We start from the raw sequence: 90,724 nt of genomic DNA on the forward strand, positions 1-90,724 counted from the left end.
AACGAGCAAAGCGAGTTAAAACCCTTAACTCCAATTAATTCGCAATATTTATTAATCATGATTTAACAATTTTTAGTACGACAGCCCCTTTCATTTTGTAACTAAAAATAATGTATAATATTAATCCCGTCATACAAGTGATGATTTCAGTAATAGTCATAGACCATATAACCCCCTGCAGACCAAAGAAACTGTGTAATATAATAACTATAGGTATATAAAGAATACCTTGTGTAACAGACATAATCGTAGAGGGAATTCCTTGACCTGAAGCTTGAAAGATTCCGGTAAATAATGTAGTAAAGCCATTAAATAATGCAGAAATTAGCATAGCAAGCATGATATATTGTCCTATATTAAGTACAGAAGGATCTTTTGAAAATAGATTAATAATTGACTCTCTAAAAATATAAACTAAAGTGACAAAAGTACCTGATAGCAATAAAATCCATAAGGACGATTGTTTGATGCTTTCTTTTAATCTGGTTAAGTTTTTATTGGAAAAATTATATGCGATTAAAGGTATAATACCTAGTGATAGACCCATTGAAAGAAACTCTGGTACTTGTACAATTCTTAAAGCTATACCAAAGCCTGCCACTACACTATCTCCATATGCAATCGAAAAATTATTCAAAAGAAGCGTTGTGATAATAAGAAAAACCGTAAGCAATAATTCAGAAATGCCTATTTTATATATTTCTATTTTATCTTTAAGAGAAAGCTTAAAATGTTTAATAAATCCTTTTAAATGTTCGCTTTTTGTTTCTAAGTAATAAATGTAATATATAGATGAACCTATATTAGCTAAAACCATTGCCAGAGCTACGCCTATAACATTAAATTTTAATATTAATATAAATAGTGGATCAAAAACTAGGCTTAAAGCTGTGCTTATAAACATTCCGTACATAGACTCCTTTGAAGCTCCTTCTGCTCTAACAATTTGTTCTAAAGCAAAGTTAAGGATGATCGAAAATCCGCCAAGGAACACAGTTAAAGAATAGTTTTTTGTGTAATTAATAATAGTAGTAGTATCTGCGCCCATAAGCTTAACAATAGGAGTAATTGTAAACAAAGCAAGGATAGCAAGTAGAACCGCTGATACAATACTACTATAAAAAGTATATCCTGCTACTTTTCTTGCTTTTTCTATTTCTTTTTTTGCAATAAGGCGAGTTATGAAGGTTCCACCTCCTGCTCCAAACATGTTTCCAAAAGCCATTAGAACAGTGAAAATTGGCAGTCCTAAAGTAACAGCAGTTAACATCTCCGTATTGTGGAGCAGTCCAATAAAAAATGCATTGATAACATTGTATATTGTGTTTACAGACATACCAATCATCATAGGGATGGATAAACGAGCAATTGCTTTTGTGATTGGGGCACTTTTTAAATAGTATTCATTTGTTGTAGTTTCTTCCATTTCATATTCCTCCAATATAAAAAATATTATTGTTAAGTAACTAATTGTTAGAATTCTAACTATATAAATAAAAGGCGTGGAACTTTAAAATTATAAGATCCATGTTTATCCTGACAAATTAGAATTTAACTCAGAGTACAGAGTAGAGTGAATGTGGATTTACCTTTACTCTACTCTGTTACAAATTATTATTTACTTTTATCAATAAAGATAATAGATATTCTTTTTCCTTATTGGATAAGTTCTCAGTTATGCTTTCTTCCACTTCATCAAATATCTTATTGAAATCATTGATTAAAGCTACACCTTTCGGCAATACATAGATGTTTTTCTGTCTTTCATTGTCTTTAGGAATTCTGCGTTCAATGTAGCCCTTTTTTTCTAACCCTTGAAGCATACTAGTAATACTTGCACCTTTGCGCTGAAAAGCATCTGCTAAATCCTTCTGAATTATTCCTTCATCCTGATGCTCATATATATAACCTATCATACGTCCTTGCTGGGAATTTAATCCTAATTCGTTTATCTTTTTATCAGCTCTAAATTTTGTTTTCAAACCAATGGATCTTATTAAATCCGAATAAGGAGTTTGAAATAAAGAATTAGACTTATCCATTATAATACCCCCAATAATCTAACAATTAGATATCTAATTATATTGAATTATAATAGTTAGATATCTAATTGTCAACAGATATTTTTAATTTATTTAAAGACTATAGCTTTAAATAAATTAAAAATATCTTTTCTCTGCCACAAGTGTAAAGGTCTTTGGAATTCCCTTATCAAAGTTTTCGCAGGATAAGTTAGGTTCTTCATCTAAGCTTTTTATAATAAGACCACTTTCAGCAGCGGCAGTTATTATTTCTCCAAGATTCCACTTCCTAAGTAGAACTTTTTGGGGTGAAGAATCTGAAACTAAGTATTTTGAATAAGCAGCATCTTTTTCCTCCAAGGTTGTATCAAAGTAATCACCAGTTACCTTATGCTTTCTTACTTTTGCTGTTGAACCCCTTGAAGTTATGAGTTTTGTTGAAACAGGATGAAAATCCCTCAAAACAAATATTCCGTTTGGAGCTAAAAGATTAGAGACTAAGCTCATAAAAGGTTTCAAATCTAAAAAGTAATGAATTATACCCATTTCTGCAAAAACTATATCATAGGTATTATTTAGATTATATTTATGTAATTCAAGTACATCGCTTAATATATATTCAATTTTTACATTAGCTTCTTTTGCTAAGTCTAGAGCATATATTTTATTCCCTTCAGAGAAATCAACTACAGTAACATCGGCACCAAGTAGAGCAAGAGCTACAGCCCTATTTCCGTTAGAGCCCATGAGATTCATTATTTTTTTGCCCTTTACATCTCCAAATTTATTATAAAGTACAGATAAAATTTTAGCGGGATTCTTTTTTATTTTAGAAGCTGCTTCTTCTGGAGTTCCAAATCTTTCAACCCAGGCATTGTAAGTTTCTTTGTTCCAGGCTTCTTCGTTTATATCTATACATATCTTTTTTTTATTATTTTCTGTGTGTTCTTCTTGCAATGATATGACCTCCGTAATGGTTTAAATATAGATATCATTATTATATAATTATGAGAAAGTAAAAGCTACTAATTAGCAAATAATTTTTATTAATTTTCATTTTGACACAGTTATAAGATTATTTTTCAGTACATTCCAGGTATTCTATAGAAATAAAAAAGGAAAGGGCGTATTGTAGAGTCATTTCCTTTTTTATTTCCACAGTAAACGTTAAAAAATAAGATGATAGATTAGTGCCTAAGCCTTGGGTATGATTACACCTCTAAATATTTTATGTTTGGGTTTTTTTCCATCATAACTAGTAGCTTGGATAGATTATAGGATTCTGGCACTTTTAATATTAATTCAAGTTCAATTGATTTAGGTTCAGTGTCACTATGAAATTTTCCTCTCTTTGCTTTAAAGTTTAGTACTTCAATATCTTCTTTTTTCAAGGCTTTTTCTATATAGTCCAATACATCAGGTTCATTTGATATTTTTAGAGTTAATTCTTCTGTTCGTGGTGTGGAAAGCCATGAAAAGTCTCTATGTAAAATAGTTTGCGCTATTACAATTATAATTGCTGATATTAGACCTATAAGGTAAAGACCACCTCCAATAGCAAGACCTACACCGGCAGTACCCCAAACTCCGGCGGCAGTTGTAAGTCCTTTTACAGATTGCCTTCTCATAAATATCATTCCAGCACCGAGAAAGCCAATTCCGCTTACTACTTGAGCTGCAATACGTGAAGGATCTAAAGATATATTGCTTATGCCTATTTGATCTTGAAATCCATATTTAGATACAATCATCATAAGTGCTGAACTTAAGCATACTATGAAGTGTGTCCTAATTCCAGCTTCCTTCATTCTGTTTTTTCTTTCATACCCTATGATTCCTCCGCAAAATCCAGCAATTAGAATTCTAATTATATATTCAAATTGAGAAGAATAAATAAACGACATAATAAAACACCTCTGTAATTATCTATAATATAGAAATTATATTAATTAATTACAATTCATATTACTAAGTTTATCATATTTTATATAAACAGCGCAATATACAAAGACGTTATCCATTGAAAACATGTAAATGGCTGTATATAACATTGAATATAGTGAATTAGTATGATATATTTAAAATATAGTGATAAATAATTATTATACAAATAAATGATTATCGTAAAATTAATAATAGTTAATTATATAATTATATGTAATAATAAATTTGCAATTATATGACTTGTTTATTTAAAAATTGTCATACGATATTCATTCTAAAGTTACTGTCTTTAAATATAGCTAAACATACTAAAGGAAGATTTGTTTTAAATAAGTGCAGAAATCAACATTTATTTAAAGCAGATCCTTAAATTAAGGAGGAAAGTTCATGTTTGAAAAGGAAATATCAGCGTTATTAAGCAAAGAACTTGTAGTGGCACTTGGATGTACGGAACCTATAGCTATTGCGCTTGCAGCAGCGGCAGCTGCTAAGTATGCTAAGGCAAAAGAATGTAAAATTACTAGTATTGAACTTTTAGCTAGCGGCAATATAATAAAAAATGCAATGTCTGTGAATATTCCAGGTACAGGTAGCTGCGGGATAAAGCTTGCAACTGCACTTGGCGTTGTTGTTGGTGATGATGAAAAGGGGCTTGAGGTACTAAGTGGTCTTTCAAAAGATCAAATAGAAGCTGCAAAGAGTATGATAAGCGATGGGATAATATCTGCGGATTTATCAGATAGTTCTAAAAAGTTGTACATTGAAGTAATCGTACATACTATGGAAGGTTATGCCAGAGTAATAATTGAAGATTCTCATACTAACATAGCTTTTGTAGAAGTGAATGGAGATATAATAAAAAATAATTGTTCAAATGAGTGTTCATCAGAGGAAGAGGAAATAGGAAGCAAGCTTAGTATTGGCTTTATATATGAATTTGTAAATAATTTTGATATAGATAAATTTGACTTGATAAAACAAAGTATAACTCTCAATAGAAGAATAGGTTTAGAAGGCCTTAAAAATTCTTATGGACTTGAGGTTGGAAAGACAATTAAAGCTCAAATAGACAGTGGAATCATATCAAATGATATTGTGAATTATGCGATGGCTTTAACTTCTGCAGCCTCAGACGCTAGAATGGCTGGCTGTACTTTAAGTGTTATGAGCAATTCTGGAAGTGGAAATCAAGGAATTACTGCCACATTACCCGTAGTAGCAGTTTGGGAAAAATTGAATTTACCCTACGAAAAACTAATAAGAGCAGTGGCTTTAAGTCATCTCATGACAATTTATATAAAGATAAAGTTTGGCAGATTATCCGCTCTTTGTGGAGCCACAGTTGCAGCAACTGGTTCAAGCTGTGGAATAGTTTATCTCTATGGTGGAGATGAAGAGAAGATAAAGTATACTATTCAAAATATGCTTGGAAATGTAACAGGAACATTGTGTGATGGAGCTAAGGCAGGATGTGCTCTAAAGGTCTCAACTTGTACCAATGCAGCTATGCAGTCCGCAATACTTGCATTAAAGGGTACAACTATAAAGGCAACGGATGGAATTATAGAGAATGATGTAGAAAAAACTATTGATAATGTCTGTATGCTTGCCAATGAAGGTACAAGAGCGGCGGATAAGATTATTTTAGATATCATGCTTAACAAGGAATAATATAATTAATGGGATGCAGCATTAGCATATAGATGAACAACTTAAAACATAGAAAGTATAAGTACCAAATGTATACTTAGGAGTGTTTTGTGAAAACATACCCAAAGTAGGTAGAAATAAAATGTTAAATATGTTGTCATTATAAGCTTGTAAATATTTCGCATGTTATAATATAGGCATAACAGGATTTATAAGTTATTCAGTATTAAGAGGTGATTTTTATGATGAATTTTGCGTTTTTGATACCTATAGGTCTACTAGTTGGGTGCTTTGGTACTTTGATAGGAGCAGGTGGCGGGTTTATTCTTGTGCCAGTTTTATTGCTTTTATATCCACACGAAAATCCCGATGTAATAACAGGTATATCATTGGCTGTAGTGTTTTTCAATTCTCTTTCTGGATCAATAACTTACTCTAGACTTAAGAGAATAGATTATAAATCAGGTATAATATTTGCTATTGCTACAATGCCAGGTTCTATAATAGGATCTCTTACTACATCTTATGTGCCGAGAAGGATATTTGATGAGATATTCGGAATAATGATGATTATAATGGGAGCATTTTTAGTATTAAGAAAGAAAAATAGTAAGAACGGTAATGTTCAAATTAAAAAGAATTATGTTCGTAGAACTTTAATTGATTCTGATGGAATTAAATATGTATATTCCTACAATCCTGTAATAGGGATAGTTTTAAGTGTAATTGTAGGATTTTTATCAAGTTTTTTAGGAATAGGTGGAGGAATAATACATGTTCCGGCGCTTGTTAATCTTCTTAACTTTCCTGTACATATAGCTACTGCTACTTCTCACTTTATTTTAGTTATGATGTCTTTCACAGGCAGTATTGTACATTTATTTGATGGAGTACTTACAAAGGGATTTTTAAAGATTGCAGCTTTAGCAATAGGAGTTATTTTTGGAGCTCCAATTGGCGCAATGTTATCAAAGAAACTTAAGGGACAGATCATAATAAAAAGTCTTGCGATAGCTCTTGCATTAGCAGGTGTTAGGATATTTTTGATGGCGCTTTGATCAATATACAAGGTGTTTTGCATAAAATCAGACTATTGAATTGTAATTTTTCCTTGGAATTTGCTATAGAAGAGTAGATTAATTCCAACCATGCTTAAATTTATACAGTTTATATATAATAAATGGCATTAGGCCTAGAATAAATGAAAAATGTCTATCTAAATACCCATTTGCATGACCACTTATGTCGAAGTGTATAGGGACTTTATTTGGTAAAAAGGGTGTAATTAGGAGCATTATAACTACAGGTATTATAAATATCAATAAATCAGTTTTACTTATTTTCATAATTAATCACCTTCCTTTGTTATACATATTATATAACAGGGGAAGGTGATAATCAATATATAATTTCTTTATTTTATATTTAGTACGATAGCTTTACGTCTAGACATAGCTTCTATACTGTATCTTATACCTTGGCTTCCTATACCAGAAGATTTTACACCTTGGAATGGGAAATGGTCAGGTCCTCTTTCAGGCTTATTGTTAATTTGAACAGTTCCTACTTCAAGCTTTCCTGCAATATAGAAAGCATCATCCATATTCCTTGTAAATATAGAGGCTTGAAGACCGTATTCAGATTCGTTCGCTATTTTAATTGCTTCATCAATGTTATTTACACGTATTATAGGAAGTACAGGCCCGAAAGGTTCTTCCCAAGCAAGTCTCATGTCTGTAGTAACATTATCAAAAAGCGTAGGGTACATTAAATTTTTCTCTTTTTTGTTTCCTAAAATCAATTTTGCACCTTTTTCTATAGCATCATCAATTAATTCTTGGACAAAGTCTGCTGCCTTATCATTTATAAGTGGGGTTACTTTTGCACCATCTTCTGGGTTGCCAACTTTTAGTTTTTTAACATTATCTGCAATTAGTTCAGTAAGTTTATCTGCAATAGAGTTTACTGCAAGAACTCTTTTTACAGCAGTGCACCTTTGACCGGAATAGCTGTATGCTCCAGAAACAATATTTTTGGCTGCTTCTTCAAGGTTGGCATCAGGGAGAACAATTGCTGCATCCTTTCCACCAAGCTCCATAAGCATAGGAACCATTTCTGATATTTTTGCGATATGTCTTCCAACAGCAGTGCTTCCAGTAAAATTAATAAAATTGACTAGTTTGTGTGTTACAAGATAATCTCCTATTTCAGAGCCTCTTCCTGTTATAGTGTTTAAAACTCCACTTGGAAGACCGGCAGCGTTGAAAACTTCTGCAAGATGAAGAGCACTTATTGCTCCATTAGTAGGAGGTTTAAGTATAACACTGTTCCCAGCTATAAGTGCAGGAGCTATTTTTGAAGCGGAAAGATTAACTGGGTAATTAAATGGAGATATTGCAAGTACAACACCTAATGGAACTCTTGTAACTAAAGATACTTTGTTTTTCTTAAAGCCAGGAAAACTATCAGAACCTATAGTTTCACCTTCAAGGTGCATACCTTCATCAGCGGTAAATCTTATAAAATCTGCTGTTCTTACTACTTCTGATAATGATGATTCTTTGTCTTTTGAAATTTCCTCAGACATAATTTTTGCGATTTCATCTGCATTTTCTTCAAGCAAATCTGCAGCTTTGTGAAGTATTTTAGCACGTTCATTTACTGGGGTTTCAGCCCAAGACTTCTGAGCTTCCTTTGAATTTTCAAATATCTCATCTACTTCTTCCTTTGAAAGTGCCTGAATTTTTCCTACGAATTTTCCATCTACTGGAGAGGATATTTCTATCGTGCTTTTATTTTTTGCTTCAATCCATTTACCATTAAATAGATTTTTATATATGCCATTTTTTGATATGTTTTCAAACATTAGTACACCACCTAACTTAATAATTATTACTAAACAATAAATATTATCTATATTTATATATTATCACTTAGAAAAAATATTTCAATAGCATTTTTACATATATTAATATTTCTTTGCTATTTACAGTATAATTAAATTGATAATGATTTATTCATATAGATTTAGTTTTAAGAGATTTAGGGAGAGGATATATTTGAATATCAGTGGAATTATAATTGGAATTGCTTCATTTTTAATAATTGGCGTTTTTCATCCCATTGTGATAAAGTGCGAATATTATTTTACAAAAAAGATATGGCCGATTTTTTTGATTTTAGGAATAATATTTGCAGTGGTATCTTTATATGTGAAAAGTACGGTTTTATCTGCAATAGTTGGGGTTGTTGGATTTTCATGTTTTTGGAGTATTGGAGAGATTTTTAAACAGGAAGAAAGAGTTGAGAAGGGTTGGTTTCCTAAGAACACAAATAGAAAGTAAGCAAATGTTACAACATGCTAGTGATAGTAAGCTATTTTATACTTTCAAAAATGTTACCCTATAGAAGATTGTGAAAAAAGGCAATCTATAGGGTATATTTTAAATCTTTGCTATAAATGCAAGCTAATACTTTCTTTGTTAGGCATGAGATGACTTAAATCTATAGTTTTATTTATAAAATTTAATTTCTCATCTTGATGTGAAATAATGATTAAAAAGGTGTAGATTATACAAATAAAAATGAATTTCATGATATAATTTTATATAGTATGGCATTTTCATTAATAAAAAAGGTTTATGTTAAAGGAAGGTGAAGAAAATGAAAAACATAAAAATAGATTGTCATGTACATACAATTGTTTCTCCAGATTCTAATACCCAATTAAAAGCCATATGTAATAGTGCTTGTGAAAAGGATATAAGTTCTATTATTGTTACAAATCATTTTGAATATTATTCTGGTGAAAAAGATGGAAGACGGGGAGCAGACATATCCTTTATAGAAAATAGTTTAAAAGAAATAGAAGAGTGTAAAACAGAATTTGAAGGAAAATTAGAAATACTATTTGGCATGGAATTAGGACAAGCCAATCAGTGGATTGAAGGAATAAATAAGATTACAAAATCATATCCATTTGATTATTTAATAGGTTCTCTTCATAAAGTAAATGGGATAGATTTGAAAAATTGGACTTATTCTAAGGAAAATTTAGAGAAGCAAAGCATAAAATATTTAGATGCATTATATGATATGGTCAAAAATAGTGAATATGATTGTGTTGGACATTTGGATCTTATAAAAAGATATGCAGCAAGGCATAATGAAAAAATAGATCTTATAAAGTTATATGAAGGAAAAATAGCAGAAATTCTTAAAGTAGTTATTGAAAGAGGGAAAGGCATAGAGATAAACACTTCAGGTCTTAGACAAGAAGTAAAAGAGACTATGCCGTCTACTCAGATTATACAACTTTATAAAAATCTGGGTGGTAAAATTATTACTATAGGATCTGATTCTCACAATGAAAAAGATGTAGGAGAAGGTTTTGAAGAAAGTATTAATATACTAAAAAAAGTTGGATTTAAGCAGATTGCAATTTATAGAGCAAGAAAGCCATATTTTTACGATATATAAAGAGTACTTTTTAAAAATATGAAAATATAACCAAAGTCAACATTAGGCATGCAACCAAAAGATATACAACAAATATTTACTAATGTTTTAGATAGTACATAAAAGCGTGAACAAAAATATAAATCTTAGTGGTATATTTTGTTTAAAAAATTAGCATATGAAGAAATTTTTTAATAGCATATTTTGTTTAGGTATAATAGATACAAAAGTTTTAAATTATTTTAAAGCAAAGTATGCCACTATATGGTATGATAATTGCTAAGTTTATAGGGGTGAATATTTTGTTATAAAGTGTGGCATAAATAGAAATCTTTATTTTAGGTGTGAATTTTTTAACTGAAACTTAGAATTATTATTAATGTATAGCAGTAAAATAAATCATAGTTTAGTGAGTAAGAAATTAAGCTAAGTTGAAGATTTATTAACATTATTATAATGAGCTATAAGTTTTAAAACTATCTATTAAATAGGGTGATATTAATGGAAAAAATTAAAGAAATAATTAGCAGTGAGGATAAAAAAAATCCGTATACGGATGAAGAGATTTCAAAAATGCTTAATATAACTAGAGGTGAAGTGATAAATTATAGGAAACTGTTAAATATTCCTGATTCAAGAGAACGAAGAAAAAAGCTATTAGTGGAAGAGATTTATAAAATATTAGAAGAAAATTATAAAATTTCAGAAAGAGGTTTAACAGAAGAGTTAATTAAAAGGGGATTTAAAGTATCTAGAAATATTGTATCTAGATACTTGAAGGAAGTTAAATTAGATAATTTTAATAGTAATGAAGTTAAAAGAGAAAGGAATTTTGAAGAAAGAGAAAAAAATAGAGCTGTTGAAAATGAGGTGTTTGATGATCTTATTGGAGCTAAAGGAAGTTTGAGAGCAAAAATAGATCAAGCTAAAGCTTCTATGTTGTATCCTCCAAATGGATTACATACTTTGATTTATGGTGAAACTGGAGTAGGAAAAAGCCAATTGGCAGAATGTATGTATAGGTTTGCAATACAATCAGGAATAAAAGGAAAAGGCGCTCCTTTTATTGCATTTAATTGCGCGGATTATTCAGAAAATTCAAACCTATTATTGGCACAATTATTTGGTTATGTAAAAGGTGCATATACTGGTGCAGATATTTCGAAAGAAGGTTTGGTTGAAAAGGCTAATAACGGTATATTATTTTTAGATGAAATTCATAGATTGCCACCAGAAGGTCAAGAAATATTATTCTCCTTAATTGATAAACAAAAATTTAGGAGACTTGGGGAAACTCAAAATACAAGATCTGTAAATGTAATGTTAATAGGAGCTACTACAGAAACTCCAGAAGGAAGTTTATTATTAACTTTTAGAAGAAGAATTCCAATGTTAATTGAATTGCCTTCATTGCATGAAAGACCATTGGCAGAGAGATATGAGATAATTGTACAATTTTTCACAAAAGAGGCAACAAGAATAAATAGAAATATTATAGTTAATACAGATGTACTAAAAAGTTTAATGCTATATAATTGTGTTGGTAATATAGGACAACTTAGAAGTGATATTCAAGTTGCTTGTGCTCGTAGTTTTTTAAATGCTATGTACAAAAATAATAAAGATGTACAAATAAATGTTTTTGATCTTCCTAATCATGTGAAGAATGAATTACTTAAAATAAAAAAAAGGGGACCGGAAATAGAAGAATTTGTTTCAAATAATCTAATTGTAAACCCAAATGATTGTAATAAGACAGACAATAAAGAAGATAGATACATGCTTCCCAATAAAATATATCAGTATATTGAGAGAAAATTTACGCAGATGGAGAATAATGGATACAAAACAGAAGAGATAAATAACATTATTGGAGATCAAGTAGAGAAGGAACTAGAGAAGTTTGCTAAAAAAAATCAAATAAACAAGTTTATGTCTAGAGGAGATTTAGAAGGAGTAGTAGATCAATTTATTATTGATACCGTTGAAAAATCTTTAGATATTGCAAATAAGTATTTAAGCGATATTCAAGACAATTTATTTTACTCTTTGGCTATTCACTTAAACGAAGCTTATTATAGGATAAAAAGTGGAAAAATAATAGTAAACCCTCAATTAGGAAAAATAATAATAAAACATAAAGAAGAATATAAAGTTGCAGAGCTGATGGCCCGTCAAATAGGCAATGATTTAGGTATTGTAATACCTAAAGATGAAATAGGATTTATCGCAATGTATATAAGTGCTTTTCGTAAAGAAAATAACAAGGGCAGCGGTAGAGTAAGAGTAATTATTCTCACGCATGGGCATGTTGCTTGTGGAATAGCTGATGTAGTTGACAAGCTTTTAGGAGTAGATAATGTTGTGGGTATAGAAATGGAACTAGATGAAAGTCCAGAATCAGCTATGAAGAGAACTTTAGAAGTAGTTAAGAAAATAGATGAAGGAAAAGGATGCATTTTATTGATTGATATGGGGTCATTAATTACTTTTGGAGAAATAATAACCAAAAAAACTGGGATTTCAACTAAAGTTTTGGGCAGAGTGGATACGGTCCTCGCTCTTGAAGTAGCAAGGAGAGCTTGTATTGAGGAAAATAATTTAGATGAAATAATAGATGCAGTATCAAATAATAGAGATTATGTTGGTAAAATGGAAGGTGCAAACTATGTTAAAAAACTTTCAAAAACAATAATAACTCTTTGTATAACTGGTGAAGGTACGGCTATAAATATAAAAAAATATATTGAAGATTTAATACCTGAAATAAAAGAAGAAGTAAATATAATGCCGCTAGGTGTATTAAATCAAGATGATATAAAAGATAAAATCTATAAATTAAGCCAGCAAAATAATATAGTAGCGATAGTAGGAACTATCAACGTAAATGTAAATAATATACCATTTATTTCTTTTGAAGATGTTTTAAATGGATATGGAATAAATCGTATTAAAGATATATTGAGTATTGTAGGAAAAGATACAAGCAGTCTTAATAAAGTAATTAGTGAGGATCTAATATTAGTTGATGTAGATGCATCATATAAAAATGAAGTTATAGATATATTGATAAATGTGTTAAAAGATAAAAATCTTGTAGATGAACAATTTATGCTAAGTGTGTATAAAAGAGAAGCTATGGGAACAACTTTGTTACACAATGAGATTGCTATACCTCACGGATTTCCACAGCATGTAATTAAATCATCTATATGCATGGCTAAATTAAGTAGGCCAATAGAGTGGGAAGCTGGAAAGAAAACTAGTTTTGTAATGCTAATAGCTTTAAAAGAAAATGAGGAGAATAACCTAGTTCAATTGATAAAAATATTTAATAATAAAGAATATAGGACATTAATAAATAAGGCTACAGAAGGGAAAGAAATACTAGATATTATATTAAGAAAAAAATAGCGAAAACAATAATGTGGTAAAAAAGGAAGAAAGAATATGGAATTTATTGATTTTATAAAGAATGGAGTCTTCGAAATTAACTTAGAGGTAAGCACAAAAGAAGACGTTTTTAGGATATTATGTGAAAGACTTTATAAGAATAAAAAAGTAAGAAGCGGCTTTTATCAAGCACTTATTAGGAGAGAAAAAAAGTTTCCAACAGGATTGCTATTAAGAAAACATAATATAGCTATTCCACATGCAGATCCCGATAATATAATACAATCATCAATTGCAATTGCCACATTAAAAAATCCAGTAGTATTTCAATGTATGGATAATGAAAATAAGTCTATAGAAGTTAGGATAATATTTTTATTAGCACTAGAGAAAGCACATAGTAATGTAGAAGTATTGAAAAAAATAATGCTTATGATACAAGACGAATTATTTTTACAAGATTTATTACAAGCAAAAAATAGGGATAATATAATACGAATCATATCTCAAAAATATGAGATATGAAATGAGGTGGGGAATAATGTTAAAAAGGAAAGTTATTTTAGTAGCGTGTGGAGCTGGAATTGCTACGTCCACAATTGTATGTGAGAGGATTGAAGAACTAATTAAAAAGAATAAGCTTAATGCTAGAGTTTTACAGTGTAAAATATCAGAAGTCTATTCATTAGAAAAAGAAGCAGATTTGCTTTTATCAACTACATTGTTACCAACAAATTATAGCATACCTGCTATTAGGGCTATGGCGTATATAAGTGGTGAAGGTATGGAGGAATTAGATGAAAAAATTATTAAGGTTATTAATGAAAAATAAAAAATAATAAGGAAATCAATAATTAGACTTATATTTAAACGTCATAACATTAGATTATGAATTTGGGAGAACTAAAAATGGTATTAATAAATATTTTTAAGTACGTATTAAATTTAGGTCCAACGGTTATGTTACCTATAGCTATTACTGTAATCGGTTTGATTTTTCAACAAGATTTTACAAAGGCATTAAAATCGGGTATTACCATTGGGATAGGTTTTTAGGAATTAACTTAGTAATAAATTTATTAACAAGCAGTCTAGGACTTGCGGCTGGAGCTATAATAAGCAGATTTGGTTTACAATTAACGGTAATAGATGGTGGGTGGCCTTCAGTAGCAGCCGCAACTTGGGGTTCTCCAGTATCAGTAATAATTATACCATTAACATTAGCGGTTAATCTTGCCATGATATTTACTAATACCACAAAAACGATGGATATAGATCTTTGGAATTATTGGCACTTTGGTTCAGCAGCAGCAACAATATATGTAGTAACTAATGGAAATTGGATAGCTTCAATGGTTGCAGCAGTAGTTTATGAGGTGGTAGTTCTTAAGGTATCAGATTGGACAGCCCCTATGGTACAGGAGTTTTATGGACTAGATGGTATATGCCTGCCTACAGGGTCAACTGCATCTTTTGCGCCAATAGGAATATTATTAGGCAAGGGTATTGGTAAGATTCCAGTAATTAAAGATTTACATGCAAATCCAGAAAATATACAAAGAAGATTTGGAATATTTGGTGAACCAATGATGATGGGTGTAATTTTAGGATCAATATTAGGAATATTTGCCGGCTATAATATACCTAAAGTACTTCAAATGGGTATGTCTATGGGAGGTGTAATGCTTCTTCTTCCGCGCATGGTTAAAATACTAATGGAAGGCTTGATACCGGTTTCAGTATCGGTCAGAGAATTTTTAAAAAAGAAAGCGACAAATAAAGAATTGAATATAGGATTGGACGTGTCATTATCAGTGGGTCATCCAGCTGTAATGTCAACGGCATTAATTTTGGTGCCGATTACTATTGTTCTTGCAATAATTTTGCCAGGTAATAGAGTATTACCATTTGGGGATCTTGCAACAATACCGTTTTTTGTGGCATTTATTGTTGGAGCAGTAAAAGGAAATATTGTACATTCAGTAATAATAGGTACTATATTAATAGCGGTATCTTTATATATGGCTACGGATTTTGCTCCAGTATATACTGCAATGTTAAAAGAAGCTCATTTTAGCTTCCCATCAGGAATAACTCAGATGTCTAATATCGATACTGGTGGTAATTTATTTAATTGGATTATATTAAAAATTGGTCAGATAATTTCAACTATAATTTAAAGGCTAAAGTCTATCTCACAAATAAAATGAGATAGCTTTTTTTATATATTAAAACAAATTAGACCAAAACCTGGCATAGAAAATGCTATGTATATAACTAAAAGACATATAAGATCAATTAATTGATTTCATTAAAAGGGGGATTGTTAAATGAAAAATTCGAATAATTAAAAAGTTATAAATATGGCATTGAAGGTTTCAAAGGTATCAAAAATAAATGAGAGAGGTGAATTGTAATGAAAAAAAGTAAAATTATTTTAGTAGCATGTGGGGCTGGAATTGCAACATCAACAGTTGTATGTGACAAGGTTGAAAGGTTAATAAAGGATAATAATCTTGATGCTAAAGTTATTCAATGTAAAATAGCGGAGGTTGCATCAAGAGAAGAAGAAGCGGATTTAATTATTTCAACTACAATATTACCAAAAAAATATAAAATACCTGCAATAAGAGCAATGGGATATATAACAGGTATTAATACAGCAAAATTGGACCAAGAAATTATTAAGATTATTAAAAGTGCATAAAATAATTGTTAATTGTGTAAACGATGTAAGTTAAAAAGAGGGGGATAAAAAATGACGTTATTAAGTGTAGTTCAATTTATATTAAACTTAGGACCAACGGTTATGTTACCAATCGTTATTACAATAATCGGTATAATTTTTGGGCAGGGATTTAAAAAAGCTTTTAAATCAGGTGTTACAATAGGCGTGGGATTTGTAGGCATCAACCTTGTATTGGGATTACTTACAAATAATTTAGGACCAGCAGCTCAGGCTATGGTAAGCAGATTTGGTTTGCATTTAACTATAATAGATGGAGGATGGCCATCAGCTGCTGCAGGAACTTGGGGTTCTCCAGTGGCATCAATTATTATACCGTTAGCATTAGCTGTTAACCTTGTAATGATATTTACAAATACTACAAAAACAATGGACATAGATATTTGGAACTACTGGCATTTTGGTGCAGCAGCAGCTACTATTTATATTTTAAGTAATGGAAATTGGATAGCATCAATAATTGCAGGCATACTTTATGAAGTTGTAGTTCTTAAAGTGGCAGATTGGACTACTCCAATGGTACAAGAATTTTATGGATTAGAGGGCATATGTCTACCGACAGGTTCTACCGCATCTTTTGCACCAATAGGAATATTACTAGGTAAAGCTATTGGTAAAATTCCGGGAATTAAAGATTTACATGCAGATCCGGAAACTATACAAAAAAGACTAGGTGTCTTCGGAGAACCTATGATGATGGGTTTAATATTAGGAATCATATTAGGAGTTTTAGCAGGATACGATGTTGGTAAAGTACTTCAAATAGGTATGGCTATGGGAGGTGTAATGTTACTGCTTCCGCGTATGGTGAAAATATTGATGGAAGGTTTGATACCGGTTTCAGAATCAGTTAGAGAATTCTTACAAAAGAAAGCTTCAAATAAAGAATTAAACATAGGGCTAGATGCGGCATTAGCAGTTGGTCATCCTGCTGTAATGTCAACAGCATTAATATTAGTACCAATTACTATCGCTCTTGCAGTAATCCTACCAGGCAATAGAATGTTACCATTTGGTGATCTTGCAACAATTCCATTCTGTGTAGCGTTCATAGTTGGCTCCACAAAAGGAAATATCATCCATTCGGTAATAGTAGGTACAATATTGATAGCAGGATCATTATATATGGCAACAGACTTTGCTCCAATATTTACAACAATGTTAAAACAAGCTCATTTCTCTTTTGCATCAGGAGTAACGCAAATGTCAAACATCGATACTGGTGGTAATTTATTTAATTGGATAGTTTATAAAATAGGTCAATTATTAGTTCAGCTATAATTTTGAAGATTAAAAAATCTGCCTCACATTTGTTTGCGAGACAGGTTTTTTGCATTATGCATACTACTGGAAAATATTCATTTACAATTCTTAATTTTTCTTTAGATGTCCATTTTTTTTATTCCTTTTTACGAGTAGTTATGATTTTATGGGGTATTTTGTTTTTTAATTTTAGATTTGAGTTCGAAAGTTGATTAAATTTAAGCGGAATAAATTGTTTGTAAGTGGCTGTATGTGTACATAATATTTAACCAAATTTAAAACAAATTAAACCAAAAAGTTGGCATGAATAATGCTTAGTATATTAGCGAAGGAATAAGGGGGTGAATAAATGGATCTTAAAGATTTTATTAAAAAAGGCGTAGTTTTAGCAAATCTTTCAGCAAATAGTAAGGAAGATGTATTTAAAGCTCTATATGGTGAACTTTACAAGCGTGGAAAGGTAAAGGCTAGTTTTTATAAAGGATTAGTAAATAGAGAAGCTGAATTTCCAACAGGATTAGAGCTAAACAAATATAATGTAGCTATTCCGCATACTGATGCTGAACATGTAATAGATTCATGTATTTCAGTTGTAACACTGAAAAATCCAGTTACATTTCAATGTATGGAAGACCAGAATAAGTCATTAGCTGTAAGAATAGTATTTATGCTAGCTATAGGAGAAGCACATAGTCATATTAAAATGCTTCAAAGCTTAATAATGCTAATACAGAATGATGAGTTTTTGAAAAAAGTTCTAGTAGCAAAGGATACGGATGAGATTTTTAAACAAGTAATTGAAAAATTATAAAAAATAAGGAGTGATAACATATGAAAGCTTTAGTTAAAAAAGAAAAAGGTTTTGGAAACATGGAACTTGTTGAGATTGATGAGCCAGTTATAAATGATGATCAAGTAAAAATTAAAATTGAATATTCAGGTATTTGTGGATCAGATATTCATTCCTACAAAGGAGAATACAACAATATTAAGCCACCTATTGTACTAGGACATGAATTTTCTGGAATTGTAACAGAGATAGGTGCGAATGTAACGGGAATTAAAGTAGGAGACAGAGTAACTAGTGAAACTACTTTTGAAATATGTGGCACATGTGATTATTGTAAATCAGGAGATTACAACTTATGCCCCAACAGAAAAGGTTTAGGAACTCAAGCAAATGGGAGCTTCGCTGAATATGTTGTTGCTAGAAAAGAAAGTGTACATGTTTTACCTGAAAACGTTGATTTACTTTCAGCGGCATTAACAGAACCGTTAGCATGCTGTACTCATCCAGCTTTAGAAAAAACAAGTATAGAAATAGGAGAGCACGTTTTAATATTTGGACCAGGACCAATAGGACTTTTATTAGCTCAAGTTGTAAAAGCCAAGGGTGCATACACTATTTTAGCAGGAATGAATAAAGATAAAGAGAGGCTAAAACTTGCTAAAGAACTTGGAATTGATAGAACAATAAATATTCAAGAAGAAGATATTGGGGAAATTATTAAAGGATTAACTAAAGGGTATGGTGTAGATAAAGTTTTTGATTGCTCAGGATCAATACATGCCACTAATTCAGGACTTAGCTTATTAAGGAAAAAAGGAACGCTAGTTCAAGTTGGAATATTTGCTAAGTCGCTCAACGAGTTAGACGAAGAAAAAGTAATTCAAAAAGAACTGATCTATATTGGAAGTAGGAGCCAAAAGCCAAGTTCTTGGGATTTAGCCTTATATCTTATGGATACTGGAAAAGTAAATACTAAGAAACTTGTAAGTAAAATTTACAGCTTGGATGATTGGCAAAAAGCTTTTGATAAAGTTATGAGTGGCGAGGAAATAAAGGTTGTATTAAAGCCTTGAAAAAGATTAGTAGTGAGGAGGAAAGAGTAGTATGAATACGGCAGAATTGAAGAAGATAGCAAATAAAGTGAGAATAGACATCATAGAAGAAGTAGCAGCAGCAAAATCTGGACATCCAGGAGGTTCATTATCAGTAACAGATATATTAACGACATTATATTTTGAAAAAATGAACATAAAAACAGAGAATCCAAAATGGGAAGACAGAGATAGATTAGTGCTATCAAAAGGTCATGTTGCACCAGCATTATATGCTGTTCTTGCTGAAAGAGGTTACTTTTCAACAGAAAAATTAATAACACTTAGAAAATTTGGATCAATACTACAAGGACACCCCGATATGAAATCAATTCCAGGAGTTGATATGTCTACAGGTTCATTAGGACAGGGACTATCAGCAGCAAATGGAATGGCATTATCTGCAAAACTAGATAAAAAGGATTATAAAGTATATGTAATATTAGGTGATGGAGAAGTTCAGGAAGGTCAAATATGGGAAGCAGCGATGAGTGCGGCACATTATAAACTAGATAATGTAATAGCAATATTAGATAATAACGGCTTGCAGATAGATGGTCCTAATAGTGAGGTTATGAGTATAGCTCCTATAGATGAAAAATTTAAAGCCTTTGGTTGGAATACAATAAAAATAGATGGACATGATTTAGAGGCTATAGGAAAAGCAATAGATAATGCAAAAGTAGTTAACGGAAAGCCAACTGTAATAATTGCTAAAACTGTAAAGGGTAAAGGTGTATCGTTTATGGAAAATCAAGTAGGATGGCATGGAAAAGCTCCAAATGAGGAACAAAAGAAAGTAGCAATAGAAGAATTAGAAAGGAGAGAAGCATGATGGGAATAGCAACTAGAGAAGCGTATGGGCAAGCCTTGGTTGAGTTGTCTAAAGATGAGAGGGTAGTAGTGCTTGATGCGGATTTAGGAAATGCTACAAAAACATGTATGTTTAAGAAGGCATGTCCAGAAAGATTCTTTGACATGGGAATATCTGAACAAGATATGATAGGTACAGCGGCAGGGTTTGCTACTTGTGGAAAAATTCCTTTTGCAAGTACTTTTGCAATGTTTGCGGCAGGAAGAGCTTTTGAGCAAATTAGAAACTCAGTGGCATATCCAAAGTTAAATGTAAAAATAGCAGCAACTCATGCAGGTGTAACAGTAGGAGAAGATGGCGGAAGCCATCAAGCTGTTGAAGATATAGCATTAATGAGGAGTATTCCAAATATGGTGGTAATAAATCCATCAGATGAAATTGAAGCTAAGGCAGCAGTATTTGCGGCAGCAGAATATTATGGACCGATATATTTAAGATTTGGAAGAGCAGCAACACCTGTAATCCATGATGCAAATTATAAATTTCAAATAGGAAAAGGTGAAGTACTAAGTGAAGGAAAGGATGTAGCTATTATAGCAACAGGAATAATGGTAGCAAAAGCTTTAAAAGCAGCTGAAATTTTAAAAACTGAAGGTATAAATGCAACAGTAGTTAATATTCATACAATAAAACCAATAGATAAAGAACTCATTATTAAGGTAGCAAAAGATACAGGAAAAGTAGTAACTGTTGAAGAGCATAGTATAATTGGCGGATTAGGTTCAGCAGTTTGTGAGGTACTATCACAAGAAATACCTACAAAAGTTAAATTAGTAGGGATAAATGATAGGTTTGGACAATCCGGTACCCCGGATGCTTTATTGGAGTATTATGGTTTAACAGTTGAAAAAATATTAGAAGCAGTAAAATTTTTTATGTGAGAGGAGAATGATAATATGAAGTTTTTTATTGATACAGCAAATATAGATGAAATTAGAGAGGCAAATGAATTAGGAGTAATAGCCGGAGTTACTACGAATCCATCATTAATAGCAAGAGAAGGTAGAGATTTTAAAGAAGTAATAAAGGAGATAACAGAAATCGTTGATGGACCTATAAGTGCAGAAGTAATAGGTACAAAACATGAGGATATGATCAAGCAAGCAAGAGAATTAGTTAAAATTCACAAAAATATTGTAATAAAGATTCCTATGACAATAGAGGGGTTAAAAGCAGTAAATATACTATCAAAAGAAGGAATAAAAACTAATGTTACCTTAATATTTTCTTCAACTCAAGCATTATTAGCTGCTCGTTCTGGTGCAAGTTATGTAAGCCCATTTGTAGGTAGATTAGATGATATAGGCTCAACAGGAATGTCATTAATAGAAGAAGTAGCACAAATATTTAAAAATTATGGAATAAAAACTGAAATAATTGTTGCAAGTGTAAGAAATCCAATTCATGTTATAGATGCTGCAAAAGCTGGTGCCGATATTGCTACTATACCATATAAAGTAATAGTGCAAATGACTAAACATCCATTAACAGATAAAGGTATAGAGGCATTTTTAAATGATTGGAAAAATGCAAATATGAAAATATAAGTTGCTTAAAGTGAGGTATATAAATGGTAATAATTAATCCTTCGTTGCTATCAGCCGATTTTTGTAATTTAAAAAGGGATATAGAAATATTAGAGAAAAACTCCATAACATCAATTCATATTGATGTTATGGATGGTAATTTTGTATCTAATATAGCATTTGGAATAGATCAAATAAAAGCAATAAGTAGTATTACTAATATGGAAGTAGATGTTCATATGATGGTTAATAATCCAGAAAAGTATATTGGAAAATTAGTTGAAGCAGGTGCTGACTGCATTACATTACATGAAGAAGCATGCACTCATTTATACAAAACAATATATTTTATTAAAAGTTTTGGAATTAAGGTAGGGGTTGCATTGAACCCAGCAACTAATATTTATAGTTTAAAATATGTTTTTGCTCTGTTAAATAGGGTACTTGTTATGACAGTAGAACCTGGTTTTGGAGGACAAAAATTTATAGATTCTATGAAAGATAAAATAGCTGAGCTTAGACACATTAAGGAAGCTAACCAATATAATTTTGAAATACAAGTTGATGGTGGAATAAATTATGAGAATATTAAGGATGTAGTTAACTTTGGAGCAAATAATGTAGTAATAGGTTCTTCAATTTTTAAAAATGGGAATATAGAAAATAACGTAAAAAAGTTTTATAATATTCTTCAACTTAATGAAAAGTAAAGGAGCTGGGTGTATGATAGCTTTAGGTTGTGATCATGGTGGATACGAATTAAAAGAAGCAATAAAGCAAATGTTAAGTGAAAAGCGTATAGAATATAAAGATTATGGCACATATAATAAGAAAAAGGTAGATTATCCAGAGTTCGCATTAATGGTAGCTGAAAGTGTAAAAAATGGCGAAAGCCAAAGTGGAATTCTTTGCTGTGGGACAGGAATCGGAGTTTCTATTGCTGCTAATAAAGTACCTGGTATTAGAGCAGCAGCAGTAAGTGATGTATTTACTGCAAGAGCCACAAAACAGCATAATAATTCAAATATACTTTGCTTAGGTGGAAGGGTAATAGGAGTTGGATTAGCATTACTAATAGTAGAAGAATGGCTTAATGCAGAGTTTCAAGGTGGAAGACATCAAGATAGAATAAATATGATATCAAAAATAGAGGAGAAATATACTGGGAATAATTAAATTATACTTACAAATATAGTAATAAGGAAAATTATCGTGTATTTTTAATGAAAATAGTTGAGATGTGTATTAAAAATTGGGAAGTAACAGTATTTTTTCAAGATACTGTTACTTCCCAATTTTTTTAATTGACAACTACTATCAACTTGTTTAGTGTATGTCTATTTGTTTTCTGCTTTCTTTCCCTTTTTCTTTCTTTGGAAGAGTTATTTTTAAAACTCCATCTGCAAATGAAGCATTGACATTATTTTCATCAACATTATCTACATAAAAGCTTCTTCTGAATTCTCCATAGTTTCTTTCACGTCTTACATAATTGTCTCTCTTATCCTCTAATACATCTTCTCGCTTTGCAGATATAGTTAAATAGTTATTTTCATATTCAAGAGCAATATTTTCTTTTTTCATTCCTGGTAAATCTGCTTCAACTAAATATTGGTTGTCATCTTCTTTAACATCTACTTTAAAACTATTGTTGTTGAATACTGCTGGTGCAAAGAAATCATCTGAGAAAAAGTTATTAAAGAAATCTTCGAAATAATCACCTCTTTTTGCTACACTATTGTTATTTCTTCTAAAAGGAACCATTCCAAACATGTTAACAACCTCCTAATAATTTTATATTTTTTATTTATATAATCATAGTAAAGCATATATGTTTCACTATGTTGTTGCCTCATTTCTGTTTACATGTATATAATAGCCTAAAGGTCAAAGAAAGTCAAAATCAGAAAAACAATTCTAAAGTTAGATTTCAAAAGAAAAACGGAGATTATAAGGAATAAATTATTTTTGACAATAATAATTGGATAATTAGGGCAAATTTCAACAATATATATTTGATATTATAATTTCAATATTTCAAGTCATTTAGCTATATTACTATAAATTCCGAATATTAAGCACTATAAATTTGATTATGTTCGTTGTATAATGATAATAAATATATTTTATGAGGTGTAATATGAATACATATAAATTGAAAATAGGAAAATTAGAAAGAGAACTTCCAATAATAAAAATAAAGGATGACCTTGCTATAGCTAGTTTTGTAATATTGGGAGATACTGAGCTTATAACTAGTGCAGCTCCTTTAATTGCACAAGGGCTTAGGGATATAGAAGTTATAGTTACAGCAGAAGCTAAAGGAATACCAATAGCTTACGAGGTATCAAAACAACTTGGCATGAAAAATTATGTAGTAGCAAGAAAAAGCATAAAACCGTATATGAAGGACCCAATTGTAGAAGAGGTCTTTTCAATTACTACTCAAAAGAAACAAGTATTGTGCTTAGATAAGAAGGATGGAGATAGCATAAAAGGTAAAAGAGTAGCTATAATAGATGATGTTATAAGCACAGGAGAATCACTTAAAACAATAGAAAGTTTAGTTAAAAAGGCTGAAGGAATAGTTGCTGCAAAAGCTGCTATACTTGCAGAAGGAGATGCAGCTAAAAGAAAAGACATAATATACATAGAAAAGCTTCCACTCTTTAAGGTTGATAAGGATGGAAATATCAATATTTTGGAATAGTAAATTAGAGCTCTAGATGGCATAGATTAAAGTCTAGAGCTTTAATAAAATTAATTTGTAGTACTTTTTTGGTTGTGGCTTGAATTGCCGGAATAAGGAAAGAGCGGTGAGCTAAGTTTAAATTCAAAATTTTCTCTGTCTATAAGTCCTACAGGTTCATTACTATCATATAGTTTAATTAAAAAGTCTGCCATTTGCTTACTAGTATGATAAGTGCCAAAAGTTTTATCATAATCATACTCGCTAACATTATTAGCAACTTTTCCAAACTCTGTTTTTGTGGCAGCAGGTGCTAGAATTTTTGCTTGCAGCTTAGCGTGATTTTCTTTTAGTTCTCGTGCTAGTCCTTCGGTAAAAGTACTTACGAAAAATTTAGTTGCACAATAAGTAACGGTATTTGGCACAATAGTATAGCCACCTGCGGAGGAAATGTTAATTAATTGGGTGTTTTGAACATCTTTGTAGTCATGAGTATAAAGTGAAGATAAAATTGTTAGAGCTTCTACATTTAAATGAAGCATGTTTTCAATTTTAGTTAAATCTTGATTTGCAACACTAGCATAGTTACCAAAGCCTGCATTGTTAATCCAAGCTTCAATTTCATAATTTTTTAATTCCTCATATAGCTTGTAAACATTTTTTGTGATAGATAAATCCATTGATTTTATTATTATATCAAGTTTCGGATTTTCTTTTGAAATTTCTGCTTTTAACTTTTCCAAACTATTTTTACGACGGGCGACAATGATTAGATTTTTTCCCCGTTTAGCAAAAGCCTTTGCTGTTTCATATCCAATACCAGAACTGGCACCTGTAACAGTTACATATTTTTTATTATCATTTCTCATTTGAAATGCCTCCTTAAATTTAATATACTTATACTGTACAATTTAGAGTAAGCTCTAAGTCAAGTGTTTATTAAGGAGAATTTATATGGATTATTCAATTGGAGAATTTTCAAAGCTTATAGGTATAAGTGCTTTTACACTGCGATACTATGAAAAGGAAGAATTGATTGCTACGAAGCGTAAGAAAAATGGCAGACGAGTTTATAGTGAAGACGACATAAACTGGATAGAATTCATAAAAAGATTAAAGGATACAGGAATGCCTATTAAGGAAATCAATAAGTATGCAAAGCTGCGTGCTATGGGTAAGTCTACAATGAATGAAAGAATGGACATGCTGATAAAGCATAGATTTGTACTTAAAGAAGAAATAGAAAAACTGCAGGAACATTTGATAAAATTAGATGGAAAGATTGATTTTTATAAGGATGAAATTGATAAAGAAGAAAATAATTAAAATGAATCCGTGTAGTATATGCTACACGAGATATAGTAAGGAGTGTTAACTATGAAAAAAGAAATGTATTTAAAAATTGAAAAGTATATGCTTTCTTGTATGAAGGACGGTGCCCATGATTGCCAGCATATTTATCGTGTGCTGTACTTTGCTTTAGATATAGCAAGTGATTATAGTGTTGATAAAGATGTGTTAATTGCGGCTTGTCTTCTGCATGATATTGGGCGAGAGGCGCAATTCAAAAATTCAGAATATGACCATGCTGTTGTTGGTGCGGATATGGCATATAAGTATTTATGTGAAATAAAATGGATTGAAAGTAAGGCAAGTCATGTAAAAGCATGTATATCTACCCACAGATATAGAAATAATAATTTGCCTAAAAGTATAGAAGCAAAAATTTTATTTGATGCAGATAAGTTGGATGTTGTAGGTACTGTTGGAATAGCAAGAACTCTGGCATATAAAGGAATTGTTTCAGAACCGCTGTACTCTATCGATGAAACTGGCAATGTTCTCGATGGAAGTGGGGATGAGTCACCATCATTTTTTAAGGAATACAACTGGAAGTTAAAGAATGTGTATGATAAGTTTTTTACTAACCGTGCGAAGAAAATTGCAGAAAAGAGTAGGAAAGCAAGCATTGATTTTTATGAAAGCATGTATAGAGAAGTTAGCTCAGTTCATAAAGTTGGAATAAATTTGTTGAAAAATTCATTGGAATTATAAGTAACATTCTTATATTTCTAGGCTCAGAACGTATTTAATGTAATCATGGCTCATAATTGTATTTTTATTTCTTCATAACTTCTACACACAAATATATTAATATAATTTGGAAACAATAGATAGTGAAAAAGATAATCAAGGTCTATTGACTTTTAAAATAATAAGTGGTATTTTAAAAATACAGACCACCGTACGGGGGAGGGGTATATATGAATGAAGAAAAAGAAGCTGCAGTAAGGGCATTAAAAACGTCAAAAGGACAAATTGAGGGCATAATAAAAATGATAGAAGAAGGAAGATACTGCGTTGATATTTCAAATCAGATAGTTGCAGCCCAATCACTATTAAAAAAAGCAAATATGCTAATACTAAAACAGCATCTTAATCACTGTGTTAAAGAAGCATTTTTGCATAATAATGGTGAAGAGAAGGTTGATGAAATAATAGCATTACTTTCTAAAATTAGTGACAAATAAGTAAAGGTGGTGAGTTATAGTGAACAAAACGTTAGATATACAAGGTATGACCTGTGCAGCTTGTGCAAGAGCTGTTGAAAGGGCATCAAATAAATTAGATGGAGTAAAAGAGGCAAATGTAAACTTGGCAACAGAAAAACTTAACATAGATTTTGATGAAAGCAAATTAAGTGTTCCAGATATCCAAAAGGCTATAGAAAAAGCAGGATATAAGGCACTTGTGGAGACAACAAAAAAGATTCTGAACATACAAGGTATGACTTGTGCAGCTTGTGCTAGAACTGTAGAAAAGGTTACAGGAAAACTTGATGGGGTAACTGAAGCCAATGTTAACCTAGCAACTGAAAAATTAAGTGTAAGCTTTGATACGTCAAGAACAAGTATTTTGGATATAGAAGAGGCAATAGAGAAAGCTGGATATAAGGCATCCGAAGAGATAATTTCAGTTGATGAGGATAGAGAAAGAAAAGAAAAAAATATAAGTGCATTATGGAGAAGATTTGTTATATCAGCTGTATTTGCTGTACCACTTTTAATCATAGCTATGGGACCTATGATACTTCAAGGATTGGGCATGATGCTTCCAGAAGCAATTGATCCAATGATGCATCAAAGGGCATATGCAGTTATAGAGCTTACATTGGTTTTACCAATAATGTTTGAGGGGAAAAAGTTTTTTCAAGTTGGATTTAAAACTCTAATTAAAAGAAGTCCTAATATGGATTCACTCGTTGCAATTGGAGCATCAGCAGCGTTTTTATACAGTGTATTTGGAATATATGAAATTTTTGCTATAAACAATTCAGCACAGCTATATTTTGAATCTGCAGGTGTCATACTTACTCTCATAACTTTGGGGAAATATATGGAGGCCGTTTCAAAAGGAAAAACTTCAGAAGCCATAAAAAAGCTAATGGGGCTTGCCCCTAAGACGGCTAAGGTTATACGTCAGGATAAGGAAATAGAAATTCCCATAGATGAAGTTAAAGTAGGGGATATCATAGTAGTTAGACCAGGAGAAAAGATGCCCATTGACGGAAGAGTTGTAGAAGGCATTACTTCAGTAGATGAGTCCATGCTTACAGGAGAAAGCATTCCTGTAGAAAAGAACGTTGGAGACAGCATTATAGGTGCCAGCATAAATAAAAATGGATCAATAAAATATGAGGCTACTAAGATTGGCAAGGATACGGCATTATCACAAATAATAAAGCTTGTTGAGGAAGCGCAAGGGTCAAAAGCTCCAATTGCAAAGCTTGCGGATATAATATCCGGCTATTTTGTTCCGGTTGTAATTACTTTAGCGATTATTTCTTCTGCAGCGTGGTATTTATCAGGAAAAGATATTACCTTTACACTCACTATATTTATATCGGTACTTGTAATTGCGTGTCCATGTGCCCTTGGTTTAGCAACTCCAACAGCAATAATGGTTGGAACAGGAAAGGGTGCTGAATATGGAGTGCTTATAAAGAATGGAACTGCCCTTGAAAATACGCATAAAGTTCAAACAGTAGTTTTTGATAAAACTGGAACCATAACTGAAGGAAAACCTAGAGTTACCGATATTGTTACTGTTTCAGGTATAGATGGTGATTATCTACTTCAAATGGCTGCATCGGCTGAAAAAAATTCGGAACATCCACTTGGTGAGGCAATAGTTAGAGAAGCAGAGGAAAAAAATATTGAATTTCTTCAAGTTAAAGATTTTAAGGCTGTACCAGGTATGGGTATTGAAGTTAATATAGATGGTAAAAAGGTTTTACTTGGAAATAAAAAGTTAATGGATAAAAGAAATATAGGATTAAAAGACTTAAGCGAAGTTTCAGATAAACTTGCAGCGGAAGGCAAAACTCCAATGTATGAGGCTATTGATGGCGAAATCTCTGGTATAGTAGTTGTTGCTGATACCGTTAAGGAAAATAGTAAAAAGGCGATAGAAAGACTTCACAACATGGGAATAGAAGTTGCAATGATAACAGGTGATAATAGAAGAACCGCTGAAGCTATAGCAAAACAGGTCGGTATTGATAGAGTGCTTGCAGAGGTTTTACCAGAGGATAAAGCAAGCGAAGTTAGGAAGATTCAAGATGAAGGTAGAAAAGTTGCTATGGTTGGAGACGGCATAAACGATGCACCAGCATTAGCACAAGCGGATATAGGAATGGCAATAGGATCAGGAACAGATGTTGCAATTGAATCTGCTGATATAGTTCTAATGAGAAGTGATTTAATAGATGTTGCTACAGCTATTGATCTTAGCAAAAAGACAATAAAAAATATAAAAGAAAATTTGTTTTGGGCATTTGGGTATAATACTCTTGGAATACCAGTTGCCATGGGAATATTATACTTGTTCCATGGACCACTTCTAAATCCAATAATAGCAGCACTTGCTATGAGTTTTAGTTCAGTATCTGTTCTTACAAATGCACTTAGACTTAAGGGGTTTAAACCCATGTAATATATAAAGGAGGAATTTAAAATGGCAAAGAAAATATCAATTGAAGGAATGAGTTGTCAGCACTGCGTAATGCATACTAAGGAGGCTCTAGAAAGCATAGGAGCATCAGATGTAAAGGTGGATTTAAAAAAGAAATGTGCAGTAATAGGTAATGATGTAGCAGATGAAAAAATAAAAGCTGCAGTTGAAGATGCTGGTTATGAGGTCGTAAAAATTGAAGAAGCATCAGAAGAAAGTGGTTCAAAGCTTAAGGGACTTTTTAAAAAGTTTAAAGCATAATATTAACTAAAGCATAGGGAGGATTATTTTAATATAATTCTCTCTATGCTTTTTTGCTAGAAATGAATGTTACATATATTTACATGAAGGTAGGTTGTTGCTATAATTAGAATGAATTTGTTACTGAGTAAGTTTTATCATATAAGATGTTTATAGTGACTGCTTAGTTCTAAATAAATTCATAATTACACAATAATATTTATGAAGGGAATGTAATTTAATGAATAAAAAATTGATAGTTATTTCTTTACTATCTTTAAGTTTTTTCATGGTAGGATGTACAAATAATAAGGAAGTTAAGAATACTTCTGCTAATGTTAGTACTCAAAGCAATAAAGCGCCTCAAGCCCAACAATTAAATAATACTGATACAACTAAAAATAGCACTGACAGCCAAGGAAAAGCTGGCGGTAATAGTAGCAGTGAAAACAAGGGTACTACACAAAATTCAAATCAGGCAGCTGAAGTTTATCAATTAAATTCAAATGTGTATAAAAACCAAAATATAACAATAAATTATCCTCAAATTACTGGCCTTGGTGACAGTAATAAACAATCAGTAATAAATGAATTAATTAAAAATGATGTAGTATCATATGTAAATAAAAATATTGCAGGAGATTCAAATTTGACTCTTAATTATATTGTAAAATTACAAGCTTCAGATTTGCTTAGTATCCAGTATTCTGGCGTGGCAAGTCGCTCAAATTCTGCTCATCCAAGTAATATATTTTATACTACTAACATTGACGTAAAAAATGGAAAAAAGCTGAGATTATCTGATTTTGTTCAAGTAAATCAAGACCTTGTAAAGGCCTTTAAAAAAGGTCAATATGTAAATTTTCAATCTAGATATAGTAAAGAACAACAAGCAGAGATTGTTAAATATGTTAATGACAATATTAGTGCTAATAATTTGATTAAATACTTTAATGAGGCTGATAGTCTAGATATTGAGAATGTAAATACATCTAGTACATTTAGCTATTTAACAAAGGATTCTATTGTTATCAGTGTAAATGTTCCACATGCACTAGGCGATCATGCGGAATTTAGCATAAATTATAAAAATATACAAAGAAATATAAACGCTAAAGATAGCGTACTGAAAAGTTTAATAAATTAGTCAGTAGTTCAACTAGAAATTCTATATATAAAAATAAAATAGGATGTGATTTTATGGAACGATTAAAAAAACCAGTATTTACACTAGCACATGTTGGCATAAATACAGAAAATACACAAAAGGCTCAAGAGGTATCTTCACTATTATCTAGTATATTTAATTTTGATAAAGAGGAAACTGAAGTGTCAATATTTGCTGGCAGTGGTGTTGAGGTAATGAAATATAAAGGTTTTGGAACTTATGGACATATTGGATTTTCTACAGAAGATGTAGAAGCAGCGGTAAAGTATTTAGAAGCAAAAGGAGTGAAATTCAACTATGAATCAGTAAAGTATGATGAAGATAAGAAAATAAAGCTTATCTATTTGGAACAAGAGATTGGCGGCTTCGCAATTCATATATTAAGGAAAAATTAAGTGCTGTACCTAACAAAAGATTCCATCACTCTACTCTTTGCCATTTGCTCTGAAAGGGGGAGGCTTATATGAACTTAGAGGATATAAAAAAATACTGCAAATTAAAAAAATAAAATGTACCCTATAGGGTAGACATTATAAAAAAGTCTACTCTATGGGGTATTTTTGTGTATAATAAGATAAATAACATTAGGAGAATGCAAATGAGTAATAAAATATTTACAAAAAAAGAATTAGAAATATTATATAAAAATAGATATGTTAAGAATGTAAGTGAGAAAGGCATCACCTATACTGATGAATTTAAGAACATTTTTATTACTGAGAACGAAAAAGGAAAACTTCCAAGGGAAATTTTCGAAGAGTGTGGTTTTGATATAGATATACTTGGAATTACACGAATAAAAGCATCAGCAGGCAGATGGAGAACTTCTTATAGAAATAATGGTGTATCTGGATTAACTGATACCAGAAAATTGAACTCTGGAAGAACAAGTGAGAAAGAACTTTCGATAGAAGAAAAATATAAACGTCTTAAAGCTCAAAATAACTTGCTTAAAGCGGAGAATGAATTATTAAAAAAAATTCAACATCTAGAAAGGAGGCTGAGCAAGAAGAAGTAAATTTAGCCGCAAACAATAAATTTGTTATTATAAAATCAGTAATTGAAAAATATAAACTTAAAAATATGGTTAACTATTTATGCAAAATAGCTGAAGTATCTAGATCGGGATATTATAACTATTTTTCATCCAAATCACACAATTCTAGAGCACAACGCGATAATAAAGACGAGTTGCTTAGAGATAATATTTTGAAAGCCTATAATTTTAAAAATCGTAAAAAAGGAGCTAGACAAATTAAAATGACATTAGAAGGTCATTTTGATATCGTATACAATTTAAAATGTATTAGAAGGGTAATGAAAAAATATGGTATTGTCTGTCCAATTAGAAAAGCCAATCCATACAGAAGAATGATGAAAGCAACAAAAGAACATACTGTTTTGCCAAATATTCTAAAGAGAAATTTTAAGCAAGAGATGCCAGGTAAGGTATTGTTAACAGACATAACTTATTTATTTTATGGCAAGGGCAAAAAAGCATATTTATCAACAATTAAAGATGGATCTACAAACGAAATATTAGCCTATAATATATCTGATAGTCTAACACTAGATATAGCAATAGATACGCTATACAAGCTAAAAAACAATAGGAAAGTAAAATTAGATAAAGATGCATTTATTCATTCAGATCAAGGAGTACACTATACCAGTCCAAGATTCCAAAAATTAGTTAAAAAGTACAAGCTTGCTCAATCAATGTCAAGACGCGGTAATTGTTGGGACAATGCTCCACAAGAATCTTTCTTTGGACATTTTAAAGATGAGGCATATATAAAACAATGCGAAACATTTGAAGAGTTAAAGAAGGAAATTAAGCAGTATTTAATCTATTATAATAACTATAGATATCAGTGGAATTTAAAAAAGATGACTCCTGTTCAATACAGAAATCATCTTATTAATGTAGTATAGACTTTTTTTTAATTGTCCTTGACAAAGGGTACATTTTAAAAGGTGTAACAGAAACTTTTCCCTTTGATGGTGAAACTCTTGTTATGAAGGTTGGTTCTAAGATGTTTTTGCTTACAGATATAACTAATCCTGTTTTAAAAATAAGCTTAAAATGCGATCCATTTATGTCTATAGATTTAAGGAGAGACTATAAGGCTGTTGAAGCCGGATATCATTTGAATAAAAAACACTGGAATACTGTAACTGTTGGGGAAGATTTTGAAGATGATAAGGTTAAATTTTTAATAGATATGTCTTATGATCTTGTGTTTAAAGGACTTACTAGGAAGGAAAAGAATATATTGTGAAGTAACAATGCTTCGTCGCGTTAAAAAAATCTTATAAATCTATGTGGCTATTTTAAATAGTGCCTGCTTTGGGCTATAGGAAGGATAATGGGCAAAGCCCAAGCCTCGTATATGTCTATACTCGTTATCGCTCAGACAGATTGAAATATCTAAGCATTTTACAATTTTTGAACCAAGATTTATTAGAATTTTTTTAAATCGTTCCTTCATTCCCACAGTAGTGCAAGGAAAAAATTCCTCCGTTCCTACGGAATTTCGGCGTGAATATTTATAGCACATTATTTAAACAATTTATCATTATTTTTATTGTAAAATCTCGTTAATAGTGTATTTTTCATAGGGAACCTGAGAAAAATATTCCTTGTATTTTCGGGTTAGCAAAGTAACAGTATTGAAGAGATGATTTAAATGAAAGCTAATAAATCTTAGGAGATGATTGTTAAAAGGCTTAGAAGTTTCAATCTGTTTGAGTGATAACGAGTTATTGGAACTTATTAGAATTTTAACAATCATCTCCTTAGATTTATAGTTTTCATTTAACATCTCAAAATACTGTTACTTTGCAGCATACTGCTTTTCGTAGTTTCTTTTCATATTATATTCAAATTTTTTAACATAGGCTTTTGAAAATTCTTCTGGTGATACTTTGAAGCTATTAAGAGTATCCATGTAATACATCATAGCATCAGAGAGTTCTTCAACAAAGTGGTCTCTTACGGCAGGATTATTCATAATTTCATCCTCACCTTTTTTCTTTATTATAGCTATAACTTCTCCTATTTCTTCAATCATATATAAAATAAAGTTTTTGCCTTTTTCAGGTTCCATTGGAGCCCATTCATTCTTATGCTTTTCCCATAAGTCCATTGATAATTTTAGCATTTCGGATATATTTAAATTACTGTCTTCAATCAATTAGATACACCTCTTTATAATCTATAGATAAACAAGCCGAAAGATTGAAATTGCTAATATCAAATTATCCATACAAACTGGAATTTAACTCAGAGTACAAAGTACAGTGAAGGATGATTTTTCTCCGCTGTCGCTACAAAAAATCTTAAACTTAATGCACGCAAAGCGCTTAAAATATAGTGCTCAGCGTAGCTGACACTATTAAGTTCTAAGATTTACCTGAGAGAAACGAAAGGTAAATCCACCTTCACTGTACTCTGTACTTTGTACTCTGTGCTCTGAATCAACTTCCAGTTGGTCAGGATAAATTTGGTGTTAGTCATTTTAAAGTTTCAAGTTGCCCATCTATCTTCTAGATTTAATATATTAAAATTATAGCACTATACATTGAGAGTAAAAAGGAATAGATATTTTTTTGCCACATTGCAATGAAAAATTATAATCTTGTGTAAACGTATAGATATATTATAATAAGATTGTAAGCGAAATTAAATGCAATTTAATATTAAATTTAGGAAGATGGTATACCTATGCTGAATAAACGTTGTTCAAAGCTGTTGAATGAAATTGTTAATACTGAAGATTATGTTAGTATTTTAGAACTATCAAAGAGTTTTGGAGTAAGTAACAGAACTATAAGATATGACCTTGATAAAATAGATGATTTTTTGAAAAGTAGTAATTTGCCACAATTAATCAGAAAGCCTAATGAGGGTATATCTTATAAATGTAGTCCAATACAAAAAAATAATTTATTAAATTTAATTGGCGAAGTTGATTTAAATCAATATGCATTATCTCAAGATGAAAGAATTAATATGATTCTTATTGAACTGTTAGAAAGTAGAAATTATATAACAATGGATAATCTTGCAGAACATTTGCTAGTAAGTAGAAGCACTATTTTAAAGGACATGGATAAAGTAAGAGAATGGCTTTTAGATAAAAATCTAGAGCTCAAGCCTTGTAAAAGGCATGGAGTAATGATTGCCGGAGAAGAAAAATATTTAAGAAAAGCGGCAATTAGTCTACTTACAAATAATGTGGATGTCTACAAAGCACTTAATTTGATAAAGTATCCTAAGATTTCAAGATCAGAATTTGCCTTAGATAAGTATAAAAAACAGTTTTTTAATGATATTGATATTCCTTATATAGAAAGTTGTGTAAACATTGCAGAGAAACAATTGCAAAACAAATTCACAGACGAAGCATGTTCTGGATTAGTTATACACATAGCCATTGCAATAAAAAGAATAAAGGAACAAAAGGATATTGTAATGGAAAAGGAAGAATTGAAGTCACTTGAAGTCACAGAAGAATTTGTTGTTGCATCAAGTATTGCAAAAGCACTTGAGAATAAATTTAACATTATTATACCTGTAGATGAAATAGGATATATAACTATACATTTGTTAGGAAGCAATGTTTCTATATCAAAAAATAATGATGTAGATTGGGGCACAATTGAATATATTGCCAATGATTTAATTAAGAAGGTTAGTTCAATTTTAAACATTAGTTTATTTGACGATAAGCAGTTGTTAAATGGACTTATACAGCATATAAGACCAGCGATATATAGATTAAAGCATGATATTATATTAAAAAATCCATTACTAAAAGAAATAAAAGAATCCTATCAAGAATTATTTTATGCCATTAAAAGTTCTGCTTATGAAATTGAGAGATATGGCAGAAATAAATTAAGCGAAGAAGAAATAGGATATATAACTTTACATTTTGGTGCAGCAATAGAGAGAAATAAGAAAGCAGATAATACAAATATAAATGTTATTGTAGTGTGTGCTACAGGTATGGGGACAGCAAAGCTTGTATCATCAAAAATTCAGTCACTTTTTAACTTAAATATAATTGATACTATATCATACCATGATTTAAGTGATGTACTTAAAAATCAAAAAGTGGACTTGATTATTACTACAGTGCCTATAAGATTAAATACTAATGATGTTCCATGTATTGAGGTAAATCCATTTTTAACAGAAAAAAATGTAAATGATATTAGTTCAGTTTTAAGAAAATATAACAGGGGATATACCAATAATGTACGCAAAATTTCATTAAAGGAAATAATGGACATAATAGGTCGTAACTGCACTATTTTAAATAGTGAAAGCTTGACACAAGAATTAGCAAGTTATCTTTCAATAAGTAACGACATTAAGAAAGGAGCATATGAACCAATGTTAAGAGAAGTATTAACAGATGATTTTATAAAATTAAATGTAGAAGCAGAAAATTGGGAACAAGCCGTAAGATTTGGAGGAGAGATACTAAAAAGTAACAATGTAATAGAGCAGAGTTATATTGAAGGCATGATTAATAGTGTTAAAACATTAGGACCATATATTGTAATTGCTCCTGGTATTGCAATGCCTCATGCAAGACCAGATGAAAGTGTAAAAAAAATAGGAATGAGCCTTATAACTTTAAAAAAGCCTATTAATTTTGGAAATGAAGATAATGATCCAGTTAGCTTAGTGGTATGTTTATGCGCAGTAGATCACTCAAGCCATTTAAAAGCTTTATCTGAGCTAGTTACATTTTTAGGTGATAAGGAATTTATAGAAATTGTTTCAAATGCAAATAATCCTAGTGAAATAACAAATTATATTAAAAATAAAGGAGAGATGTAAAAATGAATATTGTAACTGTATGTGGAATGGGAATGGGATCAAGTTTAATACTTAAAATGAATATGGATGATATATTAAAGAAAAATGGAGTAAGCGCTAATGTTGAAGCATGTGATTTAGGATCTTTAACAGGTAAAACTGCAGATTTAGTTGTAACAACTTATGAATTGAAATCTCAAATTGATGGTAAAGGATACAATACTGTTTATGTAAAAAATGTAATAGACAAAAAAACAATAGAAGAAGTAGTTATGGAGGCAATAAGAAATTTAAATAAGTAATGAGTAGTTATAATCTAATCTTTTTTAAAGAAATTAAGTGCTGTATATTAAATATAGCCTTTTAGCAAATATAAATAATATAGCAGCACTTGATATATAAAATTAAAAATCGGTGTAAATGATTGTGCTGATAATAAGCGGGGGGGAAAAAATAATGATTAATTTTATTGTAAGCTTTCTTGATCAACCTGCAATCGTCGTAGGAATTATGGCGTTGATAGGTTTAATTGCTCTAAAGAAACCAGTATCTCAGATTGTTACTGGAACATTTAAAACTATTATTGGTTTTATAATATTCCAGCTAGGTTCAGGTGCAATAGCTGACAATCTTAATATTTTGGGACCTGCATTTCAAAGTGCGTTCCATATACAAGGAGTTGTTCCAACCAATGAGGCGGTAATAGCGTTAGTTCAAAAGAACTTTGGTACAGAAATGGCCCTAATTATGGCATTCGGATTTATTGTAAATATTTTAATTGCTAGACTTACTTCATTGAAATACATATTTTTAACAGGGCATCATATGTTATTTATGGCAGGCTTATTAGCAGCAATATTATCTGTTTTAGGATTTAAAGGTCCTGAACTTATAATTGTGGCATCATTACTTTTAGGTGCAACTATGGTTATAACACCAGCAAATATTTTATTTGAAAAGTATGGTTTTACAGTACAAAATATAGTAGAAAGTGCAAAGAAATTGTGCAATAAATAGTGTTATAAATAACAAGCAGGTCGCTAAAATCTTGTTGACTTGCTTGTTATTCATTTTTGTAACTATTCCGGTTTTAAAGCGTACATTATAATCTCGTTTGTAGTCATGCCGTTATAGCTTTCTTTAATATTATTTGAATACTTTCTTTTTAGTTTCTTGTATAAATTTTTCATATATCTAGGTGTATATGGAAAGTATGCCTTCATTTTTTTAAAGTATTTTTTACTGTAGAGGCTCTTATTCTTAGTAATAGCAAAGAGTATTAGTTTAAGACAGTTTTTTTGTATTAGCTCTTTAAGCAAATCTATATTAGGACAATTAAAAGCTTTAGTATTGTTTAAAAGATCAAAGGTGAAATTAATTAAACAGTTTGCTATATGATCTAAAGGCCATTTTGTAGATAATTGAGATACAATAGTCATATGACCATTTTTAAAATCCTCTTTTGCATCCTGAAGATCATCACATATTTGAAGCAGTACTCCGTATCCAAAGAAAAATTCAGCTTCTTCTTCAGTTAGGCTTCCGTTTACAATATAGGCATCGGCAAGCACAGAGCTGCCTCCCTTTTCCATACTAATTCCTAAAATATCGCATTCGTAAGGCAGAGTTAGTTTTCCCTGCTGTATTAAACTTTTCATTTGAGCGTTTTGAATGCAAAGTAAGCTTTCAAAAACCTCTATGTTTTTAGAACGATCAAACTCACCTTCTATTTTTTCTACAAGATTAAAAAGGTGTCTTTCGTAGGGTGAAATTGGCTGAACACTTTCTCCAGCCAATTTCTTTTCAAAGGTATCATTCATTTTTATTTTTTCTGATTTTGAGATATTATTGTCATCTAAAAAATTATCGGTGTAAGGATATAGCATGCTGTAACTAAATATAGAAGGGGTAAGCTTAGGCAATTTGCCAAACAGCATTTGTATTATATTCATAATCCATAGATTTCTCAATGCTTGGCCTATATTTTCAATAGGCATATCTGGATTGAAAGCTTGGGCTTCGTTAACAAAGTTTTCAGTATTTTTAAGCAAGGCTTCGCTAAATAGAATATTTTTATCCTCACTATTTATTAAATCTGAATTAGCTACGAAGTTATCAATTAAAAGGTTTATATTCTTTTTCCATATTCTTTGGTTCTGATTTCCTAAGGGAAAGCTTTTTATTGCTTTTACAAACTTGTCTATAAAATCATTTGTAAGCCTTTCCTGCTTCTTTTTATGCCAATAGGTGGTGGTGTTTTTTAGCTTTGGAAAGTCTTTGCTGGTACTCCACCAAGTATCAGTAAAAGAACTAATAAAGTTATGTACTTGATTAGAAACCTTTAGTTCATTTGCTTGTTCCATAATAAATTCTCTCCAATGTAAATTATTAAATTAATAATAACATTAGTTAGAGTAGAGAGTAAAGGGTAGAACCAATAAATTGATTTTTTGTTGACATAGCATAAATTTAATGGCAATATTTTAGTTGATAAGCTATTTATTATAGTATGAAGGGAGACAAAGTATGAAAAGATTATTAGATTGTACAGCTAGTGATATGAAAAGTATGACAGCTAAGGAATTAAAGCAAGCTATTCTAGCAAGTGAGGGAAGAACTGTGTTGTCTGAAAATATTGTTTCAGTTGAACCTTTGGTTTCTAGTGTTACAAATTCAGAATTGGCGGCTGCTTTTGGGGCGGATTTATTGCTCTTAAATGCGTTTGATTGCTATAAGTGTGAAATTAAAGGATTGCCACAAACAGATAATCCAATTGAACTTTTGAAAAATTATACAGGTAGACCTATAGGTCTTAATTTGGAGCCTGTGGATATTCATGCAAATATGATGGAAGATACTTTAAAAATACCTAAAGGAAGAACTGCTTGCGAGGATACCTTTAAGTTAGCGAATAAATTGGGATTTGATTTTGTTTGCTTAACTGGTAATCCTAAAACGGGAGTGACAAATAAACAAATTGAAGATGCTATAATTTTAGCAAAAAAACATTTTGATGGGCTTGTATTTGCTGGAAAAATGCATTCGTCTGGAGTGAATGAGCCAGTAGTTGATTTAAAAGCTGTTGAAAAATTTATAGATAATGGTGCAGATGTAATTTTAATGCCAGCGGTAGGAACTGTACCAGGATTTCAGGAAAGCGAACTTCATGAAGCTGTAGAACTTGTAAAAACTAAAGGTGCATTATCCATGAGTACAATTGGTACAAGTCAAGAAGGAGCGGACAGCAGCACTATTAGGGAGTTCGCACTTTCAAGCAAAAGAGCAGGAGTTGATATTCAACATATAGGTGATTCTGGATATGAAGGTATAGCAATTCCAGAAAATATAATGGCCATGTCTATAGCTATTAGAGGGAAAAGGCACACATATAGAAGAATTGCGAGATCAATCAATAGATAATGTCGTAATTGCATTCTGTTATATAGTGAGACTAGCTTAACTAAATATTATTTATATGATGTGATTTTTATAGTTTAATATTTTAGGTAGATTAATTATATGTATAACAAAATTGGTATATACAATATGTCAATATGATGATATAATAATATTATATATTGAAGTTGGGAGGTAGCAGCTTGAAGAAAATATCAAAATCAGATCCAGTTCCGCTGCATTATCAGCTTAAAACAATACTTTTGGATATGATTGAAAATGAAGAACTTAAACCTGGAGATATGATACCAACTGAAAGAGAATTATGTGATATTCAGGGAGTAAGCAGGATGACTATAAATAAAGCCATAATGTCACTTGTAAATGAAGGAGTACTTTATAGAGAACAGGGCAAGGGAACTTTTGTTGCTAAACCTAAAGAGAAGCAGGAAATATATAAGCTTAAAAGTTTTACTCAGGAAATGAGTGAAAAAGGATTAACTACATCAACTAAAATTATATCCTTTGAAATAAAAGAAGCTACTAAAAAAAATATAAGTATACTTAAAATACCAAAAGAATTTAATAAAGTAATAGAAATAAGAAGACTTAGAATGACAGAAAAAGATCCTGTGGCTATTGAAACTGTGTGGATTCCGGAACATTTATTTAAAGGAATGACAGCGGATATGATTGAGGGAAAATCGCTTTACGCTGTATTTGAGCAGAAATTTAATTATAAGCCTAAAAAAGCAAAGCAAACCATTGAGCCTGTGGCTTTAAGTGAATTTGAGGCAAAGCTTTTGAATCAGGAGGAAAATGCATTAGCACTTATGTTTAAAAGAATAACATACACAGAAAATAATATTCCTATTGAGTATACAAATACTATAAACCGAAGTGATAAATATGAATATGAAATACTCTTAACATAAGCATTGGAGGTAAATGTATGGAAGAAAGAAACATAAATACCATTAATTTAGATGATTTAAGTACATTTGAAGTATTAAAGAAAATAAATGAAGAAGACAAAAAAGTTGCAGAGGCTGTTGACAAAGAACTTCCTAGTATAGAAAAAGCAGTTGATATAATTGTGGAAGGTTTTAAAAATGGAGGAAGGCTATTTTATATAGGAAGCGGCAGTAGTGGGAAAATTGGTGTTATGGATGCATCAGAATGTCCACCTACTTTTGGCGTTGATGATTCTATGGTTCAAGGAATTATATCAGGAGGGAATAATGCTTTAAGTGGATGGCTTGAAGAAACAGAAGATGATGGAGATTTGGCAGTAAAAGATCTTAAAGAAAAAGGTATAAATAAAAAAGATGTTGTTGTTGGAATTACTGCAAGCGGAAATACCCCTTATGTGAATAGTGCAATAGAGTATTCAAATAAGATTGGATGTAAAACCATTGGTATTGTTTGTTCACAAGGAACGTTAAGTGAAAAATCTGATGTAACTATTTGTGTTAATGTTGGACCAGAAGTAATAATGGGATCAACAAGAATGAAAGCTGGTACAGCTGAAAAAATGGTCTTAAATATGCTTTCAACAACCTCCATGATTAAAATTGGAAATACATATTCAAATTTAATGGTAAATGTAAGACCAATCAATGAAAAGCTAAGAGAAAGAGTAAAAAAAATAGTTAAGCTTGCAACCAATGCTGATGATTTAGTTATAGATAAAATAGTTAAAGAGTGCAATTACAATGCTAAAGTAGCAATTGTTACAATAATGATGGGAGAAGATGTGCCAAAGGCTTGTGAACTCCTAAAAAAATTTCAAGGGAATATTTCAAAGGCTATAAAAAGCCTAAAATAAACAAGAGGGTGAAAATATGAAAGCTATAATTAATGGTAAGATAATAACGAAAGAAGATGTGTTAAAGAATAAAGTATTGTTATTTGATGAAAAAATAAATAAGATAGTAGACTCTAAAGATTTTAACAAAGATGGTGTAGAAATTATAGATGCTAAAGGTAATTACATTTCTCCGGGTTTTATAGATGTACATATACATGGCGCCAATGGAGAAGATGTTATGGATGGAGAAATGGAATCACTTGAAACCATAAGCAAATTTATTGCGGGAAAAGGTGTTACTGCATTTTTACCAACTACTATGACTATGGGTAAGGAGGATATATATAAGGCACTTGAGACTGTAAAAGAAGCTGTAAATAAGAAGTTTCATGGAGCAGCAATTATAGGTGTACATCTTGAGGGACCATTTATAAATGAAAAATATAAAGGCGCTCAAAGGGAAGATTATATAGTTAAGCCAAGTTATGATTTTATTAAGAAATATAAGGATATAATAAAAATTATAACAATGGCACCAGAAAAAGATGAAAACTTTAATTTTATAAAGGAAGTAAAGAAAAATACTGACATAGTGTTATCCATAGGACATTCTAACGCAACTTATGAGGAGGCTATGGAAGCAATTGAATGTGGTATGAATCATATTACTCATACTTTTAATGCTATGACGCCTTTACATCATAGAAACCCTGGAGTTGTAGGTGCTGCATTTAATAGCAATGCATATTGTGAAATTATAGCTGATAAGATTCACGTACATCCTGGTGTTTTTAATATACTTCTAAAAGCAAAGGGGAAGGAAAAAGTAATACTTATAACAGATTGTATGAGAGCAGGTGGGCTTAAGGATGGAGTTTCAGAAATTGGAGGCCAAAAGGTTTTTATAAAAAATAATTCTGTAAGGCTTTCCGACGGAACACTTGCAGGAAGCATACTAACGGTTAATAGAGCTGTTAAAAATATATATGAAAACACAAATTTAACACTTAATGAGGCTGTTAATTTGGCAACAATAAATCCAGCTAAAAGTATAAAAGTAGATGATAGAAAAGGAAGCATTGAAGAGGGAAAAGATGCTGATATAACAATATTTAATGATGAATTTGAAGTTATTCAAACTATTGTAGGTGGAAAAACAGTTTATAGAAATTAATTTGGAGGTGTTTTAATTGAGAATAATATGTGTAGATAATTATGATGAGATGAGTAAAAAGGCGGCAAGTATGGTTGCAAGTCAGATGATATTAAAGCATGACAGTGTGTTAGGGCTTGCTACGGGGGAGACTCCAACGGGCATGTATAAAGAGCTTATAAAATTATATGATGATAAAGAAATAGATTTTTCTGATATTAAGACTTTTAACTTAGATGAATACTATGGTTTATCTAAAGAGAATCCACAAAGCTATTATTGTTACATGATGAATAATTTATTTAAACATGTCAATATTAAACATGAAAACATAAACATACTTGATGGAAGGACAGATGATATTGATAAAGAATGTTTAGATTATGATAAGAAGATTAAAGCATCAGGAGGAATTGATATTCAAGTTCTTGGAATAGGTGTAAATGGGCATATTGGATTTAATGAACCTAGTATAAACTTTGAATCGGGAACACATCTTGTAAAGTTGGATAAGAAAACTATAGAGTCAAATTCAAGATTTTTCAAATCAATGGATGAGGTGCCTAAGTCAGCTTTAAGTATGGGCATAAAAACAATAATGCAATCTAAGGTTATAGTACTTCTTGCAAATGGAGAAGCTAAAGCTGAAGCAATTTATAAAGCTATTAATGGTAAAATTTGCCCTGAAGTTCCAGCTTCAATTTTACAGCTTCATAATAATGTTAATATTATAGTTGATAAGGAAGCCGCTAAGTTGCTTTAATAAAGGGACTTAACTTTTTCGTTGATTATCTATTAAGCGAATAGATAGTATTTAGTGTTTTAAAATACTATCTATTCGCATTATTTTATTGTATAATTCCATTAAGAAATAAATAACATTTGTGCAAATGAGCAATTAGGTCTTGTAGAAGTATTTGGAGTAAAGGGGGAACTTATGAAAAATTTAGATAATGATTTTAGAATTATAAAAACATTAAATAATAATGTACTTTTTGTGACTCAAAACAATAAAGAAAAGATTTTGTTTGAGAGAGGAATTGGCTTTGGTAAAAAAGCAGGTGATATAGTTCCTTTTGACACCCCTGTAGATAAGATTTTTTCTATTGAAAACGAACGTAATTTAAGTAATTTTAAGAAAATAGTTTCAAATGTAGATAGCAATATTGTAGGCATGTGTGAAGAAATTATATCCATGATTTCAGAGGAACTAAGTGAAGATTTAAATGAAAAAATTCATATATCGCTAACTGATCATATTTCGTATACCATAAAAAGGCTCATGGCCAATGATATTATACAAAATCCATTTTTAATAGAAACTGAAACTTTATACAAGAGGGAATTTGAAATAGCAAGAAAAGCTGTAAAAATGCTTGAGAAAAAAATTAATATTAAAATACCAGAAGGTGAAATAGGTTTTATAACTCTTCATATTCATTCGTCAAGAAATGAGGGTAAGTTATCTAATACGATGAAATATGCCTTCCTTTCAAATGCCATAGTCAATTTGGTAGAAAAAGAGTTAAACATAAAAATATGCAAACATTCTTTAGATTACGCTCGTTTTATAACTCATATACGTTTTGCAATAGAGAGGATTATAAATGATGCTCCTATAAAAAATGAGCTACTTGATGCAATAAAAAATAAATATCCAGCTTCTTATGAAATATCAAATAAGGCTTGTAAGTTAATAGAAACAGAACTTCATAAAAAAGTAGCAGAAGACGAAACTGCATATTTAACTATACATATAGAACGTATAAAAATGGTTCCTTAACTGAATATAATTTTTATGTAACTGCTGCATTAATTATTAATGCAGCAGTTACATTGATTTTGCAGTTTTTTATTTTATCCTGTATTGAAAAATTTTATCTTTACCAGCTTCAACTTCTTGTCCTATACTGCATTTTATATCACTAACTATATTGGGATTAGTAATTAAAACTGGTGTAATTAAGGAATATTCTTTACTTTTAATAAAGTCTCTATCAATTGCTACTATTGGATCTCCCTTTTTTACTTGACTTCCTTGTTTTGCTAGAGCTTTAAAACCTTCTCCTTGAAGATTTACTGTGTCAATTCCTATATGAACTAAAAGTTCTACACCGTTACTTAAAGTTAATGCAAAGGCATGGCAAGTTTTGAATATTAAAGTTAATTCTCCATCAGCTGGTGCTACAAATGTATTTCCAGTTCCATCTATTGCAGCTCCATCACCTGCTAATCTTTGTGCAAAAACTTGATCAGGTACTTCTGATAGATCTAATACTTTTCCAGATACAGGGGCTATTATTTCATAATCTTTTTTAAAAAAACCTAACAATTATATTCCTCCAATCTAAATTGTTTTAAAATAATTAAGCAAAAAAGGCATAAGTTTATAAAAACTTATGCCTGATTTAACAGTTACACATTTTATTTATGATTTTAGTATATCTTTAACATTTTATTTTGTCAAATTTTTATTAGATTTTATGATAAAAACGATTTCATAGAAATATTTATTTACAGATATCGTTTTCTTTTTGATATAGTAATATTGACAACAGACTTTTATATGATATAATAATATTTGTCAGCGTGTTACCAACACGGGCAAGAGCTGAAAAAGGGATACCTTTTTCAGCTCTTTTTTGCTTAAAATAATGAGCGTACGGCATTATTTTAAATATTCAATAATGTGATTATATGAGGAGGATTTTATTATGGCTTCAAAAAGCAAAGCATTAGCAGCATGTCAAAAGTTGGGCAAGTCTCTTATGACGCCTATTGCAGTTCTTCCTGCAGCTGGTATTCTTTTAAGACTTGGACAAAAAGATGTTTTAAACATTTCATGGATGGCTTCTGCTGGTAATGCTATTTTTAATAATTTACCAATAATATTTGCACTTGGAATTGCAGTTGGTTTTGCAGAGGAAAATAATGGTGTTGCTGGTCTTTCAGCAGCTGTTGGATATTTTGTTTTAACAAATGTTGCTACTACTTTTAATAAGGCTATAAATTTAGGAGTACTTGGAGGTATCATAATTGGTATTTTGGCTGGTAATCTTTACAACAAGTACAAAGCTATTAAACTCCCGGATTTCTTAGGTTTCTTTGGTGGAAAGCGTTTTGTTCCTATTGTTACTTCGGGTTGTTCTTTGATATTGGGTGTAATTTTTGGATATGTTTGGCCAGCAATTCAAGGAGGTATTAATGCTTTTGGTAATGCTATTGCTAATTTAGGAGCTTTTGGTGCTTTTATTTTTGGATTTTTAAATAGACTACTTATACCAGTTGGATTACATCAAGTATTAAATTCATTATTTTTGTTTACATTTGGTTCCTACAAAACTGCAGCTGGGAAAATAGTAACTGGAGATTTAAACAGGTTCTATGCTTTAGATAAAACAGCTGGAACTTATATGACAGGATTTTTCCCTATTATGATGTTTGCACTTCCTGCTGCATGTTTAGCAATGATTACTGTTGCTAAAAAAGAGAATCGTAAGAAAGTTTCGGGTATGCTTTTGGGAATAGCTTTTACTGCATTTCTTACAGGTATAACTGAGCCAATTGAATTTACATTTATGTTTTTATCACCAGTTTTATATTTTGTACATGCAGTTCTTACAGGTACTTCGATGGCGGTAACGGCGGCACTTGGAATTAAATCTGGTTTTACATTTTCAGCGGGTTGTATAGATTATGTATTAAGTTATGGAATAGCAACAAAGCCTTTGTTATTAATTGTAGTAGGCTTAATATATGCTGTGATTTACTATTTTGTATTCTTATTTGTAATAACTAAATTTAATCTTCCTACTCCAGGAAGATTTGATGACATTGATGATGAGGAAGATGAAGTTTCAAGTTCTCCAGCATCTAATGGAGGTTCTGAACTTAGTGAAAGAGCTGCTAAAATATTAGAAGCGATAGGCGGTAAAGGAAACATCGATGTTCTTGATGCATGTGTAACTAGAATAAGACTTACGGTAAAGGATGGCAGCAAAATAAATGAAGCAAGATTAAAGAAATTAGGTGCGACAGGAGTTATGCGATTAGATGACAGCAATGTACAAATAGTTGTTGGAACAATTGCAGATATTCTTGTTACACATATGAAGGAAATAATAAAATCACAATCATTAAAATAATATATTCATTAACGAGGCTGTCGTATTAAATATAAAAAATTCCAAATTAATTGAAGTGAAGGGTTTTGACTTCACTTCGCTCGTTAAAAGACTAACTTTTTCATATAAATGAAAAGTGAAGGGTTTCACGATGCTTTGCACGTAAAAGGTGAACTTTTTTATCTTAGATAAAAAAGTTCACTTTTGACAAGCAAAGCTATGTCAAATCCTTCACTTTTCGCGTAGGTGAAAAAGTTAGTTTTTTAACGAACGGGGCGAGTTAAAACCCTTCACTATTATGCTACTTCATAATTTTTTTAGTGCGACAGCCCCGTTTTTATATGCTTAAATTAATTCAAAACGATAGATAGGTATTCCTAATAATAGCATAATTTGATACACTTAGAGATAAGATAAACAATAAGCATAAAGCAATAAATAAGAAAGGGGAGAATTAATGAGGGAATAATGTTTATATTATAATCTCTTATTATAAATATAAAATGGATAATGAAGTTGTTCTTATAGAAGTATTTGGATTAAACAGAGAAAGAGAGTGCGTACATGAAAACGGTGGTTCCTGCAGCGGCTGTAGTGGGTGTGGAAGTTCATCCTCGTGCTTTGGACATTCTGACTGTGAAGGAAATAAAAATATGTTTTTAATGTATAAAGAGCTTATAGAATATATTAAAAACACGGACCTAGCTAATAAAATTGAAATAGAATTTATAGATACAGATAAAATTGATATAGATAAATACGATTATTTGCAGGAGGCTTTTAAAAAGAAATTTATGCTGCCTATAGTTGCAATAAATGAGACTGTAAGATTTTATGGCGGAGTACCAAATAAGCTTATTTATAAAGAAGTTGAAAAAGAATTAGATAGCAGTGAAACCTTTAATAGATAAACAAGCTGAAAGAATTAATATCAAATTCATCATTACCTCACGAAAAATACACTGTTAACGAGATTTTACAATAAAAATAATGATAAATTGTTTAAATGATGAACTATAAATATTCACGCCAAAATTCCGTAGGAACAGAGGAATTTTTTTAACGTAACGAAGTATTGTTACTTCACAGATTGGTATATACAATATGTCAATATGAAGATATAATGATATTATAAATTTAGCCTAGGGGGTAGTATCTTGAGAAAAATATCAAAATTAGATCCAATCCCCCTGCACTATCAGCTTAAAACAATTCTTTTAGAAATGATTGAAAATGAAGAACTTAAGCCTGGAGATATGATACCCACTGAAAGGGAGCTTTGTGATATTCAAGGAGTAAGTAGAATGACCATAAATAAGGCTATAATGTCACTTGTAAATGAAGGGGTGTTGTATAAAAAGCAGGGCAGAGGAACATTTGTTGCAAAACCTAAAGAAAAGCAGGAGATATATAGACTTAAAAGTTTTACAGAGGAAATGAATGAAAAAGGATTGACTACTTCAACTAAAATTATATCTTTTGAGGTAAAGGAAGCTACTAAGAAAAATAAAAGTGTGCTTAAAATTGCGGAGGAGTTTAATAAAGTAATAGAAATAAGAAGACTTAGAATGACTGAGAAAGATCCTGTGGCAATTGAAACTGTGTGGATTCCAGAATATTTATTTAAAGGGATGACAGCAGATATGATTGAGGGAAAATCCCTTTATGATATATTTAATCAGCAGTATAATTATCATCCTAAAAAGCAAGGTAAACCATTGAACCTATAAGCTTAAGCGAATTTGAAGCTAAGCTTTTAAATCAGGAGGAGAATGCACTGGCACTTATGTTTAAAAGAATTACACATGCGGAAAATGATATTCCTATTGAATATACAAATACTATAAATAGAAGTGATAAATATGAGTACGAAATACTTTTAACATAAAAAGCTATTGGGGTGAGCTGCATGGAAGAAAGAAATATGAATACAATAAATTTAGACAATTTAAGTACATTTGAGATATTAAAAAAGATAAATGAAGAGGATAAAAAAGTTGCTAATGTTGTTGAAAATGAACTCCCAAGTATAGAGAAGGCGGTTGATATAATTGTAGAAGGTTTTAAAAATGGAGGAGGACTCTTTTATGTAGGAAGCGGGAGTAGTGGGAAAATTGGTGTTATAGATGCATCAGAATGTCCGCCGACCTTTGGTGTTGATGATTCCATGGTCCAAGGAATTATATCAGGTGGAGATAATGCTTTAAGCGGATGGCTTGAAGAAACAGAAGATGATGGAGATTTAGCAGTAAAAGATCTCAAAGAAAAAGGTACAAATGAAAATGATGTTGTTGTTGGAATTACTGCAAGTGGAAATACACCTTATGTAAATAGTGCTATAGAATACTCAAATGAAATTGGATGTAAAACCATTGGAGTTGTTTGTTCCAAGGGAATGCTAGCTGTATATAGAAAACTTCTTGGGGCATCAGTTATAGGTGCACACCTTGAAGGACCGTTTATAAGTGAAAAATATAGAGGTGCTCAAAAGAGTGATTATATAATAAAACCAAGCTACGATTTCATTGAAAGGTATAAAGATATTATAAAAATTATAACAATGGCCCCAGAGGAAGATGATGAATTTAATTTTATAAAAAAAGTAAAGGAAAGTACTGATATAGTGTTATCTATAGGTCATTCTGATGCGACTTATGAAGAAGCTATAGAAGCAATTAGATGTGGAGTAAACCATATTACTCATCTTTTTAGTGCTATGTCACCTTTAAATCATAGGAAGCCTAGGGTTGTAGGTGCTGCTTTTAATAGTGATGCTGCTTGCCAAGTTATAGCTGATAAAATCCACATACATCCTCAAATTTTTAGCATGCTTTTAAAAATTAAAGGTAAAGAAAAAGTAATACTTATAACTGATTGTATGAGGGCAGGTGGTCTTGAAGATGGAGTTTCCGAACTTGGAGGTCAAATGGTTTTTGTGAAAGATAATTCTGCAAGACTGAGAGATGGTACACTTGCTGGAAGCATATTAACTCTTAATAAGGCTATTAAAAATATATATGAAAATACGAATTTAGCACTAAATGAGGCTGTTAACTTAGCAACAATAAATCCAGCAAGAAGTATAAGAATTGATGATAGGAAAGGCAGCCTTGAAAATGGTAAGGATGCCGATATAACCATATTTAACGATGAACTTGAGGTTGTTGAAACCATAGTTGGTGGAAGAATAGTATATGAAAATTAATTTGGAGGTGTTTTAATTGAGAATAATAAGTGTAGATAATTATGATGAAATGAGCAAAAAGGCGGCGAGTATGGTTGCAAGTCAGATGATACTAAAGCATGACAGTGTGTTAGGGCTTGCTACGGGGGAGACTCCAACGGGCATGTATAAAGAGCTTATAAAATTATATGATGATGAAGAATGTTTAGATTATGATGAGAAGATTAAAGCATCAGGAGGAATTGATATTCAAGTTCTTGGAATGGGTACCTAAGTCAGCGCTAAGTATGGGAATAAAAACAATAATGCAATCTAAAGTTATAGTACTTCTTGCAAACGGAGAAGCTAAAGCTGAGGTGATTTATAAAACTATTAATGGTAAGATATGTCCAGAGGCTCCAGCTTCAATTTTGCAGCTTCATAATAATGTTAATATTATAGTTGATAAAGCTGCTGCTAAATTGCTTTTTTAGTAATTTAGCTTTAGTGAGGGATTTTCTACCGTACAGGGGGGGATTTTATTGCTGAATGAAAGAAGAGAAAAAATTATAACTCTGCTTAAAAATAATAAAAACTGGATTACTGGTAAGGAAATGTCTCAAGTTTTAAATGTTTCAGATCGTACTATTAGATCCGATATTTCGCACATTAATATTTATTATGATAATATTCTGATAGAGTCTGATAATCGAAAAGGCTATCACTTAAATAAGAGAATATTGTCAAGTATGAGCAATCATTCAGAAAATATAATTCCACAGACATCCTTTCAAAGGTGTTTCTATATTGTACATGAATTATTATTTAAGAAAAATGAGCTTAACTTGATTTATGCAATGAACAGATTATTTATTAGCAATTCTTCAATGGAAAACGATTTAAAGGAAATAAAAAAAATGTTAGAAGTATATCCTACACTTAAGCTTATAAGGCATAAAAACTATATATCCATAGAAGGAAATGAAGAAAATAAAAGAGAGCTTTATATAAATTTACTTAAAAAAAAGATGAGAAAAAATTATCTTAATTTGGATTTCTTAGCTACTTTATTTTCTAATTTGAATTTTTTCTCCATAAAAGAATTGCTAGAAAATATATTAAATAAATATAAGCTTAATATTAGGGAAATGGAACTACCAACTATTATGGCATATGTTGGAGTAGCAATTGAACGTATGCTTTACTGTAATTATATACAGACGCATAACATAAACAAAAATATATCTATTGGTATAGAACTTTCTGTATCTAAGGAATTTTATCAAAGTATGTCGAAAAACTTAAATATTATCCTAGATGAAAATGAAAGCTTTTATTTAGCATTTTTATTATGTGGAAAATTAAAAGCTCAAAGGTGCGAAAATGAAATTTTACAGGATTCTAACTGTATGGTTAATCAATTAGTAAATACTATTTTGAAAAATATATATATTCAGTTTGATGTTGATTTAAGAGAAGATGAAGATTTGAAGGAAGGGTTATCTGCACATATTCTTCAGCTTCTTGAACGAAAGAAAAATAATGTTAATATTTGCAATTTATTCTTGGATGAATTAAAGTATAAATATCCTTTCTTTTTTGAAATGAGTGTTTGTGTGGGAAAGATTATAGAGGAACATTTAAATGTAACTATTGATGAAATTGATATCAGTTTTATTGAACAGCATCTTGGGGCAGCATTGGAAAGAATAAATTCTAAAAGTAAATACAAAGTAATTTTGATAAATCCCAATAATCAAGCTTTGTCAAGTTTATGTCAAAAAAAAATAGAGAGTATATTCCATGAGCGAATGATAATAGTTAAGTCAATGAATTACTTTGAGAAAAAAGAAATTATTAAGATAGAACCTGATTTAATTCTTACTACATTGTCTCTAGAGCATAATCTTAATATTTTAACAGTTCAGATTTCCATTTTTATTAATTCACAAGATGAAATTAAAATTTTTCAAGCTTTAAATTTGATGGATGGGATTAGGTTCAAAGATAAATTTGTTGTTAGTTTTAAAAATATGATTGAACCTAGATTCTTCTATTTGGATCTTGATATTAATGCACCAGAGGAAGTTCTAACATTTATGAGTAATGAACTTTATAATGCTGGTTATGTGGATAAAGAGTTTAAAGAATCTGTATTAAAACGAGAAGAGCTTTCCCCTACATCTTTTATTTACTCTTTTGCAATTCCACATCCTATAAAATCAATGAGTAGAGAGTCTAAAATTTCAGTGGCTGTGCTTAAGAAACCAATACAATGGGGAAAGTTTCAAGTAAAACTAGTTTTACTTTTGTCTATTCAAAAAAATAGTGAAAAAATAATGAGAACATTTTTTGATTGGTTCATTTATATAGTAAGTGATTCCCAAAAGCTTTCTTGCCTCATGAAAATTAAGAGTTATGATGATTTTATTAATCAGATTATTTAATAAAAGGTTGTTGCATTAATAGTTAATTTTTATTTAATGCAACAGCTATTTTTTATATTTTAGTAAAATTACTTCCTAGTAGTAGGAAGAAAAATTGGAAGCATTTTACATAGAACCGTATATAATTAAAGTATAACAAGAAATTAAAACTAGAAAATAGGAGGTTACTATGGAAGAGTTGGAGTTATTTTGCTTTAAACTTATTTCTGCTGCAGGAACAGCAAGATCTTGTAATATTGAAGCAATAAAAGAAGCTAAAAAGGGAAATTTTAAAAAAGCGGAAGAATTAATGAAGGAAGGCAAAAAAAATTATTTAAGTGCTCACGAGGTGCATAATGAACTTCTTAAGCTTAAAAGTGATAAAGAGGAGAATAGCAGTTTAACTTTAGTTATGCATGCTGAAGATCAACTAATGAGTGCAGAAATGTTAGCTATATTATCTGAGGAATTTATTAGCACTTATAAGAAATTGTTTCATTTAGAGAATAAGTAAATTAAAATTTTATTATTTAATAAAATTTAAAATAAGAAGGGAGATATTAATTATGAAGAAAATTTACTTATTTTGTAGTGCAGGAATGTCTACAAGTTTGCTTGCAAGTAATATGCAAAAGTTAGCCGAAGATCATAATTTAAATGTTGAAGTCAAAGCTTTTTCTATCGCACGTATCGATGAGGTATATGATAAAGAACATCCTAATTGTATTTTGCTGGGACCTCAAGTTGGATTTGCCTATGAGGATATTAAAGAAAAATATAAAAAATTAAATATTCCAGTAGGGCTTATTGATTCTAATGATTATGGAACATTAAATGGTGGAAATGTGTTAAGATTAGCATCAAACTTGTTGAAAAAAGGTGCCTAAGTAATTAATTAAAATAGGAGGATAATTGTTATGAAAAGAAGCTTTATGAACAAATTAGAATCAAAGTTAATGCCAGTTGCTCAAGCAATAAGTAGAAACAAATATCTTATATCTATTCGTGATGGATTTCTAATTAGTATGCCACTTTTAGTAGTCGGATCAATGTTCTTGCTTATTTCAAATTTTCCAATTCAGCCATGGATTGATCTATTAAAAAATTCAACATTTAATGGATTATCAATTTCATCTTATTTTTCTAATGTAACGAATGCAACTTTTTCAATTATGGCAATATTTATTGTAATTGGTATCGGATATAATTATGCTAAACAGGAAAAAACAAGCGCGATATTTGGAGCAGTTGTTGCTATTTTAAGCTGGTTTATGCTTATGCCGTTCAGTACTTCGTATATGCCTAAAGGTGCAAAGGAGGCAGTTCAAGTCGCTAGTATACCTTTCGACTGGGTTGGATCAAAAGGTATATTTATAGGAATTATATGTGCATTTGTTTCTGTTAAAATCTATAAATGGGTAGAAGGTAAAGGTTGGACAATAAAAATGCCCAAAGGTGTTCCAACCACAGTTGGACAATCATTTGCATCATTATTTCCAATAGGTTTGGTGATTATTATATTCCTTATTGTCAGAATTCTTTTTTCATTAACACCATGGGGAAATGCCTTTGATTTTATTTATAAAATTTTACAGTTACCTATGCAAAAAGTTGGAGATTCACTAGGAGCTATGATGGGAGTATATTTCTTTGCACATGTTTTATGGCTTTTTGGTATTCATGGAACGAATATCACAGATTCAGTTTTTAGACCAATACTTTATGCATTATCTGCAGAAAATTTAAAAGCTCTTCAGGCCGGACAACCTTTACCTCATATTATAAATCAGCAGTTTCAGGATTTATTCGCAACTTATGGAGGCGCCGGATCAGCACTTTCTATGATAATAGCTATGTTTGCATTCTGTAAATCTAAGCGAATTAAGGAATTGGGCAAATTATCAATAATACCTAGTATATTTGGTATAAATGAACCTGTTATTTTTGGATTGCCAGTTGTATTGAATCCTATTATAGCTATTCCATTTATTCTTGTACCAATGGTTAATATCGTCGTTTGCTATATAACAATGTATATTAAATTAGTTCCCATTTGCAATGGTGTTATTATGCCATGGACGACGCCACCAGTTATTTCAGGGTTTTTATCATCTGGATGGCAGGGAGCAATATTACAGTTATTCCTAATTGCTCTTGGAGTGTTTATATACTATCCATTCATAAAAACGATAGATAGGCAATATTTGAAAGATGAAACTGAAGCTGAAAGTAAGCCAGATGACAATAATGTTTCTTTAGATGATTTAACATTTTAAAAAAATATTTAAAGTTAATAGGAAAATTTCTATTTTTAATATTTGCGAAGAAGGAATAGGAAATGGAAGGTAGGTAAATTATAATGCATAGAATGGGTATATCTGTTTATCCTGAACATTCAACGGAGGAAAAAGATTATGATTATATGAAGCTCGCGGCAAAGTATGGATTTACTCGAATATTTACATGTCTACTATCAGTAAATGAATCAAAAGAAATTATTATAAAAAAATTCACAAAATTCGTGAAAAAATCACATGAACTTGGTTTTATTGTAGGTGTAGATACAAATTCCGATGTTTTTTTACATTTAGGAGCTACTCCATATGATTTAAAACCATTTCATGATATGGAAGTGGATATTGTTCGTCTTGATGAGCGTTTTAGCGATAGAGAAGATATAGCAATTACCCATAATTCTTATGGTATTGCAATTGAATTTAATGGAAGCTCAAATACAGCACTTGATTTAATGCTTGAGAAAGGTGCTGATAGGCATAATATGGTGGTATGCCATAATTTTTACCCACAAAAATATACTGGACTTGGGTGGAATAAGTTTATGGAATTTACTAATAAATATACAGCTTTAGGTCTATCTGTTGCAGCATTTGTTTCTTCTAATAATAAAAATACATTTGGTCCGTGGCCGGTATATGAAGGACTTCCTACGTGTGAAATGCATAGAGGGTTGCCTATAGATTTACAAGTGAGACACCTTCTTGCAACTACTAAAATTGATGATATTTTGATTGGAAATGCTTATGCTACAGAAGAAGAGCTAAAAACAATATCTAAAATAGATACAGCAAAAATTACATTTAAAATTGAAGTATCAGAAGATGCTACAGATGAAGAGAAAAACATAATATATAGTTATCCTCATTTTGGAAGAGGTGATGCATCTGATTATATAGTTAGAAGCAGTTTACCAAGGAAAGATTATAAAAATAAAACGATTCCATACCGCAAATATGATAAAGAGTTTTTTCACAAAGGTGATGTAGCAATAGTTAATGATAATTTATCTCATTATCGCGGTGAATTAGAAATTGTTGAAAAAGATATGCCTAATGACGGAGAAAGAAATTTTGTGGGCAGAATACCAGAAAAGGAATTAATTTTGTTAGATCTATTAAAACCAGAATATCTTTTTGGTTTTATTAAACAAGAATAAAGTTAATTCATGATTATGAATTAACTACTTCAATTATAAAAATTCATTTGTATAATAATGCGTAGATGATGGCATTATTGTACAAATGAATTTTAAGTTTTTATATGGTTTATTTTTACAAGAGTATAATGTATAATATTTGAAAATGAGTTGTATAAATATTTTTTGTTATCAAACCAATTTGACCCAAATTAGGAGGTGATATTATATGATAAAAATTAAATATAAGGTTAAAAATCCTCAGGGAATTCATGCTAGGCCAGTAGGACTTTTAGTTCATAAGTTTAAAAAATTTAAATGTAATGTAGTCATTGAAAAGGGTGCAAAAGCGGTTAAAGGAAAAGAAATTTTTCCTTTTATGAGTCTTAGCATTAAACAAAATGATAAAATTTTTATATCTTTTGAAGGAGAAAATGAAATGGCAGAGTCAGAAGAAGCAGAGAAATTCTTAAAGCATTTTAATATATTTAAAGTATAATGGAGCTTGAGATGAAATATGATAAAAAAGAGTAGCGTTTGAACTTATTGTTATTTAATTAGATTATATGTATAATTTCTAATAAGGAATAAATAATATTTGTAGAAAATACAGAGGAGATAGAATGGATAACGAGGTTGTTCTTATAGAAGTGTTTGGATTAAACAGAGAAAGAGAGTGCGTACATGAAAACGGTGATTCCTGCAGCGGCTGTAGTGGGTGTGGAAGTTCATCCTCGTGCTCTGGACATTCTGACTGTGAAGGAAATAAAAATATGTTTTTAATGTATAAAGAGCTTATAGAATATATTAAAAATACGGACTTAGCTAACAAAGTTGAAATAGAATTTATAGATACAGATAAAATTGATATAGATAAATACGATTATTTGCAGGAGGCTTTTAAAAAGAAATTTATGCTGCCTATAGTTGCAATAAATGAGACTGTAAAATTTTATGGTGGAGTACCTAGTAGGCTTATTTATAGAGAAGTAAAAAAAGAGTTAAATAACAGTGAGGTTGTTGAATATTAATGTGATTTTTGTGAAGAAATCAGAAGAGAACTAAGCTGCTTATTTGACTTTACATATAGAACGTATAAAAAATAGTGCGAAGTAATTATGATTTATCCTATAAGATTTATTTAAATTATTTCTTTTCCAGCTGTAACCTCTTGACCGATATTGCATTTTATATTACTAACTATATCGGAATTAGCAATTAAAACTGGTGTGATAAGTGAATACCCCTTACTCTTAATAAATTGCCTATCGATTTTTATTATTGGTTCTCCTCTTTTTACTTTCTTTCCCTGTTCTCTAAGAGCCTTGAAACCCTCTCCTTGAAGTTCAACTGTGTCAATTCCTATGTGAACTAGAAGTTCTATTCCATTATTTAAAGTCAATGCAAAGGCATGGCAAGTTTTAAATATCAAAGTTAATTCTCCGTCAGCTGGTGCTACTATTATATCTCCTGTTCCATTTATTGCGGCTCCATCTCCTACTAATTTTTGTGCGAAAACTTGGTCGGGTACTTCTGATAAATTTATTACCTTTCCAGACACAGGTGCCGCTATTTCATAGTCTTTTTTAAAGAATCCTAACAAATTACGTTTCTCCAATCTAAAATAATATAGATATAATTGTTTACCATTTTATTCGTTTGTCAATTATTAATTGATATACAATTAATGATATTTTAGTATAAACGTTCATTACATGATAAATTATCAATATATATTGACAATTATTAAACAAAATTATATATTTAAATAAAGACATTCGTAAAAACAGTTTGGTGAATGATGATATTATTCATCAAATTAAAAGGAAGGATGTTAACTAATGGAGTTCAAATCAAATATCAAGGAATTTGATGAATTTAAAAAGAAGATGTCAGCAATATCTCAGGGTTCATATGCATATGAGAAATTAGCACATTACATAGAAAAAAATTATAAACACATTATTTTTATGACAGCATCAGAGGTTGCAAATGAGGCGGATGTTAGTCAGGGAAGTGTATCTAGATTTTGCAGTGCCCTTGGATATAGAGGTTATAATGATTTCTTGCATAATTTGCAGCAGTTTATGAGAGAAGAAATAACAGCACCGCAGAGACTTGAGTACACATCGCATAATAAGGATTTATCAAATATATTAAATATGGAACACAGCAATATAGACGAGCTCCACAACATTTTAAGTGAACCTTCCTATCAAAAGCTTGTTGATAAAATAATAGCTTCTAAAGAAATAGTATTATTATCATCTAGAATGTCTGCAACGCTTCTTCCATATACAGGGTATCTTCTTAATAAAATCAGAAACAACGTCGTAGAAGTTACATCTGAAAGTCATCTGTGGAATACCTTAGAGCTTAGAGATCCAGAAACAACGTTTATATTTACAATAATATTTCCAAGGTATCCAAATGATTTAATTAATAAGCTAAGGGCGTTAAAAAAAGAAGGTTTTTGTATTGCTGCACTTACAGATAGTATAATATCGCCAGTTGCTGATATAGCAGATAATGTAATAACAGTACCAGTAACAACTTCATCAATTTTCGATATATATAGTACCCCAATGTTATTTATTAATTTACTTCTGAGAGATGCAGCTAATTGTATGGAAGGTTTAGATAAGAGACTTGATAAACTTGAAAAGATAGAAAAAGAAAGCAACACTTACTATAGAGGAAATACCTGAAAGAGTAAGATTGCAAATAGAATAGGAATACAAGTAATTTATAAAGGTTGAGAGTACAGAGTACAATTGACAGAGTACAGTGAAGGATGATTTTCCTCCGCTATCGCTGCGAAAAATCTAAAACTTAATGCTTGCGCATGATGTAAAACATAGAGTTCAGCGCAGCTGATACTATTAAGTTCGAAGATTTACCTGAGAGGAACGAAAGGTAAATCTACCTTCACTGTACTCTGTGCTCTGTACTTTGTACTCTTATTTAAGGTTGATTGTCACAAAAATATTTTATCTAATTTAAAAATTAAAGGTATTCTCAACATATCAGCGCAAAGGGGTTAATAAAATGAAAAAGTTATATAAGCCATTTATTGTGTATTATGAAGGTAAATTTCAAAAAGGTAAGGGTATATTAGAAGAAAACGGAGCAATAGTAGAAGTGGATTCTTTTGAAGTACTTTCAAAAAAATATGCAGATGCAGAACTTATAGATTGGTCTCAAGACATAATGGTTCCGGGTACAACAAATATACATAATCATTCCTTTCAAAGCTTGCTCAGAGGAATTGCAGCAGATAAGCCATTTTTAGAGTGGAGAGATAAATCACTTTATGCTTTTTCACCTAAGTTATCTGCAGAAGATATATACACTGGAGCAGTATTCGCTTTTGGAGAAATGCTTAAGTATGGAGTTACAACAGTAAGTGATTTCTTTTATGTACATAATGATGGTCTTGAAAGTGATGAAGCGGTCATTAAAGCAGCTAAAGATGTAGGTATTCGTTTAGTTCTTGCTAGAACAATGTACGATTGGGAGGGAGCACCAAAGGGATATGTTGAAACTATAGATGAAGCTGTGAAGAATGTAAGAAGTTTAGCTGTAAAGTATCAGGGAAATGACATGGTTAAAATAGTACCAGCACCTCACAGCTTACATGCAGCATCAATAGATATGGTTAAAGCTGGTCATAAATTAGCAAAAGAGCTTGGTACCAATTATCACATACACGTAGCAGAAGAACCTTTCGAAGTTGAGCAGGTGCAAAAGGAATTTGGGTTAAGACCTGTTGAACTTTTAAATAAAATAGGTGTACTTGATGACAGTATGGTAGCTATTCACTGTGTATGGCTTAATGACAATGAAATAAAATTAATGGGAGAAAACAAAGCTAAACTTGCTTATTGTCCTTCAAGTAACATGTTTTTAGCAGATGGAGTAACCAATATTCCAGCAATGATGAAAGCTGGCGTTGAAATAGGCTTTGGATCAGATGGAGCCTGCAGCAATAATAGAATAAGCATATTTGAAGAAATGAGAATGTGTGCACTTCTTCAAAAAGTAACAAAGCTTGATTCACTATGCGTTAATTATAAAGACGTTTTTGCAATGGGAACAGAAATTGGAGGAAGAATACTTCAGCTTCCTGTTGGAAAAATTGAAAAAGGCTATAAGGCAGATTTTGTTGGAATAAATAAAAATGATATGTCTATGCAACCTATATTTGCTTCAGGTGAGCAAATTATGCCTAATATAGTTTATTCAATGCAGCCATGTGCAATTGATCATGTTGTAGTTGATGGAAAAGAGAGAGTTAGAAATGGGCAGATTTCAAGTGTACCAGAAAACAAAATTGTAGGAGATGTTCAAGTACTTATGAAGAAACTACAAGAATAGAATTACATGAAATTTTTAAAAGAAAATTAATGATGTTTTTCAAGTAAATTAGAAAGGTTAAGAGCAGAGAGTAGAGAGTAAAGAGTAGAGTGAATGATGATTTTTCTGCGTTTTACTACGAAAAATCTTCAATTATAAAAGCAATAAAGCTTAGCATAGCTAAGCAAAGCGGTTTAAAAAAACCGGTAATAGTATTAAGTTTAAAAATTTTCTGCCAAAGCAGAAAATTAACCTTCACTCTACTCCCTACTCTTTACTCTCTACTCTGAATAATGGAAACCAAAATGGGTAGAGTAAAACCTAACATAGGTAGATTAAAAAGTGATATTGAAGAAATATCCACGTTTATAGATAAAACTAAGCTTGGACATACTAGGCGGAGCTTTACAGAGGAGTATAAACAAGCAAGAATGTGGTTAAGAGGAAAAATGGAAGAGGTAGGTCTGAAAACTTCTATAGATGCTGCAGCAAATATTATAGGAAGGTTATCTGGAAGTGACGATAACCTAAAACCGATAATGCTTGGTTCACACACAGATACTGTAGAAAATGGTGGTATGTATGATGGAACTATAGGAGTTTTAGGAGGAATAGAAGTAGTTAGAGTTTTAAAAGAAAATGGAATAACCCTCAGGCATTCTTTAGAAATAGTTGACTTTACGTCAGAGGAACCAAGTGAATTTGGCTTGTCTACTATAGGAAGCAAGGGCATGGTAGGAGAACTATCAGAAGAAATGCTTCAAAGAAAGGACAATTTAGGAAGAGTACTTTCGGAAGCTATAGATGATTTGGGGGGAAACTATAAAGCTATAAAGAGGTTAGCGCGAAAAAAAGGCGATGTGACATTATATTTAGAATTACATAATGAATTAGGACCTGTTTTGGATAATAAAAGGTGTCCACTTGGAGTTGTTACAGGTATTGTTGGAATTCATAGATATAAAGTATTAGTAGAAGGTGAATCCAATCATGCAGGTACAACACCAATGAATATGAGGTATGATGCGTTAGCTTTTACAAGTGAACTCATATTGAAGCTGCAGGGCTTATGTAGAGAAAGAAATAGTTATGATATAGTTGGAACAGTCGGAAAGTTAAAGGTAGAACCTAATGCATCAAATGTAATCCCTGGAAAATGTGAATTTGAATTTGAGGTTAGAGCACTCAAAAATGAAGTTATATATGAAATTGTTTCTGAATTCATAGAAGAGGCTGAAAAGCTATCAAAGGAAGAAAATATAAATATTAAATTTGACAACATATCAAAGTCAAGTTCTGTAATCATAAATGAAGATATAAGTGGAGTTTTAAAAGATAGTTGTGATAAAGTAGCAGAAAGCATGTATTTGCCAAGCGGAGCAGGTCATGATGCTAATCATATAAATAACATTGCACCTGTGGGAATGATTTTTGTACCAAGTAAAGATGGCAAAAGTCACTGCCCGGAAGAATATACCTCATATGAAGAAATTGAGGTTGGGGTTACAGCTCTTATACAATCATTAATTAGTTTCGATGAAAATTTAAAATAAAGATAAACCATGTAAACTAGAGAAATTCATGTGCATCATAATGACTAGAAGATGGCGTTATGATACAAATAAATTTGGAGTTTTCAAATGGTTTATACCAAATTGGAGGTATAAAAATGGAATATAATGAACTTATTAAAAATGCCATGACTATAACATTAGATGATGAACTCCCCAAAATGCCTGGGTTTGTAGAAGGAATTAGAAGAGCGCCAGATAGGGGCTACAGCTTAGATAGAAAGCAGACAGAAATTGCACTTAAGAATGCGCTAAGATATATTAATCCTAAATATCATGAAAAGCTAATTCCAGAGTTTCTTAACGAGCTTGCAACAAGAGGAAGAATATATGGATACAGATTTAGACCAGAGGGAAGAATATATGGAAAATCAATAGACGAATATAAAGGTAACTGCATTCAAGGTAAGGCTTTTCAGGTTATGATAGACAATAACCTTGATTTTGAGGTGGCATTATATCCTTATGAACTGGTTACATACGGAGAAACGGGTTCTGTGTGTCAAAACTGGATGCAGTATAGACTAATAAAGAAATATCTTGAGGTTTTAACAGATGAACAAACCTTGGTTGTAGAATCTGGTCATCCACTTGGATTATTTAAATCTAAAAAAGATGCCCCAAGGGTTATAATAACAAATGCTCTTATGGTTGGAATGTTTGATAATCTTGAAGACTGGGAAGTTGCAGAGCAAATGGGAGTTGCAAATTATGGACAAATGACAGCAGGTGGCTGGATGTATATAGGACCACAGGGAATAGTTCATGGAACCTACAACACTCTTTTAAATGCGGGCAGAATGAAGCTTGGAATACCTAATGATGGAGATTTGAGAGGACATTTATTCATAACTTCAGGACTTGGTGGAATGAGTGGTGCTCAGCCAAAAGCGGTTGAAATATCAAGAGGCGTTGGCATTATAGCAGAGGTTGATGAATCAAGAATAAAAACAAGATTTGATCAAGGTTGGGTAAGTAAAGTATCAGATGATTTGCACGAAATATTTAAAATAGCAAAAGAGTATTTAGATAAAAAAGAAACTATATCTATTGCATATCATGGCAACATAGTTGATTTGCTTGAATATGTGGTTAAGAATGATATAAAAGTTGACTTGATGTCAGATCAAACTTCATGTCATGCTGCATATGATGGTGGATACTGTCCACAAGGGCTTACTTTTGAGGAGAGAACAAAATTACTAAGTAGTGACAGAGAAAAATTTAAAGAGCTTGTAGATAAAAGCTTAAGACATCATTATGAACTTATAAAAAAATGTACAGATAAGGGAACATATTTCTTCGACTATGGTAACTCTTTCTTAAAAGCAGTATATGATGCTGGAGTTAAGGAAATTTCTAAAAATGGCATTGATGATAAAGATGGTTTTGTACTTCCATCATATGTTGAAGATATTATGGGACCACAGTTATTTGATTATGGTTATGGACCATTCAGGTGGGTATGCTTAAGTGGAAAAGATGAAGATTTAATAAAAACTGATAAGGCGGCAATGAGTTGCATTGATCCAAATAGAAGATATCAGGATAGAGACAACTACAACTGGATAAGAGACGCAGAGGAAAATAAATTAGTGGTTGGAACTAAAGCAAGAATACTTTATCAAGATGCAGAAGGTAGAAGGGATATAGCTCTTAAATTCAATGAAATGGTTAGAAATGGTGAAATAGGACCTGTTATGATGGGAAGAGATCATCATGATGTAAGTGGAACTGATTCGCCATTTAGAGAAACAGCAAATATAAAAGATGGAAGTAATGTAATGGCTGATATGGCAATTCAATGTTATGCAGGAAATGCGGCAAGAGGCATGAGCCTTGTAGCTCTTCATAATGGTGGTGGAGTTGGAATAGGAAAATCAATAAATGGAGGCTTTGGGCTTGTACTTGATGGAAGCGAAAAAACCGATGAAATTATAAAGAGTGCTATTATGTGGGATGTAATGGGAGGCGTAGCAAGAAGAAGCTGGGCTAGAAACGAACATTCAATAGAAACTGTGGTTAAATTTAATGAAAAATACAAAGGTGAAAGCCACATAACTTTGCCATATTTAGCGGATGAAAAATTAATAAAAGAAAATATTAAAAGCTATTTTAAAGAGGAGAACAATGGATAAAATAATTATTTTTAATGCGAGTGAAATTGCAACACCAACTGGAAGTAAAGCTAAATATGGTAAAGAAATGAATGATATTTCTATTATTAAAAATGGATCTATTGTAATTGAAAATGGTTTAATTAGAGATGTAGGTCCGACTACGAGTATTACTAGAAAGTATAATTTAAGTAAATACAATATTATAGATGCTAAGGATAAATCTATAGTGCCTGGTTTTGTTGATGCCCATACTCATTTTATTTTTGGTGGGTACAGGGAAGAAGAATTTTTTCAAAGAATCAATGGAACGAGTTACATGGAGATCATGAATAACGATGGCGGCATAGAAAGTACAGTGAAAAAAACAAGAAACATGACGCTTAAAGAGCTTTATGAAGTTGGACTCGATAGGCTTAATTCTATGCTTGGCTTTGGAATAACAACGGTTGAAGGGAAAAGTGGATACGGGCTTGACTTTCAAACGGAAACAAAACAACTTAAAGTTATGAAAAAACTAGATGAGAGTCATCCAGTAGACGTTGTGTCAACTTTTTTAGGGGCTCATGCAACTCCGCAAGAATATAAAGGCAAAAATGATGAGTATATTGATTTTATGATTGAAAAACTTTACCCATATATAGTTAGAAATAAGCTTGCTGAGTTTTGCGATGTGTTTTGTGAGGATGGTGTTTTTTCTATAGAGGAATCAAGGAAGCTACTTTTGGAAGCTAAAAAATTAGGATTTAAATTAAAGGTTCATGCTGATGAAATTTCGTCTTTTGGAGGAGCAGAACTTGCAAGCTCAATTGGTGCAATATCCGCAGATCATTTACTAAATGTATCAGATGAAGGAATAAAAGAGATGGCAAAAAACAAAGTTGTATCTGTTTTACTTCCTGCTACTGCTTTTACACTCGATAAGCCTTTTGCTAATGCAAGAAAAATGATAGATGATGGCTGTGCTGTTGCTTTAGGCAGTGACTATAACCCTGGAAGTTGTTTCTCTAACTCAATACCACTTATAATTTCTTTGGCATGTATAAAGATGAGAATGACCCCAGAGGAAATTTTAACAGCTCTCACTATAAACGGAGCAGCAGCCTTGGATAGAGAAGCTTCTATAGGAAGCATTGAAATTGGAAAAAAGGCAGATTTGCTTATGTTAAAATACCCAAGCTATAAATACCTTATGTACAATACAGGAATTAATATTGTAGATACGGTAGTAAAAAATGGTGACATAAAATTGATTAATAAGTACTAAAGATAAACAAGCTGAAAGGTTGAAATTGCTAATACCAAATTGATCCTACTAAATTGGAAGTTGAATCAGTGCACAATTCACAGTGAAGGATGATTTTTCTACGCTATGCTTGGAAAAATCTAAAACTTAATGCTCACGCATGGCGTAAAACATAGTGTTTAGCGCAGCTGACACTATTAAGTTTTAAGATTTACCTAAGTGAAACGAAAGGTAAATCTACATTCACTCTACTCTATTTTAAAGGTTGGTGAATACATAAATGAATTACAAAACCAAAATAATAAAAAAGGAAGAGTATTCAGTTTCAAAATGGTCAGGTGGGCAGACTACAGAACTTTATATTTATCCAGAAGACTCTAAATACAAGGATAGAAATTTTATGTGGAGGATAAGCTCTGCAACAATGGATGTACAAGAGTCTACGTTTACTTACTTGCCGGGTTTTTCAAGAGAATTAATGGTTATTCACGGGGAAACTACCTTAGAACATGAAAGCAGATATAAGGTTACCTTAAAGCCATTTGAAAAAGACAGTTTTATGGGTGACTGGACAACTAAAAGCTTTGGAAAGGCTTCAGATTTTAATTTAATGACGTCGCAGGATTGCAATGGAAGTTTAGATGTTTTAGATGTTAAAGATAAAATCTCCATTGAACTAAACTGCACGGAAAATGGATTTAATGTTAGCCAGTACTTTTATCCTGTAGGAGGAAGTATTGAAGTTCAAATTAAAGATGACAAGTTTCATGTAGATGAGAGGGATTTATTTGTTATAAGTTATTCAGATTGGGAGGAAGAAATTAATATTGTGAATAATTCTTCAAATGAAATTAAAATTATAACTGCCATGGTTAAGTGTGGAATTTAAAAATATTGCGAAGTAATACTGCTTTGCAACATTAAAAAAATTCTATAAATCTAAGGTAAAAAAATCATAAAATACTTAGATATTTCAATTTGTTTGACCGATAGAGAGTTATTGAAATATCTTAGGATTTTATGATTTTTTTACCAAGATTTATTAGAACTTTTTTAAATTGTTCCTTCATCAGTATTGCTTCGCTACCACGGTAGTGCAAGGAAAAAATTCCTCCGTACCTACGGAATTTTAGATGTAAACCTTAATAATACATTATCTAAACAAAATATTATTAAGTTTCATTAATTAACCATGTTTACAGTGCATTTTTCGTAGGGAACCGGAGAAAAATTTACCTTGCATTTCCGGTTTAGCGAAGTAACAGTATTGAAGAGATGATTTAAATGAAAGCTAATAAATCTTAGGTGATGATTGTTAAAAGGCTTAGAAGTTTCAATCTGTTTGAGCCACAGGCGAGTAAACATACACGAGGTTTGGGCTTTGCCCATTATCCTTCTAGAGCCTAAAGCAGGCACTCTCTTAAAATTTTTATAGTTTCCATTTAATATCTCAAGATACTGTTACTTCGCAATATTCTTCTAAAGCTTTTTCTAAGATGACCATTGAATTTTCTATATCTTCAATACTTGTGCAGTATGAAAATCTAGCTTCATTTTTGCCAAGTCCCTTTGTTGCATAAAAGCCTGAACCTGGAGCAAACATTACAGTTTGATTATCATAAGAAAAATCTGTAAGAAGCCATTTTGCGAATTCTTCTGCATCATCTACAGGAAGTTTTGCAAGCATATAAAAGGCTCCCTTTGGTTTACTGCAAATTATATTAGGTATGTTTGAAAGAGCATTGTACATTATATCTCTTCTCCTCTTATACTGCATTTTTACTTCTGTAATGTAGCTATTCATAGTGTTTATTAAGTTTGAAGCTGCATATTGTTCTATGGTTGAAACGCAAAGTCTTGCCTGACATAATTTTAGTATTTGATGCATAAGTTCTTTATTTTTAGAAGCAACGAGTCCTATTCTAGCACCACATGCGCTGTAATGTTTTGAAATACTATCTACAAGTATGATTCTGTCAAGTATGTCAGTTAAGTGCATACAAGAGTTATAAGGAACGTTATCGAATATAAATTGTCTATAAACTTCATCTGATATTATAAATAAATCATGTTTTTTTGCGATTTCTCCAAGCATCTTAAGCTCTTCATACGAATAGACTGTTCCAGTAGGGTTACAAGGGTTCGAAATAAGTATACATTTTGTTTTATCCGTTATTTTAGCTTCAATTTCTTCTTTAGTTGGAAGATGAAAATCATTCTCTATTTTTGTTTCAACAGGAACTATATGAGCACCAGCTACTTTAGCAAAGCTGCTGTAATTTGAATAAAATGGTTCGGGTGATATAACTTCATCTCCAGGATCACAGGTGGCCATGATTGCAAATTGAATTGCTTCGCTTCCGCCGTGAGTTATCATTAATTCATCTTTATCAAAGTATATGTTAGCATCTGCAAGTGATTGTACAAAGCTGTCTATAAGCATGTCTATGCCTTGAGAATCTGAATATTTAACTATTTCCTCATTAAAGTTAGTAACACCTTGAAAAAACGTATCAGGTGTTTTAACATCTGGCTGACCTATATTTAAATGGTATACCTTTATTCCTCTTTTTTCTGCTTCCTTTGCGTATGGAGCAAGCTTTCTTATTGGTGAAAAATCCATATCTAAAATTCTACTTGAAAACTTCAATTTAAATCCTCCTTAAAAATTCTTTTATAGTGTCACCTATTATTTTAAAACCAGCTTTTATTTCGCTTCTATCTACCCTCGAAAAACCAAGTCTAAAAGTGTTTTTGCCTTCATTATTAGTAAAAAATATATCACCGGGAGTGAAAATTACTCCTTTTTTATAGCATTCTTTAAGTATATCTCTTGAATTTATGCCTTTAACTTCTACAAAAATGTGAAGTCCTCCCTCACCGGATAGTTTTGTATAAGGTATATATAAATTAGCATACTTTATTGCAAGCTCATATTTTTCCTTGTAATATTTTTTTGCTCTTTTAACGTATTTATCAAAATTGCCAACCTTGAGATATTCATATAATATTGCTTGGTCTAAAAAAGAAGTATGGATATTTCTACTTCTCTTTACACTCTCAAGATATGATATAAGCTCTTTATCTGCTGCTATCCACCCAATTCGCATTCCAGGAAAAAGTATTTTTGAGAAACTTCCTATATATATAACGCTATTTCCGCTTCCACTTAATGCAGCTATTGGAGTTATGGTTGAATTTGAATATCTTAGTTCTTCATTAAAACCGTCTTCAATTATTGGAATCCTATAATCATTTAATAATTTAAGTATAGATAGGCGTTTTTCAGGAGACATCACAATACCTGTTGGATTGTGATATGAAGGTATTAAATACGCCGCTTTAGGCAAAGCACCTTTTTTTAACTCTTCCTCAAGCATTGAAATGTTTATTCCATCATCCTCCATATCTATACCAGTGATATTTAAATTATGAAGTTTCATAAGTTTTATTGCTGTATTATGAGTAGGGTTTTCACAAATTATTTTATCATGAGGTTTTGTAATGGATGATAGAACGATATCAAACCCCTCTGTAAATCCATTGGTTATAAGCATATCTTTGTTTTTGAAATCGATTCCCTTATTACTCATATATTTTTCTAGGTGTTCAATTAGAGGTTTATATCCTTTTGCATATCCGTAATTTAATATGTTATTACCTTCAAGTGAAAGTATGTTTAAAAAATCTCTTTTAAACTCTTCCAAATCAAATAAGTTTTTATCTGGTGAAATACTGTCAAAGGAAATCATGCCTTTTTTGCTTCTCATTTCATGCTTTATTATATCTAAATTTTCTGCTTTTTTTGCATAATCATTAATTATCGTATTCCAGGTAAAATATTGGCCATCATTGGAGCGAGTTTTTTTACTTGAAACAAAGGTACCTTTACCTTTTGTTGTGCATATAAAACCTTCATCACAAAGAGCTTCATATACTTTTATTATGGTATTCCTGCTTACTTTTAGCATTAAACCCATTTCTCTTGTTGAAGGTAACTTTTCGCCCCTTTGAAGCAGTCCTTCGTTAATTAATTTCTTTATATAATTTTCAATTTGCAATCTTTTAGAGCTTTTATTATTTAATTTTAAATCAAAAATCATATTTACACCTCTATATAAAGATAAACCATCTGAAAACTTGAAATTTATTTGTAACAAAATGCCGTTTTCTGGGCATTATGGTGCACATAAATTTCAATAGTTGAAGCGGTATATCTATAGTGGAACCATTGCGAAACTTAAACTATTTATGTACCAAAATACCAACCTTCAAAGGATTATAGTGCATATATAGTTTGTATTTGAGCTAGTTTCACTATATATATTGTGACATAAATTTATAAATAAAAAAAGAGCCACCTTGCATATATTTTGAGGTAATATTGGTTTATTTAGGAGTCTAAAGTGTAAATATATTTATAAATTTGTTATAAAAATAATTTGAAACATGATTCTTTGATAATTTAATAAAATATATGTTATTTTTGAGTAAAATATAGTAATATATATAAAGGTTAGTAATCAAATATTAATTTGCTAATGAGGAGGATATAAATGGAAAATAGTCAAACAAAAGAAGGACAAATACACAAGGAATATTCTGCACTTGAAACAGTACCAGAAAGTGATAGAACCATAAGCTTTTTGGACATGCTTACCACTTGGATTGGTGCTAACGCTAATAATGGGACTTGGTATGTAGGTGGGGTGGTAGCTGGAGCAGCTTTTGGTGGTGCAGTATTAGTTACTTTAATTTCAAATCCAATTGCGTATATAATAATGGCACTAATAGGATTTATAGGCTACAAAGTTGGAACTTCAACAATGGCACTTACAAGACCATCCTTTGGGGTAAGAGGAAGCTTTCTTCCGTCAATATTAAATATTACACAATTTGTTGGGTGGACTGCAGTTAATACATTTATAGCGGCCATATCTATAAGTTACATATTAAAGGATATATTCGGCCTTCCTGCTTATGGTTCAAAAGGAAGCAATACAACAATGTTTATAGGAATTATAATTATGAGTTTGCTTCATTTGATTTCAATTGCAACAGGACATAAATCTGTAAAGATGGTTGAAAAAATAGGGGTTGTATTTATACTTATTTTAGGAGTTTGGGAAACTGTTGTTGTTTTAAAACAAGTGCCAATAGCTAAGATAATAAGTTGGAGGCCTCCAGCTAACAAAGCTATGAATATAGGAGCTGCTTTTGATGCAATGGCTGCTTTTAGCTTGGGTTGGGTGCCTGCTATAGCAGATTTTACAAGGTACAGTAAATCTAAAAAAGCTTCTACTGTAGCGCCAATAATAGGAGCAAATGTTGGTTTGTTTTGGTTTGCCTTTGTTGGAATAATTGGAGCAATAGGAACTGCAGTTACAACAGGAGTGTATGATCCCAATAATTCTGATCCAAGTACTATTGTAAGCAAGCTTGGGCTAGGTGCTATAGCTCTTTTGGTTATAATCCTTACAAGTACTACAGCTAATGCGATAAACCTTATGGGTGCTGGAATTTCACTTACAAATTTAAACAAAAAGATTAAATCGCAGACAGCACTTTTTACAGTTACTATATTAGCAGCTCTTCTTACGATAGTTCCAATATATGTATCAAGTTTTTTAGATTCTTTTGAAATGTTTCTTGATTATATAGGTATGGTGTTTGGACCCATTTTTGGAATTATGATAGTGGATTACTATTTGGTTAAAAGAAAAAAATACATCGTAAAAGACTTTGATAATGAAAGTGGAAAGTATTGGTTTAAAGGTGGATTTAACCTTATAACTATTGGAGTCTGGGTTGCTTCTGTTGTAGTATATTTATCAATCAAAAACTTATCTATATTTACAAAGAGTATTGGGGCAATTTATCCTATAATCGTATTCTCAGGAGTTTTATATTATATATGCAGTAGTTTGTTTTACAGAAAGGAAGCTAGGTAAATGTTAATTAAGGGTGTTAAGCTTAGAAATAAGAAGGGAAATTACGATATTTTAATTGAAAATGGAATAATAAAAGATATTGCAGAAAACATAAAAATAGAAGATAAAGAAGTAATAGCTGGAAATGGAAAACTTGCACTTCCACCATTTGTTGAACCTCATGTTCATCTTGATACAACACTTACAGCAGGAGAGCCAAAGTGGAATATAAGTGGAACTTTATTTGAAGGAATAGAGACTTGGGCGCTTAGAAAGGAAATGCTTACAGAAGAGGATGTTATAAAAAGAGCAACAACAGCCTTAAAATGGCAAATTGCAAATGGTATACAGTATGTAAGAACTCATGTAGATGTTACAGATCCAGAGCTTACGGCATTGAAAGCTTTAATAAAAGTAAAAGAGGCAATGAAGGATTTTGTTGATATACAAATAGTTGCATTTCCACAGGAAGGTATTAATTCTTTTCCAAATGGATACGAACTTTTGGAAGAAGCGATTAAACTTGGAGCAGACGTAGTAGGGGCAATACCACATTTTGAATTTACAAGGGAATATGGGGTTGATTCTGTAAAGAAAGCTATAGAACTTTCAGTAAAATATGATAAGCTCGTAGATATTCATTGTGATGAAATTGATGACGAGCAGTCAAGATTTGTTGAAGTGGTTGCAGCAGAGGCTCATAAGTATGGTATAGGAGAAAAAGTTACTGCAAGTCATACAACAGCTATGCATTCATATAACAATGCTTATGCATATAAATTGTTTAGATTATTAAAAATGTCTAATATGAATTTTGTTTCAAATCCTATTGTAAATACGCACCTTCAAGGAAGATTTGATACGTATCCTAAAAGACGTGGAATTACAAGGGTCAAGGAAATGCTTGAGGCTGATATTAATGTATGCTTTGGACATGATGATATATGCGATCCATGGTATCCAATGGGTACAGGCAATATGCTTCAAGTTCTTCAAATGGGAATACATGTGTGCCAGCTTATGGGATATGATCAAATAGTAAATTCTATAGATTTAATAACTAAAAATAGTGCAAAAACTCTTCATATCGAGGATAGTTACGGAATAGAAGTAGGTAAGCCTGCAAATCTTATAATATTAAATGCGGAGGATGAGTACGATGTTATAAGAAAACAAGCAGAAATTTTATATTCTATAAGAAGAGGTAAAGTTTTAGCAAAAACTGAACCTAAAGCTACAGATATATATGTTAATGGAAAAGAGAGAGTTTCCTTTGATATTATAAAATAAATAACTTCATTTATGTAAATGCAAAGAAAAATATAGAAATTTAAAAGATTGTCCTGTGTAATTGAAGAATAAATGATTAGATAAGATGGCTGCGCATTAAGAAATTTGTATACAGTTTATTGTAATTTTTATTTTTAATGCTGCAACCATTTTTAAATGTATAAACTTTTTATATTATTTTTCTAGTGATTTTAGCTTGTCCAAACACTCTTTACAAATACGTACCCCTTTAAAGTAGGTAATATCACTTAATGAGTTGCAAAATGTGCAGCCTGGTGCGTATTTTCTTAAAACGATATGGTTTTCTTCTTCGTCAATAAATATTTCTAATGAGTCACCTTCACTTATAGTCAACTGAGATCTAGTTTCTTTTGGAATTACAATTCTTCCTAATTCGTCAACTTTCCTTACGATTCCTATTGAGTTCATCTTTTTCACCTCTAAAATTCATTATATTTTAAATTTTATAGTAAAAATAAAAAAAATCAAGGTATATAAATGCATTATATGGAACAATTATGTAATACTGAAAAAAGCTTTGGTGAATTTTAAGTTATGTTTTAAAAGATTGTTAATAGAATTTATGTCATAAATGAGCTCTAAGGATTACTCATTTATAATTTGCTATCCATTTAAATGCAGCATTCTAGTGATTAAATAGTTCGCTGCAATTTGTGTAAAATTACACAAATTATAAGTAGCAATCTTAAAAACTTATAAATTTTAAAATATAATATTAACATTATATTAACATAGCAAAAAAAATAAAAGACATTCTGCACATTTAATAAATTTTATATAATTAAATCTATAAAAGAAAAAATATTTATTATACTGCTTGACGATTTAAGTTTGATTTGCTAATATAATTTCAATATTTAAAAGCTTTGATAAGAAGGAGTATATGTATTTCTGAAATAAAGAGAAGGAATGTATATAATTTTTATTAGCAAATCGCTATTTATTCTCATAAAGTCTCGATGCTTCTACGAATTTTATGAGAATAAATAGCAGATTTCCTTGAAAATTTATATAGGTGTGAATTTCCTATGAAGGATACATAGAAGGTAGTCTTTGAGCTTTGAACCGAACGCCATATTGGTAAGTAGACTTCAACGGAGTTCCACCGTTAAAAGGAAAATAATATCGGCATTTGCCTGTATTATATTGAGAGCGTACTTAATGTACGAATTTAGGTGGTACCGCGAATTTAAGACTTCGTCCTTTATTTTTAAGGATGGAGCTTTTTTGTTATATGGGGAAAAGTGTAGGGAATGCTTAGAGAACAGGTATGAAGTATTGCAGGTAATTTTATAAATGTTAGAGCAGAGAGTAGAGTGATGGTTGATTTATCTTTCTTTCGGCTTCAGCAGAAAATTAACATTCACTCTATTCTATACTCTTTACTCTCTACTCCGAAAAAGGGTTAATTGGAGAAAAATAATTTTTAACTAGTAAAAAGCTTAAAGGTAGTTATTAATATAATTTATAAAAGGGGTGTTATTCATGAAATGCAGTGGGGCTGAAATTACAATAAAACTTCTTGAAAAAGAGGGAATAAAACTTGTTGCGGGAATTCCAGGCGGATCTAATTTGCCAATATATAATGAGCTTCATAAGAGTAGGATAAAACACATTTTAGCAAGACATGAACAAGGGGCTGGTTTTATATGCCATGGTATTGCAAGAACAACAGGAGAGGCAGCAGTTTGCTTTGCAACCTCAGGACCGGGAGTTACAAATCTTATTACGGCTATTGCAGATGCTAAACTTGACTCAATACCTATCGTTGCAATAACTGGTCAAGTTCCGTATAAGGATATAGGAACAGATGCTTTTCAAGAGGTTGATACCTATGGACTTACGCTTCCAATAACAAAGCATAATTTTCTTGTAAGGTCAGCGAAGGAATTAAAGAAGGTTATACCAGAAGCCTTTAAAATAGCTAAGGAAGGAAGACCTGGTCCTGTAGTAGTAGATATACCTAAGGATGTGCAAATGGAAGAAATAGAATTGGAAATTTCAGAAGATTTGAATAATTATTCAAAGAAAAGCTGTTTGAAGGTCTTGGAAATTGAAAAGATAGCGAAAATGATTAACGATGCTAAAAAACCTGTAATGTGCATAGGCGGGGGGATAATAAATTCTAATTCTGAGGATTTAGTAAAGGAAGTTGCCTATAAAAATAATATACCAGTTGCAGCAACCTTAATGGGACTTGGAATCTTGGATGCAGAGAATCCTTTATACTTGGGTATGTTTGGCATGCATGGAGCTGCATATACAAATTTAATAATGGAAGAGGCAGATCTTATTTTAGGGTTTGGAATAAGATTAGATGATAGGGCTACTGGTAACATAGATAAGTTTTGTCCTAATGCAGCCTTTATTCATGTTGATATTGATCCAGCAGAAATAGATAAGCTTAGAAAAAGCGACTATTCCATTGCAGGAGATATAAATGAGGTTCTAAGAGAACTAATACCTAGAGTAAAGGAAGATGAAAGATTAAACTGGATTAGTCGCATAAATGGGCTTAAAAAGAAGTATCCTGTTTATAAACCTCATGAGGATAAAAGTTTGTCTCATCCCATAAATTTAGTGGAGGCTATAAATAATTTACTTGATGAAGATACTATAATAACAACGGACGTAGGGCAGCATCAAATGTGGGTAGCACAGTATTATAAATTTAGAAAGCCAAGAACCTTCATTACCTCGGGTGGACTTGGAACTATGGGCTTTGGTCTTCCAGCAGCTATTGGAGCAGCACTTGCTAATCCAAATAAAAAAGTTGTATGCATAAGTGGTGATGGATCATTTTTAATGAATATTCAAGAATTAGCGACACTTGCAGAACTTAACCTCAATGTAACTATAGTTGTTATGAATAATTCCCACTTAGGGCTTGTAAGACAGCAGCAGGAGCTTTTTTATGATAAAAACTATATTGCAAGTGATTTTCCTATGGGGCATGATTTTGCAGCAATAGCAAACGGTTTTGGTGTTAAAGGCTATAATTTAAATGATGATAAGGTTTTAAGTGAAGCATTTGCAAAACAAGGACCATGTCTTATAAATGCTCCTATATATCCTTTTGAAAATGTATTGCCTATGGTGCCACCAGGAGGAAGTAATAGCACAATGTTGGGAGGTAATATGCATGAATAGTGTTGAAAATGTAATAATAGAACTTGTAGTAGTAAATCATCCAGGAGTAATGTCACATATAACAGGTCTTTTTGCAAGACGTGCCTTTAACCTTGAAGGAATTCTTTGTTCAAGAATAGGTACTGGAGAAGAAAGCTGCATGTACTTGCTCGTAAAGAATGATGATAAACTAGAACAAATAGTAAAGCAGCTCGAAAAGCTTTATGATATATGTAAGGTGACTGTTCATGGTGATTACAACGCACATGTTTTTGATGATATTCAGAAGCTGATGAAAAAATGATATAATGGGGTATATGGGAATTACATGAAATCTTTAGAATGTAATAATTTGATTTATACACGTAATTTTAGAAAAGAGGTGGAAAGAGGAGGCTGTACTAATAATTGTTTAATAACAAATTTATAGAGAATGTCAATTAAATTAATTCACAATGCACAGTTCATAATGAAGGATGATTTTCTTCCGCTTTGCTACAGAAAATCTAAAACTTATTGCTGATGCCATTTTGAAATAATACTTTATAGCGTTCGTTTAGCTAGCCGAACATCACATTGTGTTTTTATATAATTTTAGATTTATCTGACGAGAGGAAGATAAATCATCCTTCATTGTGCATTGTGAACTGTGAATTGTGCATTGATTAAGTTATGATATAACAATTTTTATTGCAGCAACCTCGATATTATGATAAACAGGGTTATATGGATTGTACTTGATAGTGTGGGAATGGGAGAAATGTATGATGCTGATAAGTACGGAGATGCGGGCTCAAATACCCTTGGGCACATTTCTAAAAGCCTTGGAGGAATAAACATACCTAATTTAGTTAAGCTTGGGCTTGGAGATATAGATACCATGGAAGGTATAGAAAAATGCAGCGAACCTCTTGGCGCTTATGGAAGATTTGCAGAGGCTTCAGTAGGAAAAGATACTACTACTGGTCACTGGGAAATGACCGGAATAATTTCAAAAACTCCCTTTCCAACCTATCCAAATGGATTTCCAGCTGAGATAGTTGATGATTTTGAAAAGGCAGTAGGTAGAAAAATCATAGGCAACAAGCCAGCTTCTGGAACAGTTATTTTGGATGAACTTGGAGAGGAACACATAAAAACAGGGAAGCTTATAGTATATACCTCTGGAGACAGTGTTTTTCAGATAGCTGCTAATGAAGCTGTTGTTCCACCAGAAGAGCTCTATGATATATGCAGAAAAGCAAGAAAAATATTAACAGGAAAACATGCTGTAGCAAGGGTTATAGCAAGACCTTTTGTTGGAGAAAAGAAGGGCGGATTTACTAGAACACCAAACAGAAGGGATTTTTCACTTGAACCTCCTTATGATACAGTACTTGATAAAATAAAAAAGTCTGGAAAAAGTGTAATGGCAGTTGGCAAAATAGAAGACATATTTGAAGGAAAGGGTATTACAGAAGCAGTTCATACAAAGGATAACATGGATGGAGTAGATAAGACTATAGAATACATGAAAACCGATAAAAAGGGCTTGATATACACTAATCTTGTTGATTTTGATATGAAGTGGGGACACAGAAGAGATGTTAAAGCTTATGGAAAGGGACTTGAGGACTTTGATGCAAGGCTTCTAGAAATAATGAGTAATATGAACGATGATGATGTTTTATTTATTACTGCTGATCATGGCTGCGACCCTACGGCGCATGGAACAGATCACACAAGAGAGTATGTACCGTTTATAGCTTATGGAAAAGAGATTAAGAAGAATGTAAATTTGGGCACAAGGAAAACTTTCTCGGACATAGGACAGACGGTGGCAGAAATTTTAGGTACGGAAAAAGTTGATAATGGGGAAAGCTTTTTAAGTGAAATTAGTGACTAGGTTTGGGATTATTTACGGAGAACTGTACCATAAGTAAGTAAGACTTTTAGTCTTAGACGTTGATATGACTTGTCTAAGGACGTTTTTATAAGCTGAAATACCGTATCATAAGTAATAGTATATTTATAAATATGTTCTAATAAAATAAGGAACAAAATTGAGTAATAGACAAATAGTAATTTAGGGAGGATAATCTATGATAAAACAGGCAGAAGAACATGATACCTTAGTGATTGAGGAGATATTATTAGATGCAGTGATGTGGATGGAAGAAAATAAATTACAGAATCAATGGAATGAAACAGTATAAAATGGAATTCTCTATCAAAAGATTATCAGATTAAAAAATAGTAGCATCCAATTGCGAGTGGGGGCTACTATTTTTTGACATTCTTTCTTTATTCAGATGTAATTTAATGTGCATTTATAAGGAAAACTAAAATATTGAGTTTGAAAGAGCATTTCAATTTAAATAATACATTACATTGGTAAAACGGTTTATTATTGAAGTTAAATGTTTACACTTGGTATTGCAAAAATAAAGCAAATAAACTATTATTAAATTACAAAGTTAGTAAACCGCTTTACCAAATTAGAAATATTGATAGAGGTGAGAAAATGAATAAGCTTTGTTTTTTTGGAAGTATGAATATGGACATGGTAGTGGCAGTGGATTCTATGCCAAGGGTTGGAGAAACAATACTATGCAATAATGTAAAAAAGATTCCAGGTGGAAAAGGTGCAAATCAAGCAATAGCAGCTAAAAGAAGTGGCGCAGAAGTTTATATGATAGCAAAGGTAGGAAAAGATGAAAACGGAAATGCTTTATTAAAGGGGCTCGAAGCTGACAATATAAGTACAAAATATGTTTTAAAAGATTATAATGAATCAACAGGAATGGCAATCATAACTGTAAATAAAGATGGTAATAATTCAATAATTGTTGTACCAGGATCAAATATGAATATATCAAAATCTGAGATATTAGAAGCACAGGAGGCAATTAGAGACAGCGACATTTTAGTGACTCAATTAGAAACACCAATGGATGCAGCTGCTGAAGCTTTTAAGATGGCTAAAAAATATAACAAAATGACAGTACTTAATCCATCACCAGCTAAAACTTTAAGTGATGAGCTTATAGAAAATACAGATATTATAGTACCTAATGAAACAGAAGCATATAAGCTTACAGGGATAGAGGTTAAAGATGTTAGTAGTGCTAAAGAAGCTTCAAAGTTCTTTTTAGATAAAGGAGTTAAAGCTGTTATAACAACTCTTGGTGAAAATGGAGCGATAATTGTTACAAAAGAAAATGCAGAACTTATACCAGCATATAAGGTTAAAGCTATTGATACTACAGCTGCAGGGGATAGCTTTTTGGGTGCGGTAGTATCAAAAATAGATTCAGAAAAAATTTCTTTTGAAAACCTAAAGGAAGCTGTTAAGTTTGGAAGCAAGGTATCTTCTATAGCAGTTCAGAAAAAAGGAGCACAGCCATCTATTCCATATTTGAAGGAAGTAAATGAGATTTATAAATATATATAAACCGCTTCAACTATTGAAATTCATGTGCACCAAAATGCCCAGAAGACGGCATTTTGTTACAAATAAATTTTAAGTTTCAAGGTGGTTTATCTTTAGAGAGGAAGATTGGTCATGAAAAAGATCGGAATACTAAATAGTAATATATCGGAAGTTATATCTAAAATGGGACATACAGATACCATTGCAATAGGAGATTGTGGTCTTCCTATTCCAGAAGAAACGAGAAGAATAGATTTAGCTCTTATAAAGAATGTACCAGGATTTATTGAAACGCTTAAAGCTGTTTTAATAGAACTTCAAATTGAAGAAGTTTTTATAGCTAAGGAAACAGTGGAAGAAAGCAAAGAAGTTTATGATAAAATTTTAGAAGCTGTTGGAGATGTAAAAATTAATTTTATATCTCATGAAGAACTTAAAAGCAGACTTAAAGCTTGCAGAGCAGTTATTAGAACAGGAGAGCAAACTCCATTCTCTAATATAATATTAAAATCTGGAGTGTTTTTTTAAGGAGTGATTAAAATGGAGGAAAAAAAGCCACTATTAAAAATGACTGGTATATCAAAGTCGTTTCCAGGAGTAAAAGCTTTAGAAGATGTAAATTTAACGGTTTATGTTGGAGAGGTTATGGCTCTTCTTGGTGAGAATGGTGCTGGCAAGTCTACTTTGATGAAAATATTAAGCGGCGTTTATACAAAAGACAAAGGAAAGATAGAAATATCCGGAAAGGAAGTAAACATAAATGGCATAAAGGAATCGGAAAAATTAGGAATAACAATCATTCACCAAGAATTAAGTGTACTTTCTAATTTGACGGTTGCAGAAAATATATTTCTCGGGAATGAAAAGGTTAACAAAGTAACGGGCTCTATTAATAAGAAATTAGAAGATGGAAGAGCAAAAATGTTTTTAGATCAGGTTGGTTGTAAAATAGATCCTAATGTTTTGGTTAGCGAGATAAGTGTAGGGGAAATGCAGATGGTAGAAATTGCAAAGGCACTTACTAAAAATACTAGTGTAATAATAATGGATGAGCCAACTACGGCGTTAACTGATGTAGAAACAAAAAAGCTGTTTGAAGTTATAAAGAATTTAAAATCGAGAAATTTTGCTGTTATATATATTTCACACAGAATGGAAGAAATATTCGAGATATGTGACAGAATTACAGTGCTAAGAGATGGAAAGTTTGTTGGGCAGTGCCGGGTAGAAGATGTTGATAACGATAAACTTATAACTATGATGGTTGGAAGAAAAATAGAAGATCAATTTCCATATAAAAAGATAGATAAAGGAAATACGATGTTGGAGGTTAAAGATTTAAGCTGCAAAGGAAAAATAGAAAATGTATCCTTTAAGGTTAGAGCAGGAGAGATATTAGGAGTCTCAGGACTTATGGGTTCCGGCAGGACTGAACTTGCTAAGACTATATTTGGTGAGTATAAAAAGTCAAATGGGAGTATATTTGTAGATGACAGTGAGGTAAAGATAAATTGCATTAAGGATGCTATACAAAGTGGAATATGTTATTTGCCGGAAGATAGGAAAAAGGAAGGATTAGTACTTGGTTTATCCGTTGCAGAAAACATGACGCTTGCAAATGTTAAAGGTTATGAAAATTCTTTTAAGAGCATTAATACATCAGCGGAGAAGAAAGATATAGAGGATTATATAAAGAAACTTTCTATAAAAACTCCAAATGCAAAGCAAATAATTAAAAATTTAAGTGGAGGTAATCAGCAGAAGGTTATTATTGCAAAGTGGCTTTTATTATCACCTAAAGTGTTTATAATAGATGAGCCAACAAGGGGAATAGACGTAGGAGCAAAGAAAGAAATATATGAATTACTAAATGAATTAAAGTCAATGGGCAAGGCAGTAATAATGATTTCATCGGATCTTTCTGAAATTCTTGGAATAAGCGATAGAATAATAGTTATGCATGAAGGACATTTGGCTGGAGAGTTAAAAAGGGAAGCAGCAAATCAAGAATCAATTATGAAATTAGCTGTAGGTCTTAATGATTAAAGGAGTGAAAAATTATGAATACAAGTTTGAAAAGTAAATTATTAAAAAATAAATCTATATTAGCTTTAGTTGTACTTTGCATTTTAATATCAATAATAACTCCAAGGTTTCTAACTTTAAGTAATATAACTAATGTATTGAATCAAGTTGCTGTAAACGCTATCATAGCTATAGGTATGACTTTTGTTATATTGACAGGGGGAATTGATCTTTCTGTTGGCTCAATACTTGCAATATGTGGTGCAGTTTCTGCTGTAACTATAAAATCAACAGGAAGTATATTTTTAGCTATAGTGCTTCCAATAATAATTGGTATTTTAGTTGGATTTATTAATGGATTCGTAATATCCAAAGGAAAGATACAAGCTTTTGTAGCCACTCTTGCAGTAATGACTATTTTTAGAGGTGTAACTTATGTTTATACAAATGGGAACCCAATATCTTCTCTTCCAGATTCTTATAATTCTATAGGAAATAAAATGATAGGGATAATACCACTTCCAGTCATAATAACTATAATAGTTTTAATCATCGCGTATTATTTTTTAACTAAAACTAGATTTGGAAGATATATATATGCTTTAGGTGGAAATGAGGATTCAGCAAGACTTTCTGGAATAAACACAAATAAAATTAAAACGCTGCATACGTTGTTTGTGGTGCTGCTGCTGGGCTAAGTGGGATTATAGCAACAAGTAGGATAGGTTCAGCTTCACCTAATGCTGGAACTGGTTTTGAACTTGATGCAATAGCTTCTGTTGTAATAGGAGGGACAAGCTTAGTAGGCGGCGAAGGAAGCATAATAGGAACTATAATAGGTGCTCTTATAATAGGAGTTCTAAATAACGGTTTAAATCTAATAAATGTATCTCCATTCTATCAACAAATAGTTAAGGGTGCTGTAATACTTCTTGCAGTTCTTGCTGATAAGAAATCAAAGTAAAAGTTATAGCTATTATACAAATTTGGAGGTGCGAGTATGAAAAAAAAGTTATTAGCGATTACGGTCATTTTAACCATGATTGTTGGAATATTATCAGGTTGTGGCACTGAAAATAATAAAAATAAGATAGGTATGGTTATATCAACTTTAGATAATCCGTTCTTTGTTTCAATGAAGGATGGTGCGGAAAAAGAAGCAAAGAAAATGGGCTATGATTTAATTGTTCTTAATTCCCAAAATGATCCAGGAAAAGAAAGGTCTAATGTTGAAGATTTAGTGGAATCAGGAGTTTCTGCAATAATTATAAATCCAACGGATAGTGATGCTGTATCAAATTCAATTAAAGTAGTCAACAAAAACAAAGTCCCAATTTTGACAGTTGACAGGCAAGCTAATGGTGGTAAAGTAGTTAGCTTTATAGCTTCAGATAATGTTAAGGGTGGACAAGAGGCAGCTAAGTTTATATTAAATAAATTAAAGAATAAAAAAATTATAAAGGTGGTAGAACTTCAAGGAACACCAGGAGCATCTGCATCAAGAGATAGAGGGAAAGGCTTCCATAGTGTTGTTGATGGTAATCCAAAGGTTAATGTGGTTTCAAGTCAAACAGCAAATTTTGATAGACAGCAAGGTTTATCGGTTATGGAAAATATAATACAGGCAAAACCGGATTTTGATGCTGTGTTTGCACAAAATGATGAAATGGCATTAGGAGCTGTCAAAGCTTTAAAAACAGCTAATAAGCATGCAATAGTGATAGGTTTTGATGGAACCCTTGATGGAAAACAAGCAGTAAAATCTGATGATATGACTGCAACTATTGCGCAGCAGCCAGTAGTTGAAGGAGAAACAGCAGTGGATAGTGCTATTAAGGTAATAAAAGGCAAGAATATAAAAGCTTTTGTCCCTGTAAACATTGAGCTATTTCAGAAGTAAAATAAAGTAGTAGATTAATTTATTTTAGATTGGTAAAATATTAATAGCAAATATTCTAAGCAGGATGTGATATTGAATGAAAAAGATAACCATATCGGATATAGCACAAAAGGCTGGTGTATCAAAGGCGACAGTATCATTAGTTCTAAATGATAAACCTATTAATGTTAGCAGTGGAACTAGAGAGAATATACTAAGAATTTCAAAGGAATTAAATTATATTCCAAATAGTATTGCTAGAAGCCTAATTACAAATAAAACAGATACTATAGGATTGATTCTTCCGGATATAGTAAATCCATTTTTCTCGGAAATTGCTAGAGCCATTGAGGATACAGCTGGAAAAATGAATTACAATGTTATGCTATGCAATTCTGATAGCAACTCTTTTAAGGAAGAAAAGTACTCTAAGCTTTTGGTGAGTAAGTTGGTATCGGGAAGTATTTTTATTTCAGGTGGAAATAGTCAAAAAAGCCTTGAGATTCTTAGAGATAATGGTATACCAGTTGTGTTAGTAGATAGATATGTAGAGCCATCTAAAGGTTATAGTGGTGTATTTTGCTCAAACAGAGAAGGTATATATGAAGCAGTAGAGTACTTGCATAAAAAGAACAGAAAAAATATAGCACTTATAACGGGTTCAATGTCACTTGAGACATCTAAATTAAGACTTCAAGCTTATAGAGAAATAACGGAAAACCTGAAAATGTATAATGAAAATTTGGTATGTGAAGGTAACTATTCTGTAGAAGGTGGAGTAAATTCAACAGAAAAATTGCTTGAATTAAATGATAAAATAGATGCTATTATATATTGTAGTGATGTAATGGCACTTGGAGGGATAAAAGTCTTAAAGAGGAAAAAGCTTAAGGTTCCAAAAGATATATCAGTTGTAGGCTATGATGACATATCCTTTTGTGAATATGTAGAGCCTGAACTTACTACTATAAGACAGCCAATATATGATATGGGTAAGGAAGCTTTTAGATTGCTTATACAGATAATTAACGGGGAAGTGAAGGAGAAAAAAATAAGCTTTAAATCTAAATTAATAATAAGAGGAACAGCATGATGTGTATAGATAGATAACTTGAAAGGTTAAAATGACTAATGCCAAATTCATCCTGTTAAACTGGAATTTAACTCAGAGTATAAAGTACAGAGGACAGAGTACAGTGAAGGATGATTTTTCTCCGCTGTCGCTACAAAAAATCTTAAACTTAATGCACGCAAAGCGCTTAAAATATAGTGCTCAGCGTAGCTGACACTATTAAGTTCTAAGATTTACTTGAGAGAAACGAAAGGTAAATCCACCTTCACTGTACTCTGTACTTTGTACTCTGTGCTCTGAATCAACTTCCAGTTCGTCAGGATAAATTTAGAATTTGAAATTTTCAAGTTTTAAGTTGTCTATCTATATATTTTAGGCTGTGTTTTAAATAAGTGTAAAATCAGCACTTATTTAAAACACATTCTGTAAATTTTAGAATAACAAAATAAAATTTAACATTTTTATTGAAACATTATAATTATAGGTGTATAATTGAAGTTGTAAGTTAAAATTAATTAGAAGGAGGTCGTTAATAATGGATAAGTTTAGAATGATTGCAGTAGTTGGCACAGCTAATGTGGCAGGGACAATTTTAACAACTCTAGTGGATAATTATGTAAAAATATACGACCTTGGTGAATTAATTTAATTTACACATTAATGTTCATTATGTGAAAGTTAAACCATAGGTTGTATGCCTGTGGTTTTTTTATGCGTGTTTTAAGGAAAACTTTTCTTTAAATGTATTATTATGCTTAAAAGCCGTGGGATTAAGATTCTGCGGCCTTTTTATATATAGAAAAGAAGGAGTGTTAAAAATGAGTAAAAAACAAATTTTTAGAAAAATCAGGAGCTTTGATTCTACACATTATGCGTAGCAATGCTGAAAATTTTGAATGTGAGGGGGAATATCTGAATGAAAAAGCTTTTAGATTTAACAAAAGGAAATAGACTTTTATATGTTTTAGCAATACTTGCAATAGGGGTAGCAACCTTTATATCCATGCTGGAACCTTTAGTTATTAAAATTACAATTGATTCAATTATAGGAAATAAGCCAATAAATGAAACTGCTGTTGTGGTGAATTTTGTAGAGTGGCTTGGAGGAAAAAGCGTCTTATCCAAAAATTTATGGATATGTGGTATATGCTTAATTTGTTTAACTAGCCTTAGAGGGATTTTCCTATTTTTAAAAGGAAAACTTTCTGCTGAAGCTTCTGAAAATATGGCGAGAAGTATTAGGGTAAGATTGTATAATCATATACAGAACTTGCCTTATAAATATCATGTTGGCGTTGAATCAGGTGACTTAATACAAAGGTGTACTTCTGATGTTGAAACCATAAGAAGATTCTTTGCAAATCAAATGGTGGAAATAGGAAGATCAATTTTTATGGTTTTATTTGCAATTGTCATGATGCTCTCAATGAATATAAAGATGACATTTATATCAGTAATAACGGTACCTATTGTATTTGTATTTTCCTTCATATTTTTTCGTAAGGTTAGTCATACCTTTCAAATTGCTGATGAGCAAGAAGGAGTTCTTACTTCAATGCTTGAACAAAACCTAACAGGTGTTAGAGTTGTAAAGGCTTTTGGAAGAGAGCAGTATGAAATTGAAAAGTTTGAAAAAGAAAATAAAAAGTACAGAGATTTAAGCTATAACTTATCTAAACTGCTATCAACCTTTTGGGCATCTTCTGATGTTTTGTGTACTGGTCAAATAGGAATTGTTCTTGTAGCTGGTATTTATTTCACTGTGCATGGACAAATAACTCTTGGAATGCTTGTTGCTTTTAACACCTATGTATCAAGACTTATATGGCCCGTAAGACAGCTTGGAAGAATTCTTTCTGATATGGGAAAAATGACAGTTTCACTTAAAAGAGTAAGTCAGATACTTGAAGAGAAGGAAGAAAAGGAAGTTGGAGAAGGCTTAAAACCAGAAATTAAGGGAGAGCTTTCTTTTGAAAATGTTAGCTTTGAGTATGAAGAGAATTCACCTGTTTTAAACAATATAAGCTTTAAGGTAAACAAGGGTGAAACAGTTGCAATTGTAGGTCCAACAGGATCAGGAAAGTCTTCACTAATTCATCTTTTGCTTAGGCTTTATGATTATAGAAGCGGTTCAATAAAAGTGGATGGAGTAGAACTTAAGGATATATCTAGAAAATGGATAAGAAGCAAAGTAGGAATTGTGCTTCAAGAACCATTTCTTTATTCAAGAACAATTAAAGACAATATAAAGATGGCGAAGCTTGATGCCAGCGATAATGAAATTGTGAGGGCTACATCAATGGCCGCAGTGCACGATGTTATAAAGTCCTTTGAAAATGGATATGACACAGTTGTTGGCGAAAAAGGTGTTACACTTTCTGGCGGACAAAGGCAGAGAGTTGCTATTGCAAGAACTTTGATAAAGAACTTGCCTATTCTTATCTTTGATGATTCACTAAGCGCTGTTGATGCGGAAACGGATAAAATTATAAGAGGTGAACTTGAAAAAAGAAGTAAAGGGGTTACAACTTTTATAATATCTCATAGAATTTCAACGGTTATGGATGCAGATAAAATAGTGGTTTTAAACCACGGAGAAATAGAAGCCATAGGAAAACACGAAGAGCTTATAAGAAAAGATGGAGTGTATAAGAGAATATGGCAAATACAAAATTCAAAAGAAGAAGAAAATGAGGAGAAATTTGCTTGATTTCAAATTAGGGGGTGATACCAGTGGCAAGAATAGAAGAAGAAAAAGTTACTCAAAAATTAAACCTTGGTATATGGAAAAGATTATTTAAATATTTAGTTGATTTTAAAAAAGGATTATTATTACTGGTTTTTCTTATGGCGATAGTTGCAGGAGTTGATTCTGCAATGCCGCTTTTGACCAGTTATGCTATAGATAATCTTGTAGTGAAAAATACAACGGATAAACTTTTTGGTTTTGCAGTAGTATATTTTGCAATTGTAATTTTTCAGGCTATAAACGTAAAGATATTTATAAAGCAAGCAGGAAAAATAGAAAATTACTTGGCTTATCATATAAGAAAATTAGGCTTTAAAAGGCTTCAGGAACTATCTTTTTCCTATTATGATACTTCCTCATCAGGCTGGCTCATGGCAAGAATGACATCAGATGTGGCAAGACTAAGTGAGCTGATATCCTGGGGAATGATAGATATGGTTTGGTCTATTGCAACTATGATTTTTTTCATAGCAATAATGCTTTTCTATAATGTTAAGTTAACACTTATAAGTATGAGTGTAGTTCCACCGCTGTTTATAATAGGAATATTCTTTCAAAAGAAGATATTAAAATCCTATAGACATGTTAGAAAGCTAAATTCTCAGCTTACAACAGATTTTAGTGAGGAAGTAGCAGGAGCTAAGACTACTAAAACTCTGGTTCGTGAAGAAGAAAATTTAAATGAATTTAAGTATGACGCAGACAAAATGAGATATTCATCAATACGAGCGGCTATATTTTCATCCTTGTTTTTACCTATTGTAATATCACTTGGAAGTATAGGAACCGGGTTTGCAATATGGTTTGGTGGAAATAGAGTTATGGTAGGCGGCCTTTCTTATGGTGTTTTTGTAATGTTTATATCATATACAATACAATTTTTCGATCCTGTAAGTCAGCTGGCAGGAACTATAGCAGAAATTCAACAGGCCCAGGCATCAGCAGAAAGAATAATATCACTTGTTGAAACAGAGCCAGACATATGGGATAAGAAAGAGGTAATTGAAAAGTATGGAGATTTATTTACTCCTAAAAAGGAAAATTGGGAGCAGATTAATGGAGATATTGAGTTTAAGAATCTTTACTTTTCTTATAAAAATGGAGAAAAAGTATTTCAAAACTTCAACTTAAACATTAAAAAGGGGCAGACCATAGCATTAGTTGGAGAAACTGGTTCTGGTAAGAGTACTATTGTAAACTTACTATGTAGATTTTATGAGCCTACAAGTGGTGAGATATTAATAGATGGAAAAGACTACAGGCAGCGTTCACTTTTGTGGCTTCAGTCTAATTTAGGTTATGTCCTTCAAAGTCCACATCTTTTTAGTGGAACTATTAAGGACAATATAAGATATGGAAAGCTTGATGCAACGGATGAAGAAATAATAAGAGCAGCAAAGCTTGTAGATGCACATCAGTTTATAATGGAAACTGAAAACGGCTATGATACGGATGTTGGTGAAAATGGAGGGAATCTTTCAACAGGACAAAAACAGTTAATTTCCTTTGCAAGAGCTATCGTAGGAAATCCAGCAATATTTGTTCTGGATGAAGCTACATCTTCAATTGATACTGAAACCGAAAGAGTAATTCAAAATGCTATAGAAAAGGTTCTTTCAGACAGAACAAGCTTTGTGGTTGCTCATAGACTTTCAACCATAGTTTCAGCAGATAAGATTATAGTTTTAAGAAAAGGTAAAATTGAGGAAAGCGGAACACATGGCGAGCTTCTTAGAAACAAAGGATATTATTACAGACTGTACACTAATCAGCTTTTACAAGAGAAAGAAGAAGAGAGCTCAAAGGTAGTGTAAATTAATTAATGATTATGTATATTATTGTACACTGAAGAAAGGATTGATTAAAAAATGAGTATAAAATTACGAGCGTTAACCAAGATTGATGGAGGAAAGTTTCAAAATAAAAAGACAGAATCGATGATTCATAAGCGGAAAAATAAATAATTCATTCAGCCGGATTTTTAAGGATGACTTTTCGTTGAGATGACACGAAAAATCTTAAAATGGAAAAACAGCTATGTAAATCCGGATGATGCAAAGTAAAGTGAGGTTTTATATTATGACAATAAAATATGATGGAATAGTTATTAAAATAGATAATGAAAGAGAACTTGACAAATTAGATAAAGTTTTAAAAAGTATAGAATTAAGTAGAGAATATAGTGTTCAAAAAAGGAAAAGTATATTTAAGCGTAAAAACTTAAGAGTAAAATTTAATAAATTTATAGTAAATCCTTTTGTAAGAGCTGATAATTTTAAAACTTATGAGGAATATGTAAGTGCACTTCAAAGAACTAAATTTCACAGTCAAATAAAAAATGAAGCGTTAGGACAGCAGCATTTTAGATGTAGCTAATAAAAATTGCCAAGTAACAATATCTTGAGATGTTAAACGAAAACTATAAATCTAAAATGCTGATTATTAAAATCCTAAGAAGTTTCAATAATCAGCATCTAAGATTTATTAGCTTTATAAAAATTAGATTAGAAATAAGGAGATTTATGATGAGAGATATATTTAGAAATGATGAAGAAATTATAATTAGAAAAGCTTCGGAATTGGATGCTAAAGAATTAACAGAATACTTAAATATAATTGGAGGTGAGTCTGATTTTTTAACCTTTGGTGTAGAAGGACCTGGAAGTAGTATTAAAGAAGAGGAACAATTTATTTTAAATAATTTAAATAAAGAAAATGCACTGTTTATTGTAGCTGAGGTCAATGGAAAGATAGTTGGAAGCTTGAACTTTTCGGGTGGATCAAGGAGAAGAATTCAGCATGTGGGGGAATTTGGAATAAGTGTTTTAAAAGAATATTGGGGAAAGAAAATAGGTGAAAAACTTCTTAACTATCTAATTAAATGGGCAGAGCAAAATGGCATAAGAAAAATTAATTTGAGAGTGAGAACGGATAATGAAAGAGCAATAAAATTATATAAAAAACATGGATTTTTTGAAGAGGGAATTTTAAAAAGGGATTTTCTTATTGATGGTAAGTTTTATGATTCATATGCTATGGGTTTAGAAATAGATTAGTTGTAATTAAAGGCGATAGTGAGTGATAAATACGGAGATTAAAATATGCAAGGTGTCGGATAATTATGAAAAATCGAAAATAACAGAATATATATTAAGACGGCTTCCAGAATGGTTTGGCATTGAAGAATCAATAATTGAATATGTAAGTGGAGTAAAAAATACTGATTTTTATGCTGCATATAATTCGGATAGACTTGTTGGCTTCATAAGCATAAAAATAAATAACGTGTATACTTCAGAAATTTATATTATCGGAATACTCAAGGAATATCACGGTAATGGAATTGGAAAGAGTTTGTTAAAGGTGGCAGAAAAACAGTTGATTAAAAATAAAGTTAAGTTTCTTATGGTGAAAACTTTAGGAGAGTCACATCCTGATGAAAATTATAAAGAGACAAGAAAGTTTTATAGAAAAGTTGGATTTTATCCATTAGAAGAGATAAAAGAAATATGGGGTAAAGAAAATCCGTGTTTAATAATGGTTAAGAATTTAGTGAAGTAACAATGCCTCGTCGCGTTAAAAAAATCCTATAAATCTAAGGTTCAAGAATCATAAAATACTAAGATATTTTAATAACTCGCTGAAAAAATGCTCGTGCGTCCAGCTAAGCTGGACTATACTAACTGGTGAAAGTCCAGTCAAGGTAATTGCCAAGAAGTC

81 protein-coding genes and 4 pseudogenes are annotated in these 90,724 nt (G+C 31.3%); 70 read left to right on the forward strand and 15 right to left on the reverse strand.

Annotated elements, in window-relative coordinates:
• Nucleotides 1-55 precede the first annotated feature (55 nt).
• The 4 genes from LQK79_RS09470 to LQK79_RS09485 all read right to left on the reverse strand — a co-directional run bounded on the left by LQK79_RS09470 (nucleotide 56) and on the right by LQK79_RS09485 (nucleotide 3,925).
• Nucleotides 56-1,426 carry an MATE family efflux transporter gene (locus LQK79_RS09470; protein WP_231016353.1) on the reverse strand — a complete coding sequence of 457 codons (1,371 nt, stop codon included), beginning with the start codon at nucleotides 1,424-1,426 and terminating at the stop codon, nucleotides 56-58.
• Nucleotides 1,427-1,604: 178 nt separating this feature from the next.
• Complete coding sequence (locus LQK79_RS09475; protein WP_231016355.1) at nucleotides 1,605-2,042, reverse strand: MarR family winged helix-turn-helix transcriptional regulator; 438 nt, start codon at nucleotides 2,040-2,042, stop codon at nucleotides 1,605-1,607.
• A gap of 117 nt (nucleotides 2,043-2,159) precedes the next feature.
• Entirely contained in the window at nucleotides 2,160-2,978 is an 819-nt protein-coding gene (locus tag LQK79_RS09480) for a class I SAM-dependent methyltransferase (RefSeq protein WP_231016357.1), read from the reverse strand.
• Between the two features lie 254 nt (nucleotides 2,979-3,232).
• On the reverse strand, nucleotides 3,233-3,925 hold the full coding sequence (locus LQK79_RS09485) for an MgtC/SapB family protein (protein WP_231016358.1): 693 nt from the start codon (nucleotides 3,923-3,925) through the stop codon (nucleotides 3,233-3,235).
• A 427-nt stretch (nucleotides 3,926-4,352) separates the two neighbouring features.
• On the opposite strand from LQK79_RS09485, the gene LQK79_RS09490 reads away from it, so the two are divergent.
• Both LQK79_RS09490 and LQK79_RS09495 read left to right on the forward strand, forming a co-directional pair.
• Nucleotides 4,353-5,636 (forward strand): L-cysteine desulfidase family protein, encoded by a 1,284-nt coding sequence (locus tag LQK79_RS09490; protein ID WP_231016360.1) that lies wholly within the window; start codon nucleotides 4,353-4,355, stop codon nucleotides 5,634-5,636.
• A 221-nt stretch (nucleotides 5,637-5,857) separates the two neighbouring features.
• Entirely contained in the window at nucleotides 5,858-6,673 is an 816-nt protein-coding gene (locus LQK79_RS09495; RefSeq protein ID WP_231016361.1) for a sulfite exporter TauE/SafE family protein, read from the forward strand.
• Nucleotides 6,674-6,751: 78 nt separating this feature from the next.
• On the opposite strand, the gene LQK79_RS21215 is transcribed toward LQK79_RS09495, so the two are convergent.
• Together LQK79_RS21215 and LQK79_RS09500 are read right to left on the reverse strand one after the other, a co-directional pair.
• A complete protein-coding gene (locus tag LQK79_RS21215) occupies nucleotides 6,752-6,961 on the reverse strand; it encodes a DUF1648 domain-containing protein (RefSeq protein WP_407928530.1) in 210 nt (69 codons plus the stop codon).
• Between the two features lie 68 nt (nucleotides 6,962-7,029).
• Complete coding sequence (locus LQK79_RS09500) at nucleotides 7,030-8,481, reverse strand: NADP-dependent glyceraldehyde-3-phosphate dehydrogenase (protein ID WP_231016363.1); 1,452 nt, start codon at nucleotides 8,479-8,481, stop codon at nucleotides 7,030-7,032.
• 193 nt (nucleotides 8,482-8,674) lie between these two features.
• On the opposite strand from LQK79_RS09500, the gene LQK79_RS09505 reads away from it, so the two are divergent.
• From LQK79_RS09505 to rpiB, 15 genes and pseudogenes are all read left to right on the forward strand, one after another.
• Nucleotides 8,675-8,959, forward strand: a complete 285-nt coding sequence (locus LQK79_RS09505; protein WP_231016366.1) for a DUF4491 family protein — start codon at nucleotides 8,675-8,677, stop codon at nucleotides 8,957-8,959.
• A 319-nt stretch (nucleotides 8,960-9,278) separates the two neighbouring features.
• Entirely contained in the window at nucleotides 9,279-10,094 is an 816-nt protein-coding gene (locus tag LQK79_RS09510; RefSeq protein WP_231016368.1) for a histidinol-phosphatase HisJ family protein, read from the forward strand.
• 480 nt (nucleotides 10,095-10,574) lie between these two features.
• The gene (locus LQK79_RS09515) at nucleotides 10,575-13,487 is read left to right on the forward strand and encodes a sigma 54-interacting transcriptional regulator (RefSeq protein WP_231016370.1); all 2,913 of its coding nucleotides are present in this window, start codon (nucleotides 10,575-10,577) and stop codon (nucleotides 13,485-13,487) included.
• Nucleotides 13,488-13,523: 36 nt separating this feature from the next.
• Nucleotides 13,524-13,991: a PTS sugar transporter subunit IIA gene (locus LQK79_RS09520; protein WP_231016374.1), complete on the forward strand. Its 468-nt coding sequence runs from the start codon at nucleotides 13,524-13,526 to the stop codon at nucleotides 13,989-13,991.
• 16 nt (nucleotides 13,992-14,007) lie between these two features.
• On the forward strand, nucleotides 14,008-14,298 hold the full coding sequence (locus LQK79_RS09525; RefSeq protein WP_231016375.1) for a PTS sugar transporter subunit IIB: 291 nt from the start codon (nucleotides 14,008-14,010) through the stop codon (nucleotides 14,296-14,298).
• Between the two features lie 128 nt (nucleotides 14,299-14,426).
• A pseudogene (locus LQK79_RS09530) lies at nucleotides 14,427-15,646 on the forward strand (PTS galactitol transporter subunit IIC).
• Between the two features lie 236 nt (nucleotides 15,647-15,882).
• The gene (locus LQK79_RS09535; RefSeq protein ID WP_231016377.1) at nucleotides 15,883-16,173 is read left to right on the forward strand and encodes a PTS sugar transporter subunit IIB; all 291 of its coding nucleotides are present in this window, start codon (nucleotides 15,883-15,885) and stop codon (nucleotides 16,171-16,173) included.
• A gap of 51 nt (nucleotides 16,174-16,224) precedes the next feature.
• Nucleotides 16,225-17,493 (forward strand): PTS galactitol transporter subunit IIC, encoded by a 1,269-nt coding sequence (locus LQK79_RS09540; protein ID WP_053240861.1) that lies wholly within the window; start codon nucleotides 16,225-16,227, stop codon nucleotides 17,491-17,493.
• 331 nt (nucleotides 17,494-17,824) lie between these two features.
• Complete coding sequence (locus LQK79_RS09545; protein ID WP_231016378.1) at nucleotides 17,825-18,286, forward strand: PTS sugar transporter subunit IIA; 462 nt, start codon at nucleotides 17,825-17,827, stop codon at nucleotides 18,284-18,286.
• Nucleotides 18,287-18,306: 20 nt separating this feature from the next.
• Nucleotides 18,307-19,338, forward strand: a complete 1,032-nt coding sequence (locus LQK79_RS09550) for a zinc-binding dehydrogenase (protein WP_053240859.1) — start codon at nucleotides 18,307-18,309, stop codon at nucleotides 19,336-19,338.
• A 31-nt stretch (nucleotides 19,339-19,369) separates the two neighbouring features.
• Nucleotides 19,370-20,191 (forward strand): transketolase, encoded by an 822-nt coding sequence (locus LQK79_RS09555; protein WP_053240858.1) that lies wholly within the window; start codon nucleotides 19,370-19,372, stop codon nucleotides 20,189-20,191.
• Nucleotides 20,191-21,111, forward strand: coding sequence for a transketolase family protein (locus tag LQK79_RS09560; RefSeq protein ID WP_053240857.1), 921 nt, complete (start codon nucleotides 20,191-20,193; stop codon nucleotides 21,109-21,111). Before LQK79_RS09555 ends, LQK79_RS09560 begins: the two co-directional genes overlap by 1 nt.
• 15 nt (nucleotides 21,112-21,126) lie before the next feature.
• Nucleotides 21,127-21,777 (forward strand): fructose-6-phosphate aldolase, encoded by a 651-nt coding sequence (fsa, locus tag LQK79_RS09565; RefSeq protein ID WP_231016380.1) that lies wholly within the window; start codon nucleotides 21,127-21,129, stop codon nucleotides 21,775-21,777.
• A gap of 23 nt (nucleotides 21,778-21,800) precedes the next feature.
• Nucleotides 21,801-22,466 carry a ribulose-phosphate 3-epimerase gene (gene rpe / locus LQK79_RS09570; RefSeq protein ID WP_231016382.1) on the forward strand — a complete coding sequence of 222 codons (666 nt, stop codon included), beginning with the start codon at nucleotides 21,801-21,803 and terminating at the stop codon, nucleotides 22,464-22,466.
• A gap of 13 nt (nucleotides 22,467-22,479) precedes the next feature.
• A complete protein-coding gene (rpiB, locus tag LQK79_RS09575) occupies nucleotides 22,480-22,932 on the forward strand; it encodes a ribose 5-phosphate isomerase B (RefSeq protein ID WP_053240855.1) in 453 nt (150 codons plus the stop codon).
• 150 nt (nucleotides 22,933-23,082) lie between these two features.
• On the opposite strand, the gene hsp18 is transcribed toward rpiB, so the two are convergent.
• Nucleotides 23,083-23,529 (reverse strand): heat shock protein Hsp18, encoded by a 447-nt coding sequence (gene hsp18, locus LQK79_RS09580; RefSeq protein ID WP_053240854.1) that lies wholly within the window; start codon nucleotides 23,527-23,529, stop codon nucleotides 23,083-23,085.
• A 367-nt stretch (nucleotides 23,530-23,896) separates the two neighbouring features.
• Here hsp18 and LQK79_RS09585 point away from each other — a divergent pair, with 367 nt between their 5' ends.
• Nucleotides 23,897-24,466, forward strand: a complete 570-nt coding sequence (locus LQK79_RS09585) for a phosphoribosyltransferase family protein (RefSeq protein ID WP_053240853.1) — start codon at nucleotides 23,897-23,899, stop codon at nucleotides 24,464-24,466.
• A gap of 50 nt (nucleotides 24,467-24,516) precedes the next feature.
• Here the strand turns inward: LQK79_RS09585 and LQK79_RS09590 are convergent, their stop codons facing one another.
• Entirely contained in the window at nucleotides 24,517-25,314 is a 798-nt protein-coding gene (locus tag LQK79_RS09590; protein WP_053240852.1) for an SDR family NAD(P)-dependent oxidoreductase, read from the reverse strand.
• An 85-nt stretch (nucleotides 25,315-25,399) separates the two neighbouring features.
• On the opposite strand from LQK79_RS09590, the gene LQK79_RS09595 reads away from it, so the two are divergent.
• The 9 genes from LQK79_RS09595 to LQK79_RS09635 all read left to right on the forward strand — a co-directional run bounded on the left by LQK79_RS09595 (nucleotide 25,400) and on the right by LQK79_RS09635 (nucleotide 33,148).
• A complete protein-coding gene (locus LQK79_RS09595; protein ID WP_231016384.1) occupies nucleotides 25,400-25,771 on the forward strand; it encodes a MerR family transcriptional regulator in 372 nt (123 codons plus the stop codon).
• A 51-nt stretch (nucleotides 25,772-25,822) separates the two neighbouring features.
• On the forward strand, nucleotides 25,823-26,500 hold the full coding sequence (locus LQK79_RS09600) for an HD domain-containing protein (RefSeq protein ID WP_231016386.1): 678 nt from the start codon (nucleotides 25,823-25,825) through the stop codon (nucleotides 26,498-26,500).
• A 209-nt stretch (nucleotides 26,501-26,709) separates the two neighbouring features.
• Nucleotides 26,710-26,976: a metal-sensing transcriptional repressor gene (locus tag LQK79_RS09605; protein WP_231016388.1), complete on the forward strand. Its 267-nt coding sequence runs from the start codon at nucleotides 26,710-26,712 to the stop codon at nucleotides 26,974-26,976.
• Nucleotides 26,977-26,992: 16 nt separating this feature from the next.
• Nucleotides 26,993-29,440: a heavy metal translocating P-type ATPase gene (locus LQK79_RS09610; protein ID WP_331000660.1), complete on the forward strand. Its 2,448-nt coding sequence runs from the start codon at nucleotides 26,993-26,995 to the stop codon at nucleotides 29,438-29,440.
• Nucleotides 29,441-29,461: 21 nt separating this feature from the next.
• Entirely contained in the window at nucleotides 29,462-29,719 is a 258-nt protein-coding gene (locus tag LQK79_RS09615; protein ID WP_231016391.1) for a heavy-metal-associated domain-containing protein, read from the forward strand.
• A 220-nt stretch (nucleotides 29,720-29,939) separates the two neighbouring features.
• Complete coding sequence (locus LQK79_RS09620) at nucleotides 29,940-30,845, forward strand: hypothetical protein (protein WP_231016393.1); 906 nt, start codon at nucleotides 29,940-29,942, stop codon at nucleotides 30,843-30,845.
• Nucleotides 30,846-30,898: 53 nt separating this feature from the next.
• Nucleotides 30,899-31,261 carry a VOC family protein gene (locus LQK79_RS09625; RefSeq protein ID WP_231016395.1) on the forward strand — a complete coding sequence of 121 codons (363 nt, stop codon included), beginning with the start codon at nucleotides 30,899-30,901 and terminating at the stop codon, nucleotides 31,259-31,261.
• A 203-nt stretch (nucleotides 31,262-31,464) separates the two neighbouring features.
• Nucleotides 31,465-32,801, forward strand: a protein-coding gene (locus LQK79_RS09630; protein ID WP_231016397.1) for an IS3 family transposase whose coding sequence is annotated in 2 segments (ribosomal slippage) — nucleotides 31,465-31,849 and nucleotides 31,849-32,801 — 1,338 coding nt in all. Because the reading frame shifts where the segments join, the coding sequence is not laid out codon by codon here.
• A 32-nt stretch (nucleotides 32,802-32,833) separates the two neighbouring features.
• Nucleotides 32,834-33,148: an MmcQ/YjbR family DNA-binding protein gene (locus tag LQK79_RS09635; RefSeq protein WP_331000661.1), complete on the forward strand. Its 315-nt coding sequence runs from the start codon at nucleotides 32,834-32,836 to the stop codon at nucleotides 33,146-33,148.
• Between the two features lie 555 nt (nucleotides 33,149-33,703).
• Here the strand turns inward: LQK79_RS09635 and LQK79_RS09640 are convergent.
• Nucleotides 33,704-34,063 (reverse strand): MazG nucleotide pyrophosphohydrolase domain-containing protein, encoded by a 360-nt coding sequence (locus LQK79_RS09640; protein ID WP_231016401.1) that lies wholly within the window; start codon nucleotides 34,061-34,063, stop codon nucleotides 33,704-33,706.
• A 530-nt stretch (nucleotides 34,064-34,593) separates the two neighbouring features.
• Between LQK79_RS09640 and LQK79_RS09645 the strand changes: the two genes are divergently transcribed.
• The 3 genes from LQK79_RS09645 (at nucleotide 34,594) to LQK79_RS09655 (ending at nucleotide 37,719) form a co-directional block, all read left to right on the forward strand.
• Entirely contained in the window at nucleotides 34,594-36,723 is a 2,130-nt protein-coding gene (locus tag LQK79_RS09645) for a BglG family transcription antiterminator (protein ID WP_053241619.1), read from the forward strand.
• A 2-nt stretch (nucleotides 36,724-36,725) separates the two neighbouring features.
• The gene (locus LQK79_RS09650) at nucleotides 36,726-37,004 is read left to right on the forward strand and encodes a PTS sugar transporter subunit IIB (protein WP_053241620.1); all 279 of its coding nucleotides are present in this window, start codon (nucleotides 36,726-36,728) and stop codon (nucleotides 37,002-37,004) included.
• 154 nt (nucleotides 37,005-37,158) lie between these two features.
• On the forward strand, nucleotides 37,159-37,719 hold the full coding sequence (locus LQK79_RS09655) for a PTS transporter subunit IIC (protein ID WP_198149964.1): 561 nt from the start codon (nucleotides 37,159-37,161) through the stop codon (nucleotides 37,717-37,719).
• A 62-nt stretch (nucleotides 37,720-37,781) separates the two neighbouring features.
• Here LQK79_RS09655 and LQK79_RS09660 read toward each other — a convergent pair whose 3' ends face one another.
• The gene (locus LQK79_RS09660; protein WP_053241621.1) at nucleotides 37,782-39,065 is read right to left on the reverse strand and encodes a hypothetical protein; all 1,284 of its coding nucleotides are present in this window, start codon (nucleotides 39,063-39,065) and stop codon (nucleotides 37,782-37,784) included.
• Nucleotides 39,066-39,228: 163 nt separating this feature from the next.
• Here LQK79_RS09660 and LQK79_RS09665 point away from each other — a divergent pair, with 163 nt between their 5' ends.
• From LQK79_RS09665 to glcT, 6 genes are all read left to right on the forward strand, one after another.
• Nucleotides 39,229-40,122 (forward strand): DUF7916 family protein, encoded by an 894-nt coding sequence (locus tag LQK79_RS09665; protein WP_053241622.1) that lies wholly within the window; start codon nucleotides 39,229-39,231, stop codon nucleotides 40,120-40,122.
• 179 nt (nucleotides 40,123-40,301) lie between these two features.
• On the forward strand, nucleotides 40,302-41,033 hold the full coding sequence (locus tag LQK79_RS09670; protein ID WP_053241623.1) for a GntR family transcriptional regulator: 732 nt from the start codon (nucleotides 40,302-40,304) through the stop codon (nucleotides 41,031-41,033).
• A 17-nt stretch (nucleotides 41,034-41,050) separates the two neighbouring features.
• Entirely contained in the window at nucleotides 41,051-41,926 is an 876-nt protein-coding gene (gene murQ, locus LQK79_RS09675) for an N-acetylmuramic acid 6-phosphate etherase (protein ID WP_053241624.1), read from the forward strand.
• Nucleotides 41,927-41,942: 16 nt separating this feature from the next.
• A complete protein-coding gene (gene nagA, locus LQK79_RS09680; protein WP_053241625.1) occupies nucleotides 41,943-43,082 on the forward strand; it encodes an N-acetylglucosamine-6-phosphate deacetylase in 1,140 nt (379 codons plus the stop codon).
• A 16-nt stretch (nucleotides 43,083-43,098) separates the two neighbouring features.
• Nucleotides 43,099-43,824, forward strand: coding sequence for a glucosamine-6-phosphate deaminase (gene nagB, locus LQK79_RS09685; protein ID WP_053241626.1), 726 nt, complete (start codon nucleotides 43,099-43,101; stop codon nucleotides 43,822-43,824).
• Nucleotides 43,825-43,998: 174 nt separating this feature from the next.
• Nucleotides 43,999-44,844 carry a glucose PTS transporter transcription antiterminator GlcT gene (gene glcT / locus LQK79_RS09690; protein ID WP_053241627.1) on the forward strand — a complete coding sequence of 282 codons (846 nt, stop codon included), beginning with the start codon at nucleotides 43,999-44,001 and terminating at the stop codon, nucleotides 44,842-44,844.
• 69 nt (nucleotides 44,845-44,913) lie between these two features.
• Here glcT and LQK79_RS09695 read toward each other — a convergent pair whose 3' ends face one another.
• Complete coding sequence (locus LQK79_RS09695; protein WP_053241628.1) at nucleotides 44,914-45,393, reverse strand: PTS sugar transporter subunit IIA; 480 nt, start codon at nucleotides 45,391-45,393, stop codon at nucleotides 44,914-44,916.
• A gap of 382 nt (nucleotides 45,394-45,775) precedes the next feature.
• Between LQK79_RS09695 and nagE the strand changes: the two genes are divergently transcribed.
• The 12 genes and pseudogenes from nagE (at nucleotide 45,776) to LQK79_RS09760 (ending at nucleotide 57,238) form a co-directional block, all read left to right on the forward strand.
• Nucleotides 45,776-47,206, forward strand: coding sequence for an N-acetylglucosamine-specific PTS transporter subunit IIBC (gene nagE / locus LQK79_RS09700; protein ID WP_053241629.1), 1,431 nt, complete (start codon nucleotides 45,776-45,778; stop codon nucleotides 47,204-47,206).
• A gap of 482 nt (nucleotides 47,207-47,688) precedes the next feature.
• Complete coding sequence (locus LQK79_RS09705; RefSeq protein WP_053241630.1) at nucleotides 47,689-48,096, forward strand: hypothetical protein; 408 nt, start codon at nucleotides 47,689-47,691, stop codon at nucleotides 48,094-48,096.
• Between the two features lie 243 nt (nucleotides 48,097-48,339).
• Nucleotides 48,340-49,073, forward strand: a pseudogene (locus tag LQK79_RS21065) (GntR family transcriptional regulator).
• A 21-nt stretch (nucleotides 49,074-49,094) separates the two neighbouring features.
• A complete protein-coding gene (nagA, locus tag LQK79_RS09720) occupies nucleotides 49,095-50,390 on the forward strand; it encodes an N-acetylglucosamine-6-phosphate deacetylase (protein ID WP_053241631.1) in 1,296 nt (431 codons plus the stop codon).
• A gap of 16 nt (nucleotides 50,391-50,406) precedes the next feature.
• A pseudogene (locus tag LQK79_RS09725) lies at nucleotides 50,407-50,842 on the forward strand (hypothetical protein).
• A 48-nt stretch (nucleotides 50,843-50,890) separates the two neighbouring features.
• A complete protein-coding gene (locus tag LQK79_RS09730) occupies nucleotides 50,891-52,795 on the forward strand; it encodes a BglG family transcription antiterminator (RefSeq protein ID WP_053241634.1) in 1,905 nt (634 codons plus the stop codon).
• Nucleotides 52,796-52,964: 169 nt separating this feature from the next.
• Nucleotides 52,965-53,288 carry a PTS lactose/cellobiose transporter subunit IIA gene (locus LQK79_RS09735; protein ID WP_053241635.1) on the forward strand — a complete coding sequence of 108 codons (324 nt, stop codon included), beginning with the start codon at nucleotides 52,965-52,967 and terminating at the stop codon, nucleotides 53,286-53,288.
• A gap of 52 nt (nucleotides 53,289-53,340) precedes the next feature.
• Nucleotides 53,341-53,661: a PTS sugar transporter subunit IIB gene (locus LQK79_RS09740; RefSeq protein ID WP_231016403.1), complete on the forward strand. Its 321-nt coding sequence runs from the start codon at nucleotides 53,341-53,343 to the stop codon at nucleotides 53,659-53,661.
• A 30-nt stretch (nucleotides 53,662-53,691) separates the two neighbouring features.
• Nucleotides 53,692-55,050, forward strand: coding sequence for a PTS sugar transporter subunit IIC (locus tag LQK79_RS09745; protein ID WP_231016406.1), 1,359 nt, complete (start codon nucleotides 53,692-53,694; stop codon nucleotides 55,048-55,050).
• 83 nt (nucleotides 55,051-55,133) lie between these two features.
• A complete protein-coding gene (locus LQK79_RS09750; RefSeq protein WP_053241636.1) occupies nucleotides 55,134-56,228 on the forward strand; it encodes a DUF871 domain-containing protein in 1,095 nt (364 codons plus the stop codon).
• A 208-nt stretch (nucleotides 56,229-56,436) separates the two neighbouring features.
• The gene (locus tag LQK79_RS09755) at nucleotides 56,437-56,706 is read left to right on the forward strand and encodes an HPr family phosphocarrier protein (RefSeq protein ID WP_231016407.1); all 270 of its coding nucleotides are present in this window, start codon (nucleotides 56,437-56,439) and stop codon (nucleotides 56,704-56,706) included.
• A 124-nt stretch (nucleotides 56,707-56,830) separates the two neighbouring features.
• Nucleotides 56,831-57,238: a hypothetical protein gene (locus tag LQK79_RS09760; protein WP_231016409.1), complete on the forward strand. Its 408-nt coding sequence runs from the start codon at nucleotides 56,831-56,833 to the stop codon at nucleotides 57,236-57,238.
• A 110-nt stretch (nucleotides 57,239-57,348) separates the two neighbouring features.
• Here LQK79_RS09760 and LQK79_RS09765 read toward each other — a convergent pair whose 3' ends face one another.
• Nucleotides 57,349-57,810 carry a PTS sugar transporter subunit IIA gene (locus LQK79_RS09765; protein ID WP_231016411.1) on the reverse strand — a complete coding sequence of 154 codons (462 nt, stop codon included), beginning with the start codon at nucleotides 57,808-57,810 and terminating at the stop codon, nucleotides 57,349-57,351.
• A 238-nt stretch (nucleotides 57,811-58,048) separates the two neighbouring features.
• Here LQK79_RS09765 and LQK79_RS09770 point away from each other — a divergent pair, with 238 nt between their 5' ends.
• The 6 genes from LQK79_RS09770 to LQK79_RS09795 all read left to right on the forward strand — a co-directional run bounded on the left by LQK79_RS09770 (nucleotide 58,049) and on the right by LQK79_RS09795 (nucleotide 66,386).
• Nucleotides 58,049-58,915: a MurR/RpiR family transcriptional regulator gene (locus LQK79_RS09770; protein WP_231016412.1), complete on the forward strand. Its 867-nt coding sequence runs from the start codon at nucleotides 58,049-58,051 to the stop codon at nucleotides 58,913-58,915.
• Nucleotides 58,916-59,255: 340 nt separating this feature from the next.
• Nucleotides 59,256-60,584, forward strand: a complete 1,329-nt coding sequence (locus LQK79_RS09775) for an amidohydrolase family protein (protein WP_231016414.1) — start codon at nucleotides 59,256-59,258, stop codon at nucleotides 60,582-60,584.
• Between the two features lie 284 nt (nucleotides 60,585-60,868).
• A complete protein-coding gene (locus LQK79_RS09780; RefSeq protein WP_053241643.1) occupies nucleotides 60,869-62,116 on the forward strand; it encodes a M20 family metallo-hydrolase in 1,248 nt (415 codons plus the stop codon).
• A 116-nt stretch (nucleotides 62,117-62,232) separates the two neighbouring features.
• Complete coding sequence (locus LQK79_RS09785) at nucleotides 62,233-64,272, forward strand: urocanate hydratase (protein WP_053241644.1); 2,040 nt, start codon at nucleotides 62,233-62,235, stop codon at nucleotides 64,270-64,272.
• Nucleotides 64,265-65,518, forward strand: coding sequence for an imidazolonepropionase (gene hutI / locus LQK79_RS09790; protein ID WP_231016416.1), 1,254 nt, complete (start codon nucleotides 64,265-64,267; stop codon nucleotides 65,516-65,518). Before LQK79_RS09785 ends, hutI begins: the two co-directional genes overlap by 8 nt.
• A 259-nt stretch (nucleotides 65,519-65,777) precedes the next feature.
• Nucleotides 65,778-66,386 (forward strand): HutD family protein, encoded by a 609-nt coding sequence (locus LQK79_RS09795; protein WP_231016418.1) that lies wholly within the window; start codon nucleotides 65,778-65,780, stop codon nucleotides 66,384-66,386.
• A 561-nt stretch (nucleotides 66,387-66,947) separates the two neighbouring features.
• Here the strand turns inward: LQK79_RS09795 and LQK79_RS09800 are convergent.
• Nucleotides 66,948-68,147 (reverse strand): pyridoxal phosphate-dependent aminotransferase, encoded by a 1,200-nt coding sequence (locus tag LQK79_RS09800; protein ID WP_053241647.1) that lies wholly within the window; start codon nucleotides 68,145-68,147, stop codon nucleotides 66,948-66,950.
• 1 nt (nucleotide 68,148) lies between these two features.
• The gene (locus tag LQK79_RS09805; protein WP_231016420.1) at nucleotides 68,149-69,600 is read right to left on the reverse strand and encodes an aminotransferase-like domain-containing protein; all 1,452 of its coding nucleotides are present in this window, start codon (nucleotides 69,598-69,600) and stop codon (nucleotides 68,149-68,151) included.
• 453 nt (nucleotides 69,601-70,053) lie between these two features.
• Between LQK79_RS09805 and LQK79_RS09810 the strand changes: the two genes are divergently transcribed.
• Both LQK79_RS09810 and codA read left to right on the forward strand, forming a co-directional pair.
• Nucleotides 70,054-71,448, forward strand: a complete 1,395-nt coding sequence (locus tag LQK79_RS09810; RefSeq protein WP_053241649.1) for a cytosine permease — start codon at nucleotides 70,054-70,056, stop codon at nucleotides 71,446-71,448.
• On the forward strand, nucleotides 71,449-72,717 hold the full coding sequence (codA, locus tag LQK79_RS09815; protein ID WP_231016422.1) for a cytosine deaminase: 1,269 nt from the start codon (nucleotides 71,449-71,451) through the stop codon (nucleotides 72,715-72,717).
• Nucleotides 72,718-72,891: 174 nt separating this feature from the next.
• Here codA and LQK79_RS09820 read toward each other — a convergent pair whose 3' ends face one another.
• Entirely contained in the window at nucleotides 72,892-73,146 is a 255-nt protein-coding gene (locus LQK79_RS09820) for an AbrB/MazE/SpoVT family DNA-binding domain-containing protein (RefSeq protein ID WP_053241651.1), read from the reverse strand.
• A gap of 1,077 nt (nucleotides 73,147-74,223) precedes the next feature.
• Here LQK79_RS09820 and ilvB point away from each other — a divergent pair.
• From ilvB to LQK79_RS09890, 14 genes and pseudogenes are all read left to right on the forward strand, one after another.
• Nucleotides 74,224-75,888, forward strand: a complete 1,665-nt coding sequence (gene ilvB / locus LQK79_RS09825; protein ID WP_231016424.1) for a biosynthetic-type acetolactate synthase large subunit — start codon at nucleotides 74,224-74,226, stop codon at nucleotides 75,886-75,888.
• On the forward strand, nucleotides 75,881-76,171 hold the full coding sequence (gene ilvN, locus LQK79_RS09830; protein WP_053241652.1) for an acetolactate synthase small subunit: 291 nt from the start codon (nucleotides 75,881-75,883) through the stop codon (nucleotides 76,169-76,171). Before ilvB ends, ilvN begins: the two co-directional genes overlap by 8 nt.
• Nucleotides 76,172-76,576: 405 nt before the next feature.
• Nucleotides 76,577-77,752 (forward strand): phosphopentomutase, encoded by a 1,176-nt coding sequence (locus LQK79_RS09835; RefSeq protein ID WP_231016426.1) that lies wholly within the window; start codon nucleotides 76,577-76,579, stop codon nucleotides 77,750-77,752.
• Between the two features lie 618 nt (nucleotides 77,753-78,370).
• Nucleotides 78,371-79,300, forward strand: coding sequence for a ribokinase (rbsK, locus tag LQK79_RS09840; RefSeq protein WP_231016428.1), 930 nt, complete (start codon nucleotides 78,371-78,373; stop codon nucleotides 79,298-79,300).
• 111 nt (nucleotides 79,301-79,411) lie between these two features.
• Nucleotides 79,412-79,807 carry a D-ribose pyranase gene (gene rbsD, locus LQK79_RS09845; RefSeq protein WP_053241655.1) on the forward strand — a complete coding sequence of 132 codons (396 nt, stop codon included), beginning with the start codon at nucleotides 79,412-79,414 and terminating at the stop codon, nucleotides 79,805-79,807.
• Between the two features lie 12 nt (nucleotides 79,808-79,819).
• Nucleotides 79,820-81,325 carry a sugar ABC transporter ATP-binding protein gene (locus LQK79_RS09850; RefSeq protein ID WP_053241656.1) on the forward strand — a complete coding sequence of 502 codons (1,506 nt, stop codon included), beginning with the start codon at nucleotides 79,820-79,822 and terminating at the stop codon, nucleotides 81,323-81,325.
• Between the two features lie 14 nt (nucleotides 81,326-81,339).
• Nucleotides 81,340-82,268 (forward strand): annotated as a pseudogene (locus LQK79_RS09855) (ABC transporter permease).
• Nucleotides 82,269-82,304: 36 nt separating this feature from the next.
• Nucleotides 82,305-83,204, forward strand: coding sequence for a ribose ABC transporter substrate-binding protein RbsB (gene rbsB, locus LQK79_RS09860; protein WP_231016429.1), 900 nt, complete (start codon nucleotides 82,305-82,307; stop codon nucleotides 83,202-83,204).
• Nucleotides 83,205-83,280: 76 nt separating this feature from the next.
• Nucleotides 83,281-84,276: a LacI family DNA-binding transcriptional regulator gene (locus tag LQK79_RS09865; RefSeq protein ID WP_053241658.1), complete on the forward strand. Its 996-nt coding sequence runs from the start codon at nucleotides 83,281-83,283 to the stop codon at nucleotides 84,274-84,276.
• A gap of 895 nt (nucleotides 84,277-85,171) precedes the next feature.
• Nucleotides 85,172-86,965 (forward strand): ABC transporter ATP-binding protein, encoded by a 1,794-nt coding sequence (locus LQK79_RS09870; RefSeq protein ID WP_053243160.1) that lies wholly within the window; start codon nucleotides 85,172-85,174, stop codon nucleotides 86,963-86,965.
• Between the two features lie 23 nt (nucleotides 86,966-86,988).
• Complete coding sequence (locus LQK79_RS09875) at nucleotides 86,989-88,818, forward strand: ABC transporter ATP-binding protein (RefSeq protein ID WP_231016430.1); 1,830 nt, start codon at nucleotides 86,989-86,991, stop codon at nucleotides 88,816-88,818.
• 265 nt (nucleotides 88,819-89,083) lie between these two features.
• Nucleotides 89,084-89,380 (forward strand): hypothetical protein, encoded by a 297-nt coding sequence (locus tag LQK79_RS09880; RefSeq protein ID WP_053243161.1) that lies wholly within the window; start codon nucleotides 89,084-89,086, stop codon nucleotides 89,378-89,380.
• A 149-nt stretch (nucleotides 89,381-89,529) separates the two neighbouring features.
• Nucleotides 89,530-90,060 carry a GNAT family N-acetyltransferase gene (locus LQK79_RS09885; protein WP_053243162.1) on the forward strand — a complete coding sequence of 177 codons (531 nt, stop codon included), beginning with the start codon at nucleotides 89,530-89,532 and terminating at the stop codon, nucleotides 90,058-90,060.
• 52 nt (nucleotides 90,061-90,112) lie between these two features.
• Nucleotides 90,113-90,565 (forward strand): GNAT family N-acetyltransferase, encoded by a 453-nt coding sequence (locus LQK79_RS09890; protein WP_231016432.1) that lies wholly within the window; start codon nucleotides 90,113-90,115, stop codon nucleotides 90,563-90,565.
• The last annotated feature ends 159 nt before the right edge of the window (nucleotides 90,566-90,724 follow it).

This window comes from Clostridium guangxiense, from assembly GCF_021043395.1.
GTDB lineage: Bacteria > Bacillota > Clostridia > Clostridiales > Clostridiaceae > Clostridium_S > Clostridium_S guangxiense.

What these genes read in the sequence shown, in the direction of transcription:
- LQK79_RS09470 (WP_231016353.1), bottom strand. Translation starts at nt 1,426, where the DNA reads ATGGAAGAAACTACAACAAATGAATACTATTTAAAAAGTGCCCCAATC.
- LQK79_RS09475 (WP_231016355.1), bottom strand. Translation starts at nt 2,042, where the DNA reads ATGGATAAGTCTAATTCTTTATTTCAAACTCCTTATTCGGATTTAATA.
- LQK79_RS09485 (WP_231016358.1), bottom strand. Translation starts at nt 3,925, where the DNA reads ATGTCGTTTATTTATTCTTCTCAATTTGAATATATAATTAGAATTCTA.
- LQK79_RS09490 (WP_231016360.1), top strand. Translation starts at nt 4,353, where the DNA reads ATGTTTGAAAAGGAAATATCAGCGTTATTAAGCAAAGAACTTGTAGTG.
- LQK79_RS09495 (WP_231016361.1), top strand. Translation starts at nt 5,858, where the DNA reads ATGATGAATTTTGCGTTTTTGATACCTATAGGTCTACTAGTTGGGTGC.
- LQK79_RS21215 (WP_407928530.1), bottom strand. Translation starts at nt 6,961, where the DNA reads ATGAAAATAAGTAAAACTGATTTATTGATATTTATAATACCTGTAGTT.
- LQK79_RS09500 (WP_231016363.1), bottom strand. Translation starts at nt 8,481, where the DNA reads ATGTTTGAAAACATATCAAAAAATGGCATATATAAAAATCTATTTAAT.
- LQK79_RS09510 (WP_231016368.1), top strand. Translation starts at nt 9,279, where the DNA reads ATGAAAAACATAAAAATAGATTGTCATGTACATACAATTGTTTCTCCA.
- LQK79_RS09515 (WP_231016370.1), top strand. Translation starts at nt 10,575, where the DNA reads ATGGAAAAAATTAAAGAAATAATTAGCAGTGAGGATAAAAAAAATCCG.
- LQK79_RS09520 (WP_231016374.1), top strand. Translation starts at nt 13,524, where the DNA reads ATGGAATTTATTGATTTTATAAAGAATGGAGTCTTCGAAATTAACTTA.
- LQK79_RS09525 (WP_231016375.1), top strand. Translation starts at nt 14,008, where the DNA reads ATGTTAAAAAGGAAAGTTATTTTAGTAGCGTGTGGAGCTGGAATTGCT.
- LQK79_RS09535 (WP_231016377.1), top strand. Translation starts at nt 15,883, where the DNA reads ATGAAAAAAAGTAAAATTATTTTAGTAGCATGTGGGGCTGGAATTGCA.
- LQK79_RS09540 (WP_053240861.1), top strand. Translation starts at nt 16,225, where the DNA reads ATGACGTTATTAAGTGTAGTTCAATTTATATTAAACTTAGGACCAACG.
- LQK79_RS09545 (WP_231016378.1), top strand. Translation starts at nt 17,825, where the DNA reads ATGGATCTTAAAGATTTTATTAAAAAAGGCGTAGTTTTAGCAAATCTT.
- LQK79_RS09550 (WP_053240859.1), top strand. Translation starts at nt 18,307, where the DNA reads ATGAAAGCTTTAGTTAAAAAAGAAAAAGGTTTTGGAAACATGGAACTT.
- LQK79_RS09555 (WP_053240858.1), top strand. Translation starts at nt 19,370, where the DNA reads ATGAATACGGCAGAATTGAAGAAGATAGCAAATAAAGTGAGAATAGAC.
- LQK79_RS09560 (WP_053240857.1), top strand. Translation starts at nt 20,191, where the DNA reads ATGGGAATAGCAACTAGAGAAGCGTATGGGCAAGCCTTGGTTGAGTTG.
- fsa (WP_231016380.1), top strand. Translation starts at nt 21,127, where the DNA reads ATGAAGTTTTTTATTGATACAGCAAATATAGATGAAATTAGAGAGGCA.
- rpe (WP_231016382.1), top strand. Translation starts at nt 21,801, where the DNA reads ATGGTAATAATTAATCCTTCGTTGCTATCAGCCGATTTTTGTAATTTA.
- rpiB (WP_053240855.1), top strand. Translation starts at nt 22,480, where the DNA reads ATGATAGCTTTAGGTTGTGATCATGGTGGATACGAATTAAAAGAAGCA.
- hsp18 (WP_053240854.1), bottom strand. Translation starts at nt 23,529, where the DNA reads ATGTTTGGAATGGTTCCTTTTAGAAGAAATAACAATAGTGTAGCAAAA.
- LQK79_RS09585 (WP_053240853.1), top strand. Translation starts at nt 23,897, where the DNA reads ATGAATACATATAAATTGAAAATAGGAAAATTAGAAAGAGAACTTCCA.
- LQK79_RS09590 (WP_053240852.1), bottom strand. Translation starts at nt 25,314, where the DNA reads ATGAGAAATGATAATAAAAAATATGTAACTGTTACAGGTGCCAGTTCT.
- LQK79_RS09595 (WP_231016384.1), top strand. Translation starts at nt 25,400, where the DNA reads ATGGATTATTCAATTGGAGAATTTTCAAAGCTTATAGGTATAAGTGCT.
- LQK79_RS09600 (WP_231016386.1), top strand. Translation starts at nt 25,823, where the DNA reads ATGAAAAAAGAAATGTATTTAAAAATTGAAAAGTATATGCTTTCTTGT.
- LQK79_RS09605 (WP_231016388.1), top strand. Translation starts at nt 26,710, where the DNA reads ATGAATGAAGAAAAAGAAGCTGCAGTAAGGGCATTAAAAACGTCAAAA.
- LQK79_RS09615 (WP_231016391.1), top strand. Translation starts at nt 29,462, where the DNA reads ATGGCAAAGAAAATATCAATTGAAGGAATGAGTTGTCAGCACTGCGTA.
- LQK79_RS09620 (WP_231016393.1), top strand. Translation starts at nt 29,940, where the DNA reads ATGAATAAAAAATTGATAGTTATTTCTTTACTATCTTTAAGTTTTTTC.
- LQK79_RS09625 (WP_231016395.1), top strand. Translation starts at nt 30,899, where the DNA reads ATGGAACGATTAAAAAAACCAGTATTTACACTAGCACATGTTGGCATA.
- LQK79_RS09645 (WP_053241619.1), top strand. Translation starts at nt 34,594, where the DNA reads ATGCTGAATAAACGTTGTTCAAAGCTGTTGAATGAAATTGTTAATACT.
- LQK79_RS09650 (WP_053241620.1), top strand. Translation starts at nt 36,726, where the DNA reads ATGAATATTGTAACTGTATGTGGAATGGGAATGGGATCAAGTTTAATA.
- LQK79_RS09655 (WP_198149964.1), top strand. Translation starts at nt 37,159, where the DNA reads ATGATTAATTTTATTGTAAGCTTTCTTGATCAACCTGCAATCGTCGTA.
- LQK79_RS09660 (WP_053241621.1), bottom strand. Translation starts at nt 39,065, where the DNA reads ATGGAACAAGCAAATGAACTAAAGGTTTCTAATCAAGTACATAACTTT.
- LQK79_RS09665 (WP_053241622.1), top strand. Translation starts at nt 39,229, where the DNA reads ATGAAAAGATTATTAGATTGTACAGCTAGTGATATGAAAAGTATGACA.
- murQ (WP_053241624.1), top strand. Translation starts at nt 41,051, where the DNA reads ATGGAAGAAAGAAACATAAATACCATTAATTTAGATGATTTAAGTACA.
- nagA (WP_053241625.1), top strand. Translation starts at nt 41,943, where the DNA reads ATGAAAGCTATAATTAATGGTAAGATAATAACGAAAGAAGATGTGTTA.
- glcT (WP_053241627.1), top strand. Translation starts at nt 43,999, where the DNA reads ATGAAAAATTTAGATAATGATTTTAGAATTATAAAAACATTAAATAAT.
- nagE (WP_053241629.1), top strand. Translation starts at nt 45,776, where the DNA reads ATGGCTTCAAAAAGCAAAGCATTAGCAGCATGTCAAAAGTTGGGCAAG.
- LQK79_RS09705 (WP_053241630.1), top strand. Translation starts at nt 47,689, where the DNA reads ATGGATAATGAAGTTGTTCTTATAGAAGTATTTGGATTAAACAGAGAA.
- nagA (WP_053241631.1), top strand. Translation starts at nt 49,095, where the DNA reads ATGGAAGAAAGAAATATGAATACAATAAATTTAGACAATTTAAGTACA.
- LQK79_RS09735 (WP_053241635.1), top strand. Translation starts at nt 52,965, where the DNA reads ATGGAAGAGTTGGAGTTATTTTGCTTTAAACTTATTTCTGCTGCAGGA.
- LQK79_RS09740 (WP_231016403.1), top strand. Translation starts at nt 53,341, where the DNA reads ATGAAGAAAATTTACTTATTTTGTAGTGCAGGAATGTCTACAAGTTTG.
- LQK79_RS09745 (WP_231016406.1), top strand. Translation starts at nt 53,692, where the DNA reads ATGAAAAGAAGCTTTATGAACAAATTAGAATCAAAGTTAATGCCAGTT.
- LQK79_RS09750 (WP_053241636.1), top strand. Translation starts at nt 55,134, where the DNA reads ATGCATAGAATGGGTATATCTGTTTATCCTGAACATTCAACGGAGGAA.
- LQK79_RS09755 (WP_231016407.1), top strand. Translation starts at nt 56,437, where the DNA reads ATGATAAAAATTAAATATAAGGTTAAAAATCCTCAGGGAATTCATGCT.
- LQK79_RS09760 (WP_231016409.1), top strand. Translation starts at nt 56,831, where the DNA reads ATGGATAACGAGGTTGTTCTTATAGAAGTGTTTGGATTAAACAGAGAA.
- LQK79_RS09770 (WP_231016412.1), top strand. Translation starts at nt 58,049, where the DNA reads ATGGAGTTCAAATCAAATATCAAGGAATTTGATGAATTTAAAAAGAAG.
- LQK79_RS09775 (WP_231016414.1), top strand. Translation starts at nt 59,256, where the DNA reads ATGAAAAAGTTATATAAGCCATTTATTGTGTATTATGAAGGTAAATTT.
- LQK79_RS09780 (WP_053241643.1), top strand. Translation starts at nt 60,869, where the DNA reads ATGGGTAGAGTAAAACCTAACATAGGTAGATTAAAAAGTGATATTGAA.
- LQK79_RS09785 (WP_053241644.1), top strand. Translation starts at nt 62,233, where the DNA reads ATGGAATATAATGAACTTATTAAAAATGCCATGACTATAACATTAGAT.
- hutI (WP_231016416.1), top strand. Translation starts at nt 64,265, where the DNA reads ATGGATAAAATAATTATTTTTAATGCGAGTGAAATTGCAACACCAACT.
- LQK79_RS09795 (WP_231016418.1), top strand. Translation starts at nt 65,778, where the DNA reads ATGAATTACAAAACCAAAATAATAAAAAAGGAAGAGTATTCAGTTTCA.
- LQK79_RS09805 (WP_231016420.1), bottom strand. Translation starts at nt 69,600, where the DNA reads ATGATTTTTGATTTAAAATTAAATAATAAAAGCTCTAAAAGATTGCAA.
- LQK79_RS09810 (WP_053241649.1), top strand. Translation starts at nt 70,054, where the DNA reads ATGGAAAATAGTCAAACAAAAGAAGGACAAATACACAAGGAATATTCT.
- codA (WP_231016422.1), top strand. Translation starts at nt 71,449, where the DNA reads ATGTTAATTAAGGGTGTTAAGCTTAGAAATAAGAAGGGAAATTACGAT.
- LQK79_RS09820 (WP_053241651.1), bottom strand. Translation starts at nt 73,146, where the DNA reads ATGAACTCAATAGGAATCGTAAGGAAAGTTGACGAATTAGGAAGAATT.
- ilvB (WP_231016424.1), top strand. Translation starts at nt 74,224, where the DNA reads ATGAAATGCAGTGGGGCTGAAATTACAATAAAACTTCTTGAAAAAGAG.
- ilvN (WP_053241652.1), top strand. Translation starts at nt 75,881, where the DNA reads ATGAATAGTGTTGAAAATGTAATAATAGAACTTGTAGTAGTAAATCAT.
- LQK79_RS09835 (WP_231016426.1), top strand. Translation starts at nt 76,577, where the DNA reads ATGATAAACAGGGTTATATGGATTGTACTTGATAGTGTGGGAATGGGA.
- rbsK (WP_231016428.1), top strand. Translation starts at nt 78,371, where the DNA reads ATGAATAAGCTTTGTTTTTTTGGAAGTATGAATATGGACATGGTAGTG.
- rbsD (WP_053241655.1), top strand. Translation starts at nt 79,412, where the DNA reads ATGAAAAAGATCGGAATACTAAATAGTAATATATCGGAAGTTATATCT.
- LQK79_RS09850 (WP_053241656.1), top strand. Translation starts at nt 79,820, where the DNA reads ATGGAGGAAAAAAAGCCACTATTAAAAATGACTGGTATATCAAAGTCG.
- rbsB (WP_231016429.1), top strand. Translation starts at nt 82,305, where the DNA reads ATGAAAAAAAAGTTATTAGCGATTACGGTCATTTTAACCATGATTGTT.
- LQK79_RS09865 (WP_053241658.1), top strand. Translation starts at nt 83,281, where the DNA reads ATGAAAAAGATAACCATATCGGATATAGCACAAAAGGCTGGTGTATCA.
- LQK79_RS09870 (WP_053243160.1), top strand. Translation starts at nt 85,172, where the DNA reads ATGAAAAAGCTTTTAGATTTAACAAAAGGAAATAGACTTTTATATGTT.
- LQK79_RS09880 (WP_053243161.1), top strand. Translation starts at nt 89,084, where the DNA reads ATGACAATAAAATATGATGGAATAGTTATTAAAATAGATAATGAAAGA.
- LQK79_RS09885 (WP_053243162.1), top strand. Translation starts at nt 89,530, where the DNA reads ATGAGAGATATATTTAGAAATGATGAAGAAATTATAATTAGAAAAGCT.